Raw genomic sequence first — 111198 nt, 5'->3', positions numbered from 1 at the left:
CCCGAGGAAGGCCGAGAATGCGACGAAATTAATGTTGACAGCCAGCAGCATCAACTCGATCGACATGAGGATGATGATGACGTTCTTCCGGTTGAGGAAGATGCCGAAAATCCCGAGCGTGAACAGGATGGCGGCAACGCCGAGATAATGGGCAAGACCGATTTCGAGCATTCTCAGACCCCCTTGCCCACCGGCACGTCCACGACCTCGACCGAATCCTCGCGCCGGCGCGACACTTGCTGCGCGATCTTCTGCTTGCGCACCCCTTCGCGGAAACGGTGGGTCAGCACGATCGCGCCAATCATGGCGACCAGCAGGATCACGCCCGCCGCCTGGAACAGATAGATGTAGTCCGTATAGAGAATATTGCCGAGGGCATGACTGTTCGTCACCTCGCTCGCCGCCGGCGTCGGTGCGCCGCGGCTCCCCTCGGCCGCGGGCGCAAAAACCCAGCCGGCCCCCACCAGCAGCAGTTCCGCCAGAAGAACGAGGCCGATCACGCCCCCGATCGGCAGATACTGGGAAAATCCCTGTCGCAGCCGCGCAAAGTTTATGTCCAGCATCATCACTACGAACAGGAACAGGACGGCGACGGCGCCGACATAGACGATGATCAGGATCATCGCGATGAACTCGGCACCCAGAAGCACGAACAGGCCGGCCGAATTGAAAAAGGCCAGGATCAGAAACAGGACGGAGTGAACCGGATTACGCGCGGCGACGACCATTGCGCCGCTGAACAGCGTCACGGCCGCAAAAACGTAAAAAGCGAGCGCCGAGAGAATCATGTTCAGTCCATCCACCCCAGTATTATCGGCCGGGTTTATCGGCCACGTTTAACGATAAGGCGCGTCCAGCGCCAAATTCCGAGCCAGCTCGGTTTCCCACCGGTCACCGTTTGCCAGAAGCTTGTCCTTGTTATACATGAGCTCTTCGCGGGTCTCCGTCGCGAATTCGAAATTCGGGCCTTCCACGATGGCATCCACCGGACAGGCCTCCTCGCAAAGACCGCAATAAATACATTTCGTCATGTCGATGTCATAACGCGTCGTCCGACGGCTGCCGTCATCGCGGGGCTCCGCCTCGATGGTGATCGCCAGCGCCGGGCAGATCGCCTCGCAAAGCTTGCAGGCAATGCAGCGCTCCTCCCCGTTCGGATACCGCCGTAACGCGTGCTCACCCCGGAAACGCGGGCTGAGAGGTCCTTTCTCGTTCGGATAATCCAACGTGACCTTCTGCCGAAACATGAATTTCAGCGTTATGCCGAAACCCCTGATCAGTTCCGTCAGGAGGACCGCGCGTGCCGTTCTGTCAAGCCAAGCCATAGCCGTCTACCTAATCCAGCCGCAGGGGAGCGTCCACCCCCTCACGGGGTCCATCCCATTGTCACGAGCACGCCGGCGGTGATGAACACCCAGGCCAGCGAGACGGGCAGGAAAACCTTCCAGCCGAGTCGCATCAACTGATCGTAGCGGTAGCGCGGCAGGGTGCCCCGCGCCCACAGGAAAAAGAACAGCAATACCGCCACCTTGAGCGCAAACCAGACGATCTCGGGCACATAGGTGAAGGGTTCGATCTGGAAGGGTGGCAGCCAGCCGCCAAGAAAAAGGATCGTCCCCAGGGCCGAGAGGACAATCATGTTTCCATATTCGCCGATGTAAAACAGACCAAAGGTCATCGAGGAATATTCCACATGATACCCCGAGACCAGCTCGGCTTCCGCCTCGGGCAGATCGAAGGGTGTCCGGTTCGATTCGGCCAGGGCCGAGACCATGTAGATCACGAACATTGGCAGCAACGGTACGGCGAACCAGACCTTCTCCTGTGCCATAACGATATCGGTCAGGTTGAGAGAACCGACACAGAGCAGGACCGTCACGATGACGAAGCCGATCGATACCTCGTAAGAGACCATCTGCGCCGCCGAGCGCAGCGCGCCCAGGAAGGAATAGCGCGAGTTCGACGCCCAGCCGGCGATAATAATTCCGTAAACGCCGAGCGAGGAAATGGCGAACAGATAAAGAATGCCTACGTTGATATCGGCGATCACCCAGCCGGCGCTGACGGGGATGACCGCCCACGCCACGAGGGACAGGATGAAGGTGATCATCGGCGCCATGATGAAAAGGAAGCGGTTGGCGCCGGACGGGATGATGGTCTCTTTCATGAACATCTTGAGACCATCGGCAAAGGGCTGCAGCAGGCCGAAAGGCCCCACATTCGTCGGTCCCTTGCGATACTGCATGAAGCCCAGCACCTTGCGCTCGGCCAGGGTCAGATAGGCGATGGCCAGCAGAACCACCACCGTGAAGATGATAATCTGTCCGACGATCAGGATCCCGGGCCAGATATAGCCGTCCCAAAGCTCAACCATCGGTACCCGTCTTTCGCTGATCGTCCAGCACGGCGGCCGTGCAGGCCACCATCGTCGCTGACGCACGGCTGATGGGGCAGGTCATGTAAAAGGTCCCAATCGGGTAGCGGAAAGCCACGGGCTCGATCTTTCCGGTCGCACCGAAATGCCCCCATTCCGCCGCAGCGATCCGGTCCAGCCGGCCCAGCGCCGGGACCGCCTTAATCATGTGCTGGCGAAGTTCGGCCAGGCTGTCAAAGGGGAGCTTGTGGCCAACATGTTCCGACAGGGCCCGGACGATCTTCCAGTCCTCGCGCGCGTCGCCGGGTGGAAAGACTGACAGATAGGCCCGCTGCGCCCGCCCTTCCGTGTTGACATAGGTCGCGTCCTTCTCGGTATAGGCCGCCCCCGGCAAAATCACATCCGCCCGGTTCGCACCGGCATCGCCGTGATGACCCTGATAGATGACAAAGGCCTCGCCCAGCGCGCCCATATCGATCTCGTCCGCGCCAAGGAGATAGACCATGTCGATCTCGCCCGCGCGGGCGCCGGCGAGAATCCCGGCCAGACCGCGTCCGTCCTCGCCAGGCACGAAACCGAGATCGAGCGCCCCCACCCGTCCGGCCGCCTTGTGCAGCAGGTTGAACCCGTTCCAGTCCTCAAGGATCATGCCGGTCCGCTCGGCGATCTCGCGGCACGCAGCCAGAATGGCCGGGCCGTCGGCACGCGCAAGGGCGGCCTCGCCCAGGATGAGCATCGGCCGCGCCGCCTGGGCCAGTGTTTCGGTAAACGGATGAGACCCTGTCGCAATCTGCCCGACGATATCTGCGCTCTCGCCCAGATGGGTGACGGGAAAGGTCAGATCGAGCGCGGGTCCGATATTGGCCACCTTGAAGCCGCCCCGAAGCGCCCGTTCCCGCAGCCGCGCGTTAATCAGCGCTGCCTCGGCGCGCGGATCCGTGCCCACGAGCAGGCAGGCATCCGCATCCATGATGCCGGCGATCGTGGTATTGAACAGATACCCCGCCCGCGCGGCGGGATCGATGTGCGCCCCGTCCTGCCGGCAATCGAGATGGGGCGTGTTCAGCCGCCCCATCAGGGATTTCAAAGCGAAGGTGGATTCGGCATCCACCAGATCCCCCGCGATGGCTGCGATCCTGTCCGGCGGCGTCGCGCTCAGCCGCGCCTGAATCGCGTCGAAGGCCTCCCGCCAGCTCGCCTCCTCGAGGCGACCGCCGCGCCGGACATAGGGCCGGTCGAGGCGTTGACGCTTGAGCCCGTCATAGGCGAAGCGGGTTTTGTCGGTGATCCACTCCTGATTGATTTCCTCGTTAAGGCGCGGCAGCACGCGCATCACCTCCGAACCGCGCGCATCGACGCGGACGTTGGCCCCGACCGCGTCCATTACGTCCACGGTCTCGGTCTTGCGCAGTTCCCACGGTCGGGCGGTAAAGGCGAAAGGCTTGGAGGTCAGTGCGCCCACCGGGCACAGGTCGATCATGTTCCCCGAGAGTTCGGAGGTCAGTGCCTTTTCGACATAATTGCCGATCTCCATGTCCTCGCCCCGGCCGGTCGCGCCGAGTTCCTCGACGCCCGCCACCTCGGTCGCGAACCGTACACAGCGTGTGCAATGGATGCAGCGCGTCATCACCGTCTTGATCAGCGGCCCCAGATTCTTGTCGCGCACGGCCCGCTTGTTCTCGGAGAACCGGCTGCGGCCGGCGCCGTAGCCCATAGCCTGATCCTGCAGATCGCACTCGCCGCCCTGATCGCAGATCGGGCAATCAAGCGGATGATTGATCAGCAGCATCTCCATCACGCCCCGCCGGGCCTTGTGCACCATCGGCGTGTCGGTATGAATCACCATGTTGTCGGCGGCCGGCATCGCGCAACTGGCGATGGGCTTCGGGGATTTTTCCATTTCGACGAGGCACATGCGGCAATTGCCGGCAATCGACAGGCGCTCGTGATAGCAGAAGCGCGGGATCTCCTTCCCGGCCATTTCGCAGGCCTGGAGGACGGTCATGCCCGCGGGCACCTCGATTTCCTGTCCGTCGATCGTGAGTTTTGGCATACCGTTCCCTACGCCGCTACTGTGCGTGTCTTCTTGTATTCGTGAATGCGCCGCTCCAGCTCGGGACGGAAATGACGGATCAGACCCTGCACGGGCCAGGCCGCCGCGTCGCCCAGCGCGCAGATGGTGTGCCCTTCTATCTCGTGCGTAACCTCAAGCAGCGTATCGATCTCGCTGATCTCGGCATGGCCCTTCTGCATGCGTTCCAGGACGCGCCACATCCATCCCGTTCCCTCGCGGCAGGGTGTGCACTGGCCACAGCTTTCATGCTTGTAAAAGTGCGAGAAGCGCGTGATTGCCTCCACGATATCCGTGGATTTGTCCATCACGATCACGGCCGCCGTGCCCAGGCCGGATTTCTGCTCCCTCAGACTGTCGAAATCCATTGGAAGATCATCGCACACGGGCTTCGGCAGGCAGGGCACGCTTGAGCCGCCGGGCACCACGGCCAGCAGGTTGTCCCAGCCTCCCCGGACGCCGCCCGCATGCCGATCGATAAGTTCGCGTAGCGGGATGCCCATCTCTTCCTCGACCGTGCAGGGGGCATTCACGTGACCCGAGATGCAGAACAGCTTGGTGCCCGCATTGTTGGGCCGGCCCAGCCCGGCGAACCAGGCCGCGCCCCGGCGGAGAATCTCAGGCGTGACGGCGATGGTCTCGACATTGTTCACGGTCGTGGGGCAGCCATAGAGCCCGACATTGGCCGGAAACGGCGGTTTGAGGCGCGGCTGACCTTTCCGGCCCTCGAGACTTTCCAGCAGCGCGGTTTCCTCGCCGCAGATATAGGCGCCGGCGCCGCGGTGCAGATAGATATCCAGGTCAAAGCCCGTCCCGGCCGCGTTCCGCCCCAGCAGTCCGGCCTCGTAGGCTTCGTCGATCGCCTGCTGGACGTGGCTGGCCTCGCCGAAGAATTCGCCCCGGATATAGATGTAACAGGCATTCGCGCCCATCGCGAAGCTGGCGACGAAACACCCTTCGAGAAGCCGGTGGGGATCGAAGCGCATGATCTCACGATCCTTGCAGGTCCCCGGTTCGCTCTCGTCGGCATTGACGACAAGGTATTTGGCCCGGCCGCCCGTGTCCTTTGGCATGAAGGACCATTTGAGGCCGGTGGGAAAGCCCGCCCCGCCCCGGCCGCGCAGGCCGCTCTCCTTGATCGCATCAATGATGGCATCGCTGCCCATGGCAACTATGTCCTTCATCCCCGACCAGACGCCACGGCGCTGCGCGCCGGCAAGGCGCCAGTCATCCTGGCCGTAGAGGTTCGTGAAGATGCGATCCTTGTCCTGAAGCATGCCGCCTTGCCTACTCTTCCTTGCCGGTGAGCGTCGTCAGTCCAGTGACCGGCGCCGCCGCCTGTCGATCCACCTGCGGGCCCGGCTCTGGCGTCTTGCCTGCACGCAGGTCGTCGATCAGCCCCCCCATGCGCGCCGCATCCAGATCCTCGAAGTAATTGTCGTTTATCTGAACCATCGGCGCGTTCACGCAAGCGCCGAGACATTCAACCTCGACATAGGTGAACAAACCGTCATCGGTGACTTCACCCGGGCCGACCCCAAGTTTATTCCGGCACATTTCGGTCAATTCGTCCGACCCCCGTAGCCAGCAGGGCGTGGTGCGGCAGACCTGGATGAAGTTCTTGCCGACGGGTCTGAGGTTGAACATCGAATAAAAGGTCGCGACCTCGTAAACCCGGATGCGTGGCATTTCGAGATGATCAGCCACATAATCCATGGCCCGGCGCGGCAACCAGCCGCCGCACTGGCGCTGCGCCAGGTCGAGGAGCGGGAGCACCGCGCTGGCCTGGCGGCCAGCCGGATAGCGGGCGATGATCCGCTCTGCCCGCGCCCGGTTGGCCTCGTCAAAGGCGAAATGGTCGATATCGGGCAGGGTGTCGGCGGTTGGCGGAGCACTCATCGGTCAACCTCTCCGAACACGATGTCCATCGATCCCAGAATGGCGACGGTATCGGCCAGCATATAACCCCGGGACGCGTGATCCATGGCCTGCAGATGGACGAAGCCGGGCGCGCGGATCTTGCACCGGTAAGGCTTGTTGCTGCCGTCGGAGACCAGATAGACGCCGAATTCCCCCTTGGGCGCCTCGACCGCCGTATAGGTCTCGCCCGCGGGCACGTGGTAGCCCTCGGTATAAAGTTTGAAATGGTGGATTAGGGCTTCCATCGAACGCTTCATTTCAGCCCGGGGCGGTGGCGCCACCTTGCGATTCTCGGTCTTCACGGGGCCATCCGGCATTTCCTCGCAGCACTGGCGGATGATCTTGAGACTCTCGCGCATTTCCTCGATGCGCACCAGATAACGGTCGAAACAATCGCCGTTCTTGCCGATGACAACATTGAACCGCATACGATCGTACACGTCGTAGGGCTGCGCCTTGCGCAAATCCCAGGGCACGCCACTCGCGCGCAGCATGGGGCCTGTAAAGCCCAGACTGATCGCCTCCTCGGCCGAAGTGTTCCCGATATCGACGGAGCGCTGCCGGAAGATCCGGTTCTCCGTCAGCAGTCCTTCAAGATCATCGATCGTTTTCGGAAACTGCCCGGCCCATTCCATGATGTCGTCGCAGAGGCCCGCCGGCATGTCCTGATGCACGCCGCCAGGCCGGAAGTAATTGGCATGCATGCGCGCGCCACTGACGCGCTCGTAGAACTCCATCAGGATTTCACGTTGCTCGAAGCAGAAGAAGAACGGGGTGATCGCGCCAACGTCCATGGCATAGGCCGGCACGTTCAGGAGATGATTGAGGATACGTGTGATCTCCGCGAACAGAACGCGGATGTATTTGCCCTTTTCCGGCACATCGAGGCCGAGAAGCTTCTCGACTGCGAGCGCGAAGGCATGTTCCTGCCCCATGGGCGAGACGTAGTCCAGCCGATCGAAATACGGGATCGCCTGCAGGTAGGTCTTGTATTCGATCAGCTTTTCGGTCCCGCGGTGCAGCAGACCGATATGCGGGTCGACACGCTGGACAACCTCACCATCCAGCTCCATCACCAGGCGCAGCACGCCATGGGCCGCCGGATGCTGCGGCCCGAAATTGATCGTATAGGGCTTGATTTCGATTTCGGCCATGTTTGTTCCCGTCAGCCCTGATCGCTCGCCTTTTCGTCGCCCGGCAAGACGAAGGGAGCGCCTTCCCAGGGGCTCATGAAATCAAAACGCCGAAACTCCTGCACCAGCTTGACCGGCTCGTAAACGACGCGCTTCAATTCGTCGTCGTAGCGCACCTCGACATACCCGGTAAGCGGAAATTCCTTGCGCATCGGGTGCCCCTCGAACCCGTAATCGGTCAGGATCCGGCGAAGATCGGGATGGCCCGAAAACACGACGCCATAGAGATCCCAGGCCTCGCGTTCAAACCAGTTGGCGCACGGGAAAACTCCGGTCACGGACGGAACAGGCTGTTCATCCGCCGTGCGTACCTTGACGCGAATGCGCTGATTATTGCTTAACGAGAGGAGGTTATAGATGATTTCGAACCGCTCGGGACGTTCCGGATAATCTGCGCCACATAGATCCACCAGCATCGCGAATCGACAATTGGAATCGTCTCGCAGGAAACTCATCACGCGAACAATCTCGTCCCTTCCTACCAGGATCATCAGCTCGCTCTTGGCGACAGATGTCTCCTGGACGACGGGACCGAGGCTGGCCTCGATATACTGAGCTAGTTCTTTGAGAGCTTCATCCATCGCGGCTGTGAACTCTGAGTGTGATTCCGTTCAACCGGGTGGCGCGTCCGGAGCGCCTACCGGTGCAGGACGCTGCCCGTCCGCCTGATCTTTTTCTGGAGTTGCAGGATGCCGTAGAGCAGTGCTTCCGCGGTGGGCGGGCAGCCTGGCACGTAGATATCCACCGGCACGACGCGGTCGCAGCCGCGCACCACTGAATAGGAATAGTGATAGTAGCCGCCGCCATTGGCACAGGAGCCCATGGAGATGACCCAACGCGGCTCGGCCATCTGGTCGTAAACCTTGCGCAGCGCGGGGGCCATCTTGTTGCACAGAGTGCCGGCGACGATCATCACGTCGGACTGGCGCGGGCTCGGAAACACGGTGACGCCGAACCGGTCGAGATCGTAGCGCGGCATGTAGGCGTGCATCATCTCGACGCCGCAACAGGCCAGCCCGAATGTCATGGGCCACATGGAGCCGGTCCGGGCCCAGTTGACGAGACGGTCGATGTTGGTGAGCAAAAACCCCTTCTGTCCGAGTTCCTGGTCGATCGCCTTCAGCGCGGCCGCCTCGCCACCACCACGGGGGGCGTCCAGGCCACGCGTATCAAGCGCCGGTGCCCGGTTCTGCTCTACTCCCATTCCAGTGCTCCCTTCTTCCATTCGTAGATGAAGCCGACGGTGAGCACGGCCAGGAACACCACCATGGACCAGAAGCCAAGCAGGCCGATATCACCAAGGGCAATCGCCCAGGGAAAAAGGAAGGCTACTTCAAGGTCGAAAATGATAAACAGGATCGAGACCAGGTAGAAACGCACATCAAATTGGCTGCGCGCGTCGCTGAACGGCTCGAAACCGCATTCATAAGGGCTGAGCTTTTCGGCGTCCGGATTTTGCCGGGCCGCCAGCAGTGAGGCCCCGACCATCACGATCGCGAGGCCGGTGGCGATCGCGAGAAAGACCACGATCGGCAGGTAGTCGTTCAGGATGGGGTTGATGATGGGATGCATACCCGCCTGTTCCTCTGGCCGCTAGCCCGCCATGGGCCGGGTGATGGCCCTCAGCGGAACCTTGGAAGTATAGTAATCATCCCGGTAGGTCATTGAAATAGGAAAAGAATTTCCCCACTCGACTTGACAGAATGTTTCGGGCCACGGGCTGCCCCACGACCTTGCAGCGTGGCGCATGGCAACATGTGGCGGGAGTGACGGGACTTGAACCCGCGGCCTCTGGCGTGACAGGCCAGCGCTCTAACCAACTGAGCTACACCCCCGAACAAGAAGCGCGCTCGGTGTACTGCACGCCCCATAGGGTGTCAAGCAGGACAGAGCGGCCGAATTGCCCGGAATCCCCGGGAAAACCGGGCGATCGAGAGAGCCGGCCAGCCGCCGACGCACGCCGGTGCCGGGTTGGCACCGGGGCGCTCAATCGACTGATTCGTTCCCGAATACCTTGAGGTGGCGGCCGGTGCAGGTGGGGCAGCCGCGCAGATTGGCGCGCAGTTCCTCTTGCTTTCGCTCGGCCAGCGCATGCAGCGAGGGGGGCTCCAGCCCGTCACGCCATTCGACCCAGGCGTAGAGGTCCTCACCTTCGGAATCCGGCACCCGATAGCCGCAATGGGGCTCCCACCAGCCCGAATGGGGGATCGAATAGCATTCCGGGATACGGCAGCTTTCGCGATCCAGGCCCGCATCGTCCATGCGGTTAATGATGTTGTTCGAGGAGCCGGCCGTCCGATTGACGGCGCCAGAGGGCGCATCGTTGAACTTGTTGTCATACATGCGACCGATATAGTTGCGCACCCACTCCGAGCGGAACCCCTGGCACATGGCTTCTTGCGTCGCCGTCAGCTTGAGGCTGGGATGATCGCCCACGCGCTTACCATAATATTCGAGGTCTTCGGCCGCCTTGTTCCTGTACGAGCTCGCCGTGACATAAGTGTTTGTCGTGCCCGCGGCATATTTACCCGATGGCGGCGTCAGCGCGATTCCACCGGGCCGGCTGGTCTCGACCGTTCTCCGGGCCGACACCGCCGCCACGCGCTGCCCGTCGCCAGTGACGCCGGGTTCGGCCCCCGCCATTGGTCCGCCCGGGCCCCGGCCCGGCCCTGAGGCCGCGCAGGCACCCAACAACAGGCTACTCAACAGTACCGGAATGAATAAACGCACTTGCCTGACCCCCTGTCCTATTCGGCACCCGGACCAATGCGAAATCGATTCCGGACCACTCATTACGAAAAATGCCTAGCTGGCCATCAGCTTTCGTCACCGGTGCCAAAGTCACGGTCACGGTACTCGGGCGGCCGTGTCGAACAATTGGGGCATCCCCGGACACGCGAATTGGCCTCGAGCTCCCGGGCGCGCACCATGGCCATTTCCTGGGGATCAGGCGGACGCAGCCCGTCCTTCCAGGTCGCCCAGTCATAGAGGTTCTCCCCCGTCCGGTCCGGAATCCGATAGCCGCAATGAGGCTCCCACCAGTTCTGGTGCGGCAACACGAAACAGGTTGGCACGACGCAGGTATCGGCATCGAGCCCCTCGGCCGCGACCTTGGCGTGAAGGTCGGCATCGTACCCGGCCCGGTGCAGCAGCGGCGCGTCCGCCGGATAGGCATTGGCGGGCAGATCGTAGACCTTCTTGATGAAGTTATTGACCCATTCACTCCGGAACTCGGCGCAAAGCGCTTCGTCGGCCGCTCCCAGGCGACTGGCGTGACCGGTGTAGGATGCCCCGCTGGCGCCGGCCGGCGCCGCGGCGCTCAGGACCGGGGACGCCGCTCGCTGTCCCGCTGCCACGCCCCCGGGGCGCGCACCGGCACATGCGCCGAGGACAAGGGCAATCGCACATATCAGAACAGCTGTTCCAAATGCGAGTCGGCCGTCTCGGCTGTCGGTGCGCGCGGCGGCGGCACGCGCCTTCCCCGCTGACCGTGCTGTGAGACGGCACTGATGCGAATTCCGTCGTTCCATCTGGCTCTCTTTCGTCGGGGCGAAACCGAAGGGTAAAGACCCGAACACCCTCCGTTTCCGCGTGAATGCCCGCCTGTCCACGTGAACGCCCACGATTATGGTGGCTCACCCACGGCGTGTGAAGCCTGAAACCCGGAGTTTTTTGGACTTTTGGTCCGTTTCGGCGGCGGTTCACAAAATCGGGAGATCATAATCCTACCGCCCGCGCCGCGGGCGGCATCCGCGCGCCGCCGGAAAACCGGCGCTGGTGGGCGATGACGGGATCGAACCGCCGACCCTCTCGGTGTAAACGAGATGCTCTGCCAGCTGAGCTAATCGCCCACGCGCCGTCCGGTTTTATGCCGGGTGCTCGCGCGACATTCAAGATTCCAGGCCATGCGCCGGCTTCCCGGCCGCGTTCCGAAAACAGAACGGCCGCTCCCCGGGGAGCGGCCGCCTGCGCTGAAACTGGCTGAAAACCTAGTTGACGGCGTCCTTCAACGCCTTGCCGGCCTTGAACTTGGGCTGTTTGGAGGCCGGAATCTTGATGGTCTCTCCCGTGCGCGGATTGCGGCCTTCCGTCGCCCGGCGCTGTGTCACGCTGAACGTGCCGAAACCGACAAGGCGCACTTCATTGCCGGACTTCAACGACGACGTCACCGTATCGATGACGCTTTCAACCGCACGATTGGCATCCGCTTTGGATAGACCGGTGCTGTCCGCGACTGCTGCCACCAGATCGTTTTTGTTCACTTTCAGGCCCCCTTTGTTTTGGTGAGATAAATTGAAGAAATTGAAACGGCACAAGGTGTCCCTTCGCCGTCGCTGTCCATACCGTCGCTATCTACGCCGCCGCGTGATCGTGCCGTCGCAAGTGTGATCCGCATCCCAGAGAAAGATCCCGACCGAATCAAGAGGCCGATGCTCACAGCCTTCAATAAGAACGACATCCCTTAGAACGATATCCCCGACGCGACGGCCCGACGATCAGTGTCCCGTGATCCGACGGCTTGGTAGCCGGGAAAAATCTAAACAGCATGCTGCGCGCCCGTCAATCGGGAAAGGACCGGATTCCCCGGTTTTTTGCGCCTTTCCAGCCGGTTTGCGGATTTAAGCGTGTCACTCGACCGATGAGTCCAGATCGAACGCGTTTCTGCACACGCAAAATCTAATGCGTGACGATATTTTCGCGGCCGTCGTCGGTCGACTTCGCACCTACCTGGTCTACCTCGGACGGTTCCGGCCATTCGATCGGCACGAGCGGTCGAACCAACGCACGTTCCAGCACCTCGTCGACTGTCGAGACCGGAACGATCTCGAGGCCCTTTTTGACGTTGTCCGGAATCTCGGCAAGATCCTTCTCGTTTTCCTTCGGGATGAGAACGGTCTTAAGCCCGCCACGCAATGCCGCCAAAAGTTTCTCCTTAAGCCCTCCGATCGGCAGGACCCGTCCGCGCAGGCTTATTTCGCCGGTCATGGCAACATCCCGCCGGACCGGAATTCCCGCCAGGGCCGAGAGGATTGATGTCATCATCGCAACACCGGCCGACGGCCCGTCCTTGGGCGTCGCCCCCTCGGGGACGTGGACATGGATGTCCTTCTTCTCGAAATCGGTAGGCCGAATGCCGAACAGGGCCGAGCGGGAGCGCACGTAGCTTTCCGCTGCCTGGACGGATTCCTTCATCACGTCGCCGAGCTTGCCGGTGCTGGTCACCCTGCCCTTGCCGGGCAGCACCACCGCCTCGATAGAGAGCAGCTCGCCACCAACCTCGGTCCAGGCCAGTCCCGTCGTGACGCCGACCAGGTCGTCGGCCTCCGCCTCGCCGAAGCGGTAACGGCGAACACCCGCAAACTTGTCCAGATTGCGCTGAGTGACGGCGATTTTCTTCTTACGCCCGATCGCCAGCTCACGAACCGCCTTTCGTGCCAGGTTGGCGAGCTCGCGCTCGAGATTCCGCACGCCGGCCTCGCGCGTGTAATACCGGATCAGGTCAAAAAGGGCGGGATCCGAAATCGTGAACTCGTCCGATTTCAGTCCATGTGCCTCGACCTGCTTCGGAATCAGGTGGCGCTTGGCGATTTCCACCTTCTCGTCTTCCGTGTATCCGGAGAGGCGGATGATTTCCATCCGGTCAAGAAGCGGCTGCGGCATGCGTAGCGTGTTCGCCGTAGTGACGAACATGACATCAGACAGATCGTAATCCACCTCGAGATAATGATCGTTGAAAGCGTTGTTCTGTTCGGGATCCAGCACCTCGAGCAGCGCTGAGGTCGGGTCGCCCCGCCAGTCCGCCCCAAGCTTGTCGACCTCGTCCAGGAGGAAAAGCGGATTGCTCGTCTTGGCCTTTTTCATGCCCTGGATGACCTTGCCCGGCATGGACCCGATATAGGTGCGCCGATGCCCGCGGATTTCCGCCTCATCACGCACGCCACCCAGTGACATGCGCACGAATTTGCGCCCCGTCGCGCGGGCGACGGACTTGCCAAGCGACGTCTTGCCGACGCCCGGCGGGCCCACCAGGCAAAGGATCGGCCCCTTCATCTTGCCCACGCGGCCTTGCACGGCCAGGTATTCCAGAATCCGTTCCTTGACCTTCTCGAGGCCAAAGTGATCGGCATCCAGGATCTTTTCCGCCTGCTTCAAATCGACCCTGGTCCGCGAGCGCTTCTTCCAGGGGATGGAAATCATCCAATCGAGATAGTTGCGCACCACGGTCGCTTCGGCCGACATCGGGCTCATGGCGCGCAGCTTCTTCATCTCAGCTTCGCACTTTTCCCTTGCCTCCTTCGGCATGCGGGCTTTCCTGATTTTTTCCTCGAGCTCGGCCAGTTCGTCACGCCCGTCCTCGCCCTCGCCCAATTCCTTCTGGATGGCCTTCATCTGCTCGTTCAGATAGTACTCGCGCTGGGTCTTCTCCATCTGGCGCTTGACCCGGCTGCGAATACGTTTTTCCACCTGAAGAACGCCGATCTCGCCCTCCATGAGGCCGAAGACCTTTTCCAGCCGCGCCGCGACCGAAAGAGTCTCCAGGAGATCCTGTTTTTCGGCAATTTTCAGGGCCAGGTGCGACGCCACGGTGTCGGCGAGCTTTGCCTCGTCCTCGATCTGGTTCACCGTCACCAGGACTTCGGGCGGAATCTTGCGGTTGAGCTTGATGTACTGCTCGAACTGGCTCACCACCGACCGCCCCAGGGCCTTGGTTTCCTCGCCCTCCGACGGGACTTCCTCGACCACGTCGGCATAAGCCTCGAAATAATCCGGATTGTCGCTGTAGCGGCTGATCCTGGCGCGCTGGCCGCCTTCAACCAGCACCTTCACCGTGCCGTCGGGCAGCTTGAGAAGCTGAAGCACCGTGCCGATAGTCCCCAGCTCGTAGATGTCTGCCGGAGACGGGTCGTCTTCGCCCGCATCCCGCTGGGTCACCAGCAGGATCTGCTTGTCGTCATTCATGACGCTGTCCAGCGCCTGGACAGATTTCTCTCGCCCCACGAAAAGCGGGACGATCATGTGCGGGAACACAACGATGTCACGCAACGGCAGGACGGGATACAGCGCTTCGGTCATTTGATCGGATCCTTTCGGGCACGAAGGCCGCGGATTCAGTGGAACTCGACTGCCCACGAATATGAGCGTAGTTGTCCCCGCACACAACATGTAGGGGGCAGATCAAAAGATGGGGCGCTGCCGGCAGGTTTTCAAGGGCGCAGAGGAGGGCTCGAGCGGCTGAAATGGGCGCGGGAGAGGCGGCAGCCCGTCCTGAAAGGGGGAGGCCCGCGGTGCGATCTCCCGACCGAACCCCTGACTCAGGCGCTCGCGCCTGTTTCGTCCGCCCGGTCGCTGTAGATATAGAGCGGCTCGGCCCGGCCTTCCACAACCTCACCATTGACCATCACTTCCTCGACGCTTTCGAGGCCCGGGAGATCGAACATGGTGTTGAGGAGAATGTTTTCCATGATGCTGCGCAGGCCACGCGCACCGGTCTTGCGCAGGATCGCCTTCTTCGCGATGCCGAGAAGGGCGTCGTCGGAAAATTCCAGCTTCACCCCTTCCATGTCGAAGAGGCGCTGGTACTGCTTCACAAGCGCATTCTTCGGGCTGGTCAGGATCTCGATCAGCGCCCCCTCGTCTAGGTCCTCCAGCGTCGCCACCACCGGCAGCCGGCCGACAAACTCGGGAATTAGGCCGAAACGCAGCAGATCCTCGGGCTCCAACTGGCGCAGGATTTCGCCCGTCGATTTGTCTTCGGGCCCCTGGACGTCCGCCCCGAAGCCGATGGCTGACCCCTTGCCGCGTTGGGAGATGATCTTTTCGAGGCCGGAAAAGGCGCCGCCGCAGATAAACAGGATATTGGTCGTATCGACCTGCAGAAACTCCTGCTGCGGGTGCTTGCGACCGCCCTGCGGCGGCACCGATGCGACCGTGCCTTCCATGATTTTCAAAAGCGCTTGCTGAACGCCCTCGCCCGAGACGTCCCGGGTGATGGAGGGGTTGTCCGACTTGCGCGAGATCTTGTCTACCTCGTCGATATAGACGATACCGCGCTGCGCGCGCTCGACGTTATAGTCGGCCGCCTGCAGGAGCTTGAGGATGATGTTTTCCACATCCTCGCCCACATATCCCGCTTCCGTCAGCGTCGTGGCATCGGCCATTGTGAACGGCACGTCGAGGATCCGCGCCAGGGTCTGGGCCAGCAGGGTCTTGCCGCAGCCCGTCGGGCCGACCAGAAGAATGTTGGATTTCTGAATCTCGACCTCGGCGCCCTTGGTGCCCGTGGTGAGCCGCTTGTAGTGATTGTGCACGGCCACCGACAGGATCCGCTTGGCCCGGTCCTGACCGATCACATAGTCGTCCAGCACCTTGCAGATCTCTCGCGGGGTCGGCACCCCGTCGCGGGATTTGACCAGGGTGGTCTTGTGCTCTTCGCGGATGATGTCCATGCAGAGCTCGACGCACTCATCGCAGATGAACACGGTCGGGCCCGCAATGAGCTTGCGCACCTCGTGCTGGCTCTTTCCGCAGAAGGAGCAATACAGGGTGTTCTTGGACTCGCTACCACCCGATTTCGTCATAACAGCACCGTTCCCGGCCAAACAATCTATCTTCTAGGCCCGCCAGCTTAGACGCAGCCGCCCCCGACGGACAATGCCAAATCTGGGGGAGTGCCGGCAAGAGCCCGCCGCCCGGACCAACCCGGCTTCCACGAGCCCGCTCCCTACGATTACGGCCTGTTCAAGCGAGTGGACCCAGTCTCCCCAAAGATTTTGAAGGAAGACTTAATCCTTCCGAGTGCTTTTTCTTAACTCTTTTGGCCGTCTGCCGTGCTTGGCGCCCGCTTGTGGACGACCTGGTCGATGATGCCGAACTCCATGGCTACCGCCGGCGACATGAAACGGTCGCGCTCCATCGCTTCCTCAACCACGCTGATGGGCTGGCCAGTCAGATCGACATACATGCTGTTGAGACGCTGGCGGAGATCGAGGATTTCGCGCGCGTGGATCTCGATATCCGTCGCCTGCCCCTGAAAGCCGCCCGATGGCTGATGAACCATGATCCGGGCATTTGGCAGCGCAAACCGCTTGCCCTTGCTGCCTGCCGCCAGAAGCAGCGATCCCATGCTGGCCGCCTGACCGACGCAAACGGTTGAAACGTCCGGTCTGATGTACTGCATCGTATCGTAGATCGCGAGGCCGGAGGTCACGATGCCGCCTGGCGAGTTGATGTAGAATGAAATGTCTTTATCCGGATTTTCTGATTCGAGATAGAGAAGCTCGGCGGAAATGACGCTCGCAACCTGATCGTTGACCGGACCGGTGAGGAATACAATCCGCTCCTTCAGCAAGCGGGAATAGATGTCGTAAGCCCGTTCGCCGCGGTTCGTCTGCTCGACCACCATGGGGACCAGCGGGCTCATGTAAGGTTCCTGTGCACTCATCCTCAGATCTCTCTATGTTCGCGGGCGATCCCCGCGCGTTAGCGGGAACGGCCTAGCGACTTTTTTTCGGTGCGGCCTTTTTCCTGGCCGCTGTCTTGGTCTTTGCCGAGGTGGCTGTCTTTTTCTTCGCCGTCGTGGTCTTCGACTTGGTGGCGGTTTTCGATTTCGGTTTTGCCGCTGCCCTGGTCTTTTTTTCGGCCGCGGGCTTTTGTTCTTCCGGCTCCGGATTGAGAACGGCGTCGACCGTTGTCTTTTCGTCCGTTACGGACGCCATTTCCAGGATGTAATCGACGACCTTGTTTTCATAGAGCGGCGCATTCAGATTGGCCATGGCCTGCGGATTGCTCCGGTAGAATTCCATGACCTGCTGTTCGTTCCCCTGGTAACGCTGGGCTTCGCGCATGAGGGCGGCGTTGGTCTCCTCCTCGCTCACCTTGACGCCGGCGTCCTCGCCGATTTTCGACAGCATCAGCCCAAGACGGACCCGGCGGGCGGCGGCATCCTGATACTCGGCCCTGACCTCTTCCTCGGACTTGCCTTCCTCTTCCTCATGCTGGTGGCCGTGGCCCTTGTGCTGCTCCCGCTCCTTCCAGAGCGCATCGAATTCCATTTCGAGCATCCGCGGCGGCAGTTCGAAGTCGCGCCCCTCATGAAGCTGGTCCATGATCTGCTGTTTCATGCGCTGGCGCGCCGCCTGCTGGCAATCGGCAAGGATCTGTTCCCTGACCGCCTCGCGCAGCGGCTTCAACTCATCAAAGCCGAGATTTTTGGCAAAATCGTCATCGATGCTGGTTTCTGCCGGTTCCTTGATCTCCTTGACCGTCACATCGAAGATGGCATCCTTCCCGGCCAGCGCGGCGCTGCCGTATTCTTCGGGGAAGGTGACTTTGACCTCGACCCGGTCGCCCGGCTTGGCCCCCAGGAGCTGCTCCTCGAAACCGGGGATGAACATGCCGGACCCCAGTTCGAGCGGCGCGTCTTCCGCCTTGCCGCCCTCGAATTCCTCGCCATCGACGCGACCGACGAAATCGATCACCGCCTGATCGCCCTCCTTCGCGGCGCGTGGCTTCTCGACCGGCTTGAACTGCTTGTTCCGGGCCGCGATATTCTCGAGCACCTTGTCGATGTCGCTGTCGGACACCTCCGCCACCGGGCGGGTCACCGAGATACCCTTGAGGTCCACATCGCCGGTTTCCGGCATCAGATCGATGGCCATGCTGTATTCGAGCGCCTGGCCTTCGTCATAGGAATCGATGCTGATCTGCGGCTGAAGCGCCGGCTTGATCTCGCGCTCGCGCAGGACTTCCTGGGACGAGTTGGAGACCAGTTCCTCCAGCACTTCGCCGAGCACCTGCTTGGCGTAGCGTCCGCGCAATACCTTGAGCGGGATCTTGCCGGGGCGGAAGCCCGGAACGCGCGCGTTCCGGCCGAGCCGGGCCAGCCGGTCATCGATCTTGGCCTGAATGTCCTCTGCCGGCACCGTCACCTTCAGTTCGAGGGCGAGACCGTCTGATTTCGTTTCTTCAACCTGCATCGGGCTTCCGTTCGAAAACTCTGTTACGTTTGCGGCCCGTCGCCGGGCCGGGCCGGCGCCACTGGAGATCCGCGGTAAATTGGTGCGGGCGGAGGGACTTGAACCCCCACGACTTTCGTCACCAGATCCTAAATCTGGCGTGTCTACCAATTCCACCACGCCCGCGCATCCCCGTGCCCGCCGGGCCATCACTCGATGAAACTGTCAGACGGCCGCCATCCGGAAACTGGCGCGTCGAGACAAGGGCGCCCTCTATAGCACGAAAGAATTGCGGGTCAAACGGCGCCCGGCTCGCGGTGGCGCGCGGAATCGCCCGGCGCATAAGGCATTTTGGCTGGTTCAGGAGGGCGGGAAGCGATTCAGGCTTCGACCGCCTCGGAATAGTTCGTCCAGAAACTGTCGAGCGCCAGTACGCGGGGGCCTTCCTTGTAGTCTATGCAGCTTGGACGTGACCGCACGACGTTGAACCTGACATGTGGAATTCCGGTTGCGTCCTTGCCGACCGACAGGACCTGCGCGGTCTCGACGGCGCGATCCGCCAGCACGCGGCGAAAGCGCTGTCCGGCCCGTATCTCAAGGTTCTGTCGCGGCTTCCTGAACACGACCGCCCCCATTTGCGGCATTGCGACCCCCGGCCCGCGGGCCGGCTCCCGGCGTGTTTTCCCAGCGACGGCCGCGCGCTCGATGCGGCCCCTCCGGTCCCGGCCGTCCGAATATCATCCTGGCCCGGCCTGTCATCGCTAAGGTTAACCCCGGGGCATTTAACATCAAGTTAAGGAAAGATAAAAGGAAAACAGTGATTTAAACGGTCCCGATCGGACCGGGTGGCCACCCGACCGGCCACAGCCATCTCGCGCCGGCGAAATCCGCCTTATCCACAGATCGGTGGCGCCTCTGGCGGGCCGCGCCGCGCCATGGCCCGCAGCCGGGCCAGAACCGGGGAAAGATGGACCGCGAGATCCTCCGCGATGAGCCCCGGCCCCACCCGGCGGGCGGCCGCGCCATGCATCCAGGCCCCGATCCCGGCCGCCGTGAATGGGCTCACGCCTTGGGCCAGAAGCCCGCCGATCAGCCCCGACAGCGTGTCGCCGGTACCGCCCGTCGCGAGATCGGCCGGCGCGTTGCAGTTCAAAAGCACCCGACCCTCCGGATCGGATATCACCGTGGTCGGCCCCTTGAGCAGGACCACAGCGCCACTGATCCTGGCCGCCGCGCGCACCCGGGCGATACGGGAATCTTTCGTAAGAACACCCCTTACCTTATTGAAAAGGCGCGCGAATTCACCTTCATGAGGGGTCAGCACCAGATTGCCGCGATGTGCCCGGAACAGGGTCTCGGGTGCGTCCGCGAAGACCGTGAGCCCATCGGCATCGAGCACCGCCGGCAACCGGGCATCAAGGATGGCCATCACCTGCTCGCGGGTCGTTTCGCAAACACCGAGCCCCGGCCCGGCTACCGCGGCGTTGCGTTTGCGGGCCCGGGCCAGCCGGCTGACCGCCAAGCCGTCGCCGGCGGCGGCAGTGAGCAGGCCCGGGTCGCCCGTACGATAGGCGGGCAAGGCGTCGGCCGGTGCCCCGATCGTCACCAGCCCCGCCCCGACCCGGCGAGCCGCCGTGGCCGCCAACCGTGCCGCCCCCGTCATCTCTGGACCGCCCAGCACGAGAAGATGCCCGCGGCGATATTTGTGATCGGCCGGCGCGGGGCCGGGAACCTCCTCCGCCCAAAGGAGCGGGCCGTTCTCAAACTGGCTTGGGGCGATCCCGGGCAGGACCCCGGCCGGGATTCCAATTTGCTCAACGATAATTTCTCCAAACATATCTTTTTTATTATCAATTAGATGTGCTGTTTTCTTACGAAAAAAGGTTACCGTTAGATCCGCCACGGGCGCGGCCCCCAGCACGTCCCCCGTATCGCCAGCGATGCCGCTCGGCAGATCGATCGCGACCACCCTGAGGCCGCGAGCCCGCCGCGCGCGATTGACCGCTTCGACCACGCGACGGACGGCCCCGGTGAGGGGCCGCGATAGCCCGGCCCCAAAAAGCGCATCGATCACGAGATGGGCGCCGCGGAGATGAATCGGATCGAGCGTCACCACAGGCCCCGACCAGCGCCTGGCATGAAACGCCGCGTCCCCGGCAAGATTTTCCAGCTTGCCCGAAAGCGCGACCGTGACCGGCCAGCCCCGAGCGCGCAAATGGCGCGCGGCAACAAACCCGTCCCCGCCATTATTGCCCGGACCGCACAGGACCAGGACCGGCCCGGGCGGAAAGCGCAGACGCACCGCATGCGCAACGGCGGCGCCCGCGTTTTCCATCAACTCGTGGCCCGGCACGCCGGCTCTGACGGCGGCGCGGTCGGCCGCACTCATCTCGCTGACGGTCAGAACGGCCGCGAGATAATGGCGATCCAGAGTTGGAAATTCATGTTTCATGGCTTATGGAGCGCGCTGTTGACCCGTACCGTTGAACCCCGGCGGGGGATCCGGCAGGGAAAGCTGGCCTCGCCCTGCCCGGCCCCTGTATTGTCGCGGCAAATGCGGGGCCGGTCCATGGTTGGAAATCTTCGGGCCGAAAGCGCCGCCCGCCACGCGCCAGACCACGATGCCAAGGAAGGGGCCGTCGATGACTGAAGAAATCCGGCATGACTGGACAAGCGAAGAAATCGAGGCGCTGATCGCCGCGCCGCTCCTCGATCTGGTCTACCGGGCCCAGACGGTCCACCGCGCCCATAACCCGGCCAATCAGGTTCAGCTCGCCAGCCTGCTTTCCATCAAAACCGGCGGCTGCCCTGAAGATTGTGCCTATTGCCCGCAATCGGCCCACCACAAGACCGAAAGCCCGCGCGAAGCCCTGATGGCGGTGCCCAGGGTGCTGGCCGAGGCGAAGGCGGCCAAGGCGGCGGGGGCGACTCGGTTTTGCATGGGTGCGGCGTGGCGCGAGGTTCGCGACGGGGCGGAGTTCGAATCGGTGCTCGAAATGGTCGCGGGCGTCCGCCGGCTTGGCATGGAAGCCTGTGTCACCCTTGGCATGCTCACGGCCGAGCAGGCCCGGCGGCTCAAGACGGCCGGGCTCAGCGCCTATAACCATAATCTCGATACCGGGCCGGAATTTTACGGCGATATTATCTCGACCCGGACCTACGAGGACCGTCTTGAAACCTTGGGCCATGTCCGCCAGGCGGGCATCGATATCTGTTGCGGGGGCATCATCGGCATGGGCGAATCGACGCGCGACCGGGCCGATATGCTGCGCGTCCTGGCGACGCTCGACCCGCACCCGGAAAGCGTGCCGATCAATGCGCTGGTGGCGGTCAAGGGCACCCCGCTGGCCGACCGGCCGCCGATCGACCCGCTCGATCTGGTGCGGATGTGCGCGGCGGCCCGCATCACCATGCCGAACTCCCGTGTCCGCCTGAGCGCCGGTCGCCTCGCCCTCTCGCGCGAGGCCCAGACCCTGTGCTTCCTTGCCGGCGCCAATTCGATCTTTTATGGCGAACGGCTTCTGACAACGCCCAATAACGCCGATAACGAGGATCTGGCCCTGCTGCGCGACCTTGGAGCCGAGGCGCTGGTCCCGGACGGGGTCGCGGCCGAATAGCCTAAGCCGTGCGTCGGGACCGGACCGTGACATAGAAGGCGACCAGCCCCGCCAGTACCGCGAAAATCAGAAAACAGGCGCGATAACTGCCGGTCGCGTCATGCAGCAGGCCGAAAACAGGCGGCCCCACGAAGGCGCCCGCGAAGGTCACGAAGAAGGCGCCGCCGGTCGCGCGGCCGACCTCTCCCTCGGGCGCGAGACGCGCCACCTCCGCCAGATACACCCCGGTCCAGGCGATCGCCGCCACGCCGAACATGGCGAGGACCGCCAACACCGCGCCAACCGGCCAGGATTTGTCAAATCCGGCAGTCAGCGCCGCACTCAGCGCGTTGACGAAAGCCAGCAGCAACAGCAACCGGGCTGGGCTGATCGCCCGGTCGGCCAGCCAGCCCCACACCGGACGCGCCACCATGCCGGCCCCTTGGGCCACCGCAAGCGCCATGCCGGCCATGGTCAGGCTGTAGTCAAGTTCCCCGGTCAGATAGACGACCAGGAAGGCCGCCAGGCAAAGCTGCATACTGGCCATGGTGAAAGAGAGGATAACGAGCGGGCGCAGAGCCTCGTCCTTCAGAACAAGGGCGAGCGGTTCGGAGATGTTACGCCGCAGCAGCGACAGAATGTCTGCCCGGGGGCGCGCCGCGGATGCCCGGGCGCGGAGATAGTCGGAATCGAATTCCTGCCGATAGGGCAAGAGCAGGACTGCCATTACCAACAGCGCGACGCCGACGGTAATCGCCGCCATCCGCCAGCCCAACACGAGCACCAGGCTGGGGACCAGCGCGCCCGCCAGCATGCCGCCCGCCGGCACCCCGGTCTGCTTGAGGGAAAAGACCAGGTTGCGGTGCCGGTCGCTGGTTCGTCTTGTGAGAATTTCCGAACTCGCGGGCGTGGCCGGGCCATAGCCAAGCCCCATGACGATCGCGCTGGCCGCAACGAGGCCAAGAAGCGGAGCCACGAACAGACATAGCGAGAGCGCGATCAGGATGAGGCAGATCTGACTGAGGCGGAGCGGCCCCAGCACGGCGATCCCCTGCCCCGACAGAAGGGCGCCGACCATGGCGCCAAGATACACAAGGCCCGTGTATAGCCCGACCAGGTTGGGGCTGACGCCAAGGTCATGCGCCGCCGCCGGCGCGAGGACGGGTATGGTCAACTGCCCCATGGTGAGCAGGACCTGAACGACCAGCATCAGGACAAGCGGCTTGGCGACCCCGGACACGGGCTGGCTCGCTTTCGTCACGATTGCAGGCGAAGCGGGCCCGATCGGGGCCTGCCCTCATGGATAACGGGTGTCACGCGGCGCCGGCACTCAATTCTGTCGCACCGAGGCGAGGTTGGCCGTCGCGTCAATCTCGATCATCAGTTCCGGCAATGCGAGCGAGGAGACCTCGACCAGTGTCGCCGCCGGCCAGGGATCCGAGAAATAGCTGTTATAGACTTCGTAATAGGCCGCCATGTTCGACATATCGGTCAGGTAGATGGTCAGCTTGATGACGTTATCGAGGCTGCCGCCGGCTTTTTCGAGGACTGCGTTCATCTGCTCGAAGCACCGCTTCGCCTGGGCCCGGATATCGCCCGGCGCATAGGGTGATCCATCATCGGCGCACGCCGCCTGGCCTGACTGATAGAGGATATCCCCCGCCCGGTAGGCCTGGGCGATCTGATATGGCGCATACCAGTCCGGACTGACGTGAACCCGCTTGCTTTCCGCCATGACTCTCTTCTCCCTGTCCGCTGTATATTTTTCCAGGCTGTACACCCCTCCATCTGATGTTGGAGACTGGCCGCCGTCAAGGCAAGCGGGGAGGAACCATGGCACTGCCGAAAGATGAGGAAACCGGTTTTTCGGCCGAGGGGGGCGAATCGGTGCTGGCGCGCGCCAGCGCCCTTGTGCCCGATCTCGAGATACGGGCGACCGCCTGCGAAGAGGCGCGCCAGGTCCCCCGTGCCACAGTGGAGGCCTATCAGGCGGCCCGGCTCGTCGGGCTTTACGCGCCGACCCGGTTCGGTGGCCATGGCGCGCCGATGGAAACCGGCCTTGGCGTGATCGAAGCGCTCGCGCGCGGTTGCGGCTCCAGCGCCTGGGTCCTCGCCGTCTATCAGATTCATGCCTGGCTGGTCAGCCTGATGGCGCCCGAGGCCCAGGAAGACGTGTTTGGCGGACCCGAGGGCGCGAACACGGTCATCGCCGGCTCCCTGCAGCCGCGCGGCACGCTGGCCGCCGTCACCGAGCGGGGCCAGGAGGGCTTCCGCCTCGAAGGCGGCCCGTGGCCCTTCGCCTCGGGCGGCGATTACGGGCGTTGGGCGGTCGTGGGCGCGATGATCCAGGATGAAGGGGCCGAGCCCGCGCCCGCCATGTGTCTGCTGGCTCCCGACAGTTGGACGCTCGAGGATGACTGGTTCGTCTCCGGCCTCAAGGGGACCGGCAGCAAATCCATCGTGGCGGCGCCCCGCTTCGTTCCGGCGCGGCACGTGACCCGTTTCTCGGAGCTGCTGGCCGGCACGGCCCCGGGCCAGACCGCCGGGGCCGACGCGGTGCAGCGCGCCGCCTTTGTCCCGATGCTGACGCTCAACGTCACCGCCCCCGCCCTCGGCACGGCAGTCGCGGCGCTGGCCGATTTCATGGCACGGGCGGACGGGCGGTTCCTCGCATTTTCCGGCGAGATGCAGGGGGATGCGGGGGAAACGCATATCCAGATCGCCGAGGCCTCGGCGAAGGCCGATGCCGCGCGGCTGGTGCTGCGCGAGAGCGCAGGCCGTGTCCGGCAGTACAGCGAACAGGGTGTGGACATGCCCTTGCTCGCCCGCGCGCAGGTCCGCCGGGATGCCGCCTGGGCGGTGCGCGCCTGTGTCGAAGCGGTGGACCTCCTCTCCCTCGCAAGCGGCGGCGGCGCTCTGCACCGCGAGCACCCTATGCAACGATGGCAGCGCGATGTTCACGCCATTGCGGCGCATGCGATTCTGCCTTATAAAACCAACATGAAGCTCTACGGACGCGCAGCCATGGGCAAGTCACTGTCGACGCCCTTTGTGTGAGTGGCCCGTCTCGTTACCCAAAAGACAGTTTTGCATGACCATCCAGGAGAGATTTTTATGGCAACGTATGTACTGGTACATGGTGCGTTTTTCGGCGGCTGGACGTGGGACGCCGTGGCGGCCGACCTTCGCGGGGCAGGACATGAGGTGGAAACGCCCGACCTGCCCAGCATGGGCGACGACCCGACATCTCCCGTCGGGCTCGGGCTCGACGCTTATGTCGATCGCATCGTCCAGGCCGTTAACGCGCAGAGCGAGCCGGTCATCCTGGTCGGCCACAGCCTTGCCGGGATTGTTATCTCGCAGACGGCCGAGGCAGTGCCGGAGAAGGTCGCAAAGCTGGTCTATGTCGCCGGCTTCCTCCTGCCCGATGGCAGCTCGCCGCGGCATTTCTACGAGGGCCTCGGCGCACCGTCACCCGTCATAAAGAATTCCGATGTTTCGGAAGACGGGGTCGTGACCTTCCATGCGGACGCGCTCGCCGGACTGATCTTCAACACGTCCCCCGAATCTGCCGTCAAGAATGCGGCGGGCCGGCTCCGGCCGATGAGCCGCAAGCCGCTCGGTACGCCCCTCAAGCTGACGGACGAGCGCTTCGGCCGCGTGCCGCGCTACTACATCATGGCCCTCCAGGACAATGCGATCCCGACCCAGTATCAGGAGCTCATGGTCAGGGAAATGCCGTGTCAGGAGGTGATCCGCATGGACACCGACCATTCGCCGATGTTTGCGGATCACGACGCTTTCGTGGGTCATCTGAAGGATATTGCCGGGACGTCGTAGAGGGCCGGCCCCGGCGGCCCTTCCTGGCCAGCCGGGAGGGTAGGTCTGGGGCGTGGGGTGGCCGACGGGATTCGAACCCGCGACATCTGGTACCACAAACCAGTGCTCTAACCGGCTGAGCTACGGCCACCATCGCGCGAGGGACGTGTTGTAGGCGTCCCCCGCGTTCAGCGTCAAGCGCGGCGATAGTGCCTCCGGGCACTGCTGCCCCTCCCGTCCCGGGGATTGCCCGGGCGCCACCGGCACGGCATAGAATGCTCCCGCCACGGCGCGCCCGGCCTGCGACCAGCGCCTTTCATCTTTTTGAGGAACTTGCGTGACCGATCCTTCCCTGCTCATTCCCGGCCTTCAGCGGCTGGGCACCGAATCCGCCTTTGAGGTGCTGGCCCGCGCCAAAAAGCTCGAGGAGGCCGGCGCCGATATCATCAATCTCGGGATAGGGCAGCCCGATTTCCGGACCCCCGAACACGTGGTCGATGCCGCGGTAAAGGCCTTGCGCGACGGGCATCACGGTTACACGCCGGCGAATGGCATCCGGCCCCTGCGCGAGGCGATCGCGGCTGATTACGTGCGCCGCTACGGCCTCGAGATCGACCCCGATCTGCTCATGGTGATGCCGGGCGGCAAGGTCACGATGTTTTTTTCGATCCTGATGTTCGGCCAGCCCGGCACGGAAATCATTTACCCTGACCCGGGCTTCCCGATCTACGAGTCCCTCATCCGGTTTACCGGCGCCCGCCCCGTCCCCATGACGCTGCACGAAACCGACGGGTTCTCCTTCCGGGCCGAGGAAGTGCTGGCGAAGGTCACGCCTGCCACCCGTCTCCTCATTCTCAACAGCCCCGCAAACCCGACGGGCGGTGTCGTCCCGCGCGAAGAGATGGACAGGCTGGTAGCTGGCCTCGCGGCGCAGCCCCACGTCACGGTGATGAGCGACGAGATTTATTCCGAGATTCTCTATGACGGCCGGACGCACGTGACCCTTCTCGGCTATCCCGAGTTGCGCGACCGGCTCATCCTGCTGGACGGCTTCTCGAAGACCTATGCCATGACCGGCTGGCGACTGGGCTACAGCCTGTGGCCGAAATCGCTTTTTCCGCTGGCGGAACGGCTGGCCATCAACATCCATTCCTGCACCAACGCGGCGACCCAGTATGCCGGGATTGCGGCCCTCGAGGGCCCGCGCGAAAGAGTTGCCGAAATGGTCGGGGCCTTTGCGGAGCGGCGCGACGTGATCGTGGATGCCCTCAACGCCCTGCCTGGGATCTCCTGTGTCCGACCGGGCGGGGCGTTCTACGCCTTCGCCAATGTGACCGGGACCGGTCTCCCATCGCGCACGCTCGAGCAGAAGCTCTTGGCCGAAGCCGGTGTGGCGGTGATTTCCGGCACCAGCTTCGGCGCGGCGGGCCAGGGATATCTCCGGTTTTCTTACGCCAATAGCGTCGAGAATATCCGCCAGGCCATGACCAGGGTCAGGGCCTTTCTTGATCAGAACGCCAGTCAGGCGGCCTCTTAGGGCGCCAGCCGGAATTCTTGCCGCCTAACAAATAGGCAGACCGCCTAAACATTGGGCATTCAGCGGCCAAAATGTCTCCCTGCCCCCTAATCCCGGTGACGCCAAATCGAAAATTAAACGTCGGATCAAGCTTTTAGGGGAACTCCCCAAACTGGCACAAGGCGTGCAATCCGAAAGGCGTATGGTCCGAAAGGACGGGCCACGCGGGCATGGCCAGGCGGGCAACAGCATGACAGAGCGAGCCGGACGGCGCCGGGAGACCGGGGCCTTGCCGGCGTAGCAGGGAGTAGCGGACGGTCCCATGAAGAAAATCGAAGCAATCATCAAACCTTTCAAACTCGACGAGGTTAAGGACGCCCTTCACGAACTTGGCCTCAAGGGCATGACCGTGACCGAAGCCAAGGGCTTTGGCCGGCAAAAGGGGCATACCGAGCTGTATCGTGGCGCCGAGTATGTCGTGGATTTCCTGCCCAAGGTCAAAGTGGAGGTCGTGATGGAGGATTCGCTGGTTGAACGGGCGGTCGAAGCCATCAAGAATGCGGCTGCCACAGGCCGGATCGGGGACGGCAAGATTTTTGTCTCGACCATCGAGGATGCGATCCGTATCCGCACCGGCGAGAAAGGCGACGACGCGCTCTAGACCGATCTTGAATTCCGCGAGGCGGTCGGGAATACGGGGCCATCACCCCGGACCCCGCCGGCTCATGCCAAATCACCACACGCAACCCAACGACGAATAACGAGGAAAAAAATGGCTGACGCCAAATCCGTCCTGCAGATGATCCAGGACAACGACGTAAAGTTTGTGGACTTCCGGTTTACGGACCCCCGTGGCAAATGGCAGCACACGGCTCAGTACGTGGACACGATCAACGAAGAAAGCCTCGCCGAAGGCATCATGTTCGACGGCTCGTCCATCGCCGGATGGAAGTCTATCAACGAATCGGACATGATCCTCATGCCCGACCTGGATTCTGCGATCATGGATCCGTTCACGGCGCAGCCCCAGTTGATCCTGTTCTGCGATATCATTGAGCCCACCACCGGCCAGCCCTATAGCCGTGATCCGCGCTCGACGGCAAAGCGCGCCGAGGCCTATCTCAACTCGAGCGGCATCGGTGACACCGCCTATTTCGGCCCGGAAGCGGAGTTTTTCGTCTTTGACGACGTCCGCTTTCAGGTGGATCAGAACCTGACCTTCTTCGAAATCGATTCGGAAGAAGGCCCCTATGTCAGCGGCAAGAAGATGGAAGACGGCAATCTGGGCCATCGCCCGGGGCCGAAGGGCGGCTACTTCCCCGTTCCTCCCGTCGATTCGGGGACGGACCTCCGGGCCGAGATACTCACGGTGCTGAACGAGCTCGGCGTGACCGTGGAAAAACATCACCACGAAGTGGCACCCAGCCAGCACGAGTTGGGCATCACCTTCGACACGCTGCTGAAAACTGCCGACAACATGCAGCTCTACAAATTCGCCGTTCATAACGTCGCCCATGCCTATGGCCTGACGGCAACCTTCATGCCCAAACCGGTCTTTAACGACAACGGATCGGGCATGCACACCCATCAGTCCATCTTCAAGGACGGCAAGCCGCTTTTCGCCGGCACAGGCTATGCGGATCTTTCCGAGATGGCGCTCTACTATATTGGCGGCATCATCAAGCACGCGCGGGCGCTCAACGCGTTCACCAACCCGTCCACCAACAGCTACAAGCGGCTGGTGCCGGGCTTCGAGGCGCCGGTTCTGCTGGCCTACTCCTCGCGCAACCGTTCGGCGTCGTGCCGGATCCCGCACGTCGCCAGTCCCAAGGGCAAGCGCGTGGAGGTCCGTTTCCCGGACCCGGCGGCCAATCCCTATCTCGCCTTTTCGGCCATGCTGATGGCCGGGCTGGACGGGATCGCCAACAAGATCCATCCCGGCGATCCGATGGACAAGAACCTTTACGACCTGCCGCCCGAGGAACTCGCCGGCGTGCCCACGGTCTGCTCCAGCCTGAAAGAGGCGGTGGACGCGCTCGACGCCGATCGCGACTTTCTCAAGAAAGGCGACGTGTTCTCGGACGAGCAGATCGATGGCTATATCGAGTTGAAGCAGGAAGAGATCACCCGCTTCATGCAGACGCCGCATCCGGTTGAATTCCAGATGTACTACAGCGTTTAGGCCCGACGTCCGGCCGACAGAAACCCCGCGGCTCGCCGCGGGGTTTTTTGTGCCCTCACGTCGCCGTCAGTACGACGAGGCCAACTGCCCAGGCGACAAGCATCCATCCGGTCAGGCGGGCCAGCGCCTCGCCCATCGGGACAATTTTTTCCAGCAGAACAAAGATCGCCAGCCCCGCGATCCAGTAGAGATTCATGATGCCGCCCACGAAAAGCAGTCCCATCAGAAACCAGCAACAGCCCAGGCAATAGGCGCCGTGATGCACGCCCATCGCCAGCGCCCCGAGCCGGCCTTCACGCCAGCTGTTGGTGATGAAAGCCATGGGTGAGCGGCAGTGGCGCAGACAGACCTCCTTGAGCGGCGTGAGCTGCCAGACCCCGGCAATCGCCAGAATGGCGGCGCCAAAGAGGAGATCCGTCGTGGCCATCATCGGGGACAGAAGCCCGGACCGGTCGAACGCGTATTGCACCGCCGTCGCCATCAGGCTGAAAGCACCCCAGGCCAGGGCATAGCCGGACAGAAAGAAGGCCACATTGATGGCCTTGCCACCACCCTCGCGCCGATGGCGGTTGATCGTGGCAAACATAAGGATCATGGGTGTGGCGCCCGGAACCATCATTGCGATCATCATCACCCACCACATGACGAACATCACCAGCGCATAGCCCGGGGTCCAGGTCACCCGCTCGAGCGGCATGGTCATGCCCGCGCCGGCCAAGAGGTAGCCCCAGGACAGCAGGCTGATGAGCGCGACGCCACCAAGCGCGACGAGACGGTCGTCGCGCAGCATTCTTTCCGCGAACCCGACGGGGCGCGAGGCGGGATCAGTCGTCATCGGCCTTGATCAACCTGGGCTTGCGACGGCTGTCCAGGGCGACATAAGTGAAAACCCCTTCGGTAACCTTGACCCGCTCGCCGCCCTCTCGCCGGCGCACCCAGGTTTCCACCCGGATCGAAATCGAGGTACGCCCGATCCTCTCGACATCGCCATAGCAACTGACCAGATCGCCGATAAAGACCGGCAGGTGGAAGCTCATGGCCTCGACACCGACGGTCACGACCCGCCCCTTCGCCTTGAGGGCGGCGATGATACCGCCGGCGATATCCATCTGGCCGAGAATCCAGCCACCGAAAATATCCCCCGAAGGGTTGGCATCCGACGGCATCGCCGCCACGCGGATAGCCGGATGAGGTAATTGACCGTCCGAATCGTTCATCGACCTGTCCTTCTTAACCACCATATCTTGTTGCAACCGCGCCGGCGATCACAGGATACACTTGCTGCACCGCGGCGCGCCCATATAATGCCGCCATGGCTGATCTTTTCGATAAAACCCCGGCGCGAGGCAAGGGCGCCCGAAAAAAACCCGCGCAGAAGCGGCCTGGCGCCGTCCGCGGGGCCGGCGGCTCTGGCGGTTCCGGGCAGAAATCGGGCTATTCCGCCCGCGATATCGAGGTGCTGGAGGGGCTCGAGCCGGTCCGGCGCCGGCCCGGCATGTATATCGGCGGAACGGACGAGCGCGCCCTGCATCACCTGGCGGCGGAGGTGCTGGACAACGCCATGGATGAGGCCGTGGCCGGACACGCGTCCTGGATCTCCGTCTCGCTCGACGCCGACGGCTCGGTCTCGGTGCAGGATAACGGACGCGGCATTCCCGTGGACCCCCATCCCAGGGACAAGAAGAAATCGGCCGTCGAAGTCATCCTGACGACGCTGCATTCCGGCGCCAAGTTCGACAACAAGGTCTACAATACTTCAGGCGGGCTGCATGGCGTCGGCGTTTCCGTGGTCAACGCGCTCTCCGACCGGCTCAGGGTCGAGGTCGCCCGCGACCGGACACTCTGGCGCCAGGACTACGCCCGCGGCAAGCCAAAGGGAAAACTTGCAAAGCTCGGCCCCGCCAAGAACCGGCGCGGCACCCTGATCACATTTCATCCCGATCCCAATATCTTCGGCGCCGGCACGGCATTCAAGCCGGCGCGGCTCTATGCCATGGCCCGGGCCAAGGCCTATCTTTTCAGCGGTGTCGAAATCCGCTGGCAGGTCGATCGCAAATTTCTCGTCCGAGGCGAGGAGACGCCCGAGAAGGACACACTCCATTTCCCGGGCGGGCTCGGCGACTATCTCGCGACGCTGGCCGGCGATCGCGGGACCGTCACGGAACAGCCCTTTTGCGATGATGCGCAGCTCGCCGAAGGGGCCGGCCACGTCGAATGGGCGATTACCTGGCCACTGGACGAGGAAGGCAGCCTGCACAGCTTCTGCAATACCGTCCCCACTCCGGACGGGGGCAGCCATGAATCGGGCCTGCGCTCGGGCCTGATGCGCGGACTCAAGCGCTTTGGCGTTCTGACCAAAAACCGGAAGGCGGCGCAGATTACGGCGGACGACGTGGCCGACGGGGCGGAAATCGTCCTGTCCCTTTTCATTCGTGATCCGCTTTTCCAGGGGCAGACGAAGGAACGCCTCGCGATGCCCGACGCGCAGAAGCTGATCGAGTCGACAGTAGGCGATCACTTCGAACACTGGCTTTCGGACAACCGGCGCGACGCCAACGACCTTCTTGAACATATCATCCGCCGGGCCGAAGCGCGCCGCGCGCGCCGGGAGACCAAGGACCTTGCCCGCAAGACGGCGACCCGCAAGGTCCGGCTGCCCGGCAAGCTCGCCGATTGTTCGAGCGGTTCGCGCGCGGGCACGGAGATTTTTCTCGTCGAAGGCGATTCGGCCGGCGGCTCCGCCAAACAGGCCCGCCGCCGTGAAACTCAGGCCATCCTGCCCTTGCGCGGCAAGATCCTCAATGTCGCCAGCGCCACGAAGGAGAAGCAGAAAGCCAATCAGGAGATCCAGGACCTGCTTCTCGCGCTCGGCTGCGGGACGGGAGACAATTACCGCGAAGACAACCTGCGCTACGACCGCGTGGTCATCATGACGGACGCTGACGTGGACGGCGCTCACATCGCCTCTCTGCTGATGACGTTTTTTTATCAGGAAATGCCGCAGCTAATCCTCGACGGCCATCTCTACCTCGCCATGCCGCCGCTCTATCGGCTGTCGCGCGGCGGCGTCGTGGCTTACGCCCATGACGACCGGCAACTGGAAAAACTGATGAAGACCACCTTCAAGGGGGCCGGAAAGGTGGAGGTCAGCCGCTTCAAGGGCCTGGGCGAGATGGCGGCCAGCCAGCTCAAGGAAACCACCATGGACCCGGCGAACCGGAATCTGATCCGCGTGTGCCTGCCTGACAAGGGGCAGAAGGGAGAGTCGGCCGCCTTCAAGGAGACCGTGCGGATCGTGGAGTCCCTGATGGGCCGCAAGCCCGAGTTACGGCTCAGATATCTTCAGGACCACGCTCTCTCGGTCGAGGAACTCGATATCTGAGGTACTCTCCGGCGGCCGGAACCTCCGACCGCCGGCAGAGCCCCGCCTTGCGACGCTTATGACATATAGGCGACGGCGTAATCGTAAAGGATCAGGATGCTCGCGCCCGCGATGGTCGCCCAGGTGCCCACGGTGCCCGCGACACGGGTAGGCATAGTCCCGGTGCCCAGGCCATGCGCGTGAAGCAGGCGCGCGATGAAGAAGCCCGCACCCAGCAAATGAACGACCCAGGATGTCCAGTCCTGCACCTCGACGAAGCCGATCAGAATAATCGCAATGGGCGCGTTTTCGATCAGGTTTCCATGACACCGGATGCGCAGCATCATCTCCTGATCGCCGCCGTCGCCAACCAGGATGTTCTTGCTTTCGCGTCCGCGCACGACCCGGAAACTGAGGATCACGATCAGGAGCCCCAGCAAGGCCGCGTAAAATGCCGTGATAGACGGCATCACCGCGGTGGCCGACGAGACGGCGTTGGACAAAGCTTCTTCCATTCCTTCCTCCCTTTGTATGGCCCGGATCCCATGACCCGGCGCCGGTTCCCGCCCCACGGGCGGGTAAATTCTTTCAGTCTCCCGCCCGATCCATGCCGGCGATTTCCTGCAGCCAGTAGCGCAGTACCGCCGTGGTCGCGACGGGCTGCTCCAGCGGCGGCAGATGCCCGCAATCCTCGACGACAACCAGCTTCGATATGGGCAGAAGCCGATGCATCTCGGCGTGCACCTTGACCGGCGAGAGCTTATCCTCGCGCCCGCAAAGGACGAGGGTCGGGCACCGGATCTCCCCGAGCCGGTCGCGCTGGTCGGCCCGTCCGAGGAGCGCTGCCTGCTGACGCAGAAACGCCTCCTTGCCGACATGCTGTGCCATCGCCTTTACGGTTTCGACCACCTGCGTGTTTTCCAGGTGCCGGTCATGCACCAGGAGCGGGAGCAGCCTGTCCGTAACGCCTTTGAACTGTCCCTTCTGGGCGAGCTCGATCAGGCCGCGCCGGCGCGCGCGTTGCTCGTCGTTATCGCTGCGCGCGTTGGTGTCGAGAAGGGCAAGGCGCGCGACCCTGTCAGGCGCCATCAGCGCCACGTGCTGCGCCACATAGCCGCCCATGGAAAGCCCAAGGAGAGAGAAACGGTCGGGCGCCGCATCAAGCACCGCCCGCGCCATTTCCTCGATCGAATCGTGCCGGGTCAGATCCGCCACGCGCATATCGGCCATGTCGGCCAGATGGGTGGTCTGATGCGCGTAAAGCGCCTCGTCGCACAGGAGGCCCGGCAGCAGGATGAGAGGAACGCGGTTGGTCATGGTGCCTGGGACAGCCTGCTACTTCACGAGCGCGGAAATTTTTTTGAACTCGGGGCTGCCGGCCTTGCCCAGCCACTCGAAAAGCACCATTTCCGTCGTAACGATCGCCACATCCTCGCCCCGCAGCCGGTCCAGCGCGGCCGCCTTGCTTGCTTCCGTCCGCGAGCTGACGGCATCACTCACGACGAAGACGTGGTAGCCCAAAGCCTTGAGATCGAGGGCCGTCTGCAGCACGCAGATATGGGCCTCGATACCAGAGAGGATGACCTGCAGCCGGCCAAGCTCGCGGACCCGCCGGGCGATTCCGTCATCGCCCATGCACGAGAAAGCGATTTTTTCCATCGCCTCGTCGGCCCGCAACAACTCCTCCAGATGGGTGACCAGCGGGCCGAGCCCCCTGGGATAATGGACGGATGCGAGTTGCGGCACGCCGAGGAACCGAGCTCCCTTGATCAACCGTTCCACATTCTGGATGACGGCACCCGGCGCCGCCATGGCCGGCAGCAACCGCTCCTGTAGATCGATCGCGAGATGCGCCGAGTTGTCGGCGTTCAGCTTCATACTTCGCCCCCTGCTGCCGGGCCCCTGGCCGGGCAGGACTGAATCTTTCGAAAAACCGCAGATTCGTCCAGCGATTGTTTGACTTGACCCGATAAACACCTATATATGCACTGAAATCAGGCCCGAAATCTGCCCCGTAACGCGATTCTGCCGGGAATCGGGCCCAAAAGGACTCCATGAAGTTTACAGACCTCGATTTAAGCGAAGACGTTCTCCGCGCCGTTGCGGACGCGGGATACGAAAGCCCAACACCCATTCAGGCGCAGGCAATTCCCCAGGTTCTGATGGGCCGAGACATTCTCGGCTGTGCCCAGACCGGGACAGGCAAGACCGCCTCCTTCACCCTGCCGATGATTGACATCCTGGCCTCCGGCAAGGCCAAGGCCCGAATGCCCCGCTCCCTCATCCTCGAGCCGACGCGGGAGCTGGCGGCCCAGGTGGCGGAAAATTTCGCCGTTTACGGGAAATACCACAAACTCTCCACGGCGCTGCTGATCGGCGGCGAATCGATGGGCGACCAGCAGCGGATCCTCATGCGGGGCGTGGATGTTCTGATCGCCACGCCGGGACGCCTCCTGGATCTCTTCGACCGCGGCAATATCCTCATGTCGGACGTCAAGCTTCTCGTCATCGACGAGGCGGACAGGATGCTCGACATGGGCTTCATGCCCGATGTGGAAAGCATCGTCGCCAAGCTGCCCTGGACGCGGCAGACGCTTTTTTTCTCGGCCACCATGCCAAAGGAAATCCGCCGGCTGGCCGATAAGTTCCTGACCAATCCCAAGGAAATCATGGTCTCGGCGCCCGCGACCACGGCGGATACCGTCAGCCAGTACATTCTGCGCACGTCCCTGAAGGAGAAGCGTGAGGCCCTTCATACGCTGCTCCGTACGGAGCAAGTCAAGAGCGCCCTCGTCTTCTGCAACCGCAAGCGCGATATCGCGGCCGTGGCACAATCGCTGACACGTCATGGCTTCAGCGCCGGCAGCCTGCATGGCGATTTGCCGCAGTCGGTGCGCATGGACACGCTGGACAAGTTCAAACGCGGCGAAATTACCATCCTCGTGGCCAGTGATGTCGCCGCGCGCGGACTCGATATCGACGACGTCAGCCATGTCGTCAATTTCGACGTCCCGCACCACGCCGATGACTACGTTCACCGGATCGGGCGCACCGGACGGGCGGGACGCAGCGGGCGGGCCTTCATGCTGGTAACGCCCGAGGATGGCAAGGCGCTGACGGCCATCGAGAAATTGATCAAGAAAAACCTGGTGCCACTGCAGGTCGAAGGCGTCAGCGCCCCGGCGGAGAGAAGCCCCGACGCGGGCGACGAAGCGACGAAAAAACCATCCCGCAGCCGGAAGGGTGCAAGCAAGCGCGACGGCAGGAAAGACGCGGGCAAAGAAACCAGCAAAGACACCGATGAGGAAAGCCCGCGCGGCGGCGGCGATACCCGCGCCAACGACGACAAACGGCGCGCGCAGGCAAAATCCGCGCCTGACACCGACGGTAAGGGCGAAGACCGGCAGGACCGGGACGAGCCCGTGCGCGGCCTGGGCGACCATACGCCGGCATTTCTGCTGCGCCCGGTCCGGCGGACCGCCTGAACGGCACCACTACCCGACATCGGCCTCCGGCCCGTTCCGTGCTATAATAAATCTGATATTAGCACTATCGGGCGGGGAAGACCGTGATCGACGCAACAAGTCGCAAAATCCTGGACGCGCTTCAGAACAACGCGCGGATCACCAATGTCGAGTTGGCCGCCCAGGTGGGGCTGAGCGCGAGCCCGTGCCTGCGCCGCGTGCGCGAGCTTGAAAAATCCGGCGTCATCCGCGGGTACGCCACGCTTCTCGACCCCGCACGGGCCGGCATGCCGGTCAGCGTTTTCGTCAATGTCACGCTGGAGCGCCAGACCGAGGGGGCGCTCGAGGATTTCGAAAGCGCCGTCCGCCAATGGCCCGAGGTCATGGAATGCTACTTGATGACCGGCGACAGCGATTACCTGTTGCGAGTCGTGGCCAGCGATATAGACGCCTATCAGCGCTTCGTCCTCGATCGGCTGACTCATATCCCCAGCGTCGCCAGCATCAAATCCAGCTTTGCCCTGCGTCAGGTCAAGTACGGTACCGCCCTGCCCCTGTCCGAAACTGCCACCGAACCCGGATATTAACGTAAAATGGCTATAACCTGATGTTTTCAGGAATTTTATTGCTGAAAACCTCTGTCTCCCGCATTATTTAGCAAGGACATGCCCCAGGGCCGGAGCTAAGCTCCGACCATGTCCAAGCTCCTCGACACCGGTGCCCCCTCGCCCCATACCGGCACGCCCGCGGCTATCGACATGGATGGCGACAAGCTGGCGGCATTGATGGCGCTCGAGAAGAAAATCCTCTGGCTCTCCGCCTGGATCATTCACCACGCTAACCACATCAGACCCAATCGCAGCGGCATCAAGGTGGGCGGGCATCAGGCCTCGAGCGCGTCCATCGTTACCCTGATGACGGCCCTTTATATGGATGTCCTGCGGCCCGAGGACCGGGTTGCGGTCAAGCCACATGCGAGCCCGGTTTTCCATGCAATCCAGTACCTCCTGGGGCAGCAGACTCTCGACAAGCTGCAGAATTTCCGCAGCTTTGGCGGGGCACAGTCCTACCCGTCGCGGACCAAGGACAGTGACGACGTCGATTTCTCGACCGGCTCCGTCGGTCTTGGCGTCGCAGTCACGCTGTTCGCGTCCCTGGTCCAGGACTACCTGCGCCTCAAGAAACGCGGAACGTCACAGCGCCATGCGGGACGCATGGTCGCGCTGGTCGGCGATGCGGAGCTGGATGAGGGCAATATCTATGAAGCCATCCTCGAGGGCTGGAAGCACGATATTCGCAATGTCTGGTGGGTGATCGATTACAACCGCCAAAGTCTGGATGCCTTCGTGCCTGATCTGATGGTGCGCCGGATTCTCGATCTCTTCCGGGGCATGAACTGGAATGTGATCGAGCTCAAATACGGCAAGCAGCTCCAGCAGGCCTTCGAGGCACCGGGGGGCGATTCCCTGCGCGACTGGGTCGACAATTGTCCGAACGATCTTTATTCCGCGCTGACCTTCCAGGGCGGCGGCGCCTGGCGCGAACATCTTTCGCGCGACCTCAAGGGCGTCTCGGGCATCCGGGGGCTTCTCGACGATTATAGCGATGACGGGTTGAGCCGGCTGATGACCAATCTCGGCGGCCACGACATGGAAGCCGTCCTCGATGCCTTCCACAATGTGACGGATGACGCGCCAACCTGCTTTCTTGCGTATACGGTGAAGGGCTACGGCCTTCCGTTCGCCGGCCATAAGGACAATCACGGCGGCCTCATGAACCCCGACCAGATGGCGGCCTTCAAGACACAGATGGGGATTGCGGACGGCGCGGAATGGGACAGGTTCGCCGGGCTGGACCTGCCGGCCGAATCCCTTGAGGCCTTTCTCGAGACCGTTCCCTTCAGGACCGACCAGCCGAGGCGGCCGACCGCGCCGCGGATCGAAATCCCCAGCCGATTGCCCTGTCCCACCGTCAAGAAGGGTTCGACCCAGGAAGGATTCGGGCGGATCCTGAACGAAATCGCGCGCGAGAAGAGCCCTTTTGCCGACGCTATCGTGACGAGTTCGCCCGATGTCACGGTCACTACCAATCTCGGCGCCTGGGTCAACCGGCGCGGACGCTTCGACCGCGCCCGTCACGACGACACCTTTCAGACCGAGCGGGTCGTCTCGGCCCAGAAATGGGGGGCGTCGCCCGAGGGGCAGCACCTCGAACTGGGGATTGCGGAAAACAACCTTTTCCTTTTGCTCGCAGCATTGGGGCTGTCGGGCGAGCTGTTCGGCACGCGCCTCCTGCCTATCGGCGCGCTTTATGACCCGTTCATCGCGCGGGGCCTCGATTCACTGAATTACGCCTGCTACCAGGACTCGCGGTTCATGCTGATCTCAACGCCTTCCGGCATCAGCCTCGCGCCCGAGGGCGGCGCACACCAGTCCGTCTATACGCCACTCATCGGCATGGGCCAGGAGGGGCTTACCCTGTTCGAACCCGCCTATGTGGACGAGCTGGCGGAGATCATGAGGTGGTCGTTCGAGCACATGCAGGAGGAGGATGGCGGCTCGGTCTATCTGCGCCTCTCCACACGCCCGCTGGACCAGCCGGCGCGCGATATCGACGCGATCCGCGATGACCTGCTGAAGGGCGCCTACTGGCGGACCCCGCCCGGCAACGGCGCCGACACGGCGCTCGTCTACTCGGGCGCCGTCGCGCCTGAGGTCATGGCCGCGGCCGAGGCGCTCGCGGGCGATATCCCGGGACTTGGAATCCTGGCCGTCACGTCGCCCGACCGGCTCTATGCGGATTGGCGCCGCGCGCGCCTGACCGGCACCCAAAGCCATATCCAGTCCCTGCTGGCGCCGCTGGCGCAAGGGGCGGGTCTGCTGACCGTGCTTGACGGCTTCCCCCTCACCCTGTCCTGGCTCGGCAGCGTCGGACCTTACCGCGTCCATCCGCTTGGCGTGGACCGTTTTGGCCAGTCGGGAGACATTCCCGACCTTTACCATTATTACGGACTGGACACCGATGCCATTCTCGACGGGGTGGCCGCCCTCATCCTTGAAACGCCCTAAGGGCGGAGACATCGGATGCACGCGCGGCCGGCAGCGCGTAAGGTGGCAGTCATAAACAGGAAGGAGTTCCGCCAGCCGGGACCGGGAACAGCCGGGACCGCACCGGACAGGACTCCGGGTTCAGGGGGTTGAACATGAGCAAGGAAAATCCGGTCACCCATATCTGCACGGCTGACGAGCACCATATCTGGATCCGCGGCAAGCAACTGGTGCGCGATCTGATCGGCCACATGACATTCACGGAAATGATGCTGTTTCATTTCCTGAAAAAGCCACCAACGCCGATGCAGACGACCATCCTCGATGCCGTTCTGATCACGATCATGGAACATGGCCTGACCCCATCCGCGATCGCAGCACGCCAGACGTTTCTGGGCGCACCCGAATCCCTGCAGGGGGCCGTTGCGGCCGGGCTGCTCGGCGTGGGCAGCCGCTTTGCCGGCACGGCCGGCGATTGTGCAAAGTTGCTCGATGAGATCGTGGCTGCGCCCAGGGCCGACTGGGAGGCTGTCGCCAGAAAAATCGCCCAACGCCACCGCGAGACGCGGACGCCGCTGCCGGGATACGGCCATCCGATCCACAAGTCGAGTGACGCCCGGACAACCCGGCTCTGCGATATCGCCCTGGAGGCAGGCGCCGAAGGCAAATATATCGACGCCATGAACCTGCTCGGCGAAGCCATGAATGCCGAGATCAACAAGACCCTGGTCATCAACGCCAGTGCCGCCATCGGCGCCGTGCTGCGTGAGGCGGGCATACCCGCCCACATCATGCGCGGGGTCGTCATGGTGTCGCGCTGCGCGGGGCTGGTGGGCCATCTCCTCGAGGAGATGGAGGAACCCAGTGCCGCCCGGGTCTGGCACATGGTGGAAGAAGGCATCCCCTATGTGGGCGAGAAATCCTGAGCCTCGGGCCGGTCAGGCGGCCGGATGAAGAGCCGCGCCAGAAAACAAGCCCCCGGTCCCCTCGGTAACCTGTTGGTTGGGACCCGCTACCGGCGCGCCGCTCTTTCGGCGGCGGCCGGCCGCACGCGCAGGAGCACGCCCAAAGTCACTTCGCCGCCGAATAATCCACCAGCTTGGACTTGTATTCTTCGCGCGGCAGGGAACCGTAGGGCACCAGGTGGACATCCGTCGTCACCAGGAGTGTCTGGCGGATCGCTGTCTTGATCTCCTCCGCCAGCCCTTCGGGCGGCCGGTCGAGTCCCTCGCCCAGTTCAATCGCGACGGGCAGGGGCGGCTCCTGCGAGACCCCCTTGCGGGCCGGCCGGATCCGGAAGGTCTCCCCCACTTTCGGGCGGAAATCGTTGAGCAGGCTCCGTATGGCCGTCGGAAACAAATTGACCCCGCGCACGATCAGCATGTCGTCGGTACGCCCGATGCAGCGGATGCGGGGCGTGGTACGGCCACAGGCGCAGGGCTCCATATTGACCGTGACATGGTCGCGGCTGCGCATGCGCAGGACCGGCATGGCCTCGCGCTTCAGCGAGGTGTAGACGAGTTCGCCCTCGGCGCCGTCTTCCCAGGGCAGGGGCGCGCCGGTTTCAGCGTCGATCAACTCCACATGGGTATTCCCGCGCGCGGAGAAATGCATGCCGCCCTCATGTTCACACTCGCCCCAGATCGAGGTTGAGATGTCGCCCGTGCCCATGGCTTCGCGAAGCTGGCAATTGAAGGCGCTCTGAACACGCTCGCGGATAGCCGGATCACCGCCGCCAGGCTCGCCGGCCGTCACGATGTTGGTCAGGCCGAGGGAAGCAGCATCAATCCCCCGCTCGGTACACCAGTCGATCAGATAGAGCGCATAGGATGGCGTGCAGCTGATCCCCGTGCCCCCCAGGAGCTGGATGGCCCTGACAAACCGCTCGGTATTGCCGGTCCCGACAGGAATGACGGTCGCGCCCAGCCGGTCGAAGCCGAAATAGGCCGCGCCGGCCACAAAAGGCCCCGCGTTGAACGCCACGACGAGACGCTGGCTCGGCCGGAAGCCGGCGGCCGCATAGGAACGCGCGGTATTGACAGCCCACACGTCCTGCAGGTCGCTCATCGTCAGCGCCACGTAGCACGGCGTTCCCGTCGTGCCACTGGTCGAGAAAATTCGGCTGATATTCTTGGGATCGGCCGCGAGGAAATCCCCCAGCGGCGGATAGCTCGCCTGGTTTTCACGGATATCGTCCTTTACCGTGAACGGCAAGTTGCGGATGTTATCGAGCCCACCGACATCCTTGGCCGAGTTGAAACCGGCCTCTCCCAGGCGGCGACGGTAGAAGCCGGAATTGGCGAAGAGGTATTCGATCTGCTTGCGATAGAGCCGGTCGTCCTCCTTTGACTGATCCACCGGATCACGTGTCTCAATTTCCTTGTCTAGAATCATCGATTTACCCAACTCTGTGTTTCCCCCGGGAGGGTGCTGAGCAGTCTGGCGCTGCCCGCTTCCCGCTCGGCCCCCTCTACGTCCGGAAGATTAAGGGAGGCGGCAGGGAATGTCCTTGCGAATGGCGACGTGCACCCCGGTTCTGGCGCAATAAATTGATGAAACCGCCCGCAGACAAGAGATAAATGCCTTGAAGCCGCCTGGCCCGTCCCGTCCGGACAGATCGGCCGGGCCCTGGCCCTTCAGGGCACCGTCAGTCCCTGTCCGAGCACGGCTTCGAAAAATCCCTGATAGACGTCTTCGGGAATGTTGAACACCGTCGCCGCCAGGGTGGGGTGGGCGCGCAGACGATCCGTATAGGCCCGGATATGGCGGTAGTCGCCATAGCACCGGTCGTCCACGATCCGCGACCAGACGGGCAGAAACGCCATGGTGGGTGCGAGGGCGCAGTCAACCAGGCTGAGATCCCTGCCCAGGAAAAGGCCTGTCTTGTCGGCCAGTTCGGACTCGAGCGCCGAGAGCCCGGCGAAGAGACCGTGGCAGATCTCCCGCTTGCGGTCGAGGTCACGCTCGACATGTGTGAACTGCGCGTCCTTGTCGAGAATCTCACGGTCGGCAAAGATCAGCCACTGGCGCGCATAGGCCCGTCCCGCCGCATCGGCAGGAAGCATTGGCGGGGTCGGCCAGACCTCGTCGACATAGGTGATGATGTTGATGGATTCGACGATCCTGTGTCCGTCATGTACGAGCAGAGGCACCTTCCCGTAGGGCGACACCTTGTTAAATTCCTCGGGACGCTGCTTCTGGCTGATGTCGACTTCAAACGTGTCGTACTCGATGCCCTTGTGAGCCAATGTGGCAAAGACCCGCTGGCAGGTAGGTGAAATGCCGAACTGATAAAGTAGCGGTTTGCCCATATGCCCCCCCCTGGAGAATGCTCCCATCGCAAACGACCGCTGGCCTCCTCGTTGCCCCGGACCAGGCCCTTTTGCGATACCGTTCGGCGCACGCCATTCTGCCCGAAGCCCGGACAATGTCCATATGTTGCGGCTGCGCGGCGCCGGTCGGGAGGGGGCACCCGCGCTCGCCTAGGCGCGGCCCCGTCGAGCCGGCGGCGGGCTCCCGGCGCCATCGGCGCTGTCGGACCGGTAACTGCCGGCCGTACGCGCGGCCAGGTCGTAGATACCGATCATGAGCTGCATGGTCTTGGTCGCTTCCTCGATCGAGAGATGCGTGTCGTGCAGGGCCGATGTCAGGGGAATCAGGATGGACTCGCGCACGCTGGCGAAAGCATCCGTTGCCTTGCGCCCCTTTTCCGTAACCACGTAAGTGGTCTGGCGCTTGGAGGCACGTGGCGTCTTGGCGACGTATCCGGATTTTTCGAGCTTTCGCAGGCTGTACTGGATATTGGCGCTATCGTCGCGGTTGAGGAACTTGACGATATCGGAGAGGCTTTTGGGCCTGTCACGCATCCGGATGACATGCAGTATCGACACCTCCGGCTGGCTCATATATTCACCCATGCCGAGCGCCTCGCACTCGATGTTCCAACGATTGAAGGCTTCCGATAACTGCAGGATCGTATGCTCGAATTCGGCCACGGCCAGCGAGTGTTCGGATTTAGCCAGATGCCAGGTGCGATCCAGGGTCTCGCCTTCCCGGCCCATGCCCGTGCCCACGCTATCAGACCGGCCCTGCCCACCTGCCTGGTCCACGTCGATCCCGACCGGTTTTCCTGGTTCATCCATGAGCACCCCCCTCGGAACGGCCGCGCGCCCGCTCCGGCCCGCCTAGCCATACAACTTGAGAATTTTACTTAATCTGCCCGTCGATATCAAAAAATTTAAGCTTTATATTCTCTGTAAGACCTATTATTCCGTTGATTTAATTATGTATTCCTAAAAATCGGGCGCGGCCCGCCAGGATTTCCCGCCGCATGTATCTAGCCCCCTATTTACGGGTCGTTCGGGACCATCCGAAGCCCCTCGCCTTCGGCGCGCTGCACTCGTTTTTCTCGAGTCCGGGCCAGACCTATGCCATCGCGGTCCTGACTCCCTTCATAGCGCTCAGTCTCGATCTTTCGGAGGCGTCTCTGGGTGTGATCTACACCATCGTCTCGCTCGCCAGCGCGGCGACCATTCCCTATCTGGGCCGGCTTATCGACCGGGTGGATCTCGGCCGCTACAGCCTTGTCGTTGGCGCGGGCATGGCGACAGGCTGCCTGGCCACAGCCTTCGCGCCCGGCGCCATCGCCCTGACCCTTGGGCTTTTCCTGATGCGGCTGACCGGTCAGGGGCTGATGACACATATCGGCGCGACCGCCACGGGCCGGTATTTCGGCCCCAGCCGAGGCAAGGCGCTGGGGGTGACCAGTCTCGGCATGCCACTTGGCGAAGCGGTTTTCCCCCTCCTCCTGGTCGTGCTGGTCGGGCTGACCGACTGGCGCATGACCCTCGCGGCTGTGGGGGAGCTGGTGCTGGTTGCGTTTCTGCCCCTGTCGCGCTGCCTGGTGGGGCGGAAAGGTGTGCAATCCGCTCGGGAAGATCCGGGCCGAGAGACAGCCGACGCGGGCGCGGGCGGCATCACGACACTGGAAATCATCCGCAGCCGGCATTTCCGCCACATTCTGCCGCTGGCGGCCGCCTCTCCTTTCGTGCTGACCGGACTGATCTTTCATCAGGGGTTTATCGGCGAGGCAAAAGGATGGGGCATCCAGTACCTCGCCTCGGTGTTCTTCCTCTTTGCCATGGGCCACGCGACGGGGGCTATCGCAATCGGGCCAATCGTTGACCGGCTGGGCGCGGCCCGGCTCTTCCCCTTCAACGCCATTCCCTTCGGGCTGGCGCTCGCCGCTCTATGGGTCGGCGGCCCCGGATGGATGGGGATGATCTATCTCGGCCTCGCGGGGCTGGCGATGGGCTTCTATATCAACCTGTCCACGGCGCTCTGGGCCGAGGTCTACGGCACGGCCAATCTGGGGGCCGTCCGGTCACTGGCAGCGACCCTGATGGTCTTTGCCGCCGCCGCCGCACCCGCGATTTTCGGCTGGGCGCTCGAAACGGGCGTCCCGGTTGATACGATCCTGGTGCTGGCCATCATCTACACGGCCCTGGCGGCCCTCTGGGCCGACGCCGCCCCCGGCGGGCCCAACCACCAGCGCCGCCCGACATAGCAGGGGCCGCCTGCCCGCGGCGCGCCTGTCATTAAGTCGGGTGATTTCCGGGCGCCGACGCAGCGTCTCAGCCGGCTCGTGGAATGCCGGCCGGCCTATTCGGCAGCGAGTTGACCGCGCGCCTTGCGCGCCTGCCAGTTCTTCAGGACGTCATGGGCGGTCCTGATTTCCTGCGCCATTAATTCATCGTAATTTTCGTCTTTCGCCGTCAGTTCGATGACGTACCCGTTCGGGTCGCGAAAGTAGATGGAGTGCATGAGCTTGTGATCGCTCGGCCCGCGGAACGGAATTCCCGCTTGCCGCGCCTTTTCCATGTATTCCTCGAGGGCCGCGCGGTCGGTCACCTCGACAGCGATATGAAGATCGAAATCCGACTTGTCGCTGAAATCGAATTCCTCCTGCCCCTTCGGCACTTCGAAGAAGGCCAGAAAGGAGCCATCATTCATTTCGTAAAATGTGTGGAGGAACTGCACCTTGCGCCGAGTATAGCTTTGCTCGACGTCCAGTGCCGACGACAGTCGCAGACCCAGAAAATCTTCGTAGAACTTGCGAGTTTCCTCGGAATCGCGGATTCGATACGCGTTGTGGTGAAGCCCTTCGATCTTGACAGAATAGGTCATTTCTCGTCTCGCTAGGGACGTGTCCGATCACACTGACACTACCCTATTCGCCGAAAACCGTCCACCGGCGCCTGCCGGGCTACGAGCACGGCGGTCGAACGACTGCGCCCAGTCTAAAAGAACCGGTCGAAATGAACGTGCTGGTGCGATACCTCGTATTCCATCATCAACATGCGCTGAACGGCATCGACCATGGGTGGTGGCCCCGCCATGTAATATTCGAACTCGGGGATGCTATCCCCCAGCACCTCCTTAACCACCTCGTGGATGAAGCCGGTTCGCCCCTTCCAGGTCTTGTTGGCATCCAGCTCGGGCATGCTGATGGCGACATGGAATTTGATGCGGTCGCCATAGCCCGGCAACTCCGCCAGCATATCCTCTCCGCAGAGGTCCATCGGCCCCCGGCAGCCATAGAAAAAATGCATCTTGCGCCCGTCCATGCGCGGATCGGTCACCATGCCCCGAGCAATCGATACGACCGGCGCCAGGCCGGAACCGCCCGCGACACAAACGATATCGCGCTCGACCTCGGGGCGCAAATAGGCCACGCCGTAAGGCCCGTCCAGTTCGATCTTCTGTCCCAGCCCGAAGCCGTCGTCGCCAAAAAGATACCCTGTCCCCGCGCCGTCAGGCACGCGCTTGATCTGGAAATCCCAGATGCCTTCCCGATTCGCGATGTTTGACATGGAATAGGCCCGCACGCCGCCGACCCCGGGGAGGGACATCAAGGCATATTGTCCCGGTAGAAATTCAGCCGGCCCCTCACCCTTGAAGCGGAACTCTTTCATGTCATGGGTGAGATCGTGAACCGCGATCAGCTCGCCTTCAAACCGCCGCGGGATTACATGGGGGCGACAGGCCTCGTCCAGGCGCAGCTTGATGACGCTGTCTGTCTTGGGAACGCACTGGCAGGCCAGCTTGCGCCCCTTACGGAGGTCGCGCTCGCTCAAACCGGTCGCTTCGTCCCAGAGAACATCCACCTCACCGTCGACGAGCTCGAACTTGCAGGTGCCACAGGCTCCCACATTGCATTCGTAGGGCATCGGCTCGCCCGCCCGCAAGCCGGCCCTCAGAATTGTGTCGTTCGGCGCGCACTCGAAGGATGCTGACCCGTCTTCTAAGCTGATCTTTGGCATTCTCGGACCCGTTGTGATTTGTGCCGCCGGCGGCGTTCGGACAGGGGCGCGGACTTATTCCGCGCGTTCGCACAAGGGCTAGTCAGGCAACTCGACAAAGACTGTATCGCCCTCGATCACCGCTTTATAGGTCTTCAGCGGTATCGTGCAGGGCGCGCCTGTCGCCTCGCCCGTCTTGATATTGAACGTGCCCTCGTGCCAGGGGCAGACGATGTCCTCGCCCTCGATATCGCCGTCCGACATGGAAGCCATGCCGTGCGTGCAGATATCGTCCGTGCAGTAAAATTTCCCACCCAGGTTATAGACGGCCAAGGGGGGGCGATCGTCGATCTCGACCTGCTTGACGGCGTTTTCCTCGAGATCCCCGACCTTGCACACTTCGATCTTTGTCATAATCCTCACCAAACTCCGTGTCGCGCCCCACCGGGGCCTTTTGGCGGCCCGTTGGGGCCGGGCTTCATCCAGCCCGGTCTTCCCCTGATCCGGGGAGGCCGGGGGACCACCGTTCCCCGGCGGTCCTTCTCTCGAGGTCGGCGCGCCGGCGCCCGGCGCGGTGCCGGCCCCGGGGCTGGCGGGGCCTTTGTAACCGAAACAACATCGGACTCCTAGCCCGGATTTGGCGCGGATTTCCAGCCCGATCCCGCCTGTTTTCCCTTATTTTTCAAGGGGCTTTCGAGCCCGGGGAAAATGCGACGGGGTGACGCGACAGCGCTCCTGCGAATCAATCTTCTGTCGCCAATTGCGGGAACTTGCCGCGATAGAACAGGAGCGGCTGGCCGTCACTCCAGCGGAAGCGGTGAATGCGACCCAGAACGATCGCATGGTCGCCCCCGGGGTAGATCGCCTCGGTCGAGCACTCGAAATGCGCCAGGGCGCCGTCAAGGATCGGCACACCCGCCAGCCCGTCAGTCCAGGTGCCGTCGGCGAATTTATCCACTTCCGGCGTGGCGAACCGCATGGCCAGCTCCATCTGGTCCCGAGCCAGGATGTTGACGCCAAAATGCCGGGCCTCGCGATAGGCCTGATAGCTTTGCGCGCTTTCAGCGATGTTCCAGAGAAGAAGGGGAGGGTCTACGGACACGGAACTAAAGGAATTGGCCGTGCAGCCAACCGGCACGCCATCTTCCGAGCGGGCCGTGACGATCGTGACACCGGTCGCGAAGGCACCAAAACCGTGCCTTAAATCCCGCGAATTGAGCGGCCCGTCCTCTTCCTTCCATTCAACGTCAAAAACAGCCATTCATTCTTCTCCTGAACCAGTCGGATTGATCGTTTGCGGCGTCGCGCGGACGCCCGGTGCGCGCGTGTCATTCGAATACGGTTGGTCGACGGGGCACCGGTATGCGGCGGTCCCACCGGGACGACGAGCGGATATACCTGTTACCTAGAGAATGTTTTTAGAGAATGTCCCATTCGGGCTTTTCATTGGGACTGAACAGCTTGAGCATCAGCCGGATATGGTTCCAGCGCCATTTCCCATCAGCTTCCCGGCGCAGATCGGTTTCGTACCAGCCGCCGATCCAGGTCGATTTTCCCTCGGCCTCCCTGTCATCCCGGGCAATGGCGGTCTCCCAAAGATACCACATGGCCGTCGCGGTCTTGCCGTCCTCGGCGATATCGATCAGGGGCGAGGTCATGAAATGTAGCGCCCATAGAATCTTTTCCTGCGCGACTTCCGAAAGGACCTTGGTGATCACGTCGCGGCCCTTGTGCTGGCCGAATCCCTCCGCTTCCCAGATCGCGTCCTCGGTAATCATCGGTCCAAATATGTCGGGATTATTTTTATCGTCCCCCGCCTGCGCGTAGCGCGCGATCATTTTCTTGATTTCCTCGATATCCTCGAGGCGCTGGATCCGCTTTTCCAAATCGGCCGACATGGTTTCCCCTTCCTCATCCCCGGTGACAATGGTGCGTTTTGCGACGGGCGCCGGCCACCGCCGCGCGGCGCTCGCTGGTTCGAGACTATCCGGCATGGCCGGGAAAATACAGGCCCCCACCCACTCCGGACCAACAGCCGGACCCGTTTTCAGGGTCGTTGCCTCAATCTTCGCGGTCCCCGTGACCGGCGATGACGCGGCTGGCGAGAAAGCTGTTGGGCACTTCGGCGCTTCCGCCGTAGAGCTCGATATGGGGGGCGACCTCGGCGAAGGCGAGGGCCAGGTAATAGAGTGGTCGGGCAGATTCGGGTAGGTCGTTCAGGTCGTGCCGGTCGAGATCCGTCAGGATCGCCTCGATCCGGGGCAGCATGGCGTCATAAAACTGCTGAAAATCCTCGGGCGCTGCGGCCCAGCGGCGGCGGGAGCGTTCGTTTTCCGTCGGATGGGCCCAGACCGGCACGAAGGGCTCAAGATCGTCGTAAGCTGGCGGCAGCGCACTCATCCCCGCCTCCCTAACCACGGCCCATATAGTCATGCCAGACCTTGTTGGCGTGACGGATCATGATTTCCTCATCCTGTAGCACGAGTTCTTCCAGCACGCCTGATTTCATCGCGTCCTGCGAGTCTTCCATCGTCCAGGTGTCTTCAAGCCAGGCATTGCGATGCAAGGCGTTGACGTGCTGCAAGGCGAATTTTTCGCTTACCGTCCGCGGCTCTCGAAAATAATTGGTGCCGATCCAGAGCGTGCGGTCATGAGCGATCGGCCAGAATTCGTGCGTAAAAAAGGCCATGCCCGGATACCCGTTTCCGGCGCCGAGGTGAATTCCCAGGTTCGGAAAAGTCACCGGCAATTCAAACTGGAAGTCTCCGCGCTGGTCGGGGTTGATCGATTTCGGCAATTGCTCGGGATGGGGGCGATGGCGGTCGCTGGCGTGCAGGATCCCGGCCGCAATAGCGGTCACCGGAGTGGGCTCCAGCCCCGGTACCGGTGGGACATGAATGGCCGAAGTGCGGTGCGGGCCAAAAAACCGGAAATTCTCATGTTCCACTCGCGCCAGGCTGGGAAAAGTGCCGGCATGGATGGTGGGGACGTGATAGGCCTCGGTAAAGGCGTAGAGTGACACTTTCCAGTTGCAGTGGAGCACCGAATAATACTGCTTGGAACAGGTTGCTTCGCCATAGGGATACCCGGCGAAATGGTGTCCCATGCCGCCCAGAAACTCGGTGAGCGACTGTTTGGGCCTGTCCTCCAGATTAACGAAGATGAAGCCTTCCCAGGTCTCGCAGGCGACCTCTTTGAGGCCGCGGCAGGCCTTGTCCAAGTCGGGGAACAGATCCTCTTTCGGCACGTGGCGAAGGTCACCGTCGGTACCAAAGACCCAGCCGTGAAACCGGCATGTCAGCGCGTTACCGCGTGCCCGCCCGAAACTTTCGAAATCCCCTTTTTCGGGCACCACCTTGTTGCCGCGATGGGTGCAGATGTTGTGAAAGGCCCGGATCTTCCCGGCCTTGTCCCGAACGATGATCAGGGAAGTCTTGAGAACGTCTACCCGGCGGAGTTTGTAGTCGCCCGGCTCGGGAATTTGCTCCACCCGGCCCATATACAGCCAGGCATGGCGGAAAATCTTTTCGCGCTCCTCCTCGAAAAGCTCTTCCGAGATGAGAGGTTCCACCGGAATGGGTCCGGTCCCGAGTTCAGGGTACCGGCTCGTCCATTTGTGTCCGGGACGGTTCTCAGCGGCTGTCTCTGACGTCATCTCGCCCCCCTTGGTGATATCCTCGCAGGCCGGGTCAGGATAACTCTCTCGAACGCGTTCGTCACGGGAGCTTAAAATGCAGACAGCCCCGCCGCAGCGGGCGGGGCCGTCAACTCGGGTCCGGCAGGCTCAGCCGCGGTCGTTGCCGTGTACCGCGACAAACCGGCTTTCCTCGAAGGAGTAGGGAACCTCGGGATTGCCGCCATAAAGTTCGATATGGGGCGCCACCTCGGCGAGCGACAGGGTCATGAAGAACAGCTGTTCCACGTCCTCGGGCATCTCGCCTAGCGGATACTCGTCCGCCTTGTCGAGCGCGTCTTCGAGCCGCGGCATCATGGCGTCGTAAAATGCCTGCAATTCCTCTGTCGTCGATTCCCGGCGAACCTTCTGTCGCTCATTCTGCGTTGCCAGTGCCCATTTCTCGGAAAGGGGCTCAAGCTTCTCGAAACCTTTTGGCAGCTTCGCCATTTCAACCTCCCTCTGGTGGCATGATCGTCCCGTTGTCTGGCCGGGACCGGCTCAGCCAAGCTCGATTTTACCGTCGATCCAGTCCTGCACCACCTTGTAGCCGTGCCGGATGAGAATCTCGTCATCCTGCAGGTGAAGATACTTGCGCCGGCCGCTTTCGATGGCGCGGTGCGTATCCTCCATCGTCTGAGTGTCTTCCAGCCAGGCGTTGCGCTGCAGAACCTGCGAGTATTCCATCGACCACCGCTCGCTGTTCTTTTCCGGCGTCACCATATACTGCGTGCCCTCCCACAGGCACTTGTTATGGGCAACGGGCCAGAACTGGTGGGTGAAGTAGAAGCCTTCCGCCGGGTGGGGCATGAAGCAGGGGAAAATCGTGCCCAGCTCGAACGCCCAGGCGGGATCGTCATCGGGATTGAACTGCTTCGGCAGCATCGTGCGCCCGCGGCTCGCATCAACGATTGACGAGTTACTTTTCTGGAAACTCATCGCCTGCACGGGGCCGAGGCTGATCGAGTCCATGTTGAAGGTGATGGACGATGTCCGATGCGGTCCGAAGAGCTGGATGTTCTCGATCCCGCACCAGTCACACGGGAACGAGCCGGCGTGGATCGTGTCGACGTGATAGCCTTCCTGGAAGGCATCCAGGCAGACTTTCCAGTTCGCATCCAGCATCGTGTAGTACTTGAACTGCCGCGTCGCCGCGCCATACGCATAACCCGACAGGAACTTGCCGTAGCCGCCGAGAAATGTTTCGAGATCCCAGAGCGGCTTTTCCATGAAGTTGATGAAGATAAAGCCTTCCCAGGTCTCGCAGGGCAAGGGCACCAGGCCGTGGCCTTCTTCCTTCGCCACTTCCTCGAAGCTGTCGAAGAACTTTTCCTTGGCCGGGATGTGAAGCAGCTCGCCCTTCGTGCTGTACACCCAGCCATGGAACCGGCACGTCATGGCATGGCCGCGCGCGCGGCCGTAAAACTCGTGCTGGCCCGGAATTTCCGAGATCACGGTGTTTCCGCGGTGCTCGCAAACGTTATAGAAGGCGCGGATCTGGTCGTCCTTGCCCCGAACCAGGATGATCGAGGTATTGGCCCAGTAAATTTTCTTGACCTTGAAGTCGCCCGGCTTGGGGATTTCCTCGACCCGGCCGACTTTCCACCAGACCTTCTCGAAGATGTGCTTGCGCTCGAGCTCGAAATATTCCGGCGAGCTGCAGGTGCTGGCGTCGATCGGACCCGTGCCTGTCTCCGGGAACTTGTCGTGCCACCTGTGTAACGATTTCTCTTCAACGGACGGATTTTTCACGTCGGTCATCTGAGGCCTCCTTCAGGAGCTGTCGTCCAGGGTCTGTCCGGAGATCGTCCACGTGGCGCGTTGATCTCCGACGTTGCTATGCGCGCTTGAAGACGCCTGCGCAATCCTGCCGCCGCTACCACTAAGCGCCGCGACGCCTGCCCGGCTTCTTCCCTCACCTGGAGCAAAGGATCAGGGAATAAAAATTGAATGTAAAGCTTATTTTATAGATTAAATTAAATAGAGCCGAATCAGGCGATTATCCGTTGCGCCCAAAAGCCACACGGGAAGTGCGGGAAACGCCCGGGACTCCGGGCGCCGGATCACTGCTCGGAAAAGGCGGCGAGTTGATCGGCAAGGTCCCAGCCGCCGGTGCCGACGACGTCCCGGAAATGGGCTGCACTCACCGGCCAGATATAGGCTTCGTCCTTCATCACACCTGCAAGGGTATCGGCGACCACCCCCTCGGGCGGGTCCTTCGGTCCCTCGTAATTTGCCGTCAGCGGCGTGTCGATCGCGGCCGGCAGCACGGCATAGACCCGCGTGCCCTGCCCCTTCAGGTCGGCCCGCACACTTTGCGTCAGCGAAAGCTGCGCCGCCTTCGAGGCTGAATACGTGCCCATCATCGGGAAACTGCCGATTCCGGCGATGCTCAGGATGTTGATGATGCCACCGCCGCCGTTGCCGGCGAGAACCGGCGCGAAGGTGCGGCACATGTTCAGCGTCCCGAAAAAGTTGGTCTCGATCTCGGTCCGGGCGGCGTCGATGGCGTTATCCGCGAGCACCCCGGCATACAGATTTGCGCCGGCGTTGTTCACCAGCAGGCTCAGATCCGAACACTGACTGGCGGCGCCGGCGGCCTGCGCCGGGTCGTTGATGTCGAGGCGAACGGTCGTGATGCGATCGTCAAATTCCGAGGCGAGGCCCGACAGCGCACCGGGATCGCGCGCCGCTGCATAGACGTGTTTCGCGCCCGCCTTCAGCAGGCCCCGGACAAAAGCGGTCCCCAATCCTCCATTCGCGCCGGTGACCAGCGCGACCGCGCCCTTGATTTCCATGTTCGTGCCCCTCGTGTGCGATGTTGTGTATGGCGGACTCGCGCAGCCCTGGCCCGGTTCCCCCGGGCGCTCCCCCTGCCCTTATCGCGGCGCAAAAATATGGTCGTCCTGCGGCTTTTCCGGCGTCGGAAACGCCTTCTTGGAATGCGAGAGCCCAAGCTCGAGGAAAACCTCGCAGAGCTTGTAGGCAATCTGGCCAGGATTGATGACCGGCACCGGCAGCTTCTCGGACAGGTATTTGTGAGACTGATGCATGGTGGTCGAGCCCAGCACGATCACGTCGGCTCCATCCTCATCGATCGCCTTGCGCGCCTGCTCCTCGAGCTTGCCGAAAACGATTTCCTCCTTGCCGGCCAGCAATTCCTGCACGTCCGGGCGCGTATTGATCGAGCGTAGCGAGGCGACCTTGTCCTCAAGTCCGTACTCACGCAGCGATTTTCGATACATCGGGAACCATTCATCCCACATCGAGATGATCGAAAACTTCTTGCCCAGCATCGCCGCCGTGTGGAAGGCGGACTGGCCGGGGCCGATCACGGGAATTGTCAGGCGCGAACGCAGGGCGGCCAGCGCGGAATCGCTGACCGTATTGATGCACACGCAATCAAAGCCTTCTTCTTCCGATTTAAGCCCGGCCTCGAACACGATCATCTCCATGATCAGCATATCGTAGTAGCTGCTGGCCAGAGACATCAGGCCCTTTGAGCCGACGAACTCGATCTCGAATTCCGGCCGCACCATTTCGGGCGGAATCTGCGGCTCGACCATGCCCCGCGTGTGTTCGTTCAGTGGCACGGGGAAAATGATCTTGACGCGTTTCTTGTTGGCCATGCGATTACCTCCCGGGGATCTGCCGGCCCGCCGCCCCCGACCGGCCGTCTAGCTTTATTTCCGGTGAGTTGTAGCAAGCAGGCCGCCGGAAGGCCAAGCTCTTCTGCCCGCCGGAAGGAAAAGCCCGAGCCGGGAGGGGCCTGACGACACACGAGCGCTTGTTCGCGGGCGAAGGCCTTATTAAGCTCTCGCCTGCCGATGGTCTTCTACCAGACGCCGGACGTGGCGCGCGGTAGGGAAAAGGGAATCCGGTGGTGCCTGCGCGGCAACCCGCGCCGGCAGATTCCGGGACTGCCCTCGCAACTGTGACCGGCGAGCCGCATCGATGAAGCCACTGGGACGGCAGCGTCCTGGGAAGGTGGGTGCAGAGGCCGCGACCCGGGAGTCAGGAGACCTGCCATCGACAGCGTCATCCACTCCGGGGCGAGGCGGTCCGGGGTGCGGTCCATCCGTCCGGATGACGCGGTTCAGGCTCACGCGAAGGTGTCGAGAGATCTTGACGCCAGACCAGACCCGGCCCCGGATTGCGGACGTATGATCGACAAGGCGCGCGCTGCTGCTCCCCCTCTCCCGCTCTGGCTTACCGCCGGCGGCTGGTCACTCGCCGTCCACAGCGTTGCCGTAGCGGGACTGCTGGCATGGGGCGCAATCGAGGCGCCCCGATTCCAGACCCGACAGGTCGAAGTCGAAATCTCCGGTCTGCCTGCCCCCGCCGCGTCGCGCGCCGAGCCGGCGCAGCCGCCGTCGCACGCCGAGCCCCCGGCCGATCCGGCGCGGGCCGGCGCCACCCCTTTCGCGAGTCCGACAGCCTCACTCGCAACCTTGCCCACCGTCCGGCCACCCGTACCCTCGCCCGCCCCGCCGCCAGTGCCGGGCACGGTATCATCGGGGACCCAGGGAGCCGAGCCACGCGAGCCGGTGCCGCCGGCCAGGGTTTCCCCCGGACGCGCGGCCGCTGTCGCAGCGCCCGACTACCGGCCCGCGCAGCTCAATAACCGCAAGCCCCATTATCCGCTGAGCGCGCGGCGCCGAAATCAGGAAGGCCGGGTGGTGCTGGAGGCTGAAGTGACGGCGAGCGGTTCAAGCACGGCCGTGCAGATCGTCCAGAGCAGCGGCGTGGCCGCCCTCGATCAGGCGGCGATGGAAGCGGTCAGGGATTGGCGGTTCTTGCCCGGTCGGCGCGACGGTGTCCCGGTGACGGCGAGCGTCTCGATTCCGGTCGTCTTTCGCCTCAAGTAAATGCCTTGAAGGCAATTATGGTGAACGTGTCCTTGACTCCGGGCAGCGGCTGCAGCTTCTCGGTGACGAAATGTCCGATATCGGCCTTGCTGTCGAGGACGCATTTCACCAGCAGGTCATACTGGCCCGAGACCGAGTGCACCTCGGAGACCTCCGGCACATTCTCCACGGTCTGGTCGGCCACCTCGTAGGCCTTCCCCAGTTCGCATTTGATCAATACGAAAATGGTCTGCACGGCAAACTCCGTCTGTCTCCTGATGCGGCCAAACCCTAGCGGAAAACAGCCCGAGACGCCAAGAGTCCCGTACGCCGGCAAATGGGCCGGCCCGGTGTCGCGCGAACTTCGGTTGCGCGACTGACAACGGAAGGATTCTGGGTTACGCTGGGCCACCGGGCCACGGCCCCTCGCAGATGTCAGACCGGGCCGGGGTAACGGCACGAAAAGGAGGAGGAAAGCTAATGTGTCCCGATTCCACGCCATCCACCGGCGTCCACGGCGCTGATTTGGTCTGGCCGGCAAGCGACTACTCCCGCGTCCCTTATCGGGTTTACACGGACCAGGAAATTTACGATCGCGAGCAAGCGCGGATCTTTCGGGGCCACACATGGTCCTATATCGGTCTCGAAGCCGAGATTCCCAATCCCGGGGATTTCTTCCTCAGCTTCATTGGCGATACGTCGATCATCGTGAACCGGACCGAGGCCGGCGAGGTCGCTGCGTTTCTCAACAAGTGCACCCATCGCGGCGCGGTCCTGTGCCGCAAGCTGCGCGGCACCGTGGACGACCACACGCACACCTGTGTCTATCATCAGTGGAGCTTTGATCTGGAAGGCAACCTTCAGGGTGTGCCCTACCGGCGGGGGATCAAGGGCCAGGGTGGAATGGCCAAGAGCTTCGATCTGAAGGAACACGGGCTCGAGCGCGTCCGCGTCGCCTGCCACAAGGGGGGCATCTTCGGCACCTTCAGCGAGGAGGTCGAGCCGTTCGCGGATTACATCGGCCCGGAAGTGCTCGCCTATGTCGACCGGGTGTTCTACAAGCCCCTCAAGGTGCTGGGCTACGCGCGCCAGGCCATCCCGGCGAACTGGAAACTCTATGCCGAGAACACCAAGGACCCCTATCACGCGGGCCTGCTGCATCTTTTCCATGCAACGTTCGGAACCTATCGCTCGACCCAGAAGGGCGGCGTCGTGCTGGACCAACTGGGCCGCCACTCGGCACTGTTCGCCAAGGCCGGGACGGACGACAAGGCAACGCTTAAAGACGCCTATGACGAGACCAGTTTCAAGGGCGTCAGCGAGAATCAATCGGCCTTCAAACTGTCTGATCCGTCCCTGATGAAGGGGCGTCCCGAGTTCGAGGACGGCATTTCGAACCTGATCACTCTTTTGTTCCCGAGCGTCGTCATCCAGCAAATCGCCAACACACTGGCCACTCGAAAAATCATTCCCAAGGGGCCCGACGCGTTCGAGCTTTACTGGACATATTTCGGCTATGCTGACGATGACGCGGAAATGGATTCGTTCCGCCTCAAGCAGGCCAACATGATCGGCCCGGCCGGATTCATCTCGATGGAGGACGGCGAGGCCACGCGGCTGGTGCAAAAAGCGGCCGGACAGGGCCGCCGCGAGCTGTCCGTTCTCGACATGGGCGGGGACGGCCCGATCGAAACCCAGACACACCTTGTCACCGAGGTGCCGATCCGGGGCATGTGGCGCGAGTATGCGCGGTTCATGGGCTACGCCCCGGCGGGAGGCAGCGCATGAGCGATCTGGCCACCAAAATCCGTCCGGTGATGGTCCACGTCTCTCCCGAGCGCCAGCTTCAGATCGAGACGCTGATCGCCGACGCGGCGCGCCTGCTCGACGATTCGGAGTTCGAGGAATGGGTCGGCCTGTTTACCGATGACTGCGTCTATCGCATCACGAGCCGCGAAAACTATGACGGGAACCTCCCGATGGCGGTGGTATTCTGCGACAGCAAGGGCATGCTGCGCGATCGTGTGGTCTCCTTGCGCGAAGCCAATATCTATAATCCGCACTACGCCCGCCATCTGGTCACCAATATTCGTGTCCTGGCCGAGGAGAACGAGGTCTATCACGTCCATTCGAGCTACCAGGTGACCCAGACGTCACTGGACGGCGAGACGCGGATTTTCTCGGTCGGCCGGTATCTCGATCGCATCGTGATGGATGGTGACGGACCCCGGTTCAAGGAGCGTAGCGTGATCGCGGATACCGGCGCCATTCAAAACCTGCTGGCCGTACCGCTCTAGCGAATAGGCCCGAACAGGCCCGCTCCCCCCTTTACAGACGGGCCGGAAAGCCTCATTTTTTTGCAGCGCAACATGGCGCTTTGTGCTACACAGCGGCCGTTTGTTGCAATTGGGTTTCCAACGTGCGGGCTTTGCCATGCAGATCAAGGTTCTCCAGTCCAAGATTCACCGGGCGACAGTGACCGACGCCGATCTTCACTACGAGGGCAGTCTCACCCTCGACTGGACGCTGATGACGCTCGCCGATCTCGTCCCTTATCAGCAGATCGCGGTTTACAATGTCACCACCGGCGCCCGGTTCGAGACCTATGTGATTGAGGGCCCGGCCGATTCGGGAGTTGTCCAGGTCAACGGCGCGGCCGCCCATCTCGCGACCAAGGGGAACTTGCTGATCATCGCCGCCTATTGCGATATCAGCCGCGAGGCGGCCCGCAGTTGGCATCCGCGTCTGGTTTACGTGGACGACCATAACCGCCCGCGCCGAGCGACTCCGCACGCCGTTGCGCTGAACGGCTAACGCCGATCCGGTACCGGGTTGATCCGCCATGCCCCGTCTCGTTCTTCTGCGCCACGGCCAAAGCGAATGGAACCTCCAGAACCGCTTCACCGGCTGGACGGATGTGGACCTGACCGAGGCCGGCGTGACCGAGGCGCTGGAAGCCGGCGAAGCGCTCAGGGAGGCGGGTTTCCGTTTCGACCGGGCCTATACCTCTTATCTCAAGCGCGCCATCCGCACCCTCGATCTTGCCCTCTACCGGCTCGACCGGATGTGGATTCCGGTCGAAAAGACCTGGCGTCTGAACGAGCGCCATTACGGCGCGCTGCAAGGGCTCGACAAGGCCGAGACAGCGGCAAAATACGGCGACGAGCAGGTTTTCACGTGGCGTCGCAGTTTCGACACGCCGCCTCCCGCCCTCGAAAGCGGCGATCCACGTCTTCCGGATGATGACCCGCGCTACACCTCGCTCGCGCCCGATCAGTTGCCCCACACCGAGAGCCTGAAGGACACGATCGCCCGTGTCCTGCCCTATTGGAACAGCGAGATTACTTCGACGCTCGAAGCGGGCGAAGAAATACTCGTCGCAGCCCACGGCAACAGCCTCAGAGCCCTGGTCAAGCACATCGACGGCATTTCGGACGCTGACATACCGGGCTTCGAGATCCCGACCGGCCGGCCGCTCGTTTACGAGCTGGACGATAGCCTGCGGCCGGTGCGCCGCGCCTATATCGACGAATACTGAGCTTTCGGCGGATCTTCCGGTCACCCACCCTCTCGGCCGCGCCTCATGCACAAAATCGCGATCAAGTCGATTTGTCTATTGGCCGGGCTGCCGTATGCTTCGCCGGTTGGAACAAGATCATAAAGTGCCAGTGCCAGTGCCAGGCGGCCGGGGAAAGACGCGCCAACGTCCTCGAACGGTCCAGGCGACCGCAGTTCCGCGTCCCGCGAGAATGGGGGCCACTCGATGACACGTGATGCGTCCAGCAGTCGCTTTTCCGAGTCCGAACCCGGACCCACGGCGGCCATCGCCATGGCGACCGAAAAGGAACGCCTTCTCCTCGCCCTGGTGCCGCGAGTTTTTCGCGGCGTTCCCGGTGCCGCAATCATCAATTCAATCAACGCCGTTCTGGTCGCGGTGGTCTTCACACTGGAGGCGGAATCGGGGCTGCTCGCCGCCTGGACCGGGGCGGTGCTGCTGGTCGCGGGGTTCCGCATGCTGGCCTGGTGGCGGTTCAACCGTACGCCGCTCGATCGCCGGAACATCCGCTTCTGGTCCCATGTGTATCTGCTCGGCGCCGGGTTGCAGGGCCTGACCTGGGGCGCGGCCGGTATATTGCTGTTCACCCCGGATGCCTTGCCGCTCCAGGTTTTCCTTATCCTCGTGATCGGCGGCATGGGAGCGGGCGCGCTCGTCGTGTCGAGCCATTACATGCGGGCCTTCCACGCCTTCTTTTTTGCCAGCATGCCCTTCATCACCATCAGCGTGGCGAGCATGGGCACGGTCATGCACACGACGCTGGCCATCCTTATGGTGATCTTCATGGCCGCCATGTACGTATTCGCTCGCTATCTCGGTGAGACGATCCGCGAGATGGTCACTCTCGAGCTGGAGCGGGAAGCGCTTCTCGATCAGTTCCGGGATTTTGCCGAAATGTCCGGGGACTGGTTCTGGGAGACCGGGCCTGATATGCGATTCACCTATCTTTCCGATCAGGTGCGCCATGTCCTGGGGCTGCCGCCGAGCCATTTTATCGGCCGCACCCAGGCAACCAGTATCGATTGGGAGGATTCGGCCGACGCCTGGCACACTTACATGGAAATGGTGGATGCGCGGGCCGCATTTCGTGACCTCGTATGCTCGATCAAGCATCCACCCGACCACAAGACCTATGTCGCCTTGAGCGGCAAGCCGATCTTCAGCCCCGACGGCCGGTTTCTCGGCTATCGGGGAACGGGCCGCCAGATCGGCGGGCCGAGGGAAGTCATCAGCAATACGGGCTGAGGCGCGGCCCCGGTCACACGCCAGCCCGCGGGTCGGGCCCGCCCGTCGCCCAATCGAGCAGAGCCACGGTGTGCACCACCGGCAGTCCGCTATAGGCGGAGATCTGCATCTGGCAGCCGATATTGCCGCTGGCCACCATTTCGGCACCGGTTCTCGCGATGCGCTCAGCCTTGCGCCGGCCCAGCATATCGGCGAACCCCGGCTCCAGCAGATTATAGGTTCCGGCCGAACCGCAGCAGAGATGCCCTTCCGGAATATCGACGACCTCGAAGCCCATCCGGCGCAGCAGCGCCTTGGGAAGCGCCTCGATCTTCTGCCCGTTCCGGAGGGAACAGGCGCCATGATAGGCGATCCGCGGACGCGGCCCGCGCGATAGCGTCGGCGATGGAACTTCGTTCATCAACCGCTCTACCACTTCGCTCACATCGAGAGTGCACGCGGCCACCCGGGCGGCCGAGTCGGCATAGCGCCGGTCTCCAGCCAGAAGGTGACCGTAATCCTTGATCAGCGTGCCACATCCGGCGGCATTGGCGACGACCGCATCGAGGCCCGGCCTATCCAACGCTCGCGACCAGTGCCGTACGTTGCGCCGCGCCTGGCGCCGGGCCCGCTTGTGATCGGCGAGATGATGTGCGAGCGCCCCACAACAGCCGATGCGAGGAACAATGTGAACCTCGGCGCCAAGACGGGTCAGCAACCGGATCGTGGCGCCGTTGATGTCCGGCGCCAGCGTGGTCTGCACACAACCCTCGAGGAGCGCCACCCGGAGACGCGGCGGGCCCTCAGCGGGAGCGAAAACGCGTGCCCTTGCAGCTTGCGCGGGCGCTCTTTTCTTCGGGATAAGGCGACCAAGCGTCCCGATACGCCCGGGCAGACGGGCCAGGCCGCCGGCCAGCGGGCGTCCCAGACCGATCGCCAGCGCGAACAGACGGGGCGACGGCAGAACCCGGGCCAGAACGCCACGGAACAGACGATCGACCGGAGGTCGTTTGTAGCGCGCCGCAATCCTTGCGCGGGCGATATCGGCCAGATGCATGTAATCCACGGAGGACGGACAAGTGGTCATGCAGGACAAGCAGGAAAGACAGCGATCGATGTGGGTGACGGTCGCGTCTTCCGGAGCGACGTCTCGCTCGAGCATGTCCTTGATGAGATAGATACGTCCGCGCGGACTATCGAGCTCGTCTCCCGTCAAGACGTAGGTCGGGCAAGTGGACAGGCAGAAACCGCAATGAACGCAGGAGCGGAGAATCGCGTCCGCCTCCCGATAGACCGGGTCCTTCAACTGTGTCTCGGTAAACCGGGTCTGCATGCCTAAACCTCCCGGTACAACCGGCCGGGGTTCAGGATGCCCTTGGGATCGAAGGCCGTCTTTATCCGCCCCGTCAGCGCCGCCAGGCCGGGCGAAAGCGGCTGGAACGGGTCCACCGCCCGGCGCAACGGCACCGGCGCCACCACCAGCGTCGCGTGTCCGCCGTGCCGGGACGTGACATCCCGGATACGCCCGGCGCCACCATCCTCCGCACCGCCGGCATCAGGACTGGGCACCGCCAGCCAGAGCAGCCCGCCTGCCCAGTCGAGGAAGTATTCCCCGGCGACCGCGGCACGGATGCTTTCGAGAATCCCCGGTGCGTCTCCCGGCGCGACCGAGAGGCGCCAGATCACGCGGTCCGACTGTCCCGCGAGGGGCGTCACATCGCGCACCTCCCGCCAGAAGACCTGCGAATTGCGGCTGTGCAAATCCAACATTTCCCGCTCGGGAAAGGCGGCGCGAAGCCGTGCGAGACGTACCTTGACCGAGGCCGCCGTGCCTTCGAGGCGCAATGCCGTGACCGCGCCGCGGACTCCCGCGACCTGAGCGACCTGAGAACCCGCCCCCAGCGGGGGCGGCAGATAGGCCGCGCCGGAGATATCCACGGGGAGTGCCGCCGCGCCGGCCATAGCGGCCACCGCCTCCCGGGGCCCGAGCCCCAGCAGCAGAAGCGTTCGCGTCTTCTCCGCGCGCGGCAGCACCTTGACCGTCACCTCCGCCAGCAGGCCCAGCGTGCCGTAACTCCCGGCCATGAGTTTGGAGAGATCATATCCGGTGACGTTCTTCATGACCCGGCCGCCCGAGCGAAAGACCTCGCCGCGCCCGTTCACGCCCTCGAAGCCAAGGATATGATCGCGCGCCGCACCGGCGCGAAACCTTCGCGGTCCCGAGAGATTGGTGGCCAGGATTCCGCCGATCGTCGCCGTGCCCACCGAGCCCAGGAGGCCGCGCCAGTCGGGGGGCTCGAACGCCAGGGTTTGCGCGTGCGCATCGAGCATCTCTTCGATTTCACCAAGCGGCGTCGCGGCCCCGGCCCGCAGCACGAGCTCATCCGGCTCGTAGAAATCTATCCCACTGAGGGCGCCCAGATTGAGCCGTCGATCCGCGGCCATCGGCCGGCCGAGGCGCGATTTTGTGGCGCCCGCGACAATCTCGAGCGTCGTTGCGTTCGCGCAGCACTCCTGCACCATCTCTGCCAGGTCTTGTACGCCTGACGGGCTCAACGCGTCGACCATCGCCCCTAGAACCTCGGCAGCTGGGGATAACGCAACTGGCCGCCATGAACATGAACCTGGCCCAGCTCCGCACAACGATGCAGGCGCGGAAACATCTTGCCCGGATTGAGCAGGGACTTGTCATCAAACGCGCATTTGACTCGCTGCTGCTGCGCGAGATCGATTTCGGAGAACATGACCTCCATCAGATCGCGCTTTTCGACGCCCACGCCATGCTCGCCCGTCAGTACACCGCCCACCTCGACGCAGAGCTTGAGAATTTCGGAACCGAACGTCTCGGCCCGGTGCAGTTCGTCCGGATCGTTTGCATCGAACAGGATAAGCGGATGCAGATTTCCGTCTCCCGCATGGAAAACATTGGCGACGCGCAGGCCGAACTCTTCCGAGAGCCGGGCGATGCCATCGAGTACCTCCGCCAGACGTCGGCGGGGGATCGTGCCATCCATACAGTAATAATCCGGCGACAACTGGCCCATCGCCGGAAACGCAGCCTTGCGACCGGCCCAGATGGCAAGCCGCTCCTCCTCGCTGTCGGAGACACGCGTGGAGGTGCTGCCACTTGCCTCTGCCAGGGCGACCACGCGAGCGATCAGGTCATCAACCTCCGCGGCCGGGCCATCGAGCTCGGCGATCAAGAGCGCTTCGCAATCCAGGGGATAGCCAACCTTGACGAAGGATTCGGCCGCGCGGATAGCCGGCCCGTCCATCATTTCAAGCCCCGCCGGCACGATGCCGGCTGCGATGATCTCGGCCACGCAGCGGCCCGCCGCCTGGCTTGACGGAAAGCCGAACATGACGGCGCGGGCCGTTTCCGGCGTCGCGAGGATTCGGACCGTTACTTCCGTGACCACGGCGAGCAGACCTTCGGAACCTGTCAGAAGTCCGAGCAGATCATAGCCCGGCTGGTCGAGATGCTTGCCCCCGAGCGAGAGCATCTCGCCCTCGATGGTCACGATCCGGAGGCCCATGAGATTGTTGGTGGTCAGCCCGTATTTCAGGCAATGCACGCCGCCCGAATTTTCCGCGATATTGCCGCCGATCGTGCAGGCGATCTGGCTGGACGGATCGGGCGCGTAGTAGAAGCCCTCGCCCGCCACCTCTTCGGTGATCGCAAGATTGGTCACACCGGGCTGGGCAGTTACCGTGCGGTTCACATAGTCCACATCCAGGATCCGGTTCAGCTTCGACAGGCCGAGAAGGACGCCATCGCCAAGCGGCAGGGCACCACCTGAGAGCGACGTTCCGGCGCCGCGCGGGACCACCTTGATTTCGTGCTCAAAGCAGTATTTGAGGACGCTCGCCACCTGTTCGGTGGTCTCTGGCAAAACCACCACCATCGGCAACTGTCGGTAGGCCGTCAGCCCGTCGCATTCGAAGGCACGCAGGCTGGTCTCATCCGCGATCACGCCATCGGCGGCGACAAGGCGCCGGAGATCGGCGACGATCTCGCGGCGCCGGCTCAGGATTTCGGGGTCGGGATCAGGAAGTCTCATGGGCCGACCCTAGCACAGCCGGCCACCCGAAGAACGCCTGAAGAGGTCACCGGTCGCGGACAAGTCGTCAATCCCGCCCAGCTTCGATGATCGCCTCGGCCAGGAGAGCCGGGTTCGTAAAGACCACCTCGTGGCTGCCCGGTTTCTGGATCAGGCGGAACAGCCCCAGCCGATTGGACATACGCGGATGCCAGCCTGTCTCCGGGCCCTGGGGCAATGCCTGATCCTCGGTGAAGTTGATATAGCTCTTGGGAATATCGAGGCTGTAGAATTTTTTCATATCGAGCTTGTCGAAGAACGGCTGAGCTGGCTCCGGAGTCAGATACTCGTAAGTGGATCGGGCCAATGGCTCGTCGCCGTCATTGATGAAAGCCTCGCGCCATATCGGATAAGGCAGCATAACCGTGTGGTCGGCGGCCTGCCCGGCCAGATCGCGGAACAGGCGCTGGAAATGTGGCGGTGTCTCGTCACTCAGGCTCTTGCCGTCCCGCACGACAAATCCGTTCTGAAACACGAGCCGTCGGATGCGCTCGGGAATCTGCTCCGCCACTTTGGATATGATCGTGCCGCCAAAACTGTGCCCCACGAGCACGATGTCCCGCAGGTCACCATCCACGATGAACTCTGCAATCGATCGCGTGCAGGCCGCATGATCCACGTCGCGATCCGCCCCCGGCCCATGCCCGGCGATCGTCGGCATATGCGCCGAGTGGCCGGCCTGTTCCAAATGTGCGGCCACTTCCGACCAGCTCGACCCCTCGTGCCAGGCGCCGTGCACTAGGACGATTTCCATCTTTCCCCCTGTCCGGATACTGTTGAGACCGGTGCCATCCTTAGCGCGCCCGGCCAGAAGATTCCAGTTGCCTGCCACGGCGCAGAAGCGGGACGGCCGGCGATGGACCAGGGCGCTCGCGCCCCGGGCCCGATCCCGCCGCCCGAAGGTTCCCCTTTTATCGACGGCCCAATTCGGTATGATCTGCCCGCCAAAACCCCGGGCGGCCGGCCCAATCCCGAGAACACCATCCGAATAGAGGAACTTCATGGCCACCAAGAATTACGTTTTTACGAGCGAATCGGTTTCCGAGGGACACCCCGACAAGGTCTGCGACCGGATTTCCGATGCGCTGGTGGACCTGTACCTGACCGGCGATCCCTCTTCCCGGGTGGCAGTCGAGACACTCACCACGACCAACCTCATTGTCCTGGCCGGCGAAGTCCGCAGCGCTCAGGAGGTTAGCCCTGAAAAGCTCGAGGAAATCGCCCGGCATGCGGTCAGGGATATTGGCTACGAACAGGATGGCTTCCACTGGTCGAACGCCGAGGTGCGGATCCATGTCCACGCCCAGTCGGCCGATATCGCCGTCGGCGTGGACGCGCTGGGCAACAAGGACGAGGGAGCCGGCGACCAGGGTATCATGTTCGGCTATGCCTGCCGGGAAACCGAGGCGCTGATGCCCGCCCCCCTGCATTTCTCTCACGCCATCCTGAAATCCATGGCCGAGGCGCGCCATTCGGGCGCCGCGACGGGGCTTGGGCCCGATTCGAAGAGCCAGGTGACGGTCAAATATGTCGACGGCAAGCCCGTGGGCGCGACCACGGTGGTGGTCTCTACCCAGCACGACGAAGATCTGACGCAAGACGATGTGCGCGAGATCGTCCGCCCGCATGTGGAGAACTGCCTGCCGGAAGGCTGGATGTGCGACGAAGAGAATTTTTACGTCAATCCGACGGGCCGTTTTGTGATCGGCGGGCCGGACGGCGATACCGGGCTGACCGGACGCAAGATCATCGTGGATACCTACGGTGGTGCGGCCCCCCATGGCGGCGGCGCGTTTTCCGGCAAGGATCCGACCAAGGTCGACCGGTCGGCCGCCTATGCCGCCCGGTATCTTGCGAAAAACGTGGTCGCGGCTGAACTCGCCGATAAATGCACAATCCAGCTCGCCTACGCGATCGGCGTAAGCAAGCCGCTTTCGATCTATGTCGATCTGCATGGCACGGGGCGGGTCGGCGAGGAGAAGCTCAGCCGGGTGCTTGGCGAGGTAATGGACCTCAGCCCGCGCGGCATTCGCGAACATCTCGCCCTGAGCCGGCCGATCTACGCGCGTACCGCCGCGTACGGCCATTTCGGACGCCATCCCGAACCCGATGGTGGATTTTCGTGGGAACGGACCGATCTGGTGAACGCCATCAAGGGCGCCTTTTAAGGCCGCCGGTCAGAGCGGCTCCGCCTCGCCCGGGGGCGCCCGGACAGCCCGCCGCCTACCACTTGTTGCGGAGTTCCCGGAGCTTGAGAAATACCGTCTTGGGGTCCGGGTTTTCAGGCAGATCCGGAAATGCCTCCTGCAACTGACGGATGACCGACGGGCTTTGCAGACGGAAGAAGGTGTTGATTTCCTTCTCCAGGCCCAGTGTCGAGACCAGCGGCGCGTTCGGGTCCTGTCCGCTGACACCTCCCAGAACATCGGCGGCCCGGGTGTTGTCGGGCTCGCGGTCGAGGGTGAATTTGAGGTTGTTCTCGACGTAATCGTGTCCCGGATAGACCAGCGTCTCGTCGGGCAGCTTACTCAATTGGCGGGCAAAGGTGTCGTAGAGCTCTTCCGGATGCCCGCCATTGTGGCAGTTCCCCGCCCCCGCATTGAACAGTGTGTCGCCGCAAAACAGCGCCGGCGTGTCCGTATGGGAAAGCAGGCAGACATGGGCCATGGTGTGGCCCGGTGTGTCCAGCGCCTCCAGCTCCACTGACTTGCCGATCCGGACCACGTCTCCGGCCTTGAGGCCCTGGTCGAGATCGGGGATCGAGCTTCGCGCATTTTCATGCGCGATGATCCTGGCGCCGGTCGCCTTCTGCAGATCGGCGTTGCCGCCGATATGGTCGAAATGCTCGTGGGTGTTGAGGAGCGTGGTGATCGTCCACCCGTTATCTTCAGCCGCTTTCAGACATTTCTCATGATCGAGCGGGTCGACCGCCATCGCTTCCCCGGTTTCCGGGCAGACGATCAGATAGTTGAAATTGCGGTATTTATTAGCGGTCCAGATCTGTTTCACGAGCACGGCTAAAATCTCCCTTGCTGTTGCGCCACTCTAGCCCGCCGGCGAAGGCCTGACCACAGCCTAACCGCCTGCCATCAGCGTGCGCGCCGTCAGAAGAAGGGCGATGAAGAGCGGCAGGCCACGGCCAAGGGCCACCATCACCCGCGCCAGGCGGGGGTCCCTCAGGCCCAGCCAGCTCGCCAGCCTGGCGCGCGGTACGAACCAGCAGAACAATGCAGTCCCGATCGCGCCCGAGGCGATAACCACATTGGTTCCGCCAACCTGATCCACAAACTGAAGGAAGGGCACACCCCCGACGCTGAGAGAGACCGGGCTGTAACTAAGAGCCGAGGGCAGGCCGAGCAGCGCCAGCAACCCGCAGGTGAGAAAGACCGCGTGGCGGTCAGTCAGCCCCAGCTCGTCGGACAATGCGGAAATGACCACCTTGAGCCCCGCCAGGCAGGAGCTGAAGGCCGCCGCGAAGAACATGAAGAAGAAAGCAATGGCGAGCCAACTGCCGCCAGCCAGATCGGCAAACACACCGGGCAGGACCGTAAAGGCCAGATGGCTGCCGCTGGCCGGGTCATGGCCGAAAGTGAATACAAAGGGGAAAATCATCAGCGCCGCCAGAAGGGAGATCGTCACCTGGCTTCCGGCGACGACGAGAGAAGCGCGCGGCACTCGCGCCGTCGGGGGGATATAACTGCCATAGGTAATGAGGTATCCCTGCCCGATGGTCAGCGAGTAAAAGGCCTGGCCAAGCGCCAGGACCCAAAGGCCGGGCCGAGACAATTCGGCCCAGCGCACGTCGAACATGAAGGACCACGCCTCGGCCTGCCCGTCGAGGGTCTGGGCAAAAATCGCGACCCCGCACACCATCGCGGCGAGCATGGGAAGCAAAAATTTGGACACGGTTTCGATTGCTGTGACTCCCCGGATGAGCACGAGCATCGCAAGAAATATCACCGCCAGGAAATACCAGACGGACTTGAATCCCGACGTGAACCGATCGAAAGGCTCGAGCGAGAACCCGACCGCCGCAACGCTATAGCCGAGTGTCCAGCCGGTGATGACGAGATAATAGCTTGTGATAAGGACCGTCAGGAGAACGATGAACCAGCCGTAAGGCCGCCCCCAGTGGCGCAACCGGCCAAAGGTCCTGACCACGCTGCCATGAGCGAGGTGACCGGCGCCGACCTCCAGCATCATGATCGGCAGCGCAACCACGACCAGCATGCAGAGATAAGCCAGGATAAAGGCGCCGCCGCCGTTTTCCCCGACCATGTAAGGGAAGCGCCACAGATTTCCGAGTCCCACCGCGGCGGCGGCCATGGAGAAGACGAACCCCGCCTCGGACGACCATTGCGCGCGCTGGCGCCCGCTTCTCGGTGCCTCCGCGCCGTCGGACTCCTCTCGGCCCCGCCTGTCAGTTGGCCTGTATCCGATCAAGATCCCTGCGTTGCTGCTTTGTCGACCGGCAACGCCTCTGGTCCGGCCGCTTTTGCTTCACCTCATCTTTAAATTTAACAGATCGGTTCCGGTGGCGCAAAAAAGCCGGCCGGGGATAATGCCGATTAAATCCGCCAGGGCGCCCGTGATGTCGCGGCTGGCGTGCCGGCAGACGTTCAGCGCGCCCGGCACGGCCACGAGCGCTGTTCGTGCGCCACTCCAGGATTGACGCCATGGGCCTCTCAGGTCTGTTGGTTCGACAATGGGAAATAAGTTCGATATAGGTATTTCCGCCAACGCGCGCACGACCGTAGAAACAAGATCGAAGCCTTCGAAGCGGCACCGGCAAAGATGACGCGCGCCGCGCGACAGTGGACCACTTCCGCCAGTACATCCCGCCCCCGCCCGCCCGAAAAGGACATAACCGGTCCCCGCAGGTAAGCAGGAAAGTCGCGATGAGCCATTACAGGAGCCGCAAGGAAAAAGAGGCTGATCGGGGACCGGCGCCCGGACCGCAATTTGCGCCATGTGCGTGGGAGTCGGCCGGGGCGTCACGCGCGCCCTGGAAAAGCCCCGGCGCGATCATGACAGGAGAGCGGTCATGACAGAATTGCACTACAAGGGCTGGACGGCGCGGGCGATCGAGGAGCGCGACATCGCCACCCCGTCTCCAGTCAACCGTCTCCTCGCCACGCTCGACGATCCGTGCCGCCTCTCGCACGGTGATCCCCTGCCGCCTCTCGCGCACTGGCTGTATTTCCTGGACGACACGCCCGAGGCCGACCTCGCCCAGGACGGCCACGCGCCGCGCGGCGATTTCCTGCCGCCCGTCGATCTCTCTCACCGCATGTTCGGCGGCAGCGACGTCGCCTTCCTGGCCCCGCTGCATCTTGGTCCGGCCATGCACCGGCGCCGGGAAGTTATCGGGATCGAGGAAAAATCTGGCCGCAGGGGCGCGATCGTGCTGGTACGGATAAAATACGACGTCTTTCAGGAAGACCGTCATTGCCTGAGCGAAATCCGTACGATCCTCTACCGGGACGGTGGGGCGGCCTTTCCCTTGCCGGACCCGGGCTCAGGCTTCTCGGAGGCCGAGCCGGGCGAAGTCACGCGTGACGTGTGGCCCGATCCAGTTCTGCTGTTCCGTTATTCCGCGTTGACCTTCAATGCGCACCGCATCCATTACGACACACCCTATGCGACCGGAACCGAATCCTATCCCGGCCTCGTCGTTCACGGCCCCTTGCTCGCCACCCTTCTGGCCCACGACGCCTGGCGTGGCAACAGTGCGGCGGGCGGGGACCCGCCTGTCGCCGGCGTGGCGTTTGCACATTTCAGCTTTCGCGCCACCGCTCCCGCCTTCGCCAGCCAGCCGATCCGGCTTTTCCGGAGCCGTCTCGCAAGCGAGACGCGCTTGCGCGCCGAGCGGCCCGACGGCCTGACAGCAATACGGGCGACGATGACAGCGCGCTGACCGGCCTAATCAGCGTCGTGTGGCGATGAGATCGTCGAGAATGGCCTTTTCGATCATGCAGTGGATTCCCTTGTTTCCGTCCACCACCTGTGTCACGCGGAGATCTGCCGCCAGGCTGCACAGCCGATAGGCGTCTTCGGCACTCAATCCGGTCCGCACCGTGATCAGTTTTATCATGTCGCGCAGGGCTCGGGTTGCCGCGTCATCGAGATCGGGATCGAAGGCCAGCGTGATCACATGGGTCGGTGTCTCCGCCTCGGGCAGGTCGAGCGACAGGTCTTTCCGGAGATGCAGTTCGAAGGTGCCGCTCAGGCAGGTTTCGAGCGCGGTCAGGCAAACCTCGCCATCGCCCTGCATGCCATGCCCGTCACCGGCCGAAAACAGCGCGCCCTTATTCCAGATTGGCAGATAAAGGGTCGTCCCGACGGTCAGATCCTTGAGATCGATATTCCCCCCGTGCTCGCGCGGCTCAATGGAGCTGATTTCACCGTAGCTCGCGGGCGGTGCCACACCAAGAACACCGAAAAACGGGCGCAGATGCAGCGTCCCGCCCCAGGGCGGCGCCGCCGTCATCATCGTCTCGTCGATTTCGATATGGACACATTTGAGATACGGGAAATCCGCGGGCAGCGCGCCCCGATGGGGGCGGATCAGGTTCCAGCCCCAATTGGTGCGCAGACGAATGTCGATAACCCGCACCTCGAGAACGTCACCCGGCTCCGCCCCCTCCACCCAGACGGGACCGGTCATGAAATGCGGCCCCGGCCCGCGCCGGCATTTCTCCGTGATCTCACGATGGTCGTCGAGAATGCGAAAGGGCGGACCGGGAAAATCCTCGGGCGCGCCCGAGACGCAATCCATCGTGACCCGGTCGCCGGAGCGCACAGTCAGGACGGCGGGATAGGCAGCCGAGAAACTGCCCCACCGGACCGTCTCGGGCGTCGCCGGAAGATAGTGCTCGCTCACTGATCCGCCTCCGATCCGCCCGGCCACCGCATCCCGTCCTCGGCCCGGCTCAAATTGCGGGCCGCCTGTTGCGGGCGATCATTCACCTGAAGCTGAAACACGTCCGGCCGCGCGTAATGACCCACCGGATCGAAATCGTATTTCCCGCGAACCACATCATCGAGATCCAGCTCGGCGGTCAGGATGACCTCTGACTCGTAATCCGGGCCAGCCAGCACCTCGCCCGCCGGCGAAATGATGCAGCTTCCGCCGCGGCTCTTGATGGTCGCGGGCGGATCATCGGCGAAGGCGGGATAATCTGCGGGAAAGTCCGACTTGCGCTGGAACTGGCAGCACGACAGAACAAAGCAGCGCCCCTCCAGCGCGACGTGGCGCATGGTGGTCAGCCACGTATCGCGCGTATCGGCTGTCGGGGCGCAATAGATCTGGATTCCCTTCGCGTACATGGCCGTCCGCAGCAGCGGCATGTAATTTTCCCAGCAGATGACGGCGCCGAGACGGCCATACGGTGTCTCGATGACCGGCATCGTCGACCCGTCGCCGAAGCCCCAGACAAGACGCTCGCTTCCCGTCGGCATCAGCTTGCGATGCTTGCCAAGATAGGTGCCGTCGGGCGCGAAAAAGACGACGGTGCAGTACAGCGTACCGTTGTCGCGCTCGATCACGCCAACGACGAGATAGAGCCCGGTGGATTTCGCGATCTCGCCCAGACGGTCCATGTGCGGCCCCGGGATATCGACCGAGCTGTCGTAATAGCGGCGATACTGATCGCGCCCCTCGGGTGAGCGCGCGCCAATGACAGCGCCGAAATCGAGGCCGCGCGGATAGGCGGACACGAAGGCTTCCGGAAAGACGGCGATACGGGCGCCGAGGCGCGCCGCATCGGCGGCCAGATCGGCCAGCCTCGCGAGCGTGCCGTCCGGATCGAACATGACAGGCGCCGCCTGCACCACTGCCGCCCGTACTGTCGTCATGGTCGGTTCCTTTCGCGTTACGTCTGATCCTCGGGCGGGCTCATGGCGGGGTCCGCCATCGCCAGAATATCGTAAAACACGCGTGTAACGGGCGTCGGCACATTGTGCGCCTCTCCCAGCCGGCAGACATGCCCGCTGAACGCCTCGTTCTCGATCGCATTCCCGACGGCCAGATCTTCAGCCATGGAAGAGGAGATATCCATCCGGTGGCCCACCTCGATAACCCGCTCGCGCACATCCGGCCGTAACGGCGCGCCGGCCGCCCGGCCCGCCGCGATCGCCTCGTCGACGAGCTCGAGGAAAAGCTTTTCTCCCTGGGCGTGCGCGAGAAGGAAGCCCAGCCTGCGCGCGGTCAGGGTTGTCAGCGGGTTGAGGCCACAATTGAAAATGAATTTCTGCCATTTCGACGCGAGAATTTCCGCGTCGTAGCTGCACTCGATCCCGGCCGACTCGAACATGGACAGAATAGCCGCCCTGAGATCGTCGCTCCCCATACCCTGGGTCCCGAAGACCACGCGCGGCGGCGAAGAGCAGGTGATGTCGCCCGGCCCCGTGCGCTCCGCCCCGATATAGAGAACACCCGGCAGAACGCGGTCGCGACCGAAAAGCCGGGACAGAATGTCTTCGTTGTGGACACCGTTCTGCAGACAGAGAATCCGCCCCGTCTCGCCGATCACCCGCCCGATTCCCGGCGCCACGGCCCCGGTATCGTACCCCTTGACGCAGAAAAGGGTGAGGTCGGCCGGCGTGTCCGCATCTTCCAGCGACAGCACGCGCGCCGGCCGAACCTTGATGTCCAGGTCGCCCGGACCGCGGATATGCAGCCCCCGTTCCGATACCGTTCTGAGGCTTTCTCCGCGCGCGTAAAGCGCGACATCCACGCCGCTCCGGGCGAGCCGGGCGGCGAGATAGCCGCCGGTAGCACCGGCACCCACAATTGCAACCGTCAGATCACCCATATTCCCCCACGCACTGCCTGGATCATGTTTTCTGCCGCCATCCCCGACCCCGCGAACCCGCCTGCCGGACGGGTCGAGAATGCCCCACGGACCCGGGCCGCGCTATCCGGATGATGCATCATTAAGCTCCTGACGACATCTCGATTCCGGTCGGCGGAGCCAGCGGTCGGGCCGATGCCTTTCCGCCGCGGCGCATTGCCGCGCCCGCTCGATGCCGATGGGCGCGCTACAGTTCCTGATTGACTGGTTGTCGGTGGACAGTACCGTAGGGCGACGCTGCGAAAGTCCGGCGCTGGAAAAAACCCTCGCACCGATGCCCGGCCCGGGCCGGAATCACCCATGGAAACGCCGATTATCACCACCAGTCTCTCGCCGCCCATGTCCGGGGACGCGCTCATCATGCGCCCCCATCTGGTCCACCGCATCAACGATGCCAGCCAACACAAGCTCACGGTCGTCAATGCACCGGCCGGGTTCGGCAAAACCACGCTGCTGACAAGCTGGTATCAGGCGCTGAAGCGACGGAGTGAGATTGTCGGTTGGCTCAGCCTCGACGAGGCCCATAACGACGTCACCACCTTTCTCACTTATCTCATCTCCGCCCTGCGGGTCTCGCTGCCCAATTTCGGAGAGGTGGCCATGACACTTCTCAGGACGAATCTTCTCGTCGCCGCCGATAGCGTGATCACCACGCTCGCAAACGAGATGGCGTTTCTTAACCGCAACATTTACATCGTCCTCGACGATTTTCACGTCGTCACCGATGAGGACACTCTGGCAGCGCTGGACCAGCTTGTTCATCGCTCGACCGAATCCGTCCACTTCATCATTGCCGGACGAGGACAATTACCCCTGCCCGTCGCTCGCTTGCGTGAACTGCGTAAGCTGCTCGAACTTGGACCGAAAGATCTTCGATTCTCGCAATGGGAGGTGGAGGCGCTCTTTCGCGATCATTCCTCGCTGGAACTGGAGCGCGCGGACCTGGTGGCCCTGGGAGATAGCACCGAGGGCTGGGCGGCGGCGCTCCAATTGGCCCTCATCATTCTCAGGGACGAGGATGATCCCGCCGCCTTCGTCAAGTCGTTCAGCGAAGGCCATCGCCATGTCGCGGACTTTCTCTGGGAAGACGTGATCGGCCGGCTGCCGACGGAGTTACGGGATTTTCTGACCCAGACGTCGGTATTGACCCGCCTGTCGGCGCCGCTGTGCGACTACGTTCTCGAGCGCAGCGACAGCGCCCGGCGGCTGGAGGACGTCGAGCGCCGAGGCATGTTCCTCTTTCCGCTCGATGAGAAACGGGCGTGGTATCGCTACCATCACCTGTTCGCTGAAATCCTGAAACGCCGACTCGACGAGGAGCGGCCCGACGCGGCGCGGCGCCTGTCATTGCGCGCCTCGCAATGGTGCCGCGACAACAATCAGGTTTCGGAAGCAATCCACTACGCGATCCAGGCCGAGGCCTTTGATCTCGCCGGCGAGATACTCAACGCCGAAGGCGAAACCCTGATCGCCACCGGTCAGGTCAATACGGCGATGCAGTACGCGCGCCGCCTGCCCGACCAGGTGCTTGACAAATTTCCCAGCCTGCAACTTGACCGCGTCTGGGCGCTGCAGTTGCAGTGGCAGTTCGAGCGGGCCGATAAAATTCTCGGCCGCGTGGCCGCCCATCTGGCGCCAGACATCGAAAGCGGCGGGATCCAGCCGGGTCTGTACGAGAAGTTGCTGCACCGGCAATTCATGTCCGCCGTTCTCCACGAAGACATGCCGAAGGCCGAGGAACTGACGCGTAAATGGCTCGAAATGTGCCAGACCCCCGACCCGTATTTCGAGGCGGCCGCCCGGTCGTGCCTGATTTATGCCCGGCGCGAGCAATTCGATTGCGGGCTGATCGAAAGTGAGGCCCGGGTCCGGCAGGGCTACATACAGGCTGGCGCGGATTATGGTGCCATCTGGCATGACTGTATCGCCGGGCCGACTTACGTCATGCTTGGGCAGCTCGACCGCGCGGATGAAAGTTACCGCAAGGCACTCGATGTGGCGATCAAGCTTAATGGCAAGGAGTCGGCCATGGCTGCCATGGCCTCCCTGCTTCAGGCCAGCATAGATTACGAGCGCAATGACATCGAAAGTGCGCGCATGCGCGTGGATCACTACCTGCCCTTCGCTGGTGGCATCGGCCTTATCGACAAGCTTATCAGCGGATACGTTACAGCCTCGCGCGTCCAATTCCATCTGGGCAAGGAAAGTGAGGCCGACGAGATCCTCTTCACGGGCGAAAAGATCGCGGATGAAAGGGATCTCCCACGGCTCAAGATCAATCTCGTGGCCGAGCGGCTGCGCCAGATGAGCGGACGCGCCGAAGCATCCTTTATCCATCAGGCCGCGAAGCCGGTTCTCGATTACCTCGCCCGGCGCGGCCACGATCCGGCCGAAAAATGTGTCAGCACCGATTTGACCGCCACGCTCGCCTGGGCCCGGGTCGTCCGCAATACGCCGGAAAACGCCGCCGCCATTGCCAGTCTCCAGAAATGGCTCCGGTTTCTTGAAAGGCGGGAAGTGGCGCTGCCCGTTGTGCAGGCGGCCCTGGCACTGGCGGGCGCGCTGTTCGTCGCAGGCGACCGGACGGGCGCGCAACGCGCCTTTAACCAGGCGCTGACACGCGGCGCCCATGCCGGATTTGTGCGTACCTTTCTCGACGAGGGGCCGATCGTGGCACGGTTGCTCGAGGATCACGCTGCGGGCGGCACGCTGGCGACCGAGTCCGGAAATACCGCCCTGCTGATCCGGACGCTGATGACCGAACTGGGCGACAGCGTGCCGGACCCGTCGGCCATCGAGAATGAGACGGCGGCGACGGTCGAGGCCTTGAGCGAACGGGAAATGGAAATCCTGCGCCTGGTCGATGCCGGACTGGCAAACCAGGAGATCGCCAACCGACTCGGCCTCGGCTACGGCACGGTCAAATGGTACCTGCAGCAGATCTACGGCAAACTCGGCGTCCATCGTCGCTCTGCTGCGGTGCACAAAGCCCGGAGCCTCGGCTTCATCCGCCATTAGGCACCCATCCGTTTCCCAAAATCATCTTAATCATCAAACGGTTACGCCTTTTTATCCGAACCGGCGAGCGGCCTCCTCGCGCGACGGGCAAACCATCCGTTTGACAGGTGCGCCTGTCCGCCCCGGCGCTGTTAGACTGCCGGCCGCATCAAACATCTGTGGCTTGGGAGGCCTCGCATGAGTTACGTCGAAGTCGTCGATAAAATCGACATCCCGAAACCGGACAAGGCGTATACCGAGCCCGACTGGGTCGAGGTTGGCGGCATCCCGGTCGCCTACCGGCGCAAAGGATCGGGCGAGCCCGTCGTTTTCCTGCACGGGGGTGGCTATACACGGCGCTGGATCCCCTACTACGAGGAAATGTCCAAGAAGGTGGATTTCATCGCGCCGGAGCATCCCGGGTTCGGTGAAACCCCGGCGCCAAGCTGGTTCCGCAATTTCGATGACCTGACGATCCATTACGACGAGTTCATGGACCTGCTTGGCCTCGACAAGGTTCACCTGATCGGCTTCTCCATGGGCGGATGGGCAGCGGCGGAATTCGCCTCTTTTTATCCCAAACGGCTTAAGAGCCTCACCCTGATTACCCCGATCGGCTTGCGCCTGCTGGAAAACCCAGGGGTTGACCTGTTCCAGTTGAATCCGAGCGAGCTGATGGACCGCCTGTTCGAGGATAAGAAAGCGCAGGAAGAATGGATGGTCGACCTGGACGACTTTGACGAAGGCATCCAGATGTATTCCGAGGCCGCGGCCATGGCGCGGCTGATCTGGGCGCCGCGCTACAACCTGGCGCTGGAACGGCGGCTGCAGCGGCTCATGTGCCCGACACTGATCGTGGGCGCCGAAAACGACCGGTTGATTCCGAACGAGATGGCCGATCGCTTCGCCGAAGTGATCCCGGGCGCCAACCTGGTGCGCAAAAAGGGCACCGGCCACGAGGTCTGCCTGGAGCGCCCCGAAGAACTCACCACGGCCTGCATTGACCTGATTTCTGGAGCGGCAAGATGAACAAGCTTCGGTTCTACTTCTTTCACCTGATGCCGTATCCCTATATCCCGCCTGCGGACGAATGGGACTCGAGCTGGGTCACCCTGTCGAACGAGTATTACGACCCAAAAAAGGGGCATCAGCTCTATAACGAATACATTGACCAGCTTGTCCTGGCCGAAAAATTCGGTTTTGACGGGACCATCGTGAACGAACATCACGCCAATTATTACGGCACCATGCCGTCACCGGACGTGATCGCTTCCTTTGTCGTCTCGCGCACATCTCACATCCCCGTCGGGATTATCGGCAACGCGATACCGCTTCACGGCAACCCGCTCCGGGTCGCCGAGGAAATCGCGATGCTGGATGTAATCTCGGGCGGCCGGATCATCTCGGGCTTCGTCCGGGGGATCGGGTGCGAATATTTCAACAACGACGTGACTCCGGCCGATTCGGCCGACAGGTTCAACGAGGCCCACGACCTGATCATCAAGGCATGGACTGAAAAGGGACCGTTCACCTGGCAGGGAGACCACTACTACATTCCCAATGTGAACCCGATCCCGCTTCCGATGCAGGACCCGCATCCGCCGATCTGGATCCCGGGCCAGGGCTCGCTGGAGACGCTCAAATTCGTCGCCAAGCATAAATACACTTATATGATGATTTATGCGCCGCAGTGGTTCTGCAAGATGGCCTTCGACGGATTGCGCGACGAATGCAGCAAGCTCGGCTACGAGGCGCCGGCCAATATGTTTAACGCGGCCGTCCCCACCTACGTGGCGGAGACGGATGCCCAGGCCCATCGCGAGGCCAAGGCCCATATCAGCTGGATCTTCAACTCGGGCCTCAAGATCCCCGATCAGATCTTCTTCCCGCCGGGGTATATGAGCCGCAAGTCCTTCCGCAACTTCACGAGCGCGCTCGCCAAGGGCAAGGTCAAGCCTCAGCACAAGCTGAGCTATGACGAGATGCTCAAGGAGGGCTACATCATCGTGGGCTCGCCGGAGACTGTGAAGAACCGGCTTGGCGAATACTGCGACGATGTGGGCGCCGGCGGAATCCTCAACGTCGGTTCGGCCTTCGGACCGATGCCCGACTGGATGGTGCGCAAGAACATGCAGATCTGCGCAGAAGAGGTCATCCCCGAGTTTCGCGAAGCCGACGGCAAACCCGATTACCTTCGCGAAGAACGGCTTATGCCCTATACCCGCGCGGAAGCTGCCAAACGGTTTGGCAAACCGGACCACGCGGCGCAATCGCGTATTACCGGATTGGACGAGCTGGTCGATCACCGAACGAGCCACGTGCCCGAAGTCATCGATCGCTCCAAGGGCAAGAAGATCGCCGCCGAATAGACTGGCGCAGATCCTCATCACATGGCACGGAAATTGGGCCGCCCCGCCGGGCGGCCCATTCTTTTCGTCCGATCGCGTAATCCGGACAATTTTCCGAGAATTCTCCCCACTAAATCGTGATTGGCACCGCACCCGCCCTTGAATACGATGGCGCCGAGGGACCTGGGGTCAGTTCATACGCGGAATCGGACAAAAAATTTATGAGTGAAATAACGCTGGAAACAGAACAGGCCGTCCTGGAGCGATATGCCAGTGCATCGGCGAAGAAGGAAGAGGCGCTCTGCTGCGCCGTAGATTACGACCCGAAATACCTCGAAGTCATTCCGGATGAAATCCTGGAGCGGGACTACGGATGCGGCGATCCATCGCAATATGTCGCCGAGGGTGATGTGGTCCTCGATCTCGGCAGCGGGGGCGGCAAGATCTGCTACATCGCCTCGCAGGTCGTAGGGCCGGCCGGCACGGTGATCGGCATTGACTTCAACCCGCCCATGATCGCGCTGGCAGAACACTACCAGGCCGATATCGCCCGCGCTATCGGCTGGGACAATGTCGATTTCCGTTTTGGCCGCATCCAGGATCTCAAAACGGATTACCGGAAGCTGGACGCTTATCTCCGCGAAAATCCGGTCCGGGACTGGGAGACGCTCAGGCAATTCGAGCGCCATCGCGACCGTCTGGTCGCCACGGCCCCGCTTGTGGCGACTGGTTCGATCGATGTCATCGTCTCCAATTGCGTGTTGAACCTGGTCGACATGGACGACCGCCGCATGCTGTTTGACGAGATGTTCCGGACACTGGCGACCGGCGGCCGTGCGGCCATCTCGGATATCGTGGCGGACCGTGAAGTCCCCGAGGCCCTGCGCCGGGATCCCGAATTATGGTCGGGCTGCCTTTCGGGGGCTTTCGAGGAGCAGGCTTTTCTGGTCGCCTTCGCCGATGCAGGGTTCCGCAATATTCGGATCGACAAGCGCGACGACGCGCCCTGGAAGGTGATCGACGGGATCGAGTTCCGTTCCGTTACCGTCCTGGCCGAAAAACCCGACGGGGGCGCGGGCGAGGTGCCCGTCTATGGCGAAAGCCGCCCCGCCGCTGCCGGCCGCTGCTGCTAGATCCGCAGAGCAGCCGGCCGGGCGCGAGGGCCTCTTCAAATCAGGCCCAGCCCACGCAATTCCGCCATCAGCTCGGGCGGCAGCTCATCGGACCTGCCGCCCCTGCCTGCCCCGACCAGATCGGGCGGCGCGGCCTCGGGCTTGAGGTAGCGCCAGCCCTGAAAGGGCCGGTGCGGCATGGGCTCCGTCGGAATCAGCGCGGGATCGATCTGGATACGGCAGAAGCGGCGGCCACTGTCGTCCGTCTCCGGCCCAAGAAAGACGATGCGGTTTCGGGCGACGATAAATCCCTTCACCACCCAGTACAGGGACCCGCCATCGACGATCTCATCGGCCCGCTTGGGCATGAATCCGGTCCCGTAATTCAGAACCTTCTGGCCTTCGGGACCGCGCGCCACCTTCAGGAATTTTTTCTGACGGGCGCGCAACTCGGTCAGGGACTGGCAGCCCGGCGCCAGTTTTTTCAGATGAACGGTCATGCGTAATATATAGCCCAGGACGGCCGGGATTGCGCCCCTCCCGTCCCGGCTCAGCGCCGGCGCGCCTTCTCCAGCCGAGCCGATACCGCGTTGAGTTCCCGCAGGAGCGTTTGCGCCATCGGATGCGTCGTCGGGAGGTTTTTCTCGAATACGAGCCTGAGTGCCTTGGCGTGGGCGATCGTGGTCGAGAGCGTCTTTTCCGACCCTTCCGGATGGGAAACGACGAACCCGTGAAGGGAACCGGCGATCAGTCCGACCATCGGGAAACCAAAGGACGCGGCCTGATTCTTGAGATCCCAACTCAATTTTCCCAGCCGATCGACCTCGGCCGTCCAACTGCGGCCGTCCGCTGCCATCCGGCGTGCGATTTCCCCGATCTCGGCCAGATCGCTTGCAAGCCAGCCCGTCAGATCCTTCTGCAACCCGGAGATTGCCGCTTCGGCTTTCCGGACGCGCTCCATTGCCGACAGCCGCGACGGGGGTGCCTTGCGGCGCAACGTATCCGGCGGATTGAGGAGTTGTCCGCGTGGCGCGCCTTTTCTGTCTCCCGACGGTTCGTCCATCAGTCAAACATTGCATCGATATCGGCATTGGACAGCGTCCCGCCCGCTTCCTCCCCGCTTTCGGACTCCAGCAAGACGGTATTCTCGTCCGCGCTCGGGAGGTTTTCATGCCGGCGTTCCTCTCCGGCATAATGCACATCCCGCCGCCGGCGGCGACAGGGGCCGAAATATTTTGCCGTTCTGACGAAGGGACGGGGCTGCTCGATCAGCGCCTGGATCCGCTCGTAAAGCGATTTCGGCGAGACCGGCTTGGCGAGGAACTCATTCACGCCGATATCACGCGCTTCCACCACATGCCCCGCTTCGGTGTGTCCCGTCAGCATGATAATCGGCATATAGGGATTCGGGCTGTCATCGGCCATGCGTACCAGGCGCACGAAGTCAAATCCATCGAGCGGACTCATCGCCCAATCGCAGATGATAAAGTCAGGCAGCGCGATCTTGATCTGCTTGAAGGCATCCGCGCCGTCGCTGGCCAGGCGGATGTCCTTCATGCCGAGACCGTGGAGAATGGTCGACAGCAGAACCTGCATGTACTTGTTGTCTTCCACGACCAGAGCGCGAAGACGTTCCAGGCTGTAATCCTGCATCCAACCCGCCTATCGTCCGGATAACCACCATAGCTGAGCCTCTGGCCGGGGACTTCGGCCGCAGATTACAACTATAGGTAGTATACCGATCTTAACAGCCCGTTAACGGGCAGGGCTAGAGCAGGAAGGTGGCGCCCAGCGCCAGGAAGACGAAGAAACCGACGATATCGGTCACGGTCGTCAGAAAGACCGCCGAGGCCACGGCCGGGTCCACCCCGAGACGGTCCAGCACCAGCGGAATCGAGGCACCCGACAATCCGGCCACCAGCAGGTTTGCGAGCATCGCGAGCCCGATGACGAGCCCAATTTGCGGCTGATCGAACCAGACCCAGGCGACGACGCCGGCCAGAACCGCAAACATCAAACCGTTGAGCAGGCCGACACCGAGCTCGCGCATGATGACCCGGCGTGCATTGGTCGCCGTGAGCTCTTTCATGGCAAGCGCCCGGACGGCGACGGTCAGCGTCTGGGTGCCGGCATTGCCGCCCATGGAGGCGACAATCGGCATGAGTACCGCCAGCGCCACGATTTTCTCGAGCGTATCCTCGAACAGGCCGATCACGACGGAGGCCGCGATCGCGGTCAGCAGGTTGACAAAAAGCCAGGAAAAGCGCGAGCGCGTCGTATCCAGCACCGCCATGTGCAAATCGCCGTCCGAGACCCCGCCCAGGGCCATGATGTCTTCCTGCGCCTCCTCTTCGATCACGTCCATGACGTCATCGGACATGACCACGCCGAGGAGCCGGCCATCGGCGTCGACGACCGGTGCCGAGACGAGATCGCGCTGGCGGAACAGGAAGGCAACTTCCTCCTGGTCCATGTTGTAGGGCAGCGACGTCAGCTCCGAGTCCATGATATCGGTCAGCGGTACACGGCGCTTGGCGCGAACGAGCCGGTTAAGCTCGATCATCCCCACGGGCTTGTGCTTCGGGTCGACGACATAAATATCGTAGAAGTAATCGGGCAGGTCACGGGCAGCCCGAAAGAAGTCGATCGCGTCACCGACGGACCAGTATTCCGGCATGCTCACCAGATCGCGCTGCATGAGCCGGCCAGCACTGTCCTCCGGATAGCTCAGCCCTTCGGCCAGATGCGCGCGCATTTCGGCCGGAATCGAACGCAGCACCTTCTCGCGGAAATCCTCGTCCAGATCCTCGACCAGGTCGAGCGCGTCGTCCGAATCCAGCCGGGTCACGACCGAAGCGAGCCCGTCCGCCCCGAGCTCTTCGTATACCTGCTCGCGGACGGTATCGTTGAGCTCGGAAATCACGTCGGGATTGAGCCGCGGCCGGATCAGGCCCATCAGCGCGCGGCGCTGCTGCGGCGCCAGGCGTTCGATCAGATCCGCGATGTCGGCCGGGTGCTGGGTCCGAAGCGCGCTCAGCAACTGCATACGGTTACCGGTGGACAGCGCCTCGATAACCGCGTCCACGATCTCGCGGTTCAGACCGTAGAGGTCTTCCGCGTTGGGTCTCTCCCCTTCCGCGAGGAAGGGCGGCGGATCTTCCGCTGGCTCGGTCATTCGGATGCCCGCTCCTCGATTGCGGATGGCGTGGCCTGTTTGGCCTCATGCTGCGCTTGCGCATCGACAACGGCAAGCGCGCTGATATTGATGATCCCGCGCGTGGTTACCGCCGATGTCAGCACATGGGCGGGATAGGCCGTGCCCAGCAGGATGGGACCGACGGAAAGGGCGTCGGCCATTTCCCGGACCAGGTTGAAGGCGATATTGGCCGCGTCGAGATTGGGGAAAATCAGCAGGTTGGCTTCCTCGGCAAGACGGGAATTGGGAAACAGGCGATGACCGAGCTCCGGATTCAGGGCGACGTCGGCATGCATTTCGCCCTCGATCCGCAGCTGCGGGTCACTCTCCTCGATCAGCTCGCGCGCGCGGCGCATTTTTTCGGGCGACGGACCGGGACTGCTGCCAAAATTGGAATACGACAGAAGCGCTGCCTTCGGTGTGATGCCAAACCGCCGCATTTCGGCGGCCGCCAGCAGGGCCATCTCGGCAATCTGTTCGGCCGTAGGGTCGGTGATCACCTGGGTATCACACAGGAAATGGGTGCCGCGCTGCGATAAAAGCAGATTCATGGTCGAAACCCGGCTCACGCCGGGCGCGCGGCCGATGATGTCGAGGACGTGGCGCAAATGGCGGTGAAAGCGCCCCACCACCCCGCAGATCATGGCGTCCGCCTCTCCCCGGACCGTCATCAGCGCGGCGATAGCGACGTTGCGCGTGCGCATGATCGTGCGCGCCTCGTCAGGGGAAACACCCTTGCGTTCCATGATGCGGTGGTAATGGGTCCAGTATTCATCGTAGCGGGGATCGTCCTGGGGATCGACCACTTCAAAATCCTCGTCCGGTCGAATCCGGAGTCCGAGCCTTTTGAGGCGCGACAGCACGACGCGCCGGCGTCCCACGATGATCGGCGTGGCGATCCCGTCGTCGATCACGGCTTGTGCGGCGCGCAATACCCGTTCGTCCTCGCCATCGGCATAGACGACGCGCTTGGGGTCGCTGCGCGCCCTGTCAAATACCGGCTTCATGACGAGTCCCGAGCGGAACACCGACTGATTGAGGCGCTGCTGATAGGCCTCGAAATCCTTGATCGGACGTGTCGCGACGCCCGAGTCCATGGCCGCGCGAGCCACGGCAGGCGCCAGGGTCAGCATCAGGCGCGGATCGAACGGTCGCGGAATGATGTAGTCGGGCCCGAATGTCTGGCCCACGCCGCCGTAGGCCTTGGCCGCAACGTCCGAGAACTCCGCCTTGGCGAGCTCGGCCAGCGCCGTGACACAGGCAATCTCCATCTGCCGGTTGATCGTCACCGCCCCGACATCCAGCGCCCCGCGGAAGATGAAGGGAAAACAGAGAACGTTGTTCACCTGATTGGGAAAGTCGCTGCGCCCGGTGGCGATGACCGCATCCGGTTTGGCCTCGCGCGCGAGATCGGGCATGATTTCCGGCACCGGGTTTGCCAGCGCGAGGATGAGCGGCCGGTCGGCCATGCGCCGCACCATGTCGGCCGACAGCACGTTGGGCGCCGACAGGCCGAGGAAAATATCGGCGCCGTCGATCACGTCGTCGAGCCCGCGCCCCGGAATATCCTTGGCATAGCGCGCCTTGCGCGGGTCCATCTCCTCCTTCCGGCCGGGATAGACCACGCCGTGCTTGTCGGTCACGACGATGTTATTCATATCGAGCCCGAGATCGACGAGCAGGTCGAGACAGGCCAAAGCCGCCGCCCCGGCACCCGAGGCCACGAGGCGCGCCTCGCCGATTTTCTTGCCAATGATCTCGAGCCCGTTGAGAACCGCGGCACCGACGATGATCGCTGTCCCATGCTGATCGTCGTGGAAAACCGGGATACTCATCCGCTCGCGGAGCTTCTGCTCGATCTCGAAACATTCCGGCGCCTTGATGTCCTCGAGATTGATGGCGCCAAAGGTTGGCTCGAGCGCCGCAACGACATCGACAAAGCGATCCGGGTCTGTCTCGTTGACCTCGATATCGAAACAGTCGATCCCGGCGAACTTCTTGAACAAAACCGCCTTGCCTTCCATCACCGGCTTGGCGGCGAGCGGGCCGATCGGTCCCAGCCCCAGAACGGCGGTCCCATTCGAGATTACGGCGACCAGGTTTCCGCGCGCCGTATAAAGCGCGGCGTCATCGGGATTGGCGGCTATCGCCTCGGAGGCAAAGGCCACGCCGGGCGAATAGGCCAGGGCCAGGTCGCGCTGGTTGCCCAGCGGCTTGGTCGCTGTGATTTCGAGTTTCCCCGGCTTCGGCCGCCGATGATAGGAAAGTGCGTTATCGCGCAGGTTGTTGGCCATGAGATACGCTCACCCGGTCCCTGAATCGGCCAAGACGCCTTCAGAACGACCGAGACCCGCTGGCCGGGCCGCGGGTCTCGGGAATGATTGGTGCGGTCGAGAAGACTCGAACTTCCACGGGGTCTCCCCCACAGCGACCTCAACGCTGCGCGTCTACCAGTTCCGCCACGACCGCATCCAGTGCCCATTTCCCGAAGGTTTTATCGTATGATGGCCGTGAGGGGATACCAGATGCCGGGCCCCCGATCAAGCAGCGCCCGCAGGGCCCTGGAATGAAAAAAATGGCGATATTTGAGACATCTAGAACGACAGGCGGGACGGGCGGCGCGAGACGGGCGAGCGTGGAGTGGCGCGTGGCGTCGGCCCCGGTGCCCTACGAGACGGCTCTCGCCACCATGGAGGAGCGGGTAGCCGCCATTCGCGACGGTACCCTGCCCGAACTCGTCTGGCTTCTCGAGCACCCCCCGCTTTTTACCGCCGGGACCAGCGCAGACGAGTCGGAGATGCTGAATGCGGGTGGGCTTCCGGTCCACCGGACCGGGCGCGGCGGACGCTATACCTATCACGGGCCGGGGCAACGCGTGGCGTATGTCATGCTTGATCTCAAACGGGGCCTGTCGGGCGGGCCGGGCCAGGGTCAAGGCCAAGGTCAGGGTCAGCCGGGGGATATCCGGGCCCATGTCTGCGCCCTCGAGGACTGGATGATCGCCACACTGGCCGCCTTCAACGTCAAGGGCGAACGCCGCCCGGGGCGCATCGGAATATGGGTCGATCTGGCAGCGCATGGCGGGGCGCCCGGCAGCGAGGCCAAGATCGGCGCCATCGGGGTCCGGGTGCGCCGCTGGGTCGCTTATCACGGACTGGCGCTGAACGTGGCGCCGGATCTTTCGAATTTCCGGCGGATCATCCCCTGCGGCATCCGCGAGCACGGTGTCACCTCGCTCGAAGCACTCGGCATCACCGCCAGTCTCGAGGAGGTGGACATGGTCATGCGCGACACCTTCCCCGAAATCTTTGGCCGGCCGATCGCCGGCGAGGCCGCGGACAAGACCTAATCGAATTCCAGGATCGGCTGGTCCACCATCAGATTCTCGCCGGGCCGGGCCTTGATCTCCGAAATCACCCCGTCCCGCTCGGCCCGCAACACGTTTTCCATTTTCATGGCCTCGATCACGGCCAGCACCTCGCCCACCTTGACGGCCTGGCCCTCCTCCACCGCCAGCGAAGCCAGGAGTCCCGGCATTGGCGACAGCAGGAATCGGGTCATGTCAGGTGGCACTTTCTCCGGCATCAGACGATAGGCTTCGGCCATGTTGGCCGGAATCGTCAGAGTCTCCGCCGCCCGTCCCTGCACGGTGATCCGGGTGCGAATACCCGCAAGGTCCAGTTGCGCCGAAAAATCCCCGCGGTTCAGCCTGGCGCGGAAGATCGGCTCCCAGATGTGCCAGTCCGTGACCAGCCGCAGGGTCTCGCCGCCCACCGAAATCTCGAAGGATCGGGCATCGAGACGCTGAATGGAGAGCGGCACCTCGTTGCCATTGTCGAAAACGACCCAGTCCGCGGGGATCGGCAAAATCTTGTCACTCTGCCCCGAAATCGTCCGCTCGCGCTCGGCCTGGATCAGCCGGACCACCGCCGCAACCGCCGGAATGGCCCGCGCGTCATCCGGCACTACATCGGCGGCAGAGAACCCGTCGGGATACTCTTCCGCGATAAAGTTGGTCGTGAGCCGGCCCGCGACGAAGCGCTTGTTGGCAAAGACCGAGGCGAGGAAGCCCAAATTGTGATCGACACCGCGGATGTAATATTCGTCGAGCGCCCGGCGCATGACCTTGATTGCCTCTTTGCGGGTTGCCCCATAAGTCACCAGCTTGGCAATCATCGGATCGTAGAACATTGATATCTCAGAGCCTTCCGACACTCCGGTATCGACACGCACATTATCGCCATTGGGCGGAATGTAGTGACTGAGCCGGCCGATGGAGGGCAGAAAGTTGCGTGTCGGATCTTCGGCATAGACCCGCGATTCCATCGCCCATCCCGTGAAGCTCACGTCGCTCTGGCGATGACGGAGCTTCTCGCCCGCCGCAATCCGGATCATCTCCTCGACGATATCGACCCCGGTCACGAATTCGGTAACCGGATGCTCGACCTGGAGGCGCGTGTTCATCTCAAGAAAATAGAAGTCCTTGTCGGGCCCCATGATGAACTCGACCGTCCCGGCCGAGACATAATTCACCGCCTTGGCGAGGGCTATGGCCTGCGCGCCCATGCGCTGCCGCAACCGCGCATCTACCGCCATGCTCGGCGCTTCCTCGATCACCTTCTGATGGCGGCGCTGAATGGAGCATTCGCGCTCACCCAGATGGATCGTGTTGCCACTCTGATCCGCCAGGACCTGAATTTCGATATGCCGGGGCTGATCGATGAATTTTTCGATGAAAACCCGCTCATCACCGAAACTGGCGCGGGCTTCGTTCGCGGCCGACACAAATCCTTCGCGCACCTCCTCGTCGGTCCGGGCGATCCGCATACCCTTGCCGCCCCCGCCGGCCGAAGCCTTGATCATGACCGGATAGCCGATATCGGCCGCTATGCGGAGCGCCTCATCGGCATTCTTGATCACCCCCACATACCCTGGCACCGTGTCGACACCGGCCTTCTTGGCAAGTTTTTTCGATTCGATCTTGTCGCCCATGGCGGCAATCGCCTTGGGGCCAGGGCCAATGAAGGTAATTTTCGCTTTCTCGAGCGCCTTGGCGAACTCGGTATTTTCGGCCAGAAAGCCGAAACCCGGATGAACTGCCTCGGCCTTGGTCTTTCTCGCGGCCGCTACCACCTTGCGAATATTCAGATAACTCTGTTTCGCCTCCGCCGGCCCGATAAGGACCGCCTCGTCCGCCATTTGCACATGAAGGGAATCCGCATCCGGTTCGGCATAGATTGCGACGGTGCTGATCCCCATCTCGCGACAGGTCCGGATAATGCGGCAGGCGATTTCGCCTCTGTTAGCGATCAGGATTTTCTTGAACATCATTTACGCTGCGTCAGAGAGGGATGTTGTCGTGCTTACGGGCGGGGCGCGTGACCTTCTTGGTCCGAAGTCGCGCGAGAGAACGGCAAATTCTTTTCCGGGTATTGTGAGGGATGATGATGTCGTCCAGATAGCCCCGGCCGGCCGCCACGAAGGGATTGGCGAACTTGGCGCGGTACTCCTCGGTCCGGTCCTCGATTTTCTGGGCGTCCCCGATATCGCCCCGGAAAATGATCTCGACCGCCCCTTTCGGCCCCATCACGGCGATCTCGGCGCTGGGCCATGCGTAATTGACGTCGCCCTTGAGATGTTTGGAACTCATCACGTCATAGGCGCCGCCATAGGCCTTGCGCGTGATCAGGGTCACCTTGGGCACGGTCGCCTCGGCGAAGGCGAACAGCAGCTTGGCGCCATGGTGGATGATTCCGCCGAACTCCTGCGTGGTACCCGGCAAAAACCCGGGCACATCCACGAGCGTGACCAGCGGAATATTGAAGCTGTCGCAGAACCGGACGAACCGTGCCGCCTTGCGCGAGGAATCGATGTCCAGACACCCGGCCAGCACGAGCGGCTGGTTCGCGACGAACCCCACCGTGTGTCCTTCCATGCGTCCGAACCCGACAATGATATTTCCCGCGAAATCGGGCTGGATCTCGAAGAAGTCGCTATCATCCACGATCTTGAGGATCAGCTCCTTCATGTCGTAGGGCAGGTTGGGGTTTTTCGGCACGAGGGTGTCCAGCGACATATCCGGGCGGTCGACCGGGTCCTCGGTATAGCGCACCGGCGGCGCCTCGCTCTCGTTAAGCGGCAGGAAATCGACGAATCGACGCGCCTGGAGAAGCGCCTCGACGTCGTTTTCGAAGGCGGCATGCGCGACACCGGACTTGGCCGTGTGGGTCACCGCGCCGCCCAGCTCCTCATGGGTCACCGTCTCGTGGGTCACGGTCTTGACCACGTCGGGACCGGTCACGAACATGTAGGACGTGTCCTGCACCATGAAGATAAAATCGGTCATCGCCGGCGAATAGACCGCTCCTCCGGCGCACGGGCCCATGACGAGCGAAATCTGGGGTATGACGCCAGAAGCCTCGACATTCTTGTAAAATACATCGGCATAGCCACCGAGCGACGCGACGCCTTCCTGGATCCGGGCACCGCCCGAATCGTTGAGGCCGATCACCGGCGCGCCGACGCGCACGGCCTCTTCCATGATCTTGCAGATCTTGCCGGCGTGGGTCTCGCTGAGCGATCCGCCGAAAACCGTGAAATCCTGGCTGAAAACGAAGACGAGGCGGCCATTGATGGTGCCGTGGCCCGTGACCACGCCGTCGCCCGGGATGGTCTCGTTTTCCATGCCGAAATCGTGACAGCGATGCTCCACGAACATGTCCCATTCTTCGAAGGAGTCGGGATCAAGCAGGATATCGATCCGTTCCCGGGCCGTGAGCTTGCCCTTGGCGTGCTGCGCGGCGATTCGCCGCTCGCCCCCACCGGCGCGCGCGCGCGCGCGGCGCGCGTCGAGTTCGCGAATGATCTCCTGCATTACCTCCCCCGCTCTGACCCGCTCGGTTTCTTCATAGCACCTCTTTTTCGGGGCTGCCAGCGGCGGTTGCCCGGTAAAGGCTTCCTAATCCCTTGCGGTAAAGGCATTTTCATCTCACCACAAGGCAATCAGGTCCCGATGCGGCCCAGCGCGCGCCAGAACGCATCGATCGTGCGCAGTTCGGCCTCGAGCGAATTGAGACGCTGCGCGGCCAGATCGTCATGCCCCCAGGTCTCGAGCTGATGGCGATCTTCCACGAGGGCGGCAGCCGTCACTTCGCCCATAGTGGCGTGGCCATGGAGCACGGCGAGCGGCAGGACAAGCGAACCCGACAGGGCGACCGCGCGATGCAGCGGGCCAAGCGCAAGATCGTTCTCGTCCCGCACGGCCGCCGCCAGCGCCGCCTGGCTGGCGCCGCTTTGCATGGTCGGCATGATCGAGTGACTCACCGTCAATTCCGCCCCCAGCGCCTCTCGCGCCCAGTCGAGATAGGGCTGCCACAGATGATCCTGACGGTTCACCAACTCGGGCGGCTCGGCCGCCCGGTAGCAGAGGAGATCCGTCGCGCCATATGCGGCGATCTCCTCGATCACGGCCTCGCGGCGGGGCGTCACGCGGTCCAGCACCGTCACGGCATGTTGTGTCGCGGGCATGGTGGCGGGCTTCACCTCCGCCCCTTGCGCCGCCCATTCCGAGGCGATGAGCCTGGCGAGGGACCGGGTCGGAACGATGACCGCCCGGCCGTCCGGGGTCCGGATTGGCCGGCCATCGAGTTCGACCGCGTAACCATCTGCCGTTTCGGCAATTCCGACGGACTTATAGACCCGTTTCATAAACGATCCGTGTCCCGGTCCCGGGTCGCGGGTGGGGTCGCGGGCGCGCCGGCCGCAGATTCAGACAGGAAAAGCCTCGGAACGATTGGCGGCAGATCGGCAAACCGGTCGAGCACGGCACGTGCTCCCGCCCCTCTCAACTCCTCGGGCGCGTGATAGCCCCAGCCCACGCCTATGGCGAGCGTGCCGGCGTTGCGCGCCATCTCCATATCGAAGGTGGTGTCACCCACCATGATCGTCGTCGCGCGCTCGGCGCCGGCTTCCGCCATGGCGCGGCTCAACATTTCGGGATGAGGCTTGCCCGGTCCGGTATCGGCCGTCTGCAAGCTGATGAAGGCTCCGGCCAGACCGTGATGTGCCAGGGTCCGCGCCAGTCCACGCCGTGACTTGCCGGTGGCCACCGCCAGCAGCACACCCGACTCGGCCAGGGCCGTCAGACATTCCCGCGTGCCGGGATACAGCGGCTCGTCAAAATCCCGATTCTGACGAAGCAACAAAAACTCATCTTTATAATGGTTTGAAACGGTTTCTATCCCGTCTTCCTCAAGTTCCGGGAAAAGTCTGTGCACGGCCTCATGGAGGTTGAGTCCGACCACGCGGCGGATCCGCTCAGCCGCCGGGACAGCGAGGCCCGCGCGGCGGCTCGCCTCGCACATGGCGCCAACGATGGCCACCTGGCTATCCACCAGCGTCCCGTCGCAATCGAACACAACTAATTGAATTTCTGCCATTTCTTTCCCAAGATGCGGATCCCTGCCCGCGTTTATATCCGCCCCTTTTCCGATCGGCAAACCGCCTTATGTCAGGGCCTTGCCGCCAGCACTCTCCCGGACCGCTGCCCATGCCATCGCCCACGCCACCGCCCACGCGCCAGCCCACGCCACCGCCCGGCCCGATCCCCTCGCCGCCGTCTTCCGGCAACGGCGACGCCTGGCGCCGGGCGCTCGGGTTGCTGGCCGGGCTGGGCGCCTTTGCCCTGATTTACGCGCTGCCCGCACCGGCAGCGCTGGATGCGGACGCCTGGACGGTCACCGCCGTCGCCGCCGTCATGGTCATCTGGTGGATCACCGAGGCCGTGCCCGTGGCCGTGACCTCGCTTTTGCCGCTGGTGCTCTTTCCACTCACGGGCGTGGCCGAGATCGACGAGGCCGCAGCCCCTTACGCCAATCCGCTCACCTTTCTATTCATGGGCGGGCTTATCATTGCTGCCGCGGTCGAGAAATGGGGTCTGCACAAGCGCATCGCGCTCCGAATTCTGAGTCTTTTCGGCACCCGGCCGAGCGACCTCGTCGGCGGGTTCATGCTCACCGCAGCCCTCCTTTCCATGTGGATTACCAACACCGCGACCACCGTGATGATGCTGCCCATCGTGATTTCGGTCATCACCCTGCTCGAGGCGACGCCCGCGGCCGCTCCGCTCATGCAGGGCAAGCGCCTCACCCTGGCCCTGCTCCTTGGTGTCGCCTATGCCGCCACCATGGGCGGGCTTGGCACGCTCATCGGAACCGCGCCGAACGCACTGATGGCGGGCATGCTGCGCGAGACCTACGGGATCGAACTGGGTTTCGCGCGTTGGATGCTGGTGGGGGTGCCGGTCTTTGCGATCATGCTGGTGCTCGGCTGGTGGGTCTTCTGCCGTCTGGTCTTTCGCCTCGACCGCCGGCCGCTGCCGGAGGCAGCCCGGATCCTGGCCGAGGAGATCGCGGCGCTCGGCCCGCCCTCCCCGGCAGAGCGGCGGGTCGCCCTGGTTTTCACCCTGACGGCGGCCCTCTGGATCCTGCGCCCGCAGCTTCAACCGGTCCTGCCGGCCCTGAGCGATGCGGGGATCGCGATCATCGGCGCAGCGCTGATGTTCATGGTGCCGGTTTCCGTCCGCAAGGGTATCTATCTGCTTGACTGGGAAACGGCCCGCCAGATCCCATGGGGCGTGCTGCTGCTGTTCGGCGGCGGACTGAGCCTCGCAGCCGCCGTTTCGGCCACGGGCCTGTCCGATGCGATCGGGACCGCGCTTTACGAGGTAACCGCCCTGCCTTTTGTTCTGATCGCCCTCGTCTTCGTTGCCGTCGTCGTCTTTCTCACGGAACTCACGAGTAATACGGCGACGACCGCGACATTCCTGCCCATCGTCGGCGCCGTCGCCGTCAGCGCCGGAATCGGCCCAGCCGAGTTGATGATCCCGGCCGCACTGGCGGCAAGCTGCGCCTTCATGCTGCCGGTCGGGACCCCGCCCAATGCCATCGTGTTTTCCTCGGGCCGAATCACCGTGGCCGAGATGGCCCGCGCCGGGTTCCGGATCAACCTGATCGCCATTCTGGTGATCTCGCTCGCGGCGGTCACCGTGATCCGCTGGGTTTACGGCTAGACGCCAGCCTCGGCCAGATTTGCGTCCAATCCCAGGAAGGCGCAGGTGTCCGTCATATGCGGGGGAAGCGGGGCCGTAATATCGATCATGCCGCCGCGCGGATGGGAGATGACCAGCCGCCGGGCGTGAAGATGCAGCCGGGGGCGCGCCAGCGCCTCCCCGCCACGCTGGAGGAGTGGCGCATCGAGATCCCTGTCGCTGTACCTGGCGTCACCGAGGATCGGTGTGCCGAGCGCCAGGGCATGGGCCCGGATTTGATGGGTGCGACCGGTGAGCGGGCGAAATTCGACCAGTGCCGCCCGCCGCGCCACGCGGGCAAGAACGCGATACAGGGTCTCGGCCATCTTGCCGGTCTCGTCCGCCACCATCTTCTCCTGCCCGCCGATCCGCCGCTTGGCCAGCCGGTCGTGCACCCGCCCCTCGGCCGGGGCGGGAACACCCCGAGTGACGGCCCAGTAGGTCTTTTCCGCCGTCCCGCCACGAAAGGCCGCCGTCAGCCGCCGCGCCGCCAAATCGGTCCGCGCGGCGACGAGGACGCCCGACGTATCCCGGTCGAGCCGGTGGACCAGCTTCGGCCTGGCCTGAGGGGGACGCTGCGCCTGTGCCCAGGCCGCAAGCAGCCCGTCCAGATGACGCGTGGTCTTGCTGCCTCCCTGGGTCGCGAGACCGCTTGGCTTGTTCAGGACCAGAACGTCTTTGTCCTGATAAATAATGTTATTTTCCAATAACTTGATGTCTTTATCTGAGAATCCGGATTGGATGTTCCGGGAGGCTGGCGCGGGACTGTCCGCCGGGCTGTCGAGGGGCGGAATGCGGACCGATTGGCCGGCTGCCACCCGGTCGCCCGCCTTGGCCCGCCTGCCGTCCAGTCGAATTTGCCCCGTGCGCAGCATCTTGGCGAGCCGGCCGTGGCCGAGCTGCGGGAAGTGCGATTTGAACCAGCGGTCGAGGCGCAAGCCCGCCTCGTCCTCGGTGACTTCAAGATGGCGGACGCCGGTCATGCTAGCCCAGCATCAGCCGCCCGGCCCGCAGGCCGAGAAACAGCCCGAGCACCGAGAGACAGACCGAAGCCAGGATATACCCCAGCGCCGCGCTGCGCGCGCCACCCTCGGCCAGGACGAAGACGTCGAGCGAAAAGGTGGAAAAGGTGGTGAAGGCTCCAAGAAGGCCGACCACGAGAAAAGCTCGGATTTCTGCCGCCGGCTGCCAGGTGAGGGCCATTATTTCGACGAGGATTCCGAGAGCGAAAGAGCCGGCCACATTCACAAGAAGCGTCCCCCAGGGAAAGCCATGGCCCAGCCAATGGCCGGCCGCGCTCATGGCGAGGAACCGGGCCACCGCCCCGAGAGCGCCCCCGGCGGCGATGGCGAGAACCAGACTCCACTGCACCGTCATTCCGTCTCCTCCCCCTTGTCCCGCCGAGTCTCCCGGAGTTTCGCCCAATAATCGAGGCGTTTGCGGATTTCCCGCTCGAACCCGCGCTCGACCGGGCTGTAGAAACGCTGGCGGGCCAGGCCGTCGGGAAAGTAATTCTGCCCGGAAAACCCCTCCTCTGCCTCGTGGTCATAGGCATAGCCCGCGCCATAGCCGATATCCTTCAAGAGCCGTGTCGGCGCGTTGAGAATATGCTTGGGTGGCGCCAGGGACCCGGTTTCGCCCGCCGCCTTCATCGCCCGGCCGAAGGCCTTGTAGGCGGCGTTGGATTTGGGCGCGGTCGCGAGATAGAGGACGGCCTGGGCGATTGCGAGTTCGCCTTCGGGTGAGCCGAGGCGCTCGTAGACGTCCCAGCCAGCCTGGGCCTGATGAATGGCCTCGGGATCGGCCAGGCCGATATCCTCGGACGCGAAACGGACCAGGCGCCGGGCGATATAAAGCGGATCCTCGCCGCCGGCCAGCATGCGCGCCAGCCAGTACAGGGCGGCATCGGCATCGGAGCCGCGCAGGGATTTATGAAGCGCGCTGATCAGGTTGTAATGCTCTTCCCGGCTTTTGTCATAGAGCGGGGCGCGTTTTTGCACGGCCGCCATAAGATCGGCCCGTGTCACCGGCGCCGTCCCGCCCCTGCCCAGCGCCAGAAGCTCCTCCACCATGTTGAGCAGATAGCGCCCGTCGCCATCGGCCATCGCAATCAATGACTCGCGGGCGTCCGGATCAAGGGCGAGGTTGGTGCTTTCCAGCTCCTCTGCCCGCCGGATCAATGTTTCGAGCGAAGCTTCGTCGAGACGGCGGAGCACGAAGACCTGACAGCGCGACAAAAGCGCGCCGTTGAGCTCGAAGGACGGGTTTTCCGTCGTCGCACCCACGAGGATCACCGTCCCGTCCTCGACAAAAGGGAGGAAACCATCCTGCTGGGCGCGGTTGAAGCGGTGGATCTCATCCACGAACAGCAGCGTCCCTTGCCCCATTTCGCGCCGCTTCCGGGCCGCCTCGAAAACCTTGCGCAGATCAGCCACGCCGGAAAAGACGGCCGAGAGCGGCTCGAAGCTGAGCTTGACCCGTTCCGCCAGAAGCCGCGCGATCGTGGTCTTGCCGGTGCCGGGCGGTCCCCAGAAGATCATTGAAACCACACGGCCGGCTGCCAGCATGCGCCCAAGCGGCCCGTCGGGCCCGAGGAGATGGTCCTGCCCGATCACCTCCTCGAGGCGTCGCGGCCGCAGCCGGTCGGCCAAAGGGCGGTCCGCCCCGGTATCGAAAAGGGTCGTCACCCGCTGAAGGCCAGGGTGAGGGTACGCCCGCCGCGCTCGATCCTGAGCCGCCAGCGCCGGTCCGCCTCGGCCACGACCCGGCGGAGCTGGCGAACGTTGAGGATCTCGACCCCATTCAATTCGCGGATGATATCGCCCCGCCGGAAACCGATACGGGCCGCCGCACTGTCCGCCCGGATATCGGCGATGACCACGCCGCGCAGCGTCAGATCGAGGGACAACTCGTCAGCCACGGCGGGCGACAGGTTGGATACGGTGACCCCGGTAAAGGGTGTGGCGCCGCCCAGCGTGGTGTCGTTGCGGGGCGGGATTTCCGGTGGCGCCCGGAGCGGGACGGCCAGTTGCAGCACCCTTCCATCGCGAATAACCGAGAGCCTGGCCTCCCCGCCAACCGACAGTGTCGCGACGCGGAAACGGAGCGCCTCGGCGTCATCGACGATATTGTCACCGACACGGGTGATAATGTCGCCCACCCGAAGCCCCGCCTCGGCCGCCGGGCTGCTCTCGTAGACCTGGTTGACCAGCACGCCAGCCGGGCGCGAAAGGCCTATATTTTCGGCGATTTCCGGTGTCACAGGCTGGCCGGCCGCGCCCAGCCACGGGCGGACGATACGCCCGTCCTCGCCGGCACCGGCAATCACCGCCCGGACCATGGCCGCCGGAATGGCAAAGCCGATTCCCTGAGAACCGCCGCTTCGGGAATAGATGGCGGTGTTGATCCCGACCACCCGTCCGTCGAGGTCGAGCAGCGCGCCGCCGGAATTGCCCGGGTTGATGGCCGCGTCGGTCTGGATGAAGAAGCGGTAATCGGTGATCCCCACCTGCGTCCGGGCCAGGGCCGAGACGATCCCGCTGGTCACCGTCTGGCCGACGCCAAAGGGATTGCCGATCGCCAGAACAAGGTCCCCTACCTCGAGAGCGTCCGAATCACCGAGCCGAAGATAGGGCAGGTCCGCGGGCGGGTCCTTGATCCGCAGAACCGCCAGGTCCGTACGTTCGTCCGACACCAGGAGTTCCGCCTCGAATTCCCGCCGGTCCGAGAGCACGACGTTGATTTCATCCGCCTGGTTGACGACGTGATGGTTGGTTACGACAACCCGCTCGCGTCCGATGATCACGCCGGAGCCCAGCGCTGTCTGCTCCAGCGGCCGCTCCTCTCCCGGTCCCCGACCTCCCGGCCCGCCGAAGAACCGGCGAAAGAACGGGTCGGCGAACAGCGGCGAAGGCCGCCCCTGAACCGACCGCCGTGTGTAGATATTGACCACCGCGGGTGCGGCGTCGCGCACGAGGGGGGCGAAGCTGAGCTTGACCTCGCCGTCCGACCCGGGAAGGACGCGCGGGGGCACGGTTTCGTCACTGGCCGCGCCGGCGACCGCCGGAACCAGGACCGCGCCCAGCACAAGGAGGATGGCGACGCGGGCAAGCCTGCGAAACCGCGCCGCCGGCCCCCGGTTGCGGCCCCGGCAATTCCCTGACGCTTTAGCCGAACTCATTGTTTTTCTATATTAATATTCGAAGACATCGCCGCCCCTGTCGCGCCAGGAGCCTAGCATGTCCGGCCGGGACAAGGCCAAATGCAAAGAGGCAGCCACGAGGCTGCCTCCGCTGTCCGGGCTCCGGCCTGAGGGGCTAGGCGGCGGCCGAGTCGCCCTCGGCATCATCCGTTTGCACGGGACCCGAATCCTGGCCTTTGGCCTCGGGGTCGCGGTCGACCAGCTCGATGATCGCCATCGGCGCCTGGTCGCCGTACCGGAAGCCGGCACGCAGCACCCGGGTGTAGCCGCCGGGCCGATCCGCGTACCGGTCGGCCAGCGTGTCGAACAGCTTATCGGCCAACCTGGCGTCCTGCAGCAAGCTGATCGCCTGACGGCGCGCGTGGAGGGTGCCCCGTTTGCCCAGCGTGATCAGGCGGTCCACCACCGGCTTGATTTCCTTGGCCTTGGGCAGGGTCGTCCGGATCTGCTCGTGCTTGATCAGGGCCGCGGCCATGTTGGCAAACATGGCCTTGCGGTGCGTGCTGGTCCGGTTGAGTTTCCGGCCACTCAGACGATGGCGCATCTCTTTTCACTCCCGCCGGGACGTTTCCCGCCCCGGCCTGTCCTTCTCGCCCGGCCTAGTAAGGCTCTTCCAGGCGTTTTGCCATTTCTTCGATATTCTCGGGCGGCCAGCCCGGGATCTTCATGCCGAGCCGCAGCCCCATCTGCGACAGGACCTCCTTGATCTCGTTCAGAGATTTCCGCCCGAAGTTCGGGGTCCGCAGCATTTCGGCCTCGGTCTTCTGCACCAAATCGCCGATATAGACAATATTGTCGTTCTTCAGGCAGTTGGCCGAACGTACCGAAAGTTCGAGCTCATCCACCTTGCGCAACAGATTGCGGTTGAACTCGAGGTCCTCATCGGCCTCTTCCTCGCGCCGCTGGGTCGGCTCCTCGAAATTGATGAAGAGCTGAAGCTGATCCTGAAGAATGCGTCCGGCCAGTGCCACCGCATCTTCCGGCGAGATTGCCCCGTCGGTTTCAACCATGAGCGACAGCTTGTCGTAGTCCGTGACCTGCCCGACACGAGCGTTGTCGACCTTGAAGGTCACCTTGCGCACCGGGCTGAAAATCGCATCCACCGGGATGAGGCCGATCGGGGCGTCCTCGGGCCGGTTCTGCGCGGCCGGGACATAGCCCTTGCCGTTCTGCACCGTCAGTTCCATCGATATTTCGGCGCCGTCATCGAGGTGGCAAATCACCAAATCCGGATTGAGGATCTCGATATCGTGCCCGGCCTCGATCTGCGCCGCCGTTACCGCACCCGGGCCCGTGGCGCGCAGATGCATGCGCTTCGGCCCCTCGCTGTGCGAGCGCACACAGAGCGACTTCACGTTGAGGACGATATCGGTCACGTCCTCGATGACACCGGGAATCGAGGAGAATTCGTGAAGCACGCCGTCGATATGAATCGATGTCACCGCCGCACCCTGCAGCGATGACAGCAACACGCGTCGAAGCGCATTTCCCAGCGTGAACCCGAAGCCCCGCTCCAGGGGCTGGGCCACCACCGTCGCCATGCGCGTCGCATCTCGCCCGGCTTCAATGTCGAGTTTCTGCGGCTTAATGAGTTCTTGCCAATTCTTCTTGATCAAGGCGATGACCTCTTCGTAATGCGGCGAGCCGGATTCGCATGCGCCCCGACCCGTCCCGGGGACAGCCCCCGGATTTCAAAATACGTCCTCTGCCGCCGGGCTCAGACCCGCCGGCGTTTCGGCGGCCGGCACCCGTTATGGGGGACCGGTGTCACGTCGCGAATCGACGTGATGGTGAAGCCAACCGTCTGCAGCGCCCGGAGAGCCGATTCACGGCCGCTGCCCGGACCCTTGACTTCGACCTCCAGCGTTTTCATGCCGTGATCCTGCGCCTTGCGCCCGGCATCTTCCGCCGCCATCTGCGCCGCATAGGGCGTGGACTTGCGTGAGCCCTTGAACCCCATGGCGCCGGCAGAGCTGCCCGAAATGGCGTTGCCCTGCGCATCGGTGATGGTGATCACCGTGTTATTGAAGGTCGCGCTCACATGGGCCACGCCCGAAGTGATGTTTTTTCGCTCGCGCCGTTTGACGCGTGCCCCGGTTTTTGCCGCCATCGTTTTTTCCTACTTCTTCTTGCCGGCGATCGGCCGGGCCTTGCCCTTGCGGGTGCGCGCGTTGGTATGGGTCCGCTGGCCCCGGACCGGCAGGCCGCGCCGGTGGCGCAATCCACGGTAGCTCTTGAGGTCCATGAGCCGCTTGATATTCATCGAGGTTTCCCGGCGCAGGTCGCCCTCGACCTGGTACTCCCCGTCGATAACCTCGCGAATCCGCGAAATCTCATCTTCCGTAAGCTCGCTCACGCGGCGGTCGGACGATACGCTCGTCTTGGCGCAGATTTCCTTCGCCATGCTCGGCCCGATGCCGAAAATATAGGTCAGCGCCACTTCTACACGCTTTTGCGTGGGAATGTTGACGCCAGCAATACGTGCCACGTCTAAGTCTCCAGAATTATTACGGAATTAGCCGCCGTCAGCCCTGACCCGCCGCTTCGGGGAGCGGATTATAGGCCGCCAGCCCCTCAAGTCAACCGACCCGGAATTTGTACTAATTCCCCGTAATCATTGACGAATTATCGCTTCAATCTGGCCTGCCACCCCCTCGGGAGCCGCCTGGCCGTCGACCGTCTCGAGAACGCCTCGATCACGGTAATAGGGCAGGATCGGTGCCGTCTGGCGATGATAGGCTTCGAGCCGGCTTTTGACGACCTCCGGCTGGTCGTCGGGCCGGCGCTTGAACTCCGTCGACCCGCAAACATCGCACACGCCCGCTTTTTCGGGCCGGATGAATTCATCATGATAGCCGGCCCCGCATTTGGCGCAGCTATAGCGTCCCGCGAGCCGGGCGATCAGCACATCGTCGTCGACCCGGATCTCGATAACATGATCCAGTGTCATGCCCTTTTCGGCGAGCAGCCCATCGAGCGCCTCGGCCTGTGGCACCGTGCGCGGGAAACCGTCAAGAATCACGCCATTGGCGCAATCGGCCTCGTCAAGGCGGGACGATATGATCTTGATCATGATCTCGTCGGGCATCAGTTCGCCCTTTTCCATGATTTCCTTGGCCTCCTGGCCAAGCTGGCTGCCGCTCGCAACCGCGGCGCGCAGCATGTCACCGGTTGATAACTGGGCGAGGCCATGCTCATCGACAAGCCGCTTGGCTTGGGTTCCCTTGCCGGCCCCCGGCGCGCCGAGAAGGATGAGATTGATCGCCATCAGCCGCGCCGCCCCCGCAACTTGGACTTGCGAATCAGCCCCTCGTACTGATGCGCCAGCAGGTGGGACTGAATCTGCGCCACCGTATCCATGGTGACGCTGACCACGATCAGCAGGCTGGTGCCGCCGAAATAGAACGGGACGTTGAAACGCGAGATCAGGAGTTCGGGCAGAAGGCAGACGATCGCCAAATACGCGGCGCCGATGACGGTCAACCGTGTCAGCACATAATCCAGATAATCGGCCGTGTTCTTGCCTGGCCGGATACCGGGAATAAATCCGCCGTACTTCTTGAGGTTATCGGCCGTATCGACCGGGTTGAAGACGATGGCCGTGTAAAAGAAGCAGAAGAACACGATGAGCGAGATATAGAAGACAATATAGAGCGGCTGGCCATGGCCCAGATAGGCGGTCGCGGTCGTCAGCCAGTCGGGCCCCTGTCCGGCCGAAAATCCAGCCACTGTCAGTGGCAGGAGCAGGAGGGACGACGCGAAGATCGGCGGGATCACGCCCGATGTGTTGAGCTTGAGCGGAATGTGGGACGATTCGCCACCAGTCATCCGGTTGCCCTGCTGGCGCTTGGGATACTGGACGATGATCCGGCGCTGGGCGCGCTCGACGAATACGACGAAGCCGATGACGCCCACGACCATCACGATCAGGCCCAGAATGAGAAGCGTCGGCAGTTCGCCGGTGCGGCCAAGGTCCATGGTCTGCGCGAAGGCCGCCGGCAATTCGGCCACGATGCCGGTAAAGATGATGAGAGAAATACCGTTGCCCACGCCGCGCTGCGTGATCTGCTCGCCGAGCCACATCAGGAAAATCGTGCCGCCTGTAAGCGAAATCACCGTCGAGATCCGGAAGAATGCCCCCGGATCGATCACGGCACTGCCGGCGCTGCCGGTCATGCCTTCAAGGCCGACCGCAATGCCGTAAGCCTGGACCGCCGCCAGTAGCACGGTGCCGTAGCGGGTGTATTGATTAAGCTTTTTGCGCCCCGATTCCCCCTCTTTCTTGAGGGCTTCCAGCTTGGGCGAGACGGCTGCCATCAGCTGCATGATGATGGAGGCCGAGATATAGGGCATGATCGAAAGGGCGAACAAGGTCATCCGCTCGAGCGCGCCGCCCGCGAACATGTTGAACACGCCGAGGATGCCGCCTGCCTGCTGCTGGTAGATCTCGGCCAGAATGTTGGGGTCGATGCCCGGCAGCGGAATATACGTGCCGAGGCGATAGATGATCAGGGCGCCCAGCGTGAACCACAACCGCTTCTTGAGCTCCGTCGCCTTACCGAAGGCGCCGAGATTGATATTGGCAGCAAACTGGTCGGCCGCAGAGGCCATTAAGCACTCTCACTGGAAGTGTCGGCCACCGGAGCGGGAGCCAGCACGGTTATGGTGCCGCCTGCCTTTTCGATGGCCGCGATGGCTGATTTCGAGGCGCCGGCCGCCTCGATCTGTAGCTTCGCCTTGATTTCGCCCCGGCCAAGCACGCGTATCCCGTCCTTGGTGCGCCGGATCAGGCCCGCTTCGGCAAGTGATTTGGCGGTCACCGTCTCGCCGTCCTTGATCCGGCCCGCTTCGACCGCCGCCTGGAGCTGGGCCAGATTGACGATCTGGTAGGATTTCGCGAACACATTGTTGAACCCCCGCTTGGGCACGCGGCGGTGAATGGGCATCTGGCCGCCCTCAAATCCCTTGATGGCGACGCCCGAGCGGGCCTTCTGGCCCTTGTGGCCCTTGCCCGATGTCTTGCCCAGGCCGGAGCCGATTCCGCGGCCGACCCGTTTGCGGGCGTGCGTGGCCCCGGCATTATCGCGGATCTGATTGAGTTTCATCGTCTTTGCCCTTCGGCGGCGAAACCGCCCTATTTAATCTCTTCAACTTCGACAAGATGGCCGACCTTGCGGACCATGCCCCGGATGGCGGGCGTGTCCTCCAACTCCCGGCTGCGGCCCCGCTTGTTGAGACCAAGCCCCTTCAGCGTCTCGCGCTGAACCTTGGGGCGGCCGAGCGGGCTGCCGGTCTGAGTGACCCGGATTTTAGGCATTTTCCGCCTCCACCAGATCGCCCTCGCCATCCGCCTCCGCCGCCTCCGCCGCCGAGGCGGTGCGGGGCGAACGACGGCTCACGATCTCGCTGACCTTTTTGCCGCGGCGCGCCGCCACAGCCCGGGGCGACTGGACCTGCTCCAGCGCGCTGAAGGTCGCCCGGATCATATTGTGCGGGTTGGCCGTGCCGGTTGATTTCGCCACCACGTCCTGCACGCCAAGAGCTTCGAATACGGCGCGCATCGGGCCGCCGGCGATGATCCCGGTCCCCGGCGGGGCCGCCCGCAGGACGACCTTGCCTGCGCCGAAGGCGCCACGCATGTCGTGATGCAGCGTCCGTCCCTCGCGAAGCGGCACCCGCACCATGTTGCGTTTCGCCTGTTCTGTCGCCTTTCGGATGCTTTCCGGCACCTCGCGCGCCTTGCCCGAGCCAAACCCGACACGGCCCTTGCCGTCGCCCACGACCATAAGTGCCGCAAAACCGAAACGTTTGCCGCCCTTCACAACCTTGGCGACGCGATTGATTCCGACGAGCTTCTCGACGAATTCGCTCTCTTCGCGCCGGCCCTGATCTCTTTTTTCACCGCGTGCCATGCGTCACCCTTCTAGAAGGACAGGCCGCCCTCACGGGCGGCGTCGGCCAGAGCCTTGACCCGGCCATGAAATTTGTATCCACCGCGGTCGAACACCACGGCCCCAACGCCAGCCTTCTGGGCGCGCACCGCTACCAGCTTGCCGACTTCGCTCGCCGCCGAAACGTCCGCGCCGCTCTTCAGCTTGCCCTTGAGATCGCGGTCGACGCTGGACGCGGCCGCGAGGGTCCGTCCCGTTGTATCATCTATCACCTGGGCATAGATGTGACGGCCCGAGCGGAAGACCGACAGGCGCGGCCGACCGGTGGACTTCTTTTGCAGCTGCGCCCGTGCCCGGCGCTTGCGGCGCATAAAGAGTGCTTTTGCGTCCATTACTTCTTCTTGCCTTCCTTCCGCAGGATGTACTCGCCTTCATAGCGGACACCCTTGCCCTTATAGGGCTCGGGTGGCCGGAACGCGCGGATGTTTGCCGCCAGCTGCCCGACCTTCTGGCGATCGGCCCCCGAAATCGCGACCTTGGTAGGCTGCTCACATTTGATGGTGATCCCGTCCGGAATCGCGAAGATCACGTCATGGCTGAACCCGAGCTGAAGATTCAGGCTCTTGCCCTGAACCTGAGCGCGATAGCCCACGCCCACCAGTTCAAGGTTGATGGTAAAGCCTTCGCTGACGCCCTTGACCACATTGGCCACGAGGCTGCGATAGGTCCCCCACATCGTCCGTGCCTGGTCGGAATCGTTGGCCGGCGACACGGTCACCTCGCCATCAGCCATCTTCGCGACGACTCCATCCACGAGATCGATCGAGAGTTCACCAAGCTTGCCTTTGGCCGTCAGCGATTTCTCGCTGATCTCGACGGTCACGCCATCCGGCACGGCGACAGGGTTTTTTCCAACACGTGACATAGCAGCCTCTAAAACACGCGGCAGATAACTTCGCCGCCCACATTGGCCTCGCGCGCATCGTTATCCGACATTACGCCGCGGGGCGTCGACAGAATTGCAATCCCGAGTCCGTCATACTGGCGCGGCAACTCGCTGATCTTGGAGTAGACCCGCCGGCCTGGCTTGGAAACGCGGGCAATCTTGCGAATGACGGGCGCGCCCTCGTGATACTTGAGCTCGATCGTGATCTCGCGATGTCCGGCCTTGATCTCGGTCTCCTGAAAGTCGCGGATGTAGCCTTCGCGCTTCAGCACCTCGAGCACGTTGCATCGGATCTTCGAGGACGGGCTCGAAACGGTCCGCTGTCCGACCCGCTGTCCGTTGCGGATCCGGGTCAGCATATCCCCGATGGGATCAGTCATAGACATTCCGAAACCCCCTACCAGCTCGATTTCACGACACCCGGGATCTGCCCGGACGACGCTAGCTCACGCAGTGCGATCCGCGACATGCGGAATTTTCTGTAATAAGCCCGCGGACGACCCGATAGCTCACAGCGGTTGCGTACCCGTGTGGGCGCACCATTCCGCGGCATCTCGGCCAGCTTCAACCGGGCGCGGAAGCGCTCTTCCGGCGTCAGCGAGCTGTCCCTGGCGAGGGCCTTCAGGGCCGCCCGCTTGGACTTCTGGCTCTTTGCCATTTTGGCCCGGCGGCTGTTTTTCTCGATTGCGCTTTTCTTCGCCATGTCTCTACCGTCTCAATTAGGCGCGAAAGGGAAAGTTGAACCCGTCCAGAAGGGCGCGTGCCTCTTCATTCGTCTGGGCGGTGGTGCACAGGATGACGTCCAGACCACGAATGTCCTGGACTCTGTCGTAATTGATTTCCGGGAACACGATCTGTTCGCGGACGCCGAGCGCGTAGTTCCCCCGGCCATCAAAACTCTTCGGCGACAGCCCACGGAAGTCACGCACCCGCGGCAGCGCGATGTTGACCAGCCGGTCGAGGAACTCATACATGCGTGCCGCGCGAAGCGTTACCTTACAGCCCAGCCCCATGCCCTCGCGGACCTTGAAAACCGCCTCGGACTTGCGGGCACGCGTGATGACCGCTTTCTGCCCTGCGATCAGGGTCAGTTCTTCCACGGCGCTGTCGAGCTTCTTGCTGTCCTGTGCCGCCTCGCCGACGCCCATATTCAGGACGATCTTGTCGAGCCGGGGGACTTCCATGGGGTTCTTGTAGCCGAACTTCTCAACCAGGCTCGGCTTCACCACCTCGTTATAGTGATCGCGCAAACGCGTCATTCTTCGTTCCTCTAGCGGTCGATGACTTCGCCCGATCCCCGGGCGAAGCGCACCTTACGGCCGTCGTCGAGCGTCTTGATGCCCGCGCGAACCGGCCTTTCGGTCTTGGGGTCGATCAGGGCGACGTTGGAAATGTGGATCGACGCCTCTTTCTGGATGATCCCGCCCGAGCCCTGCATGCTGGGCGCCTGGTGGCGTTTGACCATATTCACGCCTTGCACCAGCACGCGGTCCTCCTTGCGCAGGACCCGCAGGACCTCACCGGAGCGGCCTTTGTCGCGGCCGGTGCGGACAATCACCTTGTCGCCCTTCTTAATCTTGAATTTCTCGGCCATCACAGAACCTCAGGCGCAAGCGAAATGATTTTCAGATATTTGCGCGACCGCAGCTCACGGACCACCGGACCGAAGATACGGGTCCCGATGGGCTCACCCTGCTTGCTGATCAGCACAGCCGCATTACGGTCAAACCGGATGATCGACCCGTCGTCCCGCTTGATGGGGCTCGCTGTGCGCACCACCACGGCTCGGTGCACGTCGCCCTTCTTGACGCGTCCCCGGGGGATCGCGTCTTTCACGGAAACGACGATCACATCGCCGACCGAAGCGTATTTGCGCTTCGAGCCTCCAAGCACCTTGATGCACTGGACACGGCGCGCGCCCGAATTATCCGCCACTTCCAGGTTGGTTTGCATCTGGATCATTGCGTCATTCCAGTCCTAGCTCGTCCGGCTTACGTTCTGGACCACCTCGAAACGCTTGCGCTTCGAGATCGGCCTGCATTCCTGAATCCGGACCGTATCCCCGACCTCGCAGGCATTCCCGGAATCGTGGGCGGCAAACTTCTTAGATTTCGTCACGAACTTGGCGTAGATCGGGTGCTTGATGCGCCGCTCGACCCGTACGACGACGGTCTTGTCGGCCCCGTTACTCACTACCGTTCCCTGAAGGACACGCTTCGGCATCGTCTAAACTCCTAGGACCGACCGGCGGACGCAGCCGCCTCACTGTTCTCGGCGCGCTCGTGCAAGATGGTCTTGATCCGCGCGATATCGCGGCGCACCTGGCGCGCCCGTGCCGTGTTTTCCAACTGCCCACTCGCCTTCTGAAACCGCAGGTTCAGCGATTCCTTGCGCAAGTCGCCCAGTTGCTTCTCGAGCTCGTCGACCGACTTTGCCCTGACTTCCGCGATCTTCATGCCCTAGTTCCCTTCGCCCAGGCGGGTGACGAAACGTGCCGAGATCGGCAGCTTGGCCGCGGCGAGCGAGAATGCCTCTTCCGCCATGGCTCGTGAAACGCCGTCGATCTCGAACATGATCCGGCCCGGCTTCACCCGGCATGCCCAGAACTCGACCGAGCCCTTGCCCTTGCCCTGGCGGACTTCCGCCGGCTTCTTCGTGACCGGCACGTCCGGGAAAATCCGGATCCAGACCCGCCCCGTCCGGCGCATATGCCGGGTCATGGCCCGCCGGGCGGCCTCGATCTGGCGCGCCGTCACCCGGCCCGGCTGCGTCGCCTTCAGGCCGAAGGCGCCGAAATTCAGGTCGGTCCCGCCCTTGGCGAAGCCGTGAATCCGTCCCTTGTGGGCCTTGCGGTACTTTGTGCGTTTCGGACTTAACATCGTTGTTTCCTAATTCGTGATCCCTGACCGGATGCCGGTCTCGGGTCGGTGCCGTCTCCAAGCTAGATCTTGCCGGCTGGCTCGGGACTACGGCCGGCCGCCCCCGCCGGGCCGGCCCGTCCGTTCGGCCCCCTTGGCCGCCCGGCGATCCTGTGCCATGGGGTCGTGTTCCAGGATTTCGCCCCGGAAGATCCATACCTTGACCCCGCAAGTGCCGTAGGTGGTCTTGGCGGTGGCCACGCCATAATCGACGTCTGCCCGCAGCGTATGCAGCGGCACGCGTCCTTCGCGATACCATTCCATGCGCGCGATCTCGGCCCCACCCAGGCGACCGGAGCAGTTGATTCTGATCCCGTCGGCCCCCAACCGGATGGCGGACTGCACCGCCCGCTTCATGGCCCGGCGAAAGGCAACACGCCGTTCGAGCTGCTGCGCGATGTTCTGCGCCACGAGCGCGGCCTCGAGTTCGGGCTTGCGCACCTCGACGATGTTCAGGCTGACATCGCCGTTGGTCATTTTGCCGAGATCCCCGCGGAGCTTCTCGATATCGGCGCCCTTCTTGCCGATCACGACGCCGGGACGGGCGGTGTGGATCGTGACCCGGGCCCGCTTGGCCGGGCGTTCGATCACGATGCGGCTGACCCCGGCCTGATCCAGGCGCTTTTCCAGGTCACGGCGCATGCGAAGATCCTCGTGCAGCAGATCCGCGTAGTTCTTTTCCGCATACCAGCGGGAATCCCAGGTGCGGTTGATGCCGAGCCGGAGCCCGATCGGGTTTACCTTTTGGCCCATCAGGCACTCTCCTCAGCTTCGCGCACGACAACCGTGAGGTTGCTGAACGGCTTCATGATCTTCGACGCGCGGCCGCGCGCGCGCGGCCGGAACCGGCGCATCACCAGCGACTTGCCGACCCAGGCTTCGGATACGTACAGCCGGTCCACGTCCAGCTGGTGGTTGTTCTCCGCATTCGCAACTGCCGATTGCAGGCATTTGCGTACGTCGCTGGCGATGCGCCGGCGCGAGAATTCCAACTCAGCCAAAGCCCGCTCGACCTTTTTGCCGCGGATCTGGCCGGCCAGCAGGTTCAGTTTCCGCGGGCTCACCCGAAGCCGGCGGATCATGGCCATTGCCTCATTATCCTTGAGGCGGCGCGGATGGGACGGTTTACCCATGACTAGCCTCGTTTCGCCTTCTTGTCGGCCGCGTGGCCGACATAGGTCCGGGTCGGCGAAAATTCGCCGAATTTGTGCCCCACCATGTTTTCGGTCACGAGGACCGGAATATGCTTGTTGCCGTTGTAGACGCCAAAAGTCAGGCCCACGAACTGCGGCAGGATGGTTGACCGGCGGGACCAGATACGAATGACGTCGTTTCGGCCCGACTCGCGTGCCTTATCGACCTTTTTCAGCAGGTACCCGTCGACGAAGGGACCTTTCCAAACAGAGCGTGCCACAGCGAACCTCTATTTCTTCTTCTGGCGTCGGATGATCAGTCGATCCGACGACTTGTTCCGACGCGTCTTCTTGCCCTTGGTCTGCACACCCCACGGACTCACGGGGTGCCGGCCACCCGATGTCCGGCCTTCGCCGCCACCATGGGGATGATCCACCGGGTTCATGGCGACGCCACGCACGTGGGGACGCTTGCCTTTCCACCGCGAGCGCCCGGCCTTGGCGAATTTCTGGTTCTGGTGATCGGCGTTGCTGACGGCCCCCACGGTCGCCACGCATTCCTGGCGCACCATGCGGACCTCGCCCGAACCCAGACGAAGCTGGGCGTAACCGCCATCCCGTCCGATCAGCTGCGCGTAGGCTCCAGCCGACCGGGCCAGCTTGCCGCCAGCGCCCGGCTTCATTTCAACGTTATGCACGATGGTCCCGACCGGCATGTTTCGCATCGGCATGGCGTTGCCCGGCTTGATATCCGCCCGCTCGGCCGCCACCACTTGATCGCCGGCGGCCAGGCGCTGCGGCGCCAGGATATAGGCGAGCTCGCCGTCTTCATACTTGACGAGAGCGATATGGGCCGAGCGGTTGGGATCGTATTCGATCCGCTCCACCACACCCGGCATGTCGCGTTTGGCGCGCTTGAAATCGATCAAGCGATAGCTGCGCTTATGCCCGCCGCCGCGATGGCGCGCGGTCATATGGCCGTTATTGTTGCGCCCGCCCGATTTCGGACTGCCCTGGGTCAACGCCTTGACCGGCTTACCCTTCCAGAGGCCCGCGCGGTTCACAAGAACCAGGCCGCGCTGTCCGGGGGTTGTGGGCTTATACTGTTTCAGTGCCATGCCTAGAGACCCGTCGTCACGTCGATGCTCTCGCCTTCGGCGAGCCGTACCATTGCCTTTTTCCAATCGGGGCGGCGCCCGCGCTCACCCCGAAAAACCTTGCGCTTTCCCTTGGACCGAATGGTGTTCACACCATCCACCTTGACCTTGAACAGGGTTTCCACCGCCGCCTTGATCTCGCCCTTGGTCGCATCCAGCGGCACGCGGAAGGCAACATGGTTGTGTTCCGACATCAGCGAGGTTTTCTCCGTGATCAGCGGGCTGCGCACGATTTCCATCATCCGCCCTTCGCTGATCCGGACCGGTTTTTTCAGTCGCGCGTTCATTTCAACCGGGCCTCCAGCCGTTCCACCGCGTCCTTGCTCAGCACCAGCATGTCGCAGCGCAAAATATCGTAGACGTTTGCGCCCTGGGCCGGCAGCAGGTTGATGTGCTTGAGGTTGGCCGCCGCCCGCTCGAAGCCCTCGTCCAGCGCCTCGCCATCAATCATCAGCGCCGAGGTCGCGCCCAGCTTGCCAAGGCTTTTCGCCAGTTCAGCCGTCTTCGGCGTCTTTATCCTGAGCGTGTCGATGATGATCAGCTTGCCATCGGCGAGCTTGGCGGAAAGAGCCGCCTTCAACCCCAGACGCCGCACTTTCTTCGGCAGGTCGAACCCGTGGTCGCGCACCACCGGGCCGAATACCGTGCCGCCGCCGCGCATGATGTTCGTCTTGAGATTACCGCGACGTGCCCGGCCGGTGCCCTTTTGTCTGTAGGCCTTGGAACCGGTACCGGCAACCTCCTTGCGACCCTTGGTCTTGTGGGTTCCGGCACGCCGCTTGGCCAACTGCCAGCGCACCACGCGCGCAAGGATGTCGGGCCGGGCCGGCAGACCGAAGACTTCGTCCGCAAGCTCGATATCGCCGGCCGCCTTGTTATCGATCGTTTTCACGGCGCACTTCATGGCGCATCAATCCTTCTGTTCACTGGCGGCCGCCTCGCCGCTCTCTTCTTTTACCGCTGGTGCCTTGCCACCGCGCGTGGCGGCCGGCATCGGCGCATCATCCGGCCGCGCACGCTTGAGCGCGTCGCGGATCAGCACGTAACCACCCTTGCTGCCCGGCACGGCGCCCTTCACCAAAATCAGACCGCGGGCATCGTCGGTGGACACAACCTCGAGATTCTGGACCGTGCGCCGAACATTGCCGTACTGGCCGGCCATTTTCTTGCCCTTGAACACCTTGCCCGGATCCTGGCTGTTACCCGTCGATCCGTGCGAACGGTGGGAGACGGATACGCCGTGGGTCGCTTCGAGGCCGGCAAAATTATGCCGCTTCATCGCGCCCGAGAACCCTTTACCGATACTGGTGCCTGAAACGTCGACCCGCTGGCCGGCCACGAAGTGGCTCGCCAGCAACTCGTCCCCGACGTTGAGGCGGGTCTCATCCTCGATCCGGAACTCCACCAGTTTCCGCTTGGGCGCCACATTCGCCTTGGCGAAATGGCCCCGCATGGGCTTGCTGACGTTCTTGACTTTCGCCGTCCCGACACCGAGCTGCACGGCGTCGTAGCCGTCCTTGTCCGCGGTTCTGACGGCCACCACCTGACAATCCTCGAGCTGCAGGACAGTCACGGGGACATGCTGGCCGGTGGCGAGAAACACTCGCGACATGCCCAGTTTTTTGGCGATCAAACCGGTTCGCATCATTCCGTCCTACAGTTTGATTTCGACGTCGACACCGGAAGCAAGGTCGAGCTTCATCAGCGCGTCCACTGTCTGCGGCGTCGGGTCAATAATGTCGAGAAGGCGCTTATGGGTCCGGATTTCAAACTGTTCCCGCGACTTCTTGTCGATATGGGGCGAGCGCAGCACTGTAAATTTCTCGATCCGGGTCGGCAACGGAATGGGTCCGCGCACCTGAGCACCGGTCCGCTTGGCCGTCGAGACGATCTCCGTCGCAGATTGGTCAAGCACCCGATGATCGAACGCCTTCAACCGAATGCGGATATTCTGGTTATCCATTGTTTGCTTCCGTTTTCCGCGGCGAAACGCTGCCGTACCCCGTAATCTTCAGAACTACTCGATAATTTTAGCGACGACACCTGCGCCGACGGTGCGTCCACCCTCGCGGATGGCGAAGCGCAGCCCTTCATCCATGGCGATCGGCGCAATCAGCTGGATCTCCATCTGGATGTTGTCCCCGGGCATCACCATCTC

The 111198-nt window shown here is 63.0% G+C and carries 118 protein-coding genes, 5 tRNA genes and 1 riboswitch (1 of these 124 only partly in view); of the genes, 26 read left to right on the top strand and 97 right to left on the bottom strand.

Features of this window, described 5'->3' with window-relative positions; genetic code table 11:
* The 23 genes from nuoK to RLQ26_09005 form a co-directional block, all read right to left on the bottom strand.
* Nucleotides 1-171, bottom strand: the 5' portion of a protein-coding gene (gene nuoK / locus RLQ26_09115) for an NADH-quinone oxidoreductase subunit NuoK (protein MEQ9088885.1). It extends 141 nt beyond the left edge of the window; 171 of the gene's 312 nt are visible here — the first part of the coding sequence; the start codon lies at nt 169-171; the stop codon falls past the left edge of the window.
* Nucleotides 172-173: 2 nt separating this feature from the next.
* A complete protein-coding gene (locus RLQ26_09110) occupies nt 174-788 on the bottom strand; it encodes an NADH-quinone oxidoreductase subunit J (GenBank protein ID MEQ9088884.1) in 615 nt (204 codons plus the stop codon).
* 48 nt (nt 789-836) lie between these two features.
* Complete coding sequence (gene nuoI, locus RLQ26_09105; GenBank protein ID MEQ9088883.1) at nt 837-1325, bottom strand: NADH-quinone oxidoreductase subunit NuoI; 489 nt, start codon at nt 1323-1325, stop codon at nt 837-839.
* A 41-nt stretch (nt 1326-1366) separates the two neighbouring features.
* A complete protein-coding gene (gene nuoH, locus RLQ26_09100) occupies nt 1367-2374 on the bottom strand; it encodes an NADH-quinone oxidoreductase subunit NuoH (GenBank protein ID MEQ9088882.1) in 1008 nt (335 codons plus the stop codon).
* Complete coding sequence (gene nuoG / locus RLQ26_09095; GenBank protein MEQ9088881.1) at nt 2367-4427, bottom strand: NADH-quinone oxidoreductase subunit NuoG; 2061 nt, start codon at nt 4425-4427, stop codon at nt 2367-2369. The genes nuoH and nuoG overlap by 8 nt, the downstream gene beginning before the upstream one ends.
* An 8-nt stretch (nt 4428-4435) precedes the next feature.
* A complete protein-coding gene (gene nuoF / locus RLQ26_09090) occupies nt 4436-5722 on the bottom strand; it encodes an NADH-quinone oxidoreductase subunit NuoF (GenBank protein MEQ9088880.1) in 1287 nt (428 codons plus the stop codon).
* Nucleotides 5723-5732: 10 nt separating this feature from the next.
* Nucleotides 5733-6344: an NADH-quinone oxidoreductase subunit NuoE gene (gene nuoE / locus RLQ26_09085; GenBank protein ID MEQ9088879.1), complete on the bottom strand. Its 612-nt coding sequence runs from the start codon at nt 6342-6344 to the stop codon at nt 5733-5735.
* Nucleotides 6341-7519 (bottom strand): NADH-quinone oxidoreductase subunit D, encoded by a 1179-nt coding sequence (locus RLQ26_09080; GenBank protein MEQ9088878.1) that lies wholly within the window; start codon nt 7517-7519, stop codon nt 6341-6343. Before RLQ26_09080 ends, nuoE begins: the two co-directional genes overlap by 4 nt.
* Before the next feature lie 11 nt (nt 7520-7530).
* The gene (locus RLQ26_09075; GenBank protein MEQ9088877.1) at nt 7531-8139 is read right to left on the bottom strand and encodes an NADH-quinone oxidoreductase subunit C; all 609 of its coding nucleotides are present in this window, start codon (nt 8137-8139) and stop codon (nt 7531-7533) included.
* Between the two features lie 56 nt (nt 8140-8195).
* Nucleotides 8196-8783, bottom strand: coding sequence for an NADH-quinone oxidoreductase subunit B family protein (locus RLQ26_09070; protein ID MEQ9088876.1), 588 nt, complete (start codon nt 8781-8783; stop codon nt 8196-8198).
* Nucleotides 8753-9130 (bottom strand): NADH-quinone oxidoreductase subunit A, encoded by a 378-nt coding sequence (locus tag RLQ26_09065; protein MEQ9088875.1) that lies wholly within the window; start codon nt 9128-9130, stop codon nt 8753-8755. The genes RLQ26_09070 and RLQ26_09065 overlap by 31 nt, the downstream gene beginning before the upstream one ends.
* Before the next feature lie 186 nt (nt 9131-9316).
* Nucleotides 9317-9393: transfer RNA gene (locus RLQ26_09060), tRNA-Asp, on the bottom strand.
* 151 nt (nt 9394-9544) lie between these two features.
* The gene (locus tag RLQ26_09055) at nt 9545-10201 is read right to left on the bottom strand and encodes a hypothetical protein (protein MEQ9088874.1); all 657 of its coding nucleotides are present in this window, start codon (nt 10199-10201) and stop codon (nt 9545-9547) included.
* A gap of 173 nt (nt 10202-10374) precedes the next feature.
* A complete protein-coding gene (locus tag RLQ26_09050) occupies nt 10375-10914 on the bottom strand; it encodes a hypothetical protein (protein ID MEQ9088873.1) in 540 nt (179 codons plus the stop codon).
* Between the two features lie 419 nt (nt 10915-11333).
* Nucleotides 11334-11409, bottom strand: a tRNA-Val gene (locus RLQ26_09045).
* A 138-nt stretch (nt 11410-11547) separates the two neighbouring features.
* Entirely contained in the window at nt 11548-11820 is a 273-nt protein-coding gene (locus tag RLQ26_09040) for an HU family DNA-binding protein (GenBank protein ID MEQ9088872.1), read from the bottom strand.
* Between the two features lie 415 nt (nt 11821-12235).
* Entirely contained in the window at nt 12236-14632 is a 2397-nt protein-coding gene (gene lon / locus RLQ26_09035) for an endopeptidase La (protein ID MEQ9088871.1), read from the bottom strand.
* Nucleotides 14633-14871: 239 nt separating this feature from the next.
* Nucleotides 14872-16137, bottom strand: coding sequence for an ATP-dependent Clp protease ATP-binding subunit ClpX (clpX, locus tag RLQ26_09030; protein ID MEQ9088870.1), 1266 nt, complete (start codon nt 16135-16137; stop codon nt 14872-14874).
* 227 nt (nt 16138-16364) lie between these two features.
* Complete coding sequence (clpP, locus tag RLQ26_09025; GenBank protein ID MEQ9088869.1) at nt 16365-17000, bottom strand: ATP-dependent Clp endopeptidase proteolytic subunit ClpP; 636 nt, start codon at nt 16998-17000, stop codon at nt 16365-16367.
* A 52-nt stretch (nt 17001-17052) separates the two neighbouring features.
* Nucleotides 17053-18534, bottom strand: a complete 1482-nt coding sequence (tig, locus tag RLQ26_09020; protein MEQ9088868.1) for a trigger factor — start codon at nt 18532-18534, stop codon at nt 17053-17055.
* A gap of 80 nt (nt 18535-18614) precedes the next feature.
* Nucleotides 18615-18699, bottom strand: a tRNA-Leu gene (locus RLQ26_09015).
* A gap of 194 nt (nt 18700-18893) precedes the next feature.
* Entirely contained in the window at nt 18894-19157 is a 264-nt protein-coding gene (locus RLQ26_09010; protein ID MEQ9088867.1) for a hypothetical protein, read from the bottom strand.
* Between the two features lie 248 nt (nt 19158-19405).
* Nucleotides 19406-20965, bottom strand: coding sequence for an NAD(P)H-hydrate dehydratase (locus tag RLQ26_09005; protein ID MEQ9088866.1), 1560 nt, complete (start codon nt 20963-20965; stop codon nt 19406-19408).
* A 190-nt stretch (nt 20966-21155) separates the two neighbouring features.
* Here RLQ26_09005 and bioB point away from each other — a divergent pair, with 190 nt between their 5' ends.
* Nucleotides 21156-22130 (top strand): biotin synthase BioB, encoded by a 975-nt coding sequence (gene bioB / locus RLQ26_09000; protein MEQ9088865.1) that lies wholly within the window; start codon nt 21156-21158, stop codon nt 22128-22130.
* 1 nt (nt 22131) lies between these two features.
* On the opposite strand, the gene RLQ26_08995 is transcribed toward bioB, so the two are convergent.
* Nucleotides 22132-23370 carry an MFS transporter gene (locus RLQ26_08995; GenBank protein MEQ9088864.1) on the bottom strand — a complete coding sequence of 413 codons (1239 nt, stop codon included), beginning with the start codon at nt 23368-23370 and terminating at the stop codon, nt 22132-22134.
* Between the two features lie 69 nt (nt 23371-23439).
* The gene (locus RLQ26_08990; GenBank protein ID MEQ9088863.1) at nt 23440-23844 is read right to left on the bottom strand and encodes a RidA family protein; all 405 of its coding nucleotides are present in this window, start codon (nt 23842-23844) and stop codon (nt 23440-23442) included.
* A gap of 98 nt (nt 23845-23942) precedes the next feature.
* Here RLQ26_08990 and RLQ26_08985 point away from each other — a divergent pair, with 98 nt between their 5' ends.
* Together RLQ26_08985 and RLQ26_08980 are read left to right on the top strand one after the other, a co-directional pair.
* Nucleotides 23943-25166, top strand: coding sequence for an acyl-CoA dehydrogenase family protein (locus RLQ26_08985; GenBank protein MEQ9088862.1), 1224 nt, complete (start codon nt 23943-23945; stop codon nt 25164-25166).
* Nucleotides 25167-25223: 57 nt separating this feature from the next.
* Nucleotides 25224-25949, top strand: a complete 726-nt coding sequence (locus RLQ26_08980; GenBank protein MEQ9088861.1) for an alpha/beta fold hydrolase — start codon at nt 25224-25226, stop codon at nt 25947-25949.
* 53 nt (nt 25950-26002) lie between these two features.
* Here the strand turns inward: RLQ26_08980 and RLQ26_08975 are convergent.
* Nucleotides 26003-26079: transfer RNA gene (locus tag RLQ26_08975), tRNA-His, on the bottom strand.
* A gap of 186 nt (nt 26080-26265) precedes the next feature.
* On the opposite strand from RLQ26_08975, the gene RLQ26_08970 reads away from it, so the two are divergent.
* The 3 genes from RLQ26_08970 to glnA all read left to right on the top strand — a co-directional run bounded on the left by RLQ26_08970 (nt 26266) and on the right by glnA (nt 29626).
* Nucleotides 26266-27465 carry a pyridoxal phosphate-dependent aminotransferase gene (locus tag RLQ26_08970; protein ID MEQ9088860.1) on the top strand — a complete coding sequence of 400 codons (1200 nt, stop codon included), beginning with the start codon at nt 26266-26268 and terminating at the stop codon, nt 27463-27465.
* Nucleotides 27466-27766: 301 nt separating this feature from the next.
* Nucleotides 27767-28105, top strand: coding sequence for a P-II family nitrogen regulator (locus RLQ26_08965; GenBank protein ID MEQ9088859.1), 339 nt, complete (start codon nt 27767-27769; stop codon nt 28103-28105).
* A gap of 111 nt (nt 28106-28216) precedes the next feature.
* Entirely contained in the window at nt 28217-29626 is a 1410-nt protein-coding gene (gene glnA, locus RLQ26_08960) for a type I glutamate--ammonia ligase (GenBank protein ID MEQ9088858.1), read from the top strand.
* 55 nt (nt 29627-29681) lie between these two features.
* Here the strand turns inward: glnA and RLQ26_08955 are convergent, their stop codons facing one another.
* Complete coding sequence (locus tag RLQ26_08955) at nt 29682-30461, bottom strand: DUF2182 domain-containing protein (GenBank protein MEQ9088857.1); 780 nt, start codon at nt 30459-30461, stop codon at nt 29682-29684.
* Nucleotides 30451-30843, bottom strand: coding sequence for an acyl-CoA thioesterase (locus RLQ26_08950; protein ID MEQ9088856.1), 393 nt, complete (start codon nt 30841-30843; stop codon nt 30451-30453). Before RLQ26_08950 ends, RLQ26_08955 begins: the two co-directional genes overlap by 11 nt.
* Before the next feature lie 95 nt (nt 30844-30938).
* Between RLQ26_08950 and parE the strand changes: the two genes are divergently transcribed.
* A complete protein-coding gene (gene parE, locus RLQ26_08945; GenBank protein ID MEQ9088855.1) occupies nt 30939-33008 on the top strand; it encodes a DNA topoisomerase IV subunit B in 2070 nt (689 codons plus the stop codon).
* A 56-nt stretch (nt 33009-33064) separates the two neighbouring features.
* On the opposite strand, the gene RLQ26_08940 is transcribed toward parE, so the two are convergent.
* From RLQ26_08940 to RLQ26_08930, 3 genes are all read right to left on the bottom strand, one after another.
* Nucleotides 33065-33502: an MAPEG family protein gene (locus RLQ26_08940; protein ID MEQ9088854.1), complete on the bottom strand. Its 438-nt coding sequence runs from the start codon at nt 33500-33502 to the stop codon at nt 33065-33067.
* 73 nt (nt 33503-33575) lie between these two features.
* The gene (locus RLQ26_08935; protein ID MEQ9088853.1) at nt 33576-34304 is read right to left on the bottom strand and encodes an alpha/beta fold hydrolase; all 729 of its coding nucleotides are present in this window, start codon (nt 34302-34304) and stop codon (nt 33576-33578) included.
* 18 nt (nt 34305-34322) lie between these two features.
* Nucleotides 34323-34865, bottom strand: coding sequence for a hydrolase (locus RLQ26_08930; GenBank protein MEQ9088852.1), 543 nt, complete (start codon nt 34863-34865; stop codon nt 34323-34325).
* Between the two features lie 176 nt (nt 34866-35041).
* Between RLQ26_08930 and RLQ26_08925 the strand changes: the two genes are divergently transcribed.
* The 4 genes from RLQ26_08925 to RLQ26_08910 all read left to right on the top strand — a co-directional run bounded on the left by RLQ26_08925 (nt 35042) and on the right by RLQ26_08910 (nt 40424).
* Nucleotides 35042-36472 (top strand): DEAD/DEAH box helicase, encoded by a 1431-nt coding sequence (locus tag RLQ26_08925; protein ID MEQ9088851.1) that lies wholly within the window; start codon nt 35042-35044, stop codon nt 36470-36472.
* Between the two features lie 83 nt (nt 36473-36555).
* On the top strand, nt 36556-37038 hold the full coding sequence (locus RLQ26_08920) for an Lrp/AsnC family transcriptional regulator (protein MEQ9088850.1): 483 nt from the start codon (nt 36556-36558) through the stop codon (nt 37036-37038).
* Between the two features lie 108 nt (nt 37039-37146).
* Complete coding sequence (locus RLQ26_08915; GenBank protein ID MEQ9088849.1) at nt 37147-39519, top strand: 1-deoxy-D-xylulose-5-phosphate synthase N-terminal domain-containing protein; 2373 nt, start codon at nt 37147-37149, stop codon at nt 39517-39519.
* Nucleotides 39520-39653: 134 nt separating this feature from the next.
* Entirely contained in the window at nt 39654-40424 is a 771-nt protein-coding gene (locus tag RLQ26_08910) for a citryl-CoA lyase (GenBank protein MEQ9088848.1), read from the top strand.
* A 145-nt stretch (nt 40425-40569) separates the two neighbouring features.
* Here the strand turns inward: RLQ26_08910 and RLQ26_08905 are convergent, their stop codons facing one another.
* The 3 genes from RLQ26_08905 to RLQ26_08895 all read right to left on the bottom strand — a co-directional run bounded on the left by RLQ26_08905 (nt 40570) and on the right by RLQ26_08895 (nt 43640).
* Nucleotides 40570-41892 carry an AMP-binding protein gene (locus RLQ26_08905; GenBank protein ID MEQ9088847.1) on the bottom strand — a complete coding sequence of 441 codons (1323 nt, stop codon included), beginning with the start codon at nt 41890-41892 and terminating at the stop codon, nt 40570-40572.
* A gap of 242 nt (nt 41893-42134) precedes the next feature.
* A complete protein-coding gene (locus tag RLQ26_08900) occupies nt 42135-42809 on the bottom strand; it encodes a glutathione S-transferase family protein (GenBank protein MEQ9088846.1) in 675 nt (224 codons plus the stop codon).
* Between the two features lie 171 nt (nt 42810-42980).
* Complete coding sequence (locus RLQ26_08895; GenBank protein ID MEQ9088845.1) at nt 42981-43640, bottom strand: winged helix DNA-binding protein; 660 nt, start codon at nt 43638-43640, stop codon at nt 42981-42983.
* A gap of 188 nt (nt 43641-43828) precedes the next feature.
* Here RLQ26_08895 and RLQ26_08890 point away from each other — a divergent pair, with 188 nt between their 5' ends.
* Nucleotides 43829-45064, top strand: a complete 1236-nt coding sequence (locus RLQ26_08890; GenBank protein MEQ9088844.1) for an MFS transporter — start codon at nt 43829-43831, stop codon at nt 45062-45064.
* 95 nt (nt 45065-45159) lie between these two features.
* On the opposite strand, the gene RLQ26_08885 is transcribed toward RLQ26_08890, so the two are convergent.
* The 11 genes from RLQ26_08885 to RLQ26_08835 all read right to left on the bottom strand — a co-directional run bounded on the left by RLQ26_08885 (nt 45160) and on the right by RLQ26_08835 (nt 54101).
* Nucleotides 45160-45684, bottom strand: coding sequence for a VOC family protein (locus RLQ26_08885; protein MEQ9088843.1), 525 nt, complete (start codon nt 45682-45684; stop codon nt 45160-45162).
* Nucleotides 45685-45797: 113 nt separating this feature from the next.
* Nucleotides 45798-46820, bottom strand: coding sequence for a 2Fe-2S iron-sulfur cluster-binding protein (locus RLQ26_08880; protein MEQ9088842.1), 1023 nt, complete (start codon nt 46818-46820; stop codon nt 45798-45800).
* Nucleotides 46821-46898: 78 nt separating this feature from the next.
* Complete coding sequence (locus tag RLQ26_08875) at nt 46899-47213, bottom strand: non-heme iron oxygenase ferredoxin subunit (protein ID MEQ9088841.1); 315 nt, start codon at nt 47211-47213, stop codon at nt 46899-46901.
* A gap of 328 nt (nt 47214-47541) precedes the next feature.
* Nucleotides 47542-48060, bottom strand: coding sequence for a flavin reductase family protein (locus RLQ26_08870; protein ID MEQ9088840.1), 519 nt, complete (start codon nt 48058-48060; stop codon nt 47542-47544).
* A gap of 157 nt (nt 48061-48217) precedes the next feature.
* On the bottom strand, nt 48218-48697 hold the full coding sequence (locus RLQ26_08865) for a nuclear transport factor 2 family protein (GenBank protein MEQ9088839.1): 480 nt from the start codon (nt 48695-48697) through the stop codon (nt 48218-48220).
* A 163-nt stretch (nt 48698-48860) separates the two neighbouring features.
* A complete protein-coding gene (locus RLQ26_08860; protein MEQ9088838.1) occupies nt 48861-49199 on the bottom strand; it encodes a hypothetical protein in 339 nt (112 codons plus the stop codon).
* 10 nt (nt 49200-49209) lie between these two features.
* Complete coding sequence (locus RLQ26_08855; protein MEQ9088837.1) at nt 49210-50454, bottom strand: aromatic ring-hydroxylating dioxygenase subunit alpha; 1245 nt, start codon at nt 50452-50454, stop codon at nt 49210-49212.
* 129 nt (nt 50455-50583) lie between these two features.
* On the bottom strand, nt 50584-50922 hold the full coding sequence (locus tag RLQ26_08850) for a hypothetical protein (protein ID MEQ9088836.1): 339 nt from the start codon (nt 50920-50922) through the stop codon (nt 50584-50586).
* A 51-nt stretch (nt 50923-50973) separates the two neighbouring features.
* A complete protein-coding gene (locus tag RLQ26_08845) occupies nt 50974-52233 on the bottom strand; it encodes an aromatic ring-hydroxylating dioxygenase subunit alpha (protein MEQ9088835.1) in 1260 nt (419 codons plus the stop codon).
* Between the two features lie 302 nt (nt 52234-52535).
* The gene (locus RLQ26_08840) at nt 52536-53270 is read right to left on the bottom strand and encodes an SDR family NAD(P)-dependent oxidoreductase (protein ID MEQ9088834.1); all 735 of its coding nucleotides are present in this window, start codon (nt 53268-53270) and stop codon (nt 52536-52538) included.
* A gap of 81 nt (nt 53271-53351) precedes the next feature.
* Nucleotides 53352-54101, bottom strand: coding sequence for an aspartate/glutamate racemase family protein (locus RLQ26_08835; protein ID MEQ9088833.1), 750 nt, complete (start codon nt 54099-54101; stop codon nt 53352-53354).
* 182 nt (nt 54102-54283) lie between these two features.
* Nucleotides 54284-54518, top strand: a riboswitch (cobalamin riboswitch).
* A gap of 117 nt (nt 54519-54635) precedes the next feature.
* Here RLQ26_08835 and RLQ26_08830 point away from each other — a divergent pair.
* Nucleotides 54636-55340: a TonB family protein gene (locus RLQ26_08830; protein MEQ9088832.1), complete on the top strand. Its 705-nt coding sequence runs from the start codon at nt 54636-54638 to the stop codon at nt 55338-55340.
* Here the strand turns inward: RLQ26_08830 and RLQ26_08825 are convergent.
* A complete protein-coding gene (locus tag RLQ26_08825) occupies nt 55333-55575 on the bottom strand; it encodes an Lrp/AsnC ligand binding domain-containing protein (protein ID MEQ9088831.1) in 243 nt (80 codons plus the stop codon). The genes RLQ26_08830 and RLQ26_08825 overlap by 8 nt on opposite strands.
* Before the next feature lie 224 nt (nt 55576-55799).
* On the opposite strand from RLQ26_08825, the gene RLQ26_08820 reads away from it, so the two are divergent.
* The 5 genes from RLQ26_08820 to RLQ26_08800 all read left to right on the top strand — a co-directional run bounded on the left by RLQ26_08820 (nt 55800) and on the right by RLQ26_08800 (nt 60120).
* The gene (locus tag RLQ26_08820; GenBank protein ID MEQ9088830.1) at nt 55800-57107 is read left to right on the top strand and encodes an aromatic ring-hydroxylating dioxygenase subunit alpha; all 1308 of its coding nucleotides are present in this window, start codon (nt 55800-55802) and stop codon (nt 57105-57107) included.
* Nucleotides 57104-57616 (top strand): aromatic-ring-hydroxylating dioxygenase subunit beta, encoded by a 513-nt coding sequence (locus tag RLQ26_08815; protein MEQ9088829.1) that lies wholly within the window; start codon nt 57104-57106, stop codon nt 57614-57616. The genes RLQ26_08820 and RLQ26_08815 overlap by 4 nt, the downstream gene beginning before the upstream one ends.
* 136 nt (nt 57617-57752) lie before the next feature.
* On the top strand, nt 57753-58133 hold the full coding sequence (locus RLQ26_08810; protein ID MEQ9088828.1) for an aspartate 1-decarboxylase: 381 nt from the start codon (nt 57753-57755) through the stop codon (nt 58131-58133).
* Nucleotides 58134-58161: 28 nt separating this feature from the next.
* Nucleotides 58162-58857: a 2,3-diphosphoglycerate-dependent phosphoglycerate mutase gene (gene gpmA / locus RLQ26_08805; protein MEQ9088827.1), complete on the top strand. Its 696-nt coding sequence runs from the start codon at nt 58162-58164 to the stop codon at nt 58855-58857.
* Between the two features lie 225 nt (nt 58858-59082).
* The gene (locus tag RLQ26_08800) at nt 59083-60120 is read left to right on the top strand and encodes a PAS domain-containing protein (GenBank protein MEQ9088826.1); all 1038 of its coding nucleotides are present in this window, start codon (nt 59083-59085) and stop codon (nt 60118-60120) included.
* 13 nt (nt 60121-60133) lie between these two features.
* On the opposite strand, the gene glcF is transcribed toward RLQ26_08800, so the two are convergent.
* The 4 genes from glcF to RLQ26_08780 all read right to left on the bottom strand — a co-directional run bounded on the left by glcF (nt 60134) and on the right by RLQ26_08780 (nt 64953).
* Nucleotides 60134-61432: a glycolate oxidase subunit GlcF gene (gene glcF / locus RLQ26_08795; protein ID MEQ9088825.1), complete on the bottom strand. Its 1299-nt coding sequence runs from the start codon at nt 61430-61432 to the stop codon at nt 60134-60136.
* Between the two features lie 2 nt (nt 61433-61434).
* Nucleotides 61435-62667 (bottom strand): glycolate oxidase subunit GlcE, encoded by a 1233-nt coding sequence (glcE, locus tag RLQ26_08790; protein MEQ9088824.1) that lies wholly within the window; start codon nt 62665-62667, stop codon nt 61435-61437.
* A gap of 5 nt (nt 62668-62672) precedes the next feature.
* On the bottom strand, nt 62673-64160 hold the full coding sequence (locus RLQ26_08785; GenBank protein MEQ9088823.1) for an FAD-linked oxidase C-terminal domain-containing protein: 1488 nt from the start codon (nt 64158-64160) through the stop codon (nt 62673-62675).
* A 67-nt stretch (nt 64161-64227) separates the two neighbouring features.
* Nucleotides 64228-64953, bottom strand: a complete 726-nt coding sequence (locus tag RLQ26_08780) for an alpha/beta fold hydrolase (protein ID MEQ9088822.1) — start codon at nt 64951-64953, stop codon at nt 64228-64230.
* A 247-nt stretch (nt 64954-65200) separates the two neighbouring features.
* Here RLQ26_08780 and metK point away from each other — a divergent pair, with 247 nt between their 5' ends.
* Entirely contained in the window at nt 65201-66367 is a 1167-nt protein-coding gene (gene metK, locus RLQ26_08775) for a methionine adenosyltransferase (GenBank protein MEQ9088821.1), read from the top strand.
* A 55-nt stretch (nt 66368-66422) separates the two neighbouring features.
* Here metK and RLQ26_08770 read toward each other — a convergent pair whose 3' ends face one another.
* On the bottom strand, nt 66423-67214 hold the full coding sequence (locus tag RLQ26_08770) for a hydroxyacylglutathione hydrolase (protein MEQ9088820.1): 792 nt from the start codon (nt 67212-67214) through the stop codon (nt 66423-66425).
* Nucleotides 67215-67274: 60 nt separating this feature from the next.
* On the bottom strand, nt 67275-68642 hold the full coding sequence (locus tag RLQ26_08765) for a sodium-dependent transporter (GenBank protein MEQ9088819.1): 1368 nt from the start codon (nt 68640-68642) through the stop codon (nt 67275-67277).
* A gap of 601 nt (nt 68643-69243) precedes the next feature.
* Between RLQ26_08765 and RLQ26_08760 the strand changes: the two genes are divergently transcribed.
* Nucleotides 69244-70116, top strand: a complete 873-nt coding sequence (locus RLQ26_08760; GenBank protein MEQ9088818.1) for an acyl-CoA dehydrogenase — start codon at nt 69244-69246, stop codon at nt 70114-70116.
* A 9-nt stretch (nt 70117-70125) separates the two neighbouring features.
* Here RLQ26_08760 and RLQ26_08755 read toward each other — a convergent pair whose 3' ends face one another.
* From RLQ26_08755 to RLQ26_08745, 3 genes are read right to left on the bottom strand one after another with little or no spacing between them, the layout of a single operon-like run.
* The gene (locus tag RLQ26_08755; protein MEQ9088817.1) at nt 70126-71082 is read right to left on the bottom strand and encodes an acetamidase/formamidase family protein; all 957 of its coding nucleotides are present in this window, start codon (nt 71080-71082) and stop codon (nt 70126-70128) included.
* Nucleotides 71079-72056, bottom strand: a complete 978-nt coding sequence (locus RLQ26_08750; GenBank protein MEQ9088816.1) for a nitrilase-related carbon-nitrogen hydrolase — start codon at nt 72054-72056, stop codon at nt 71079-71081. The genes RLQ26_08755 and RLQ26_08750 overlap by 4 nt, the downstream gene beginning before the upstream one ends.
* 17 nt (nt 72057-72073) lie before the next feature.
* Nucleotides 72074-73015 (bottom strand): ketopantoate reductase family protein, encoded by a 942-nt coding sequence (locus tag RLQ26_08745; protein MEQ9088815.1) that lies wholly within the window; start codon nt 73013-73015, stop codon nt 72074-72076.
* 339 nt (nt 73016-73354) lie between these two features.
* Here RLQ26_08745 and RLQ26_08740 point away from each other — a divergent pair, with 339 nt between their 5' ends.
* The 4 genes from RLQ26_08740 (at nt 73355) to RLQ26_08725 (ending at nt 79532) form a co-directional block, all read left to right on the top strand.
* Nucleotides 73355-76072, top strand: coding sequence for a LuxR C-terminal-related transcriptional regulator (locus tag RLQ26_08740; protein MEQ9088814.1), 2718 nt, complete (start codon nt 73355-73357; stop codon nt 76070-76072).
* Between the two features lie 177 nt (nt 76073-76249).
* On the top strand, nt 76250-77080 hold the full coding sequence (locus RLQ26_08735) for an alpha/beta hydrolase (GenBank protein ID MEQ9088813.1): 831 nt from the start codon (nt 76250-76252) through the stop codon (nt 77078-77080).
* Nucleotides 77077-78420, top strand: a complete 1344-nt coding sequence (locus RLQ26_08730; protein ID MEQ9088812.1) for an LLM class flavin-dependent oxidoreductase — start codon at nt 77077-77079, stop codon at nt 78418-78420. Before RLQ26_08735 ends, RLQ26_08730 begins: the two co-directional genes overlap by 4 nt.
* Nucleotides 78421-78620: 200 nt before the next feature.
* Nucleotides 78621-79532, top strand: coding sequence for a methyltransferase domain-containing protein (locus RLQ26_08725; protein ID MEQ9088811.1), 912 nt, complete (start codon nt 78621-78623; stop codon nt 79530-79532).
* A gap of 35 nt (nt 79533-79567) precedes the next feature.
* Here the strand turns inward: RLQ26_08725 and RLQ26_08720 are convergent, their stop codons facing one another.
* From RLQ26_08720 to RLQ26_08695, 6 genes are all read right to left on the bottom strand, one after another.
* Complete coding sequence (locus tag RLQ26_08720; protein MEQ9088810.1) at nt 79568-80011, bottom strand: DUF1489 domain-containing protein; 444 nt, start codon at nt 80009-80011, stop codon at nt 79568-79570.
* A gap of 50 nt (nt 80012-80061) precedes the next feature.
* Nucleotides 80062-80574, bottom strand: a complete 513-nt coding sequence (locus tag RLQ26_08715; protein MEQ9088809.1) for a hypothetical protein — start codon at nt 80572-80574, stop codon at nt 80062-80064.
* Nucleotides 80574-81164 (bottom strand): response regulator, encoded by a 591-nt coding sequence (locus RLQ26_08710; protein ID MEQ9088808.1) that lies wholly within the window; start codon nt 81162-81164, stop codon nt 80574-80576. The genes RLQ26_08715 and RLQ26_08710 overlap by 1 nt, the downstream gene beginning before the upstream one ends.
* 115 nt (nt 81165-81279) lie before the next feature.
* Nucleotides 81280-82686 (bottom strand): magnesium transporter, encoded by a 1407-nt coding sequence (gene mgtE / locus RLQ26_08705; GenBank protein ID MEQ9088807.1) that lies wholly within the window; start codon nt 82684-82686, stop codon nt 81280-81282.
* Nucleotides 82683-85001, bottom strand: coding sequence for an NADP-dependent malic enzyme (locus RLQ26_08700; protein ID MEQ9088806.1), 2319 nt, complete (start codon nt 84999-85001; stop codon nt 82683-82685). Before RLQ26_08700 ends, mgtE begins: the two co-directional genes overlap by 4 nt.
* Nucleotides 85002-85089: 88 nt before the next feature.
* A tRNA-Leu gene (locus tag RLQ26_08695) sits at nt 85090-85176 on the bottom strand.
* A gap of 106 nt (nt 85177-85282) precedes the next feature.
* Between RLQ26_08695 and lipB the strand changes: the two genes are divergently transcribed.
* Nucleotides 85283-86056 (top strand): lipoyl(octanoyl) transferase LipB, encoded by a 774-nt coding sequence (lipB, locus tag RLQ26_08690; protein MEQ9088805.1) that lies wholly within the window; start codon nt 85283-85285, stop codon nt 86054-86056.
* Here lipB and accC read toward each other — a convergent pair.
* The 4 genes from accC to RLQ26_08670 all read right to left on the bottom strand — a co-directional run bounded on the left by accC (nt 86053) and on the right by RLQ26_08670 (nt 91145).
* A complete protein-coding gene (accC, locus tag RLQ26_08685; protein ID MEQ9088804.1) occupies nt 86053-88035 on the bottom strand; it encodes an acetyl-CoA carboxylase biotin carboxylase subunit in 1983 nt (660 codons plus the stop codon). The genes lipB and accC overlap by 4 nt on opposite strands.
* A gap of 13 nt (nt 88036-88048) precedes the next feature.
* Nucleotides 88049-89581 carry an acyl-CoA carboxylase subunit beta gene (locus RLQ26_08680; GenBank protein ID MEQ9088803.1) on the bottom strand — a complete coding sequence of 511 codons (1533 nt, stop codon included), beginning with the start codon at nt 89579-89581 and terminating at the stop codon, nt 88049-88051.
* Between the two features lie 128 nt (nt 89582-89709).
* Nucleotides 89710-90414 carry an ATP12 family protein gene (locus RLQ26_08675; GenBank protein ID MEQ9088802.1) on the bottom strand — a complete coding sequence of 235 codons (705 nt, stop codon included), beginning with the start codon at nt 90412-90414 and terminating at the stop codon, nt 89710-89712.
* Complete coding sequence (locus RLQ26_08670; protein MEQ9088801.1) at nt 90411-91145, bottom strand: HAD-IA family hydrolase; 735 nt, start codon at nt 91143-91145, stop codon at nt 90411-90413. Before RLQ26_08670 ends, RLQ26_08675 begins: the two co-directional genes overlap by 4 nt.
* A 110-nt stretch (nt 91146-91255) precedes the next feature.
* On the opposite strand from RLQ26_08670, the gene RLQ26_08665 reads away from it, so the two are divergent.
* Nucleotides 91256-92776 (top strand): SLC13 family permease, encoded by a 1521-nt coding sequence (locus RLQ26_08665; GenBank protein ID MEQ9088800.1) that lies wholly within the window; start codon nt 91256-91258, stop codon nt 92774-92776.
* Here the strand turns inward: RLQ26_08665 and RLQ26_08660 are convergent.
* The 32 genes from RLQ26_08660 to tuf all read right to left on the bottom strand — a co-directional run.
* Entirely contained in the window at nt 92773-93777 is a 1005-nt protein-coding gene (locus tag RLQ26_08660) for an RluA family pseudouridine synthase (GenBank protein ID MEQ9088799.1), read from the bottom strand. The genes RLQ26_08665 and RLQ26_08660 overlap by 4 nt on opposite strands.
* Nucleotide 93778: 1 nt before the next feature.
* Nucleotides 93779-94171, bottom strand: a complete 393-nt coding sequence (gene crcB / locus RLQ26_08655) for a fluoride efflux transporter CrcB (protein MEQ9088798.1) — start codon at nt 94169-94171, stop codon at nt 93779-93781.
* The gene (locus RLQ26_08650; protein MEQ9088797.1) at nt 94168-95481 is read right to left on the bottom strand and encodes a replication-associated recombination protein A; all 1314 of its coding nucleotides are present in this window, start codon (nt 95479-95481) and stop codon (nt 94168-94170) included. Before RLQ26_08650 ends, crcB begins: the two co-directional genes overlap by 4 nt.
* On the bottom strand, nt 95478-96974 hold the full coding sequence (locus tag RLQ26_08645; protein ID MEQ9088796.1) for a Do family serine endopeptidase: 1497 nt from the start codon (nt 96972-96974) through the stop codon (nt 95478-95480). The genes RLQ26_08650 and RLQ26_08645 overlap by 4 nt, the downstream gene beginning before the upstream one ends.
* Before the next feature lie 136 nt (nt 96975-97110).
* Complete coding sequence (rplQ, locus tag RLQ26_08640) at nt 97111-97539, bottom strand: 50S ribosomal protein L17 (protein ID MEQ9088795.1); 429 nt, start codon at nt 97537-97539, stop codon at nt 97111-97113.
* 55 nt (nt 97540-97594) lie between these two features.
* A complete protein-coding gene (locus tag RLQ26_08635; GenBank protein MEQ9088794.1) occupies nt 97595-98611 on the bottom strand; it encodes a DNA-directed RNA polymerase subunit alpha in 1017 nt (338 codons plus the stop codon).
* Between the two features lie 101 nt (nt 98612-98712).
* Complete coding sequence (gene rpsK / locus RLQ26_08630; GenBank protein ID MEQ9088793.1) at nt 98713-99105, bottom strand: 30S ribosomal protein S11; 393 nt, start codon at nt 99103-99105, stop codon at nt 98713-98715.
* A 9-nt stretch (nt 99106-99114) separates the two neighbouring features.
* On the bottom strand, nt 99115-99483 hold the full coding sequence (gene rpsM / locus RLQ26_08625; protein ID MEQ9088792.1) for a 30S ribosomal protein S13: 369 nt from the start codon (nt 99481-99483) through the stop codon (nt 99115-99117).
* 126 nt (nt 99484-99609) lie between these two features.
* Nucleotides 99610-100257, bottom strand: a complete 648-nt coding sequence (locus tag RLQ26_08620; GenBank protein ID MEQ9088791.1) for an adenylate kinase — start codon at nt 100255-100257, stop codon at nt 99610-99612.
* Between the two features lie 5 nt (nt 100258-100262).
* Nucleotides 100263-101606, bottom strand: a complete 1344-nt coding sequence (gene secY, locus RLQ26_08615) for a preprotein translocase subunit SecY (GenBank protein MEQ9088790.1) — start codon at nt 101604-101606, stop codon at nt 100263-100265.
* Nucleotides 101606-102100, bottom strand: coding sequence for a 50S ribosomal protein L15 (gene rplO / locus RLQ26_08610; GenBank protein MEQ9088789.1), 495 nt, complete (start codon nt 102098-102100; stop codon nt 101606-101608). Before rplO ends, secY begins: the two co-directional genes overlap by 1 nt.
* 29 nt (nt 102101-102129) lie before the next feature.
* Nucleotides 102130-102312 (bottom strand): 50S ribosomal protein L30, encoded by a 183-nt coding sequence (gene rpmD, locus RLQ26_08605; protein MEQ9088788.1) that lies wholly within the window; start codon nt 102310-102312, stop codon nt 102130-102132.
* Nucleotides 102305-102907 (bottom strand): 30S ribosomal protein S5, encoded by a 603-nt coding sequence (gene rpsE / locus RLQ26_08600; GenBank protein ID MEQ9088787.1) that lies wholly within the window; start codon nt 102905-102907, stop codon nt 102305-102307. Before rpsE ends, rpmD begins: the two co-directional genes overlap by 8 nt.
* Nucleotides 102908-102918: 11 nt before the next feature.
* Nucleotides 102919-103278, bottom strand: coding sequence for a 50S ribosomal protein L18 (gene rplR / locus RLQ26_08595; protein ID MEQ9088786.1), 360 nt, complete (start codon nt 103276-103278; stop codon nt 102919-102921).
* Nucleotides 103278-103811: a 50S ribosomal protein L6 gene (rplF, locus tag RLQ26_08590; GenBank protein ID MEQ9088785.1), complete on the bottom strand. Its 534-nt coding sequence runs from the start codon at nt 103809-103811 to the stop codon at nt 103278-103280. Before rplF ends, rplR begins: the two co-directional genes overlap by 1 nt.
* An 8-nt stretch (nt 103812-103819) precedes the next feature.
* Nucleotides 103820-104218, bottom strand: a complete 399-nt coding sequence (rpsH, locus tag RLQ26_08585; protein ID MEQ9088784.1) for a 30S ribosomal protein S8 — start codon at nt 104216-104218, stop codon at nt 103820-103822.
* Between the two features lie 11 nt (nt 104219-104229).
* Entirely contained in the window at nt 104230-104535 is a 306-nt protein-coding gene (gene rpsN / locus RLQ26_08580; protein MEQ9088783.1) for a 30S ribosomal protein S14, read from the bottom strand.
* 16 nt (nt 104536-104551) lie between these two features.
* Nucleotides 104552-105091, bottom strand: a complete 540-nt coding sequence (gene rplE / locus RLQ26_08575; protein ID MEQ9088782.1) for a 50S ribosomal protein L5 — start codon at nt 105089-105091, stop codon at nt 104552-104554.
* Nucleotides 105092-105102: 11 nt separating this feature from the next.
* Nucleotides 105103-105426 (bottom strand): 50S ribosomal protein L24, encoded by a 324-nt coding sequence (rplX, locus tag RLQ26_08570; protein ID MEQ9088781.1) that lies wholly within the window; start codon nt 105424-105426, stop codon nt 105103-105105.
* Nucleotides 105426-105794 carry a 50S ribosomal protein L14 gene (rplN, locus tag RLQ26_08565; protein MEQ9088780.1) on the bottom strand — a complete coding sequence of 123 codons (369 nt, stop codon included), beginning with the start codon at nt 105792-105794 and terminating at the stop codon, nt 105426-105428. Before rplN ends, rplX begins: the two co-directional genes overlap by 1 nt.
* 15 nt (nt 105795-105809) lie before the next feature.
* Nucleotides 105810-106055 carry a 30S ribosomal protein S17 gene (gene rpsQ / locus RLQ26_08560; GenBank protein ID MEQ9088779.1) on the bottom strand — a complete coding sequence of 82 codons (246 nt, stop codon included), beginning with the start codon at nt 106053-106055 and terminating at the stop codon, nt 105810-105812.
* Between the two features lie 11 nt (nt 106056-106066).
* Nucleotides 106067-106288: a 50S ribosomal protein L29 gene (rpmC, locus tag RLQ26_08555; protein MEQ9088778.1), complete on the bottom strand. Its 222-nt coding sequence runs from the start codon at nt 106286-106288 to the stop codon at nt 106067-106069.
* A 3-nt stretch (nt 106289-106291) separates the two neighbouring features.
* Nucleotides 106292-106711 (bottom strand): 50S ribosomal protein L16, encoded by a 420-nt coding sequence (gene rplP, locus RLQ26_08550; protein ID MEQ9088777.1) that lies wholly within the window; start codon nt 106709-106711, stop codon nt 106292-106294.
* 87 nt (nt 106712-106798) lie between these two features.
* A complete protein-coding gene (gene rpsC / locus RLQ26_08545; protein ID MEQ9088776.1) occupies nt 106799-107503 on the bottom strand; it encodes a 30S ribosomal protein S3 in 705 nt (234 codons plus the stop codon).
* A complete protein-coding gene (gene rplV, locus RLQ26_08540) occupies nt 107503-107883 on the bottom strand; it encodes a 50S ribosomal protein L22 (GenBank protein ID MEQ9088775.1) in 381 nt (126 codons plus the stop codon). The genes rpsC and rplV overlap by 1 nt, the downstream gene beginning before the upstream one ends.
* A 2-nt stretch (nt 107884-107885) precedes the next feature.
* On the bottom strand, nt 107886-108164 hold the full coding sequence (gene rpsS / locus RLQ26_08535; GenBank protein MEQ9088774.1) for a 30S ribosomal protein S19: 279 nt from the start codon (nt 108162-108164) through the stop codon (nt 107886-107888).
* 9 nt (nt 108165-108173) lie between these two features.
* The gene (gene rplB / locus RLQ26_08530) at nt 108174-109001 is read right to left on the bottom strand and encodes a 50S ribosomal protein L2 (protein MEQ9088773.1); all 828 of its coding nucleotides are present in this window, start codon (nt 108999-109001) and stop codon (nt 108174-108176) included.
* A gap of 2 nt (nt 109002-109003) precedes the next feature.
* Nucleotides 109004-109327: a 50S ribosomal protein L23 gene (locus RLQ26_08525; protein ID MEQ9088772.1), complete on the bottom strand. Its 324-nt coding sequence runs from the start codon at nt 109325-109327 to the stop codon at nt 109004-109006.
* The gene (gene rplD / locus RLQ26_08520) at nt 109324-109944 is read right to left on the bottom strand and encodes a 50S ribosomal protein L4 (protein ID MEQ9088771.1); all 621 of its coding nucleotides are present in this window, start codon (nt 109942-109944) and stop codon (nt 109324-109326) included. Before rplD ends, RLQ26_08525 begins: the two co-directional genes overlap by 4 nt.
* Nucleotides 109945-109950: 6 nt before the next feature.
* Complete coding sequence (rplC, locus tag RLQ26_08515; GenBank protein MEQ9088770.1) at nt 109951-110688, bottom strand: 50S ribosomal protein L3; 738 nt, start codon at nt 110686-110688, stop codon at nt 109951-109953.
* Nucleotides 110689-110694: 6 nt separating this feature from the next.
* Nucleotides 110695-111003, bottom strand: a complete 309-nt coding sequence (rpsJ, locus tag RLQ26_08510) for a 30S ribosomal protein S10 (GenBank protein ID MEQ9088769.1) — start codon at nt 111001-111003, stop codon at nt 110695-110697.
* A 54-nt stretch (nt 111004-111057) separates the two neighbouring features.
* Nucleotides 111058-111198: elongation factor Tu (tuf, locus tag RLQ26_08505; protein MEQ9088768.1), on the bottom strand; the 141-nt coding region annotated here is incomplete at its 5' end.

Source organism: Alphaproteobacteria bacterium (assembly GCA_040220875.1).
GTDB lineage: Bacteria > Pseudomonadota > Alphaproteobacteria > JAVJVX01 > JAVJVX01 > JAVJVX01.
This window is presented reverse-complemented; position numbering and strand designations above follow the sequence as displayed.

Bases quoted from the DNA above. Each gene is read 5' to 3' on its own strand.
- RLQ26_08760 (MEQ9088818.1), top strand. From the start codon at position 69,244: ATGACAGAATTGCACTACAAGGGCTGGACGGCGCGGGCGATCGAGGAG.
- parE (MEQ9088855.1), top strand. From the start codon at position 30,939: ATGGCTGATCTTTTCGATAAAACCCCGGCGCGAGGCAAGGGCGCCCGA.
- glcE (MEQ9088824.1), bottom strand. From the start codon at position 62,667: ATGGTCGACGCGTTGAGCCCGTCAGGCGTACAAGACCTGGCAGAGATG.
- rpmD (MEQ9088788.1), bottom strand. From the start codon at position 102,312: ATGCCTAAAATCCGGGTCACTCAGACCGGCAGCCCGCTCGGCCGCCCC.
- RLQ26_08935 (MEQ9088853.1), bottom strand. From the start codon at position 34,304: ATGACCAACCGCGTTCCTCTCATCCTGCTGCCGGGCCTCCTGTGCGAC.
- RLQ26_08750 (MEQ9088816.1), bottom strand. From the start codon at position 72,056: ATGACGACAGTACGGGCGGCAGTGGTGCAGGCGGCGCCTGTCATGTTC.
- RLQ26_09065 (MEQ9088875.1), bottom strand. From the start codon at position 9,130: ATGCATCCCATCATCAACCCCATCCTGAACGACTACCTGCCGATCGTG.
- RLQ26_08905 (MEQ9088847.1), bottom strand. From the start codon at position 41,892: ATGATTCTAGACAAGGAAATTGAGACACGTGATCCGGTGGATCAGTCA.
- RLQ26_08700 (MEQ9088806.1), bottom strand. From the start codon at position 85,001: ATGGCCAACAACCTGCGCGATAACGCACTTTCCTATCATCGGCGGCCG.
- rplD (MEQ9088771.1), bottom strand. From the start codon at position 109,944: ATGAAGTGCGCCGTGAAAACGATCGATAACAAGGCGGCCGGCGATATC.
- rpmC (MEQ9088778.1), bottom strand. From the start codon at position 106,288: ATGAAGATCGCGGAAGTCAGGGCAAAGTCGGTCGACGAGCTCGAGAAG.
- RLQ26_08950 (MEQ9088856.1), bottom strand. From the start codon at position 30,843: ATGAACGATTCGGACGGTCAATTACCTCATCCGGCTATCCGCGTGGCG.
- RLQ26_08845 (MEQ9088835.1), bottom strand. From the start codon at position 52,233: ATGACCGACGTGAAAAATCCGTCCGTTGAAGAGAAATCGTTACACAGG.
- nuoH (MEQ9088882.1), bottom strand. From the start codon at position 2,374: ATGGTTGAGCTTTGGGACGGCTATATCTGGCCCGGGATCCTGATCGTC.
- RLQ26_09080 (MEQ9088878.1), bottom strand. From the start codon at position 7,519: ATGGCCGAAATCGAAATCAAGCCCTATACGATCAATTTCGGGCCGCAG.
- RLQ26_08820 (MEQ9088830.1), top strand. From the start codon at position 55,800: ATGTGTCCCGATTCCACGCCATCCACCGGCGTCCACGGCGCTGATTTG.
- RLQ26_08675 (MEQ9088802.1), bottom strand. From the start codon at position 90,414: ATGAAACGGGTCTATAAGTCCGTCGGAATTGCCGAAACGGCAGATGGT.
- RLQ26_08990 (MEQ9088863.1), bottom strand. From the start codon at position 23,844: ATGGCGGAAAGCAAGCGGGTTCACGTCAGTCCGGACTGGTATGCGCCA.
- rpsJ (MEQ9088769.1), bottom strand. From the start codon at position 111,003: ATGGATAACCAGAATATCCGCATTCGGTTGAAGGCGTTCGATCATCGG.
- RLQ26_08525 (MEQ9088772.1), bottom strand. From the start codon at position 109,327: ATGAACGCGCGACTGAAAAAACCGGTCCGGATCAGCGAAGGGCGGATG.
- RLQ26_08670 (MEQ9088801.1), bottom strand. From the start codon at position 91,145: ATGGCAGAAATTCAATTAGTTGTGTTCGATTGCGACGGGACGCTGGTG.
- RLQ26_08745 (MEQ9088815.1), bottom strand. From the start codon at position 73,015: ATGGGTGATCTGACGGTTGCAATTGTGGGTGCCGGTGCTACCGGCGGC.
- RLQ26_08965 (MEQ9088859.1), top strand. From the start codon at position 27,767: ATGAAGAAAATCGAAGCAATCATCAAACCTTTCAAACTCGACGAGGTT.
- RLQ26_08875 (MEQ9088841.1), bottom strand. From the start codon at position 47,213: ATGACAAAGATCGAAGTGTGCAAGGTCGGGGATCTCGAGGAAAACGCC.
- RLQ26_08925 (MEQ9088851.1), top strand. From the start codon at position 35,042: ATGAAGTTTACAGACCTCGATTTAAGCGAAGACGTTCTCCGCGCCGTT.
- clpX (MEQ9088870.1), bottom strand. From the start codon at position 16,137: ATGACGAAATCGGGTGGTAGCGAGTCCAAGAACACCCTGTATTGCTCC.
- RLQ26_08860 (MEQ9088838.1), bottom strand. From the start codon at position 49,199: ATGAGTGCGCTGCCGCCAGCTTACGACGATCTTGAGCCCTTCGTGCCG.
- lipB (MEQ9088805.1), top strand. From the start codon at position 85,283: ATGGCGATATTTGAGACATCTAGAACGACAGGCGGGACGGGCGGCGCG.
- RLQ26_08835 (MEQ9088833.1), bottom strand. From the start codon at position 54,101: ATGGCCAACAAGAAACGCGTCAAGATCATTTTCCCCGTGCCACTGAAC.
- rplB (MEQ9088773.1), bottom strand. From the start codon at position 109,001: ATGGCACTGAAACAGTATAAGCCCACAACCCCCGGACAGCGCGGCCTG.
- RLQ26_08800 (MEQ9088826.1), top strand. From the start codon at position 59,083: ATGACACGTGATGCGTCCAGCAGTCGCTTTTCCGAGTCCGAACCCGGA.
- metK (MEQ9088821.1), top strand. From the start codon at position 65,201: ATGGCCACCAAGAATTACGTTTTTACGAGCGAATCGGTTTCCGAGGGA.
- RLQ26_08890 (MEQ9088844.1), top strand. From the start codon at position 43,829: ATGTATCTAGCCCCCTATTTACGGGTCGTTCGGGACCATCCGAAGCCC.
- glnA (MEQ9088858.1), top strand. From the start codon at position 28,217: ATGGCTGACGCCAAATCCGTCCTGCAGATGATCCAGGACAACGACGTA.
- rplN (MEQ9088780.1), bottom strand. From the start codon at position 105,794: ATGATCCAGATGCAAACCAACCTGGAAGTGGCGGATAATTCGGGCGCG.
- tig (MEQ9088868.1), bottom strand. From the start codon at position 18,534: ATGCAGGTTGAAGAAACGAAATCAGACGGTCTCGCCCTCGAACTGAAG.
- rplC (MEQ9088770.1), bottom strand. From the start codon at position 110,688: ATGATGCGAACCGGTTTGATCGCCAAAAAACTGGGCATGTCGCGAGTG.
- RLQ26_08985 (MEQ9088862.1), top strand. From the start codon at position 23,943: ATGGCACTGCCGAAAGATGAGGAAACCGGTTTTTCGGCCGAGGGGGGC.
- RLQ26_08955 (MEQ9088857.1), bottom strand. From the start codon at position 30,461: ATGACGACTGATCCCGCCTCGCGCCCCGTCGGGTTCGCGGAAAGAATG.
- RLQ26_08730 (MEQ9088812.1), top strand. From the start codon at position 77,077: ATGAACAAGCTTCGGTTCTACTTCTTTCACCTGATGCCGTATCCCTAT.
- rpsH (MEQ9088784.1), bottom strand. From the start codon at position 104,218: ATGTCTATGACTGATCCCATCGGGGATATGCTGACCCGGATCCGCAAC.
- rpsN (MEQ9088783.1), bottom strand. From the start codon at position 104,535: ATGGCGAAGAAAAGCGCAATCGAGAAAAACAGCCGCCGGGCCAAAATG.
- rpsC (MEQ9088776.1), bottom strand. From the start codon at position 107,503: ATGGGCCAAAAGGTAAACCCGATCGGGCTCCGGCTCGGCATCAACCGC.
- RLQ26_08735 (MEQ9088813.1), top strand. From the start codon at position 76,250: ATGAGTTACGTCGAAGTCGTCGATAAAATCGACATCCCGAAACCGGAC.
- RLQ26_08850 (MEQ9088836.1), bottom strand. From the start codon at position 50,922: ATGGCGAAGCTGCCAAAAGGTTTCGAGAAGCTTGAGCCCCTTTCCGAG.
- RLQ26_09055 (MEQ9088874.1), bottom strand. From the start codon at position 10,201: ATGGCGGGGGCCGAACCCGGCGTCACTGGCGACGGGCAGCGCGTGGCG.
- RLQ26_08880 (MEQ9088842.1), bottom strand. From the start codon at position 46,820: ATGCCAAAGATCAGCTTAGAAGACGGGTCAGCATCCTTCGAGTGCGCG.
- RLQ26_08815 (MEQ9088829.1), top strand. From the start codon at position 57,104: ATGAGCGATCTGGCCACCAAAATCCGTCCGGTGATGGTCCACGTCTCT.
- rpsE (MEQ9088787.1), bottom strand. From the start codon at position 102,907: ATGGCACGCGGTGAAAAAAGAGATCAGGGCCGGCGCGAAGAGAGCGAA.
- nuoI (MEQ9088883.1), bottom strand. From the start codon at position 1,325: ATGGCTTGGCTTGACAGAACGGCACGCGCGGTCCTCCTGACGGAACTG.
- rplR (MEQ9088786.1), bottom strand. From the start codon at position 103,278: ATGGACGCAAAAGCACTCTTTATGCGCCGCAAGCGCCGGGCACGGGCG.
- RLQ26_08725 (MEQ9088811.1), top strand. From the start codon at position 78,621: ATGAGTGAAATAACGCTGGAAACAGAACAGGCCGTCCTGGAGCGATAT.
- RLQ26_08915 (MEQ9088849.1), top strand. From the start codon at position 37,147: ATGTCCAAGCTCCTCGACACCGGTGCCCCCTCGCCCCATACCGGCACG.
- RLQ26_08930 (MEQ9088852.1), bottom strand. From the start codon at position 34,865: ATGAAGCTGAACGCCGACAACTCGGCGCATCTCGCGATCGATCTACAG.
- rplX (MEQ9088781.1), bottom strand. From the start codon at position 105,426: ATGGCCGAGAAATTCAAGATTAAGAAGGGCGACAAGGTGATTGTCCGC.
- rplQ (MEQ9088795.1), bottom strand. From the start codon at position 97,539: ATGCGCCATCGTCTGAGTGGCCGGAAACTCAACCGGACCAGCACGCAC.
- gpmA (MEQ9088827.1), top strand. From the start codon at position 58,162: ATGCCCCGTCTCGTTCTTCTGCGCCACGGCCAAAGCGAATGGAACCTC.
- RLQ26_09005 (MEQ9088866.1), bottom strand. From the start codon at position 20,965: ATGAAACATGAATTTCCAACTCTGGATCGCCATTATCTCGCGGCCGTT.
- RLQ26_08785 (MEQ9088823.1), bottom strand. From the start codon at position 64,160: ATGAGACTTCCTGATCCCGACCCCGAAATCCTGAGCCGGCGCCGCGAG.
- nuoF (MEQ9088880.1), bottom strand. From the start codon at position 5,722: ATGCTTCAGGACAAGGATCGCATCTTCACGAACCTCTACGGCCAGGAT.
- RLQ26_08855 (MEQ9088837.1), bottom strand. From the start codon at position 50,454: ATGACGTCAGAGACAGCCGCTGAGAACCGTCCCGGACACAAATGGACG.
- RLQ26_08665 (MEQ9088800.1), top strand. From the start codon at position 91,256: ATGCCATCGCCCACGCCACCGCCCACGCGCCAGCCCACGCCACCGCCC.
- accC (MEQ9088804.1), bottom strand. From the start codon at position 88,035: ATGTTCAAGAAAATCCTGATCGCTAACAGAGGCGAAATCGCCTGCCGC.
- rpsQ (MEQ9088779.1), bottom strand. From the start codon at position 106,055: ATGCCGAAGCGTGTCCTTCAGGGAACGGTAGTGAGTAACGGGGCCGAC.
- nuoG (MEQ9088881.1), bottom strand. From the start codon at position 4,427: ATGCCAAAACTCACGATCGACGGACAGGAAATCGAGGTGCCCGCGGGC.
- rplF (MEQ9088785.1), bottom strand. From the start codon at position 103,811: ATGTCACGTGTTGGAAAAAACCCTGTCGCCGTGCCGGATGGCGTGACC.
- RLQ26_09075 (MEQ9088877.1), bottom strand. From the start codon at position 8,139: ATGGATGAAGCTCTCAAAGAACTAGCTCAGTATATCGAGGCCAGCCTC.
- RLQ26_08885 (MEQ9088843.1), bottom strand. From the start codon at position 45,684: ATGACCTATTCTGTCAAGATCGAAGGGCTTCACCACAACGCGTATCGA.
- rplP (MEQ9088777.1), bottom strand. From the start codon at position 106,711: ATGTTAAGTCCGAAACGCACAAAGTACCGCAAGGCCCACAAGGGACGG.
- RLQ26_08870 (MEQ9088840.1), bottom strand. From the start codon at position 48,060: ATGGCTGTTTTTGACGTTGAATGGAAGGAAGAGGACGGGCCGCTCAAT.
- RLQ26_08895 (MEQ9088845.1), bottom strand. From the start codon at position 43,640: ATGGATGAACCAGGAAAACCGGTCGGGATCGACGTGGACCAGGCAGGT.
- RLQ26_08715 (MEQ9088809.1), bottom strand. From the start codon at position 80,574: ATGGACGAACCGTCGGGAGACAGAAAAGGCGCGCCACGCGGACAACTC.
- bioB (MEQ9088865.1), top strand. From the start codon at position 21,156: ATGACTGAAGAAATCCGGCATGACTGGACAAGCGAAGAAATCGAGGCG.
- RLQ26_08780 (MEQ9088822.1), bottom strand. From the start codon at position 64,953: ATGGAAATCGTCCTAGTGCACGGCGCCTGGCACGAGGGGTCGAGCTGG.
- RLQ26_08710 (MEQ9088808.1), bottom strand. From the start codon at position 81,164: ATGCAGGATTACAGCCTGGAACGTCTTCGCGCTCTGGTCGTGGAAGAC.
- crcB (MEQ9088798.1), bottom strand. From the start codon at position 94,171: ATGACGGTGCAGTGGAGTCTGGTTCTCGCCATCGCCGCCGGGGGCGCT.
- RLQ26_09110 (MEQ9088884.1), bottom strand. From the start codon at position 788: ATGATTCTCTCGGCGCTCGCTTTTTACGTTTTTGCGGCCGTGACGCTG.
- rplE (MEQ9088782.1), bottom strand. From the start codon at position 105,091: ATGACGCGTTTGCGCGATCACTATAACGAGGTGGTGAAGCCGAGCCTG.
- clpP (MEQ9088869.1), bottom strand. From the start codon at position 17,000: ATGAGTGCACAGGAACCTTACATGAGCCCGCTGGTCCCCATGGTGGTC.
- RLQ26_08830 (MEQ9088832.1), top strand. From the start codon at position 54,636: ATGATCGACAAGGCGCGCGCTGCTGCTCCCCCTCTCCCGCTCTGGCTT.
- glcF (MEQ9088825.1), bottom strand. From the start codon at position 61,432: ATGCAGACCCGGTTTACCGAGACACAGTTGAAGGACCCGGTCTATCGG.
- mgtE (MEQ9088807.1), bottom strand. From the start codon at position 82,686: ATGACCGAGCCAGCGGAAGATCCGCCGCCCTTCCTCGCGGAAGGGGAG.
- RLQ26_08810 (MEQ9088828.1), top strand. From the start codon at position 57,753: ATGCAGATCAAGGTTCTCCAGTCCAAGATTCACCGGGCGACAGTGACC.
- lon (MEQ9088871.1), bottom strand. From the start codon at position 14,632: ATGACCGAAGCGCTGTATCCCGTCCTGCCGTTGCGTGACATCGTTGTG.
- rpsK (MEQ9088793.1), bottom strand. From the start codon at position 99,105: ATGGCGGCAAAAACCGGGGCACGCGTCAAACGGCGCGAGCGAAAAAAC.
- RLQ26_08980 (MEQ9088861.1), top strand. From the start codon at position 25,224: ATGGCAACGTATGTACTGGTACATGGTGCGTTTTTCGGCGGCTGGACG.
- RLQ26_08740 (MEQ9088814.1), top strand. From the start codon at position 73,355: ATGGAAACGCCGATTATCACCACCAGTCTCTCGCCGCCCATGTCCGGG.
- RLQ26_08900 (MEQ9088846.1), bottom strand. From the start codon at position 42,809: ATGGGCAAACCGCTACTTTATCAGTTCGGCATTTCACCTACCTGCCAG.
- RLQ26_09010 (MEQ9088867.1), bottom strand. From the start codon at position 19,157: ATGCCGCAAATGGGGGCGGTCGTGTTCAGGAAGCCGCGACAGAACCTT.
- RLQ26_08660 (MEQ9088799.1), bottom strand. From the start codon at position 93,777: ATGACCGGCGTCCGCCATCTTGAAGTCACCGAGGACGAGGCGGGCTTG.
- nuoE (MEQ9088879.1), bottom strand. From the start codon at position 6,344: ATGAGTGCTCCGCCAACCGCCGACACCCTGCCCGATATCGACCATTTC.
- secY (MEQ9088790.1), bottom strand. From the start codon at position 101,606: ATGGCCTCTGCGGCCGACCAGTTTGCTGCCAATATCAATCTCGGCGCC.
- RLQ26_09070 (MEQ9088876.1), bottom strand. From the start codon at position 8,783: ATGGAAGAAGGGAGCACTGGAATGGGAGTAGAGCAGAACCGGGCACCG.
- RLQ26_08645 (MEQ9088796.1), bottom strand. From the start codon at position 96,974: ATGAGTTCGGCTAAAGCGTCAGGGAATTGCCGGGGCCGCAACCGGGGG.
- rplO (MEQ9088789.1), bottom strand. From the start codon at position 102,100: ATGAAACTCAATCAGATCCGCGATAATGCCGGGGCCACGCACGCCCGC.
- RLQ26_08910 (MEQ9088848.1), top strand. From the start codon at position 39,654: ATGAGCAAGGAAAATCCGGTCACCCATATCTGCACGGCTGACGAGCAC.
- rplV (MEQ9088775.1), bottom strand. From the start codon at position 107,883: ATGGGTAAACCGTCCCATCCGCGCCGCCTCAAGGATAATGAGGCAATG.
- RLQ26_08865 (MEQ9088839.1), bottom strand. From the start codon at position 48,697: ATGTCGGCCGATTTGGAAAAGCGGATCCAGCGCCTCGAGGATATCGAG.
- RLQ26_08720 (MEQ9088810.1), bottom strand. From the start codon at position 80,011: ATGACCGTTCATCTGAAAAAACTGGCGCCGGGCTGCCAGTCCCTGACC.
- RLQ26_08940 (MEQ9088854.1), bottom strand. From the start codon at position 33,502: ATGGAAGAAGCTTTGTCCAACGCCGTCTCGTCGGCCACCGCGGTGATG.
- RLQ26_08680 (MEQ9088803.1), bottom strand. From the start codon at position 89,581: ATGCAGGAGATCATTCGCGAACTCGACGCGCGCCGCGCGCGCGCGCGC.
- RLQ26_08840 (MEQ9088834.1), bottom strand. From the start codon at position 53,270: ATGGAAATCAAGGGCGCGGTCGCGCTGGTCACCGGCGCGAATGGAGGA.